Annotated in this window: 83 protein-coding genes, 1 tRNA gene, 2 pseudogenes and 1 riboswitch; of the genes and pseudogenes, 47 read left to right on the top strand and 39 right to left on the bottom strand. The window is 40.5% G+C overall.

Going from position 1 to position 102320, the window contains the following annotated elements:
• Nucleotides 1-522 precede the first annotated feature (522 nt).
• Nucleotides 523-1833, bottom strand: a complete 1311-nt coding sequence (locus J8L73_RS14760; protein WP_211000975.1) for an endonuclease — start codon at nucleotides 1831-1833, stop codon at nucleotides 523-525.
• 303 nt (nucleotides 1834-2136) lie between these two features.
• Here J8L73_RS14760 and J8L73_RS14755 point away from each other — a divergent pair, with 303 nt between their 5' ends.
• The 4 genes from J8L73_RS14755 (at nucleotide 2137) to J8L73_RS14740 (ending at nucleotide 7167) form a co-directional block, all read left to right on the top strand.
• Nucleotides 2137-3951, top strand: coding sequence for an assimilatory sulfite reductase (NADPH) flavoprotein subunit (locus tag J8L73_RS14755; protein WP_211000974.1), 1815 nt, complete (start codon nucleotides 2137-2139; stop codon nucleotides 3949-3951).
• Between the two features lie 60 nt (nucleotides 3952-4011).
• A complete protein-coding gene (gene cysI, locus J8L73_RS14750) occupies nucleotides 4012-5709 on the top strand; it encodes an assimilatory sulfite reductase (NADPH) hemoprotein subunit (RefSeq protein ID WP_211000973.1) in 1698 nt (565 codons plus the stop codon).
• A gap of 43 nt (nucleotides 5710-5752) precedes the next feature.
• On the top strand, nucleotides 5753-6493 hold the full coding sequence (locus J8L73_RS14745; protein ID WP_211000972.1) for a phosphoadenylyl-sulfate reductase: 741 nt from the start codon (nucleotides 5753-5755) through the stop codon (nucleotides 6491-6493).
• Nucleotides 6494-6621: 128 nt separating this feature from the next.
• Complete coding sequence (locus tag J8L73_RS14740) at nucleotides 6622-7167, top strand: DUF4124 domain-containing protein (protein ID WP_211018169.1); 546 nt, start codon at nucleotides 6622-6624, stop codon at nucleotides 7165-7167.
• 121 nt (nucleotides 7168-7288) lie between these two features.
• On the opposite strand, the gene acnA is transcribed toward J8L73_RS14740, so the two are convergent.
• The 3 genes from acnA to J8L73_RS14725 all read right to left on the bottom strand — a co-directional run bounded on the left by acnA (nucleotide 7289) and on the right by J8L73_RS14725 (nucleotide 11133).
• Complete coding sequence (gene acnA / locus J8L73_RS14735; protein ID WP_211018167.1) at nucleotides 7289-10030, bottom strand: aconitate hydratase AcnA; 2742 nt, start codon at nucleotides 10028-10030, stop codon at nucleotides 7289-7291.
• 195 nt (nucleotides 10031-10225) lie between these two features.
• On the bottom strand, nucleotides 10226-10645 hold the full coding sequence (locus J8L73_RS14730; RefSeq protein WP_211018165.1) for a hypothetical protein: 420 nt from the start codon (nucleotides 10643-10645) through the stop codon (nucleotides 10226-10228).
• Between the two features lie 104 nt (nucleotides 10646-10749).
• Nucleotides 10750-11133 (bottom strand): RNA-binding S4 domain-containing protein, encoded by a 384-nt coding sequence (locus J8L73_RS14725; RefSeq protein WP_211018163.1) that lies wholly within the window; start codon nucleotides 11131-11133, stop codon nucleotides 10750-10752.
• Between the two features lie 255 nt (nucleotides 11134-11388).
• On the opposite strand from J8L73_RS14725, the gene J8L73_RS14720 reads away from it, so the two are divergent.
• The 3 genes and pseudogenes from J8L73_RS14720 to J8L73_RS19510 all read left to right on the top strand — a co-directional run.
• The gene (locus J8L73_RS14720; protein WP_211000967.1) at nucleotides 11389-11688 is read left to right on the top strand and encodes a hypothetical protein; all 300 of its coding nucleotides are present in this window, start codon (nucleotides 11389-11391) and stop codon (nucleotides 11686-11688) included.
• A 92-nt stretch (nucleotides 11689-11780) separates the two neighbouring features.
• Nucleotides 11781-12014, top strand: a pseudogene (locus J8L73_RS14715) (hypothetical protein); the annotation flags it as partial.
• Nucleotides 12015-12283: 269 nt separating this feature from the next.
• Nucleotides 12284-12694, top strand: a pseudogene (locus J8L73_RS19510) (hypothetical protein); the annotation flags it as partial.
• Between the two features lies 1 nt (nucleotide 12695).
• Here the strand turns inward: J8L73_RS19510 and J8L73_RS14710 are convergent.
• The 5 genes from J8L73_RS14710 to glnA all read right to left on the bottom strand — a co-directional run bounded on the left by J8L73_RS14710 (nucleotide 12696) and on the right by glnA (nucleotide 17774).
• Nucleotides 12696-13154 carry a cyclic nucleotide-binding domain-containing protein gene (locus tag J8L73_RS14710; RefSeq protein ID WP_211000966.1) on the bottom strand — a complete coding sequence of 153 codons (459 nt, stop codon included), beginning with the start codon at nucleotides 13152-13154 and terminating at the stop codon, nucleotides 12696-12698.
• A 25-nt stretch (nucleotides 13155-13179) separates the two neighbouring features.
• Nucleotides 13180-14565: a nitrogen regulation protein NR(I) gene (gene ntrC / locus J8L73_RS14705; protein WP_058549215.1), complete on the bottom strand. Its 1386-nt coding sequence runs from the start codon at nucleotides 14563-14565 to the stop codon at nucleotides 13180-13182.
• A gap of 14 nt (nucleotides 14566-14579) precedes the next feature.
• Entirely contained in the window at nucleotides 14580-15650 is a 1071-nt protein-coding gene (gene glnL / locus J8L73_RS14700) for a nitrogen regulation protein NR(II) (protein WP_211000964.1), read from the bottom strand.
• A gap of 84 nt (nucleotides 15651-15734) precedes the next feature.
• A complete protein-coding gene (locus J8L73_RS14695) occupies nucleotides 15735-16256 on the bottom strand; it encodes a DUF4124 domain-containing protein (RefSeq protein ID WP_211018161.1) in 522 nt (173 codons plus the stop codon).
• A gap of 111 nt (nucleotides 16257-16367) precedes the next feature.
• Complete coding sequence (gene glnA, locus J8L73_RS14690; RefSeq protein ID WP_211000962.1) at nucleotides 16368-17774, bottom strand: glutamate--ammonia ligase; 1407 nt, start codon at nucleotides 17772-17774, stop codon at nucleotides 16368-16370.
• 507 nt (nucleotides 17775-18281) lie between these two features.
• Between glnA and typA the strand changes: the two genes are divergently transcribed.
• Both typA and J8L73_RS14680 read left to right on the top strand, forming a co-directional pair.
• The gene (gene typA / locus J8L73_RS14685) at nucleotides 18282-20105 is read left to right on the top strand and encodes a translational GTPase TypA (protein WP_211000961.1); all 1824 of its coding nucleotides are present in this window, start codon (nucleotides 18282-18284) and stop codon (nucleotides 20103-20105) included.
• Nucleotides 20106-20804: 699 nt separating this feature from the next.
• Complete coding sequence (locus tag J8L73_RS14680; protein WP_211018159.1) at nucleotides 20805-21527, top strand: hypothetical protein; 723 nt, start codon at nucleotides 20805-20807, stop codon at nucleotides 21525-21527.
• A 193-nt stretch (nucleotides 21528-21720) separates the two neighbouring features.
• Here J8L73_RS14680 and J8L73_RS14675 read toward each other — a convergent pair whose 3' ends face one another.
• The 3 genes from J8L73_RS14675 to J8L73_RS14665 all read right to left on the bottom strand — a co-directional run bounded on the left by J8L73_RS14675 (nucleotide 21721) and on the right by J8L73_RS14665 (nucleotide 24383).
• Nucleotides 21721-22449, bottom strand: a complete 729-nt coding sequence (locus J8L73_RS14675; protein ID WP_211018157.1) for a CBM9 family sugar-binding protein — start codon at nucleotides 22447-22449, stop codon at nucleotides 21721-21723.
• Between the two features lie 55 nt (nucleotides 22450-22504).
• Nucleotides 22505-23596 (bottom strand): MBL fold metallo-hydrolase, encoded by a 1092-nt coding sequence (locus tag J8L73_RS14670; protein WP_211018172.1) that lies wholly within the window; start codon nucleotides 23594-23596, stop codon nucleotides 22505-22507.
• Between the two features lie 130 nt (nucleotides 23597-23726).
• On the bottom strand, nucleotides 23727-24383 hold the full coding sequence (locus tag J8L73_RS14665; RefSeq protein WP_211018156.1) for a DUF2959 domain-containing protein: 657 nt from the start codon (nucleotides 24381-24383) through the stop codon (nucleotides 23727-23729).
• A gap of 85 nt (nucleotides 24384-24468) precedes the next feature.
• On the opposite strand from J8L73_RS14665, the gene J8L73_RS14660 reads away from it, so the two are divergent.
• Nucleotides 24469-25371: a virulence factor BrkB family protein gene (locus J8L73_RS14660; RefSeq protein ID WP_211018154.1), complete on the top strand. Its 903-nt coding sequence runs from the start codon at nucleotides 24469-24471 to the stop codon at nucleotides 25369-25371.
• Entirely contained in the window at nucleotides 25372-25809 is a 438-nt protein-coding gene (gene dtd / locus J8L73_RS14655; protein WP_211000956.1) for a D-aminoacyl-tRNA deacylase, read from the top strand.
• Here the strand turns inward: dtd and J8L73_RS14650 are convergent.
• Nucleotides 25806-26519, bottom strand: a complete 714-nt coding sequence (locus J8L73_RS14650; RefSeq protein ID WP_211000955.1) for an SAM-dependent methyltransferase — start codon at nucleotides 26517-26519, stop codon at nucleotides 25806-25808. The genes dtd and J8L73_RS14650 overlap by 4 nt on opposite strands.
• A gap of 225 nt (nucleotides 26520-26744) precedes the next feature.
• Here J8L73_RS14650 and J8L73_RS14645 point away from each other — a divergent pair, with 225 nt between their 5' ends.
• Nucleotides 26745-27638 (top strand): bifunctional GNAT family N-acetyltransferase/hotdog fold thioesterase, encoded by an 894-nt coding sequence (locus J8L73_RS14645; RefSeq protein WP_211018152.1) that lies wholly within the window; start codon nucleotides 26745-26747, stop codon nucleotides 27636-27638.
• Between the two features lie 69 nt (nucleotides 27639-27707).
• Here the strand turns inward: J8L73_RS14645 and J8L73_RS14640 are convergent, their stop codons facing one another.
• From J8L73_RS14640 to dapA, 5 genes are all read right to left on the bottom strand, one after another.
• The gene (locus J8L73_RS14640) at nucleotides 27708-28742 is read right to left on the bottom strand and encodes a phospholipase A (protein ID WP_211000953.1); all 1035 of its coding nucleotides are present in this window, start codon (nucleotides 28740-28742) and stop codon (nucleotides 27708-27710) included.
• A 229-nt stretch (nucleotides 28743-28971) separates the two neighbouring features.
• Complete coding sequence (locus J8L73_RS14635) at nucleotides 28972-30093, bottom strand: succinylglutamate desuccinylase/aspartoacylase family protein (RefSeq protein ID WP_211018150.1); 1122 nt, start codon at nucleotides 30091-30093, stop codon at nucleotides 28972-28974.
• A 5-nt stretch (nucleotides 30094-30098) separates the two neighbouring features.
• Complete coding sequence (locus J8L73_RS14630) at nucleotides 30099-31304, bottom strand: PLP-dependent decarboxylase (protein ID WP_211018147.1); 1206 nt, start codon at nucleotides 31302-31304, stop codon at nucleotides 30099-30101.
• Nucleotides 31304-32044: a 2,3,4,5-tetrahydropyridine-2,6-dicarboxylate N-succinyltransferase gene (locus J8L73_RS14625; RefSeq protein WP_211000950.1), complete on the bottom strand. Its 741-nt coding sequence runs from the start codon at nucleotides 32042-32044 to the stop codon at nucleotides 31304-31306. Before J8L73_RS14625 ends, J8L73_RS14630 begins: the two co-directional genes overlap by 1 nt.
• Nucleotides 32045-32059: 15 nt before the next feature.
• The gene (gene dapA, locus J8L73_RS14620) at nucleotides 32060-32944 is read right to left on the bottom strand and encodes a 4-hydroxy-tetrahydrodipicolinate synthase (RefSeq protein WP_211018145.1); all 885 of its coding nucleotides are present in this window, start codon (nucleotides 32942-32944) and stop codon (nucleotides 32060-32062) included.
• Nucleotides 32945-33072: 128 nt separating this feature from the next.
• Nucleotides 33073-33270, bottom strand: a riboswitch (Lysine riboswitch).
• Between the two features lie 183 nt (nucleotides 33271-33453).
• On the opposite strand from dapA, the gene J8L73_RS14615 reads away from it, so the two are divergent.
• The 6 genes from J8L73_RS14615 to J8L73_RS14590 all read left to right on the top strand — a co-directional run bounded on the left by J8L73_RS14615 (nucleotide 33454) and on the right by J8L73_RS14590 (nucleotide 42017).
• Entirely contained in the window at nucleotides 33454-34158 is a 705-nt protein-coding gene (locus J8L73_RS14615) for a DNA-3-methyladenine glycosylase I (protein WP_211018143.1), read from the top strand.
• 2 nt (nucleotides 34159-34160) lie between these two features.
• On the top strand, nucleotides 34161-35570 hold the full coding sequence (locus J8L73_RS14610; RefSeq protein ID WP_211018141.1) for a protein adenylyltransferase SelO family protein: 1410 nt from the start codon (nucleotides 34161-34163) through the stop codon (nucleotides 35568-35570).
• 420 nt (nucleotides 35571-35990) lie between these two features.
• Complete coding sequence (locus J8L73_RS14605; RefSeq protein ID WP_211000946.1) at nucleotides 35991-37046, top strand: OmpA family protein; 1056 nt, start codon at nucleotides 35991-35993, stop codon at nucleotides 37044-37046.
• A 297-nt stretch (nucleotides 37047-37343) separates the two neighbouring features.
• Nucleotides 37344-39941 carry a bifunctional aconitate hydratase 2/2-methylisocitrate dehydratase gene (gene acnB / locus J8L73_RS14600; protein WP_211018170.1) on the top strand — a complete coding sequence of 866 codons (2598 nt, stop codon included), beginning with the start codon at nucleotides 37344-37346 and terminating at the stop codon, nucleotides 39939-39941.
• Nucleotides 39942-40139: 198 nt separating this feature from the next.
• Nucleotides 40140-40772, top strand: coding sequence for a 2OG-Fe dioxygenase family protein (locus J8L73_RS14595; RefSeq protein ID WP_058549237.1), 633 nt, complete (start codon nucleotides 40140-40142; stop codon nucleotides 40770-40772).
• A gap of 9 nt (nucleotides 40773-40781) precedes the next feature.
• Entirely contained in the window at nucleotides 40782-42017 is a 1236-nt protein-coding gene (locus tag J8L73_RS14590) for a cysteine desulfurase-like protein (protein WP_211018132.1), read from the top strand.
• A 59-nt stretch (nucleotides 42018-42076) separates the two neighbouring features.
• Here J8L73_RS14590 and J8L73_RS14585 read toward each other — a convergent pair whose 3' ends face one another.
• A complete protein-coding gene (locus tag J8L73_RS14585; protein WP_211000944.1) occupies nucleotides 42077-42781 on the bottom strand; it encodes a 2OG-Fe(II) oxygenase in 705 nt (234 codons plus the stop codon).
• A gap of 33 nt (nucleotides 42782-42814) precedes the next feature.
• On the opposite strand from J8L73_RS14585, the gene J8L73_RS14580 reads away from it, so the two are divergent.
• Together J8L73_RS14580 and J8L73_RS14575 are read left to right on the top strand one after the other, a co-directional pair.
• Nucleotides 42815-43210, top strand: a complete 396-nt coding sequence (locus J8L73_RS14580) for an acyl-CoA thioesterase (RefSeq protein WP_211000943.1) — start codon at nucleotides 42815-42817, stop codon at nucleotides 43208-43210.
• 148 nt (nucleotides 43211-43358) lie between these two features.
• Nucleotides 43359-43874: a sigma-70 family RNA polymerase sigma factor gene (locus J8L73_RS14575; protein WP_211000942.1), complete on the top strand. Its 516-nt coding sequence runs from the start codon at nucleotides 43359-43361 to the stop codon at nucleotides 43872-43874.
• Nucleotides 43875-44029: 155 nt separating this feature from the next.
• Here the strand turns inward: J8L73_RS14575 and J8L73_RS14570 are convergent, their stop codons facing one another.
• From J8L73_RS14570 to J8L73_RS14555, 4 genes are all read right to left on the bottom strand, one after another.
• A complete protein-coding gene (locus J8L73_RS14570) occupies nucleotides 44030-44914 on the bottom strand; it encodes a metallophosphoesterase (RefSeq protein WP_211018130.1) in 885 nt (294 codons plus the stop codon).
• 58 nt (nucleotides 44915-44972) lie between these two features.
• Complete coding sequence (locus J8L73_RS14565; protein ID WP_211018128.1) at nucleotides 44973-46064, bottom strand: hypothetical protein; 1092 nt, start codon at nucleotides 46062-46064, stop codon at nucleotides 44973-44975.
• Between the two features lie 59 nt (nucleotides 46065-46123).
• The gene (locus J8L73_RS14560; protein WP_211000939.1) at nucleotides 46124-48820 is read right to left on the bottom strand and encodes a TonB-dependent receptor; all 2697 of its coding nucleotides are present in this window, start codon (nucleotides 48818-48820) and stop codon (nucleotides 46124-46126) included.
• 497 nt (nucleotides 48821-49317) lie between these two features.
• The gene (locus tag J8L73_RS14555) at nucleotides 49318-49557 is read right to left on the bottom strand and encodes a YdcH family protein (RefSeq protein WP_211000938.1); all 240 of its coding nucleotides are present in this window, start codon (nucleotides 49555-49557) and stop codon (nucleotides 49318-49320) included.
• 304 nt (nucleotides 49558-49861) lie between these two features.
• On the opposite strand from J8L73_RS14555, the gene J8L73_RS14550 reads away from it, so the two are divergent.
• The 9 genes from J8L73_RS14550 to speD all read left to right on the top strand — a co-directional run bounded on the left by J8L73_RS14550 (nucleotide 49862) and on the right by speD (nucleotide 58865).
• Complete coding sequence (locus tag J8L73_RS14550) at nucleotides 49862-50851, top strand: zinc-dependent alcohol dehydrogenase family protein (RefSeq protein ID WP_211018121.1); 990 nt, start codon at nucleotides 49862-49864, stop codon at nucleotides 50849-50851.
• A gap of 174 nt (nucleotides 50852-51025) precedes the next feature.
• Nucleotides 51026-51607, top strand: a complete 582-nt coding sequence (locus J8L73_RS14545) for an aminodeoxychorismate/anthranilate synthase component II (protein ID WP_211018119.1) — start codon at nucleotides 51026-51028, stop codon at nucleotides 51605-51607.
• A gap of 43 nt (nucleotides 51608-51650) precedes the next feature.
• Complete coding sequence (locus J8L73_RS14540; protein WP_211018117.1) at nucleotides 51651-52811, top strand: HDOD domain-containing protein; 1161 nt, start codon at nucleotides 51651-51653, stop codon at nucleotides 52809-52811.
• 379 nt (nucleotides 52812-53190) lie between these two features.
• Entirely contained in the window at nucleotides 53191-54396 is a 1206-nt protein-coding gene (locus J8L73_RS14535) for an aspartate aminotransferase family protein (RefSeq protein ID WP_211018115.1), read from the top strand.
• An 85-nt stretch (nucleotides 54397-54481) separates the two neighbouring features.
• A complete protein-coding gene (astA, locus tag J8L73_RS14530; protein WP_211018113.1) occupies nucleotides 54482-55498 on the top strand; it encodes an arginine N-succinyltransferase in 1017 nt (338 codons plus the stop codon).
• A 16-nt stretch (nucleotides 55499-55514) separates the two neighbouring features.
• Nucleotides 55515-56984 (top strand): succinylglutamate-semialdehyde dehydrogenase, encoded by a 1470-nt coding sequence (gene astD / locus J8L73_RS14525; protein ID WP_211018111.1) that lies wholly within the window; start codon nucleotides 55515-55517, stop codon nucleotides 56982-56984.
• Nucleotides 56985-57107: 123 nt separating this feature from the next.
• The gene (locus tag J8L73_RS14520) at nucleotides 57108-57455 is read left to right on the top strand and encodes a DUF3802 family protein (RefSeq protein ID WP_211000931.1); all 348 of its coding nucleotides are present in this window, start codon (nucleotides 57108-57110) and stop codon (nucleotides 57453-57455) included.
• Nucleotides 57456-57550: 95 nt separating this feature from the next.
• Nucleotides 57551-57964, top strand: a complete 414-nt coding sequence (locus tag J8L73_RS14515) for an OsmC family protein (protein ID WP_211018096.1) — start codon at nucleotides 57551-57553, stop codon at nucleotides 57962-57964.
• 88 nt (nucleotides 57965-58052) lie between these two features.
• Nucleotides 58053-58865: an adenosylmethionine decarboxylase gene (gene speD, locus J8L73_RS14510; protein WP_058549267.1), complete on the top strand. Its 813-nt coding sequence runs from the start codon at nucleotides 58053-58055 to the stop codon at nucleotides 58863-58865.
• A 95-nt stretch (nucleotides 58866-58960) separates the two neighbouring features.
• Here speD and J8L73_RS14505 read toward each other — a convergent pair whose 3' ends face one another.
• The 6 genes from J8L73_RS14505 to J8L73_RS14480 all read right to left on the bottom strand — a co-directional run bounded on the left by J8L73_RS14505 (nucleotide 58961) and on the right by J8L73_RS14480 (nucleotide 70081).
• The gene (locus J8L73_RS14505) at nucleotides 58961-60232 is read right to left on the bottom strand and encodes an aromatic amino acid transport family protein (protein ID WP_211018094.1); all 1272 of its coding nucleotides are present in this window, start codon (nucleotides 60230-60232) and stop codon (nucleotides 58961-58963) included.
• A 454-nt stretch (nucleotides 60233-60686) separates the two neighbouring features.
• The gene (locus tag J8L73_RS14500; protein ID WP_211000929.1) at nucleotides 60687-63779 is read right to left on the bottom strand and encodes an efflux RND transporter permease subunit; all 3093 of its coding nucleotides are present in this window, start codon (nucleotides 63777-63779) and stop codon (nucleotides 60687-60689) included.
• Entirely contained in the window at nucleotides 63776-64891 is a 1116-nt protein-coding gene (locus J8L73_RS14495) for an efflux RND transporter periplasmic adaptor subunit (RefSeq protein ID WP_007376271.1), read from the bottom strand. The genes J8L73_RS14500 and J8L73_RS14495 overlap by 4 nt, the downstream gene beginning before the upstream one ends.
• Before the next feature lie 120 nt (nucleotides 64892-65011).
• Nucleotides 65012-65956 carry a pseudouridine-5'-phosphate glycosidase gene (locus tag J8L73_RS14490; RefSeq protein WP_007376272.1) on the bottom strand — a complete coding sequence of 315 codons (945 nt, stop codon included), beginning with the start codon at nucleotides 65954-65956 and terminating at the stop codon, nucleotides 65012-65014.
• Nucleotides 65957-65968: 12 nt separating this feature from the next.
• Nucleotides 65969-66193: a tautomerase family protein gene (locus J8L73_RS14485; protein WP_247655302.1), complete on the bottom strand. Its 225-nt coding sequence runs from the start codon at nucleotides 66191-66193 to the stop codon at nucleotides 65969-65971.
• A 9-nt stretch (nucleotides 66194-66202) separates the two neighbouring features.
• Nucleotides 66203-70081, bottom strand: coding sequence for an amino acid adenylation domain-containing protein (locus tag J8L73_RS14480; RefSeq protein WP_211000928.1), 3879 nt, complete (start codon nucleotides 70079-70081; stop codon nucleotides 66203-66205).
• 227 nt (nucleotides 70082-70308) lie between these two features.
• Here J8L73_RS14480 and J8L73_RS14475 point away from each other — a divergent pair, with 227 nt between their 5' ends.
• A complete protein-coding gene (locus tag J8L73_RS14475; RefSeq protein ID WP_188085234.1) occupies nucleotides 70309-70815 on the top strand; it encodes a MarR family transcriptional regulator in 507 nt (168 codons plus the stop codon).
• Nucleotides 70816-71191: 376 nt separating this feature from the next.
• Here J8L73_RS14475 and J8L73_RS14470 read toward each other — a convergent pair whose 3' ends face one another.
• Genes J8L73_RS14470 through J8L73_RS14455 form a run of 4 tightly spaced genes read right to left on the bottom strand, consistent with a single transcriptional unit; the run spans nucleotide 71192 to nucleotide 74688 of the window.
• Entirely contained in the window at nucleotides 71192-72325 is a 1134-nt protein-coding gene (locus J8L73_RS14470; protein ID WP_149613627.1) for an alkene reductase, read from the bottom strand.
• An 11-nt stretch (nucleotides 72326-72336) separates the two neighbouring features.
• A complete protein-coding gene (locus tag J8L73_RS14465; RefSeq protein ID WP_211018092.1) occupies nucleotides 72337-73251 on the bottom strand; it encodes an EamA family transporter in 915 nt (304 codons plus the stop codon).
• Entirely contained in the window at nucleotides 73248-73952 is a 705-nt protein-coding gene (upp, locus tag J8L73_RS14460) for a uracil phosphoribosyltransferase (RefSeq protein ID WP_232224803.1), read from the bottom strand. The genes J8L73_RS14465 and upp overlap by 4 nt, the downstream gene beginning before the upstream one ends.
• 58 nt (nucleotides 73953-74010) lie before the next feature.
• Entirely contained in the window at nucleotides 74011-74688 is a 678-nt protein-coding gene (locus J8L73_RS14455; protein WP_008133429.1) for a phosphoribosylanthranilate isomerase, read from the bottom strand.
• Nucleotides 74689-75146: 458 nt separating this feature from the next.
• On the opposite strand from J8L73_RS14455, the gene J8L73_RS14450 reads away from it, so the two are divergent.
• The 4 genes from J8L73_RS14450 (at nucleotide 75147) to J8L73_RS14435 (ending at nucleotide 78412) form a co-directional block, all read left to right on the top strand.
• A complete protein-coding gene (locus tag J8L73_RS14450; protein WP_096793895.1) occupies nucleotides 75147-75509 on the top strand; it encodes a hypothetical protein in 363 nt (120 codons plus the stop codon).
• 159 nt (nucleotides 75510-75668) lie between these two features.
• Nucleotides 75669-76466: an alpha/beta hydrolase gene (locus tag J8L73_RS14445; protein WP_131692505.1), complete on the top strand. Its 798-nt coding sequence runs from the start codon at nucleotides 75669-75671 to the stop codon at nucleotides 76464-76466.
• Nucleotides 76467-76809: 343 nt separating this feature from the next.
• Nucleotides 76810-77226, top strand: a complete 417-nt coding sequence (locus J8L73_RS14440) for a hypothetical protein (protein WP_211018090.1) — start codon at nucleotides 76810-76812, stop codon at nucleotides 77224-77226.
• Nucleotides 77219-78412, top strand: a complete 1194-nt coding sequence (locus tag J8L73_RS14435; RefSeq protein ID WP_211018088.1) for a DUF6575 domain-containing protein — start codon at nucleotides 77219-77221, stop codon at nucleotides 78410-78412. The genes J8L73_RS14440 and J8L73_RS14435 overlap by 8 nt, the downstream gene beginning before the upstream one ends.
• A gap of 95 nt (nucleotides 78413-78507) precedes the next feature.
• Here the strand turns inward: J8L73_RS14435 and cysQ are convergent, their stop codons facing one another.
• From cysQ to cysG, 6 genes are read right to left on the bottom strand one after another with little or no spacing between them, the layout of a single operon-like run.
• Entirely contained in the window at nucleotides 78508-79278 is a 771-nt protein-coding gene (gene cysQ / locus J8L73_RS14430) for a 3'(2'),5'-bisphosphate nucleotidase CysQ (RefSeq protein WP_211018086.1), read from the bottom strand.
• Between the two features lie 9 nt (nucleotides 79279-79287).
• On the bottom strand, nucleotides 79288-79881 hold the full coding sequence (gene cysC / locus J8L73_RS14425; RefSeq protein ID WP_211018077.1) for an adenylyl-sulfate kinase: 594 nt from the start codon (nucleotides 79879-79881) through the stop codon (nucleotides 79288-79290).
• Nucleotides 79882-79913: 32 nt separating this feature from the next.
• Nucleotides 79914-81638: an SLC13 family permease gene (locus tag J8L73_RS14420; protein WP_211018076.1), complete on the bottom strand. Its 1725-nt coding sequence runs from the start codon at nucleotides 81636-81638 to the stop codon at nucleotides 79914-79916.
• A gap of 31 nt (nucleotides 81639-81669) precedes the next feature.
• Complete coding sequence (gene cysN, locus J8L73_RS14415; RefSeq protein WP_211018074.1) at nucleotides 81670-83094, bottom strand: sulfate adenylyltransferase subunit CysN; 1425 nt, start codon at nucleotides 83092-83094, stop codon at nucleotides 81670-81672.
• The gene (gene cysD / locus J8L73_RS14410; protein WP_211018072.1) at nucleotides 83094-83993 is read right to left on the bottom strand and encodes a sulfate adenylyltransferase subunit CysD; all 900 of its coding nucleotides are present in this window, start codon (nucleotides 83991-83993) and stop codon (nucleotides 83094-83096) included. The genes cysN and cysD overlap by 1 nt, the downstream gene beginning before the upstream one ends.
• 49 nt (nucleotides 83994-84042) lie before the next feature.
• Complete coding sequence (gene cysG, locus J8L73_RS14405; protein ID WP_211018070.1) at nucleotides 84043-85470, bottom strand: siroheme synthase CysG; 1428 nt, start codon at nucleotides 85468-85470, stop codon at nucleotides 84043-84045.
• 282 nt (nucleotides 85471-85752) lie between these two features.
• Between cysG and deoC the strand changes: the two genes are divergently transcribed.
• From deoC to fusA, 13 genes are all read left to right on the top strand, one after another.
• Nucleotides 85753-86496, top strand: coding sequence for a deoxyribose-phosphate aldolase (gene deoC / locus J8L73_RS14400; RefSeq protein WP_211018068.1), 744 nt, complete (start codon nucleotides 85753-85755; stop codon nucleotides 86494-86496).
• A gap of 149 nt (nucleotides 86497-86645) precedes the next feature.
• A tRNA-Trp gene (locus J8L73_RS14395) sits at nucleotides 86646-86722 on the top strand.
• A 132-nt stretch (nucleotides 86723-86854) separates the two neighbouring features.
• Nucleotides 86855-87232, top strand: coding sequence for a preprotein translocase subunit SecE (gene secE / locus J8L73_RS14390; protein WP_058549280.1), 378 nt, complete (start codon nucleotides 86855-86857; stop codon nucleotides 87230-87232).
• A 4-nt stretch (nucleotides 87233-87236) separates the two neighbouring features.
• Nucleotides 87237-87794 (top strand): transcription termination/antitermination protein NusG, encoded by a 558-nt coding sequence (nusG, locus tag J8L73_RS14385; RefSeq protein ID WP_006791264.1) that lies wholly within the window; start codon nucleotides 87237-87239, stop codon nucleotides 87792-87794.
• A 214-nt stretch (nucleotides 87795-88008) separates the two neighbouring features.
• The gene (rplK, locus tag J8L73_RS14380) at nucleotides 88009-88437 is read left to right on the top strand and encodes a 50S ribosomal protein L11 (protein ID WP_002958879.1); all 429 of its coding nucleotides are present in this window, start codon (nucleotides 88009-88011) and stop codon (nucleotides 88435-88437) included.
• A 3-nt stretch (nucleotides 88438-88440) separates the two neighbouring features.
• A complete protein-coding gene (gene rplA / locus J8L73_RS14375) occupies nucleotides 88441-89145 on the top strand; it encodes a 50S ribosomal protein L1 (protein WP_058549282.1) in 705 nt (234 codons plus the stop codon).
• 326 nt (nucleotides 89146-89471) lie between these two features.
• Nucleotides 89472-89966, top strand: a complete 495-nt coding sequence (gene rplJ, locus J8L73_RS14370) for a 50S ribosomal protein L10 (RefSeq protein ID WP_004588207.1) — start codon at nucleotides 89472-89474, stop codon at nucleotides 89964-89966.
• 77 nt (nucleotides 89967-90043) lie between these two features.
• A complete protein-coding gene (gene rplL, locus J8L73_RS14365; RefSeq protein ID WP_211000916.1) occupies nucleotides 90044-90406 on the top strand; it encodes a 50S ribosomal protein L7/L12 in 363 nt (120 codons plus the stop codon).
• Between the two features lie 271 nt (nucleotides 90407-90677).
• The gene (gene rpoB / locus J8L73_RS14360) at nucleotides 90678-94703 is read left to right on the top strand and encodes a DNA-directed RNA polymerase subunit beta (RefSeq protein ID WP_211000915.1); all 4026 of its coding nucleotides are present in this window, start codon (nucleotides 90678-90680) and stop codon (nucleotides 94701-94703) included.
• 104 nt (nucleotides 94704-94807) lie between these two features.
• A complete protein-coding gene (rpoC, locus tag J8L73_RS14355; RefSeq protein WP_211000914.1) occupies nucleotides 94808-98980 on the top strand; it encodes a DNA-directed RNA polymerase subunit beta' in 4173 nt (1390 codons plus the stop codon).
• Between the two features lie 193 nt (nucleotides 98981-99173).
• Nucleotides 99174-99548 (top strand): 30S ribosomal protein S12, encoded by a 375-nt coding sequence (rpsL, locus tag J8L73_RS14350; RefSeq protein WP_002958885.1) that lies wholly within the window; start codon nucleotides 99174-99176, stop codon nucleotides 99546-99548.
• 97 nt (nucleotides 99549-99645) lie between these two features.
• Entirely contained in the window at nucleotides 99646-100116 is a 471-nt protein-coding gene (gene rpsG / locus J8L73_RS14345; protein ID WP_010392135.1) for a 30S ribosomal protein S7, read from the top strand.
• A 27-nt stretch (nucleotides 100117-100143) separates the two neighbouring features.
• Nucleotides 100144-102258, top strand: coding sequence for an elongation factor G (gene fusA / locus J8L73_RS14340; protein WP_211018066.1), 2115 nt, complete (start codon nucleotides 100144-100146; stop codon nucleotides 102256-102258).
• The last annotated feature ends 62 nt before the right edge of the window (nucleotides 102259-102320 follow it).

The raw sequence follows: 102320 nt of genomic DNA, 5'->3' as shown, positions 1-102320 counted from the left end.
GTTGGTTTTGTAAAAAAGCCCTGGCATTAGCCGGGGCTTTTTGTGTTTGGGGCTATAAGTTTTAAGTGGTAGGTTTTCAGCTATCAGCAACTCGCAGTGGGGCTGAACGCCGTAGCTTGGATTGAGTCTAGGACACCCGAAGAGAAAAGAACGCAAAGAATATACTGGCATTAAGTTTATACCACCATAAAAGAATGCCACCAACATATGCTAACGGGAGATTAATTTCCAAATTATTTCTTTAGAGGATTTGTGGGAGAGTGAGTTTTATTATGTTTGTGGTTTATTGGACTATTGTTTAGTTTATGGTTCTGCTCAACTGTGTATCACCATACAGTAAGTTTTTTATAAGCTAGTGTTCTGTAAAGAATTTATCAACTATAAACTATCTACCCATTTGATAGTTAGTAAGGTTTTGTTAACTCATAAGTCTCTAATCTATTATTATAAAAAGAATGTGCCGATTGAGATGAGAATAAGCCCTTGCAAGCGCAAAGGCTTCTCTTTTTTATACTGACTTAGTTACCAAATCATTTCTACAAATTCAGGGTGGTCGATATATGGGTTACGATTCCCTTGAAACTCATAAGCGGCTTGGTTTCGGTCCAGCTCCATTTGGCTAACAGGGTCGGCGTTATGCCAGTTAAGTAGCATAGTTACAACCCAGCTCTCGAATACCTTATTACTTGTACCATTAAGCACTGCATTACTTGCAGTTGTGTTATTTTGCCACGAGCTTATAACGTTTTCGTAGCGCGTAGCCATATAAAAATAAGCACGAGCAAAGTCCCCTTTAAACTCATCAATTGGCTCAAATACAGTACCAGAGTAATTTAGTGAGCTTATGGCTGAACCTAATTTGCTGCCGTTAGTTGAAGTAAATGAAGCACTTGATACTTCACCAAACGGAAAATTACTACGCTTTGAGTTTACGTACCCATCTGTGGCATAAATATGATGAACATCGGAATTCATAGGTTCTTTAGTGCCGCCAAACCAGCTTTTAGGAAATGCATGTTCACGATTATAGCAATCTGCCTCACTATTGTATGAACCACACTGATCACTTACAGCACTATAGCTGTAACTGTCTGAACCATTTGGCTTTTCACTGTACATATCGACGATACTGTTATCGCGTTCAAAATATTTATCGCGAGACGAAGAGTCGTAAAAATTCCAAATAGCGCTGTAACCTTGTGAATTATGGTTGTTTATAATGTTATACAGTTCTGTTTTTAATGCATAGCCTGTAAGGCTTTGCGCTGTTACATAATAGCCTGTGGGGGTTGAGGCTGTTTGCTCATTACTATTTTTTTCTGAGTTGCTGTCGGTATTGGGTAAAAAGTTATCTACATAAACTGTTTCTTTACCATCAAACCCGCTTACATCATAAAAGCGCAAGCCTACTTTAATTGTTTTGCTGCTACTTGCTTTATAGCTGTGGCTTATCGTTTGCCACTGATTAGTTTTTGCTTGGTTTGAATAGCCTTGATAGCCATCTATATACAAGCGTGCTTTAACTTTTCCTTCGGTGTGGTAAACATCAACAGAAAATTCATATGTTTTACCTGCTTCAACACTTATTATTTGCAGCAGATCAGTGTTGCTTTGCGTAGCTGTCGTTACATTTATAGCAGCGGCGCTACTACCACTTTTAACTTTACTGGTTGTGCGTGTTAAGCTGATTCCGTTATCGATAGTGCTCCAAGAACTAGGTGTATTGCTTGTCCACTGTTCAAAGCTGCCGTTAGTTACATTTGCGATTGTCGGTAATGCGCTTAATAGTAATGCGGTACCAAGTAATGTATTTGTATATGTCCCGAGTGACATGATCGTTCCTATTTTTTTTGTGAGGCGGTAATATACCTTATATTAAGCGGGTTACAAAATTGTTAATGCATAGTTTCATAAAAAACAACAATTAGTCTTTAAGCTGTTTTTGAAGGTCTTTATATAAATTAATAACTAAATGGAATAACAAAGCAGATTCTATTCTTTTTTTATAAACACATAGCCCGTTATCCTTCATACTTAGAAAACCTCAACAGAGACGCTCTGCAAGAGGGAAACTCATTTTTAACAATGCTTATATTGCATTGTGTTTAATTTTTCAGGGTTATGGGGAATAGATTCATGTTGTTAGGTCAACTAAACGCTGCGGCAAGCCCGCTAACGCAAGAGCAAGTACAGAAGCTGCAAGGCTTAGTGGCTGAACTCAATCCAATTCAACAAGCGTGGGTAAGTGGTTACTTAGCCGCTAATGCTAACTCTGCTGCTTTGGGCGGCCCAGTGGCAAATGCACCTGCTGCTAGCGATGCTGCACCGTTAACAATTTTATATGGCTCACAAACAGGTAACGCAAAAGGCGTAGCAACTAAGCTAAAAGAACAAGCGGAGTCTCGCGGACTCGCTGTTAAGTTAGTAAGTATGTCGGATTACAAACCAACAGCCCTGAAAAAAGAAAAGTTTTTAACCATTGTGGTATCTACTTACGGTGAAGGCGAGCCACCAGAAGATGCCGAAACACTGTACGAATTTTTAACGACTAAAAAAGCGCCTAAATTAGATGGTGTAAAAGTAGCAGTACTTGGTTTAGGTGATTCTAGCTATGAATTTTTCTGCCAAACAGCAAAAGACTTTGAAGAGCGTTTAAATAAACTTGGCGCAGAAACCATTTTTCAGCGTGCTGACCTAGATGTTGACTACGATGATGAAGCTGCAATATGGATCACGGGTGCACTAAATGCATTTGAACCTGATATAAAAGCGCAGCAAGATGCTGCTGGCGGTCAAGTTGTATCAATGCCATTTGGCGCGCCAACGACTGCTGCCAGCCAATACACCAAACAGAATCCGTTTGAAGCAGAGCTTTTAACTGTTCAAAAAATTACTGGCCGCGACTCTACTAAAGACGTACGCCATGTTGAGATTTCGCTTGAAGGTTCAGACATTACTTATACTCCAGGTGATTCGTTAGGTGTGTACTTTTTAAATGACGACGTGTTAGTTGATGAAGTGCTTGAGCTTACTCAAATAGCGGCAACTAGTATTGTAAAAGTAGGTGATGAAGAGCTAAACGTACGCGATGCTCTAATTGAAAAGCTAGAGCTGACTCAGTCATACCCAGGTTTTGTAGAAAAATACGCTACAGCAACAGGTACGCCTGAATTATTAAAGCTTGTAGAAGATAAAGCTGCAATGCGCGCATACATCGAGCCTCGCCAAATATATGATGTCATTCGTCAAAACCCAGCAAAGCTTGATGCGCAAACGCTAGTAGATTGCTTACGTAAATTACAAGCGCGTTTATATTCAATTGCTTCTAGCCAAAGTGAGGTGGAAGACGAAGTACATTTAACACTTGGTTTAGTGCAGTTTGACTCATTTGATAGTGAGCACTTAGGTGGCTGTTCTGGTTATTTAACTCGCCGCGCAGAAGAAGGCTGTAAGGTTAAGGTATTTAGCGAACATAACGACAACTTCCGTTTACCTACTAATGATGAAACACCAATTATTATGGTTGGCCCAGGTACCGGTATTGCACCGTTCCGCGCATTTCTACAAGAACGTGACTCGCGTGAAGCACAAGGTAAAAACTGGCTGTTTTTCGGCAACCCACACTTTACCCAAGACTTTTTATATCAAGTAGAAATACAAGGTTATTTAAAGTCAGGTTTACTTAGTAAAGTAGATGTTGCATTTAGCCGTGACCAGGCTGAAAAAGTATATGTACAAGACAAATTACGCAGTAACAGCAAAGACGTATTTGCATGGTTAGAAGCAGGCGCGCACTTGTATATTTGTGGCGATGCAAACCGCATGGCAAAAGATGTACACAATGCCCTTGTTGATATCATTAAAGAAAACACAGGCAAGAGCAACGAAGACGCAGAGCAATACTTAAAAGACTTACGTAGCGCTAACCGCTATCAGAAAGACGTGTATTAATCACGTTTCTTATTTTATTAACAGCTAGCAGCCGTCACTGTAACAAATTTAGGATTTAAAATGAGCGAACAAGATAAAAACGTAAAACTTTCTGATAATGAGCGTTTGAAAAGAGAAAGTAACTTTTTACGTGGCACCATAGAGCAAGATTTAAAAGATGAAATTACCGGTGGTTTTACAGCCGATAATTTTCAGTTAATACGTTTTCACGGTATGTATCAACAAGATGACCGTGATATTCGTGGTGAGCGTGCAAAGCAAAAGCTAGAACCGCTTCATAACGTAATGTTACGTGCGCGTATGCCTGGCGGTATTATTAAGCCAGAGCAGTGGTTAGCAATCGATAAATTTGCTGATGACAAAACAAGCTACGGCAGCATTCGTTTGACTACACGTCAAACGTTTCAGTTTCATGGTGTATTAAAGCCTAATATTAAAGGTATGCACCAAATGCTTGATAGCGTAGGTATAGACTCTATTGCTACAGCGGGTGACGTCAACCGTAACGTACTGTGTACTACTAACCCTGTTGAATCTGAGCTACATCAAGAAGCTTACGACTGGGCTGCAAAAATTTCTGAGCATTTGCTACCAAAAACGAAAGCGTATGCTGAAATTTGGCTAAATGGCGAAAAAGCAGAAACGACAGAAGAGCCAATTTTAGGCTCTAACTACTTACCACGTAAGTTTAAAACAACGGTAACTATTCCGCCTAACAACGAAGTTGATGTGCATGCAAATGACTTAAATTTTGTAGCAATTGCTGAAAATGGCAAGCTTGTAGGTTTTAACGTCCTTGTTGGTGGTGGCCTTGCCATGACTCATGGCGATACTGCAACGTATCCGCGTAAGGCTGATGACTTTGGTTTTATTACCTTAGACGACACGCTAAAAATTGCAGAACATGTTGTATCTGTGCAGCGCGATTGGGGTAATCGTTCAAACCGTAAAAATGCAAAAACTAAATACACATTAGACCGTGTAGGTGTTGATGTATTTAAAGCAGAAGTAGAAAAACGCTCAGGCGTTACATTTGCACCAAGCCGTCCGTATGAGTTTACTCATCGCGGCGATCGTATTGGTTGGGTTGAAGGCATTGATGGTAAGCACCACTTAACGCTATTTATTCAAAGCGGCCGTATTTTAGACTACCCAGGTAAGCCGCTTAAAACAGGGTGTCGTAAAATTGCAGAAGTTCACCAAGGTGATATGCGTATGACGGCAAACCAAAACCTAATTATTGCGGGTGTACCTGCAGATCAAAAAGCAGTGATTGAAGAAATTGCCCGTAATCACGGCCTAATTGATGATAAAGATACCGAGCAACGTAAAAACTCTATGGCATGTGTAGCATTACCAACATGTCCGCTTGCTATGGCTGAGGCTGAGCGTTACTTGCCAAGCTTAATTGAAAAAACCGAAGCACTGCTAGCTAAACACGGTATTCCGGATGACAGCATTATTATGCGTGTTGTTGGTTGTCCTAATGGTTGTGGCCGCGCAATGCTTGCAGAAGCCGGTTTAGTAGGTAAAGGCCCAGGTAAATACAACGTTTACTTAGGCGGTAACCTTGAAGGTACGCGCATTCCTAAATTGTACCTAGAAAACGTAGGTGAAGATGTTTACCTAGAGGCGTTTGATAAGCTAATTGGCCAATGGGCTAGCGAGCGCAAAGACGGTGAATGTTTTGGTGACTTTGTTATTCGCAAAGGCATTGTTTCTGAAGTTAAAGTGTCAGTAACTGATTTTCACGCATAATTAAATACCAGCGCTTTAGCGCTGGTGAGGCTTGGAATTTTCCATGAGTGAATTTAAAAATATTTTACAGCTAGATAAACAAAGCCAAGCGGCTATGTTAGCTGATGCTAATGGTTTACTAGCGAATATGAGCGCTGAGGAGCGTGTTGCATGGGCGCTTGATAACTTGCCAGAAACGGCATTTTTATCATCTAGCTTTGGTATTCAAGCAGCGGTAATGCTGCATTTAATGACCTCACAACGCCCAGATATACCAGTTGTTTTAACCGATACGGGCTACTTGTTTCCTGAAACCTATCAGTTTATTGAGCAAATGAGCGAGCGACTATCACTTAACTTAAAAGTGTATAGAGCGCAGTTAAGCCCAGCATGGCAAGAAGCTAAATTTGGAAAGCTATGGGAGCAAGGTGAAGACGGTATTAAGCAATACAACCAACTTAATAAAGTTGAGCCGATGACTCGCGCACTTAAAGAAATTAAAGCAGGCACTTGGTTTAGCGGTTTACGACGCGATCAATCATCTACTCGTGCTGATAAACCGTTTGTAGAAATAAGTCGAGGTACAGTAAAAGTGTACCCGATTATTGAATGGTCAAACCGCGATGTGTATCAATATCTTACTAAGCACGACTTACCTTATCATCCGTTATGGGAGCAAGGTTATGTGTCGATGGGAGATGTGCATACAACACGTAAGTTAGAGCCAGGTATGAGCGAAGAAGAAACTCGCTTTTTTGGTTTAAACCGTGAATGTGGCTTGCACATGGATGGTGATGGTATTTAACCTTTAATACTAAAAAGTGTACATTTTTAAGCGCAGCTCAGGCTGCGTTTTTATTACAAAAAAATTGCCTGTTTAAGAATTTTTTATTAGACTCATTATGATAAAGGATTAATTAAAGCAGGAGCGCTATGAAATACTTTACCTACCTAGCAATATCAGTCATGGTTATTGCTGTCATCTCTTTGTTTTATTTAAAAAAGCCCGATGGACAAACATGGCTTTCTACTTCTTCAATTAGCAACAAATCTCTACAAATTAAAGAGAAAATGGTTACGCTTTCTACCGATACGCTCGACCAAGCAGTGCAAGGTGTAAAGCAAGCTGGCGATAAAATAGCGAGCAGTATTTCAGACGAACCCATTCCTTCCACTACATCACGTAGTAAAATTTATAAGTGGCAAGATGAAAGTGGCCAATGGCATTTTTCAGATACGCCAAATCCAGATGTAACAAGTATTGAGGTAAAGTTAGACCCTAAAGATATTACTGTTATTGCTGCTGAAGATACGTCTATTTTAAACGCTACCTCTAATACAAATAAAATGACAGCAACCCCTGAAACGCCCTCAATATTAAATCCAAATTCGGTAAAAAAGTTGTTTAATGATGCCGAAAACGTAAAAGAAAAACTCGAAAAACGTAATAAAGAAATAAACAACTTAAGTGCGCTTTAATTAGTATGAACTAGATAAATCACGACAACTCAATACTGATTTAGTACCACACACTATACCAATAGAAAGCCCAGCTTATTACTAAGAGCTGGGCTTTTAAATGCATTAGTTAAGGCGCGTATTAATCAAGCATGTTACGCAGTACGTATTGCAAAATACCGCCATGTTTGTAGTAATCCCACTCTTTAGGGGTATCAATACGTACATCGGCACTAAAGCTTACCTTTTTACCTTCAGCATTAGTGGCGATTACACTTACTTCGTCAGTTTTATCATATAGGCCTTCAATATCAAATTGCTCTTGCCCTGTTAATCCTAACGACTCGTAGCTTTCGCCATCTTTAAATTGCAGAGGTAAAACCCCCATGCCAATTAAGTTAGAGCGGTGTATACGCTCATAGCTTTGTGCGACAACTGCTTTTACACCAAGTAACAATGAACCTTTAGCTGCCCAGTCACGTGATGAGCCTGTACCGTACTCTTTACCGGCCAAAACAATGAGTGGTGTTTCATTTTTTTGATACTCCATAGCTGCATCATAAATACTTGCTAGCTCGTTTTCTGGCTGCATGCGTGTAACACCACCCTCGGTACCCGGTGCAAGCAAGTTTTTAAGCCTTACATTGGCAAATGTACCGCGCATCATCACTTCGTGATTACCACGGCGTGAGCCGTATGAGTTAAACTGCGCTTTTCCTACGTCTTTGTCTTGCAAGTACAAGCCAGCAGGGGCTTCTGCTTTTATCGCACCGGCGGGCGAAATATGATCGGTAGTTACCGAGTCGCCTAATTTAGCTAAACAGCGTGCGCCTTCAATTGTTGGAACGCCTGGCGGTTCTACTTTCATGCCATCAAAGAATGGGGCTTTTTTGATATAAGTTGATTCATCATTCCAATCATAAAGTTTACCATTTGGAATTTGAATTTTTTGCCAGCGGCTATCGCCTTCATATACATTGGCATAGCTTTTTTCAAACATTTCTTTAGTTACCGTTTTTTGTACTAACTTATTTACTTCACTTACACTTGGCCAGATATTTTTAAGGTAAATATCGTTACCGTTTTTATCTTGCGCAAGGGGTTCGTTATATACATCTATGTCTGTTCGGCCAGCAATTGCATAGGCAACAACCAGTGGTGGTGATGCTAAAAAGTTCATTTTGACATCTTGGTGAATTCGCCCTTCAAAGTTACGGTTACCCGATAAAATTGAGCTTACAACCAGCTTATGCTTTTGGATCGCATCTGATATCTCTGTTGCTAGTGGACCTGAATTACCAATACAGGTTGTACAGCCATAACCGACTAAATTGAATCCTAGTGCTTCTAGATCATCCATTAAGTCAGCTTTTTCCAGGTAGTCTGTTACAACTTGAGAGCCCGGAGCAAGTGATGTTTTAACCCAAGGTTTTACATCAATGCCGAGTTGTTTAGCTTTTCTTGCTACTAAACCCGCAGCTAAAATTACACTTGGGTTTGAGGTATTTGTACAGCTTGTTATGGCAGCGATAACACAGGCGCCATCGTTAAGTTCAAACTCTTGTCCTTTGAACTTAACTTTTGCGGCCCCCATAAACTGCGCTTCTTCAACTGGCTCATCTGGGTTTGTGGCAGGGCCTTCGCTTTCAATGCGAGCTTGCTCTATATCACTTTTATCGCGGCGCTCCATGCGCTCATCTTGAAAGCCTTTTAAGTGCTGGCCAATAACATCGCCGGCTTTATCTAATGCTATTCTATCTTGCGGGCGTTTAGGTCCTGCAAGGCTTGGCACTACATCATCAAGTTTAAGCTCCAGGGTATCTGTATAATTAGCTTCGTCGCCATCGTTGCGCCATAAACCTTGGTGCTTGGCGTAATCTTCAATTACTTTAAGGTGTTTTTCATCACGGTTTGTTAAGCGTAAATAATTAATGGTTTCGTCATCAATAGGGAAAATACCACACGTGGCGCCGTACTCGGGTGCCATATTAGCAATCGTTGCTCTATCTGCCAGTGGTAGATCAGCTAGACCGTCACCATAAAACTCTACAAACTTACCTACAACACCATGATTACGTAGCATTTCGGTTACTGTTAATACCAAATCGGTTGCTGTTGTTCCCTCAGGAAGGCGACCATTTAGCTTCATACCAACCACCTGTGGGATGAGTAAGCTAATGGGTTGGCCAAGCATTGCAGCTTCGGCTTCAATGCCGCCTACGCCCCAACCAAGAACACCTAAGCCATTAATCATAGTGGTGTGGGAGTCGGTGCCTACTAAGGTATCTGGGTAAGCGAACTTTTTACCCTTGCTGTCTTCGTTAAACACAACACGTGCTAGGTATTCTAAATTTACTTGGTGGACAATACCGGTTGCTGGTGGCACAACTTTTAAGTTATCGAATGCTGTTTGCCCCCAACGTAAAAACTCATAACGTTCTTTATTACGTTCGTATTCTAGCTTTGCATTTAAATCAAATGCGCCATCATCGCCATAGCCATCTACTTGCACAGAATGATCTATTACAAGTTCAGCAGGAGATAGTGGATTTATTTTTGCAGGATCGCCACCTAGTTTCTCCATAGCGTCACGCATAGCGGCTAAATCTACAATGGCTGGTACACCTGTAAAATCTTGCATAACAACGCGTGCTGGTGTGAAAGCGACCTCAGATGATGGTTTAGCTTTAGAATCCCAGTTCAAGAGGGCTTGAATGTCTTGTTCTTTTATATTTACGCCGTCTTCGTTGCGTAGCAGGTTTTCGAGTAATACTTTGAGGGAAAAGGGCAGTCGCTTAGCTTTATCGCCTAATCCTTTAAGTGAGTGAATATGATATTGCTCGCCATTAATAGTTAGTTGATGTTCTGTTTCGAAACTATTCATTTTTTGCCCCTTTGGTAATTAGGTAAATTTCCTTGAAAAGATGACCTCTTTTATTTTCTTAATTGCAAAGTACATACCAGCGTAATTAATGTGGTAAAAAGTGCGAAATTTGTACAGTAATAAGTATAGAGGTGATGGTGAAGAATAGTTTTTCAAGGGTGATAAAGGGCCAAATAATATTGGCCTTAATCTTAATTAGTCTAACCAGCTTTGTTGTTTGCCTTTGATACTTATATAAAGCAGGCCTATGGTAATAATAATAACTAAAATAGGCATAAATACAGCGCTTAAACCTAATAGCTCAATGCTGTTTATAACAACAAAATTATAGTATTGCTGTAGCAAAATAGCGCTTAAAGACACTGCAAATATGGGGATGGCGAGCGCCTTTTTCATCAATAAAAGAATACACCCTAGTAAGCCTCCAAATACAGCTATAGCAAAAGCAATGGTAGACCAAAGAGGAATGTCAGAATAGGCAGCTTGTTGATCTGTAGGCAGTTTACTTATCATTTCTGGGGTCATCATCACTTGCATCGAAAATGCGATCACACCTAATAAGTTCCAAATAAGCGCAGCCCAAGCAAGCGATTTTAACCAAGTGGGGGTAGACATGTTATTACCTTGTTTTTATTGTTATTTACGAGGTAATTAAAGAGCATAAAAGCCAGCATTACAAGCTGGCTTTTATGTTTAGAGGCTGCGAATAACCTTGAAGGCTAGCCAAATGAAATTGGACGACGCCCTGTATTTTCATCTCTTTTAGGCTTTTTAGTGCGCTTACGCTTACTTTTTGCCGGTTGATTAGCAGTGCTTTGGGGTGTGGCTTTTGCCTCTGGTGTACTTTGCACTACTGCTCGCTCTGTAGGGATTGCATCTTCACTTAATGATAATTGAAAAAACTCACCATCAAATTCTAATACGTCGCCACTGTATAATTTTTTCCGTTTTATTGTACAAATTACATGGTTAACACCCACGTAGCCTTCAGCGATTAGGTTTTTTGCTTGGCCGCCACCTTCAACTAAATCGAGTACTTTTAATAATTTACAAAGCTCTATGGGTTCTTCTTCTAATTCAATTTCTATGTATTCTTCGTTCATGTTAGTTCCAGTGGGGTAACGCATAGTCCCCTAGTATAAAGGCTTGTAGAGCATTTTGCACCAAAGCAAATACAAAACTGAGAAGGTAGTCGTTAATCAAGTTGAAACTTTTTAGCCTTTTCCTCTGTCTTTAAGAAAACTGAAGCAATTGCAGGTTAAGCTTTGCAATGACTGATTTTTATAGATGGCTCGCTAATTGCTAAAACTCTGGCGGATTAACTGATGTGTAATGTGTACATATAAACGGAGTAGAAAATGGGCGTAAGATTAGCAATGAAAAAAGAGCTGATGGGTTTAGATAATTCAGACATGTTAACTGCTGACGACGTAAGATCGCATCTAGCGAATTTGGTAAAAGAACAGGCACAACTTAGTGATAGCGGGTTTTCAGTTATTTCAAAATTTAATGATACGCACAGCCGTTTAATTAGTGGCGATCCGCTTAGAAAATCAAAGCTTGAATTTGAACGTCACCGTTTGTTTAATGAAGTTTTATACACTCGACAAAGTGTTGATGCATGGTTAGATAGCCAAACTAGTCATATCAATCAGTGACATTATTTAATTAAGTGCATTGCGATTAATAGTGCCTCCTAATAGACTACAGGTGTAATTATTGGAGTGTAACTACGAAAAATGGAATTTTAATATGTGCGTTGGCATTACTATTAGCTGCGTGCCAACAACCTACCGTGTATGTATTTAGGGAAAACTTGCAAGATGAGCAGCGTAATCAACTCGATGCTGCGCTCAGCGCACAAAACCTTCCTTATGAATACGTAGCGCTGGCAATTCCATCTAATTTTGGTGAAGCCACATTGCTCTTATCAAGCGATAAAATTTACCAAGAAGAGACTGAGCAGTTAGCTATTATTATACAAGAGCCTGGGCGTGTTGACCTTTGTGGATTGAAATTTGTTTAATCTAGGGGCGATTTAATTGCGGCGCGAGGTTTGTAACCTAGTGGGCGAAGTAAAAACCGAGCAACAAAGAGTCAATCGTCCCTAGAAAGAACCCTTTGGGCAGCGCATGTTTGGTCTTTATGCTGCGTTATCGCCTATTTATGGGGAACAACCACACTACATAGGCTCTGCCTTGCTTAAATACCAAACAGTCTGCTGCAAATTCAACCACGAAAGGTCAACACGCCCTAGGCTATCAACCCGAAATTAACTACACCACACGATCAAATCACTTTTATGGTGACGGGAATAATGGTTTTTATTTAAAGAATACTGATGGTGAAGACGCGTTCACTGTGCCCTCTCGGTTACGAACAACCCATTGCAGCGACGATAGGTATAATGATTTATTGGTTAAATTTGCAAATGAACATGTTGAATTTACATTACCAAGTGGTGCGGTTGTGAGGCTCAGTTGGGAGTACTTGTATGGTTATGTTGTAATTTATTATAAAACCTATTCCCAGACATATAGCCATTCACAGCCACTTGTAAATACCCGCTTTGGTGCCAAGCCTTCAGATACTTACACGTATACTGCGCACGTAAATAATCCCGGCTGGCTTGATTGCTCATTACAAACTGTTTATATGGACTGATCTAACCGTGGGTTTCTATGTGCTCACTAAGTTTAGCAATGCGCAGGCTCATACCTTCAATAATTCGGTCTTTAATTTTTTCGCGTATTACATTAGGCAAGCGAGTAAGTGCCTCTGGGGTAATGGCAAGTACTATGGTGTCGGTTTTAGCACGAGCGCTGGTGCTACGCTCTCGGTTATTAATAAAAGCCCCTTCACCTATAAACTCACCCGGCTCAATAGTACCTAGCTCTAATAAGTGGTTATGCTTAAACACTAATAACGCACCGCTTAATACAATATATAAACGTTTGTCGTTATCGAACTGTTTAAACAAAAACTGATTTTGATTAACTAAATATAAAAGGCCAAACGACTCTAAAAGCACTTGGCGTTCACCAAGAGTGAAATCTTTAAAAAAGTGCAGCCTATTTATAATTTCCATTTGTTTAAACAAAGGAATATGTTCAATTAACTTCATCAATAACCAAAATTAATAAGGAGTGTTAGTTAATATTGCGCTCTTTTAATTTGCGGGTCAACGTGTTGCGCCCCCAGCCTATTTTTATGGCTGCATCCTGTTTATGGCCAGAGCAATTAGCGAGGGCTGTTTTTATTAAGCGAGTTTCAAGTTGAGCTTGAATATCAGGCCAAATGTTTTCTTTGCCTTGTTTAAGCTCTTGATTAAGCCATTGCTGAAATGCATCAAGCCAATCACCTTCTTGTTGAGTAGGTGAAGCATCAAGTATTTCAGGTGGTAAGTCTTGCTCACTTACAAGCTCTCCCGGTGCCATAACAGTAAGCCATCGGCATGTATTTTCTAATTGACGAACATTACCCGGCCAGCTAAATAAACGTAATTGATCAGTGGCTTTTGGGCTTAAAATTTTGCTGTCTACTTGCAGGTCTTTAGCGCTTTTATGTAAAAAGTGCTGTGCAAGGCGCTCAATGTCTTCAGTACGTTCTCGAAGCGCAGGTAAGCGTAGGCGAACTACATTTAAGCGATGAAATAAATCATCCCTAAATTTACCTTGTTTTACTAAGTCTTCTAAATTTTGATGTGTTGCTGCAATAATACGTACATCTACTTTTATGCTTTGATGACCGCCAACACGATAAAACTCCCCATCGGCCAGTACGCGCAATAAACGTGTTTGTACATCAAGTGGCATATCACCAATTTCATCTAGAAACAGTGTGCCGCCGTTTGCTTGTTCAAAGCGGCCTTTACGAACGCTATCGGCACCGGTAAATGCGCCTTTTTCGTGGCCAAATAATTCAGACTCAACGAGCTCTTTTGGAATTGCGGCCATGTTAAGAGCAATAAATTGGTTTTCTTTACGCGGACTGTGATTATGCAATGCGCTGGCTACCAGCTCTTTACCAGTACCTGATTCACCATTAATAAGCACACTCATACTAGAGGCCGAAAGCTTACCTATGGCTCTAAATACTTCTTGCATGGCAGGTGCTTCACCAATAATGTGCGCGCTTTTAGGTGGAGCTTGCTTACGTTTTGTTTTTTTAGTGGAGTTTGCTCTGCATGCACTTTCTACCAAAGCTACGGCTTCGTTTAAATCAAATGGTTTTGCTAGGTATTCAAATGCACCTTTTTGAAACGCATTAACTGCTGAGTCTAAATCTGAATGGGCGGTCATTATAATAACCGGCAACCCAGGATTTTGCTCTGCAATAAGTTCAAGCAATGCCATACCATCCATGCCTGGCATTCTAACGTCAGATACCAAAACAGTTGGTTGGCTAAACTTTAATGCGCTCAATACATCTTGCGCATTAGCAAAGCTTTCCGTGGTAAACCCTGAGCGGGTAAGTGCTTTTTCGAGTACAAATCGAATTGATGCATCATCATCTACAAGCCAAACTGTTTTCATGAAAACTCCAAACATTAATCTGCAAAAGGCAGATAGATATTAAATTCAGTATGGCCAGGCCAGCTATCACATTCAATATAGCCATCATGCTGATCAATGAGCGTTTGTGCAATTGAGAGCCCTAAACCCGAGCCACCTTCTTTATTGGTGATCATAGGGTAGAAGAGCGTTTCACGTACACTAGGATCAATGCCTGGTCCGTTATCAGATATTTGGATCATCAAGGCTTTTTTAGGTGCTTTACCAGGGCGACGATGTTGATGATTAATGCGGGTTTTTATTTTTATTTCACCGCCATCTACAAGCGCCTGTTGAGCATTACGAACAATGTTTAATACAACTTGTTGTATTTTACCTTGATCAATGAATACATCAGGAATGCTCGGGTCGTAATCTTTAACCAAACTAATGTTAGAGCAATTGTCTAACGTACTGAGCTTAACAACCGACTCAAGTGATTGATGTATGTTGCCGTAAGATTTCTGCGGAAGTTGGTTTGGCCCTAAAAGCCTATCTACTAATTCGCGCAATCTATCTGCTTGCTCAATAATGAGCTCGGCACATTGATCTCTTTCTTGCTGATCAACCTCATACTGCAATAACTGCGCCGCTCCGCGAATTCCGCCTAAAGGATTTTTAATTTCGTGAGCCAGACCTCTAATTAAATTACGAGCAGCTTGATATTGATGCATTTGATTAGAGGCTTGGTCGTGTTTTATTTCGTCATCGGTTTGACGCCATTCAAATAAAATATATAAGGTATTGTTGAACTTGATTTGCCTTGTACTTACAGCAACCTTGGCATGACGAGAATCGCTGAAAACCACGTCGGCTCTATGTTGCTGGCAATCTAAACCCTCAATTAATGAATATTGTTCAATACGTTGTAAATCAATCGAATGGTAATTAAAAAGGCTATCAAAAGGTTGATCTAGTAAGCGTTTGTTACCAAGCCCAAGTAGCTCGCTGGTACTTGTATTGGCATAAACAACCTTAAACTTTTTATCAAGAAGCATGATAGCTGTTGTTTGGTTTTGCCAAATAGCGTCGAGTAGCTCAGGGCTAAAATTTTTGTTATCAATCATGAATGCACCACTTTAGTGCGTTGGTATGTAAAAGCAAGTCATTTCACTCAAATACCTACAGCACCTATTAAGTAAAGCCACAGTTTACTTGCCAAGGTTTAACCCTTTTCGATGCATAAAAAATATACATGGCTGGCTAGTGGCAATAATTTGGTTTTTACTGTTAAACAGTTTTAGTTGAAGTGTGTGCTCGCCTCTTTCTACATTTCTGATTGCAAAGGTTGAGCTATCACTCGAGGGACCACTCGCTTTGCCATCAATAAAAAGTTGAATAGTAAAACCACTTTCAAAGCGTGGAGTTATTCGGCTAGTAACATAAACACTACCGGTATTTTCACGTATAGTTTGGTTATGCTCAGGCGAGGAAATGGCAATTTTAAACGCCGCTTGCTGAGGTTGGGTTGGCTCGTTAAAAACGTTATTACTAGGTGCAGGCATATTAAGATTTTGACTTGTGAGCTTTACCTCAGTAGCGCCTTTGTGGGGTGTGTCAGAGAACACTAATACGCCATTTTTATCTTTCCATGCGTATATTTTTTTTTCACCCGCATAACTACAATCACTTAATCCTAAAGAAATTAATAGTGATAAAATCTTGTTATTCACTCTGCAGCCCTGCATTTTTATCGGTAACTTAACTCTAGTGGAGTTTATAAATTTTACCATTAAAAAAGCCCGCAAAGCGGGCTTGAGAACACACATTTTTTAACAGCTAAATTAGCAGCTGTAGTACATTTCGAACTCAACTGGGTGAGTTGTCATGTTAAGCTTTTCAACTTCTTGAGACTTAAGACCAATGTAAGCGTCAATTAAGTCATCAGTGAATACACCACCTTGCGTTAAGAATTCACGGTCTGCACTAAGTGCAGATAGTGCTTCGTCAAGTGACGCTGCAACAGTTGGGATCTCTGCTGCTTCTTCCGCTGGAAGGTCGTATAAATCTTTATCCATTGCATCGCCAGGGTGGATCTTGTTTTTGATACCGTCAAGGCCAGCCATAAGCATTGCTGAGAAAGCAAGGTATGGGTTAGCTGTTGGATCTGGGAAGCGTACTTCAATACGACGACCTTTTTCAGAAGGAACCACTGGAATACGGATTGAAGCAGAACGGTTACGTGCAGAGTATGCAAGCATTACTGGTGCTTCAAAGCCTGGTACTAAACGTTTGTACGAGTTAGTAGAGGCGTTTGCAAAAGCGTTAATTGCTTTTGCATGTTTAATAATACCGCCAATGTAGTAAAGCGCGTCTTCTGAAAGACCACCGTACTTGTCGCCAGCAAATAAGTTTACACCGTCTTTAGCTAAAGACTGGTGACAGTGCATACCAGAACCATTATCACCGACAACAGGTTTAGGCATAAATGTAGCTGTTTTTCCGTAAAGGTGAGCCATGTTATGAATAACATATTTCATCTCTTGGATTTCATCTGCTTTTAATACCATTGTATTAAAGCGAGTAGCGATTTCGTTTTGACCTGCTGTTGCTACTTCATGGTGATGTGCTTCTACCACTTGGCCTAATTCTTCAAGAACTAAACAGGTAGCTGAGCGCCAATCTTGTGAAGAATCAACTGGTGAACAAGGGAAGTAACCGCCTTTAACACCAGGACGGTGGCCTGTATTGCCGCCTTCGTAATCTTTATCTGAGTTCCATGCTGCTTCTACAGCATCAATTTTGTACATAGAACCTGACATGTCTGATTTGTATTTAACATCGTCAAATAAGAAAAACTCTGGCTCTGGGCCAAATAATACAGTATCTGCAATACCAGTAGAGCGCATGTAGTCTTCAGCGCGTTTTGCAACAGAACGTGGATCACGCTCATAACCTTGTAGTGTAGAAGGCTCTACAACATCACAACGAACAATTAGTGTTGTTTCTTCTGTGAATGGGTCTAATTTTACAGACTCAGGTACTGGCATTAGCACCATGTCTGATTCGTTAATGCCTTTCCAGCCTGCAATTGAAGAACCGTCGAACATTTTACCGTCTTCAAAAAAGTCTTCATCAACTTGGTGATGAGGAATAGATACATGTTGTTCTTTACCCTTAGTGTCAGTAAAGCGTAAATCAATGAACTTAACGTCATTTTCTTTAATAAAATCTAAAACCGATTGTGACATGTGTCCTCCAACTATTGGGTTTTATTATTGCTGCATAATTGCTTTGGTAATTAGTAAGCTGATTTTGTGCCATGATTGTAACTAGCTGTTTATGAATTGAAAAATTATAGTTGCATCAAAATGGAATATGCAAAAGCACCAAGTTGGTGCGTAAAAAATCCCTTTTGGTGCAAAATTTACAGGGTGTAATTTGCTGCTAATTTAATCGCTTGGAATTAGCATAACCTAAATGCAAAAGAGTGCCAAAAATATCTCTCAAATAGCAAAAAATGCTGTTTTTTAAAAAATAACTGAAATTTAATTCATATAATTGTCATATAAAAAACAGATACTTAGTAAAATTATTGAGAAAGTTTTCAAATTTATATTGGATAAACTTTCATCCATACCATTAATGAGGGATAATATGCGCCCTTTTAAATCCTATGCTGGGACATCTCGCGAAAGCGTGGATGAGTGCGTAGATCTTGCAGGATCAATGAGAATTTAATTTCTCTGAGTAAAAATATGAGCATCGAACAGTTAAGAAATATAGCGATTATCGCGCACGTTGACCACGGTAAAACAACATTGGTTGACAAACTACTTGAGCAATCAGGTACATTAGAAACACGCGGCGGTAACGAAGAGCGTGTGATGGACTCAAACGACATTGAGAAAGAACGTGGTATTACCATTTTAGCTAAAAACACAGCTATCTCTTGGAAAGACTACCATATCAATATCGTAGATACCCCGGGACACGCCGATTTCGGTGGTGAAGTTGAACGCGTACTTTCGATGGCTGACTCAGTATTATTACTTGTTGATGCTCAAGAAGGTCCAATGCCACAAACGCGTTTCGTTACGCAAAAGGCATTCGCGCAAGGCTTAAAGCCAATCGTCGTTATCAATAAAATTGATAAGCCAGGTGCACGCCCAGATTGGGTTATGGATCAAATCTTTGATTTATTCGACAATCTTGGTGCAACTGACGAACAGTTAGACTTTAAAGTAATCTACGCATCAGCTATTAATGGTTGGGCAACGCTAGATTTAGACGAGCCATCAGATAACATGGAACCTATGTTTAAGATGATCGTTGACGAAGTATCACCACCGGATGCAGATCCTGAAGGTGACTTCCAAATGCAAATCTCTCAGCTTGATTACAACTCGTATAAAGGTGTAATTGGTATTGGCCGTATTAAACGCGGTTCTGTTGAGACTAACCAACAAGTTACGGTTATCAGTGCTGATGGCACAACTCGTAACGGTAAAATTGGTTCAGTACAAAGCTACTTAGGCCTTGAGCGTATCGACACTGATAAAGCTTATGCTGGTAACATCGTTACTGTAACAGGTCTAGGCGAGCTTAAGATTTCAGATACGCTTTGTTGTCCTAACAACGTTGAAGCATTGCCACCACTAAGTGTTGATGAGCCGACAGTAACAATGACGTTCTCTGTAAACAACTCTCCTTTTTGTGGCAAAGAAGGTAAGTTTGTAACATCACGTAATATTCGTGAGCGTTTAGACAAAGAATTAGTGCACAACGTAGCACTTCGTGTTGCAGATACTGACAACCCAGATAGCTTCCGCGTATCAGGTCGTGGTGAATTACACCTAGGTATCTTAATCGAGAACATGCGTCGTGAAGGTTACGAGTTAGCTGTATCTCGTCCAGAAGTAATCTTACGTACTGTTGATGGCGTGTTAGAAGAACCATATGAAACACTAACTATTGACTGTGAAGAAGAGCACCAAGGTTCTATCATGGAGCAAATTGGTCTTCGTAAAGGTGAGCTTACTGACATGGCACCAGATGGTAAAGGCCGTATGCGTATGGACTTTATGATCCCAAGCCGTGGCTTAATCGGTTTCCAAACTGAGTTCATGACATTAACGTCAGGTTCTGGCTTACTTTACCACACGTTCGATCACTACGGTCCGCACAAAGGTGGTGAGCTAGGTGTTCGTAAGAACGGCGTAATGATTGCAAACGCAACAGGTAAAGCACTTACTAACGCATTATTTAACTTACAAGAGCGCGGCCGTTTATTCATCGGTCACGGTGTTGAAGTTTATGAAGGTATGGTTATCGGTATTCATAGCCGTGATAACGACCTTACAGTTAACGCACTTAAAGGTAAGCAACTTACTAACGTTCGTGCATCTGGTACAGATGAAGCACAAACACTTACACCGCATCTGAACTATTCACTTGAGCAAGCGCTTGAGTTTATTGCTGATGATGAGCTAGTAGAAGTTACACCTGAGAACATTCGTATTCGTAAACGTCATTTAACTGAGAATGAGCGTAAACGTGCGGGTCGTGCTCCTAAGTCATAATCTATTAATTTAGAAAAATGATTTTAAAAGCCGCTGTATTGCAAAATACAGCGGCTTTTTTGTGTTTAGTTGGATGAAATAGGCTAAAAAGTTTGATTAAAGATATTTTTAGCACCAGTTTAGTTAGTAGACTTTCAAGGAGCATAGCTATAAATATATTGTTATTGAGAATCAGTGCTGATAAGTTTTAATATTAGTAAAAATGCTATTCATAGCTATAAAATCAGTTAATCAGGGTATAAATTTGTATCGCTGATGATCTAAGTAATATATTTTTATATTTCTTTCCAGGTCAGATAATAAGAGGGAGTTTTAGATAATTATGGATTGGAAAAAAGCTAAATTTAAATGACGGTGATGTACTTCGGTTTACTAAGAGGTTTGAAGCTGGTCACCTTGGTCAGAAGGAACGTTATAGTTACGACATCATCAATAACCTCGGTGAAGTAACTGGTAAAGTTAAATATGTAGAGCATACATCTATCAAAGAACCATTTTCAGAAACTTTCACACTACAGCAGTTCGATATAGATAAGAATGAAGTTCTATTTAAACGCTGGTAGCTGAATATGAAATTTATCAGTCTCTTACTAAGTAAAATGTACAATGGGCTTGTTTTCTTACTACATTCAAGCTTAACCAACTTACTGATATATTTCATAACTTTTAGATTACATGTTATTAGGGATATGATTATTAATGGGTAATAATGTAGACAAATTAATTTGGACAGCAACTGAAATTGTAAATCTGGTAGATGTTCTTGCGTGGCCTTTAGCGTCAGTGGCTTTAGTCTTTTTGTTACGTTCTAAATTATCTGGTTTTCTAAATGGATTTTTTAATCGTAATAATGTTACAGAACTTTCTGCAGGAAGCTTTACCGCAAAATTTACACAATCGAAGCAAGGTGCTAATAATTTAGAAGATAAGCAAGAAAAAGTAGCTACGATGCCTCACGCCGGAGAAGACGCCACAGAATTTTTAACAAGATTATCTCAGAATGAAACAAAAACAAGTAAGAACATTTTAAAGAATATACAAAGTCATATAAGTTCTCTTGGTTTAAGTGGAAACAAAGCTATTGAAGTTTTAGAAATAGAGCTGTCTTTAACTCAAGCGAGGATATATTTTTTAGATTTAAACCGAGTTTTATACCGTTCCCAATACAACTTACTCACATTACTTAAAGACAACTCTGGTAAATTAGCAGAGTCAGAAGTATCTATTTTTTATGAAAAAGTTAAATCTAATTTTCCTTTAGTTTTTGGCTCTACTGAACTAATTAACTATTTAGCCTACCCGATGCGAGTTAGCTTAATTGAAAAAAATGGTAGTTGTTATTGTCTTACTGACTACGGAGATTCATATCTTAGTTTCATGGATAAAAATTCTCATCTTATTATGGAATTAAATCAAAACTAGGGGTTTGATAAATACGTTGCAAAGCGCAGCGCCTCTTAACCTCTTTGTGAATAATTTACTTAAAGATCTTTTGCACAAGGAGAAGAAAGAGAGAGCTGAAACATCTGATAATGCAAAGCATACATGCTTGTTGGTAGGTATTTTTCCTTGGGTTTCGCTGCGCTCAACCCAACCTACTTATTTCTGGGTGGGGTTACTTTTTTGGCAGTAGAGTGATTTTGCCAAATACGTCGGCGTCTATAAATCCACGGTTTCTGTCGCCATTTACTGGCTGTACTTCGTGCGAACCCATAAAGTGCTCGCGCACGTCACTACCATCGTTATCGCAATACGCGAGCATGAAGCCAATGATTTGTTTTTCGCTAAGTGTAATGGGTGTATTTACTGCGTCTTCTTTGTAGTCATTGGGGTAGAGCTTTATAGCTACTTCCCACGTGATGTTAAAAGGTGCAGCAGTGTTACGCTTCCAGTTACTTACTAGATGATCGGTATACAAGTGCGCTTTTTTATCAGGGCCATAATCGGCGGCTTGGTTATCAAGGCCAATATGGTACGCCAAAGCAGTGTGATTAAATTGATGGTTTCCACCTGATGCATCACTGTCTATAAATATTTCTAGCGCGTCGTCATCCCAGTATTTTACAGTTGGGTCTGGGTGCGTATCTATTAATACATCATCACTAATATCGGCTTGTAGATATAAATAGTTTTCATCCCATAATAAGCGATAGCGCCCTTTAAAGTCGGCGTCTGATGATGGCAGTGTGCCATCCATTAAATATGGCATGTCGTGCCAAGCTGCTTTATCCCAGGCGCTTTCTGATACGCCATCTATAGTAATAGAGGTTGCAGTGTGTTCAACATCAATAGCCATTACTGGAGCACTTAATAAACAGCTTATCGCTAATGCTTGTTTTTTCATGAATTTCTCAATTTATATTGATATAACAATCATCCTAAAGCAGTTAAGCAAGGAGTTACAGTGAAATACTGTCGCCTTCGTTTAAAATATACAAGGGTGTTTTAGCATCCATTTTTTCTACCATATGTAATAAGCGTAGTACGGCAGAGTGGCTAGTATGGTCGCCCATTTTCCAGCTCGAGTTACCATATCCCCACGGTATCATTACTTTACAGTTAAGATCGTTTGCGGCGTTTAGTGCATCCTCTGGTGTTGTGTGCACGTATCGATACCAATTAGGGCTCTCTTCACTGTAATAAGACGCTATTGGCATTAAGCATATATCCATGTCACCATATTTTTGTTGAATGTCTTTAAAGTGTTTTGAGTAGCCGGTATCGCCGGCAAAAAATAAGGTTTTGTTATTTTGCTCAAGCAACCAGCCATTCCACAGGTCTTTATCGTTGTCTTCATAAATAAAAGGCACCAATACGCGGTTACTAAAGTGGTGAGCAGGTAAGGCATGAATAGTTAAATCGTTAATATTTGTTTTTGCATACCAAGCCATTTCGCTAATATTAAACCCGCCAGTAGGGAAGTTGTCGGCCATACCCAGTGGGGTTAAATAACGGGGGTTATTACCGAGCTCCTCTATATCGGCTTTATTAAAATGATCGTAATGAATATGCGAGTACATCACAGCGTCTAAGTTTTCAAGTTCACTTTTTGTTAGCCAATCGCCGGGCTGCCTGTAAAACCCTGAAGCTAATCTAAATGCTAAATCAACAGGTGAGTCATACTGCTCCTTAACCGGGTCAAATACTATTTGTTCCCCGTTAGGCGTGCGGATCATAAATCCGGCATGGCCAAGCCAGCGCACTGTGTATCTGGTATTTAATTGTGGCGCTACTTGCTCAGCGATATATTGGCAGTTTTCACTGCCTGTTTCGCACTGTAGTTTAGGACTCATTGGATAGCAGTCGGCTTCGCAGGTAGTCGGGTAAGTTTTTTTACCAGGATAAAGATTATGAAAGCGTCCTTTACGCTTGCCATCTTGATGCAGTGGAGTAATAGTATCTTCCCCTGCAATTACTTCAATTTGATTGGGTGTATGGCACGCGCTCAGCAGCATACAGGTAGTGATGAGGCTAAAAGTGGTTAGTTTCATTGTCATAATTTAATTATTATTTTGTAAAAGTATAACAACAACAGCAGATTAACGAATAATTCAAAGGTAACAAAAAGTAACAACAAAAAAGCCTGCAATAGTGCAGGCTTAGTAAGCGGGTTTAAAGTAATTAGCCAGCGCTATTCATTTGCTCTATAAACTTGTTTGAATCGGCAATCGATTTGTTCATGTCATTCATGAGTACTTGAATATCACGTTTAAGGTTGGTGAACTCACCTTTTATTGCCGCTACTGCTTGAGCATTTAAGTTATGTTTTAAATATAAAACGTTGTCATGTAGCGACGTTAGTACTGGCTCCATTTTGCTCTCTGCGCTGCGCATTGAGCTAAGTAACTGGCTAAATTGACGCTGAGTAGCGGCTAGCTTTTTACTGCTTTCACGTTTAAGCGAAGCACTTTTATATTGCTCTAGCTCGTCGCTCCATTCGTCAAATAGTGCCTCAGCTACGTCTTCTACTTTATCAATGTTGTTTGATACGTCATTTGCTGCTGCTAAGCTCGACTCATAGTCGTCGTTTAACTGATTATAAGTGTCTTGCAGTTCGCCGCCGTTAAAATCTATTAATGTAGTTAGGCGCTCAAGTGCAGATTTAAATTCTTCTTGCGACTCTTCTTGTGAGTCTTTTGTTTCTTCTACGCGGTCAATAAGGATGTCACGTTTGTGAACACCTACTTTTTCCATTGCAGAGTAGTAAGCTGATTGGCAGCCCGATAATGCTAACGTAAGTGCAAGCATAGACGCGCTGAGTAGTGTTTGTTTTTTCATTTGGATCCCTATTTACGTGTAAGTGCTGTAAATTGTGGTACTGATTGTTATTATAATCAAAACTCGATAAGCACAAGTCAATTGTATGAATGATAAGCTCTCCCATTACAAACAGCAAGTTAAGTCCTTTATGCGCCAGCAACCCGGCTGGTGGATGCAATATATAAATCGATGTATAGACGATCAGATAACGGTTAATGCAGGTTACCTTGCTTACGTAACACTACTTTCTTTAATACCGCTAATTGCAGTAGGTGTCGCTATCTTTTCGGCGTTTCCTGGGTTTGAATCGACTCGTATGGAAATAGAGAGCTTTTTGTTTACTAACTTTGTACCTACTTCGTCCGATGTCATTAAAGAGCATATAAGCTCCTTTGCGGGTAATGCTAATCAAATGACAGCAGTAGGTATTGGCTTTTTAGCGGCTATTGCATTGCTGCTTATCCGTAATGTTGATGCCACGCTAAACCGGATTTGGCGAATCAAGAAAAAGCGCCCAATGATGATCTCTTTTGCAGTGTATTGGATGGTATTAAGCCTAGGGCCTGTACTACTTGGCGCAAGTATCGGTGTTACTTCGTATATTGTATCTTTAGTGTCGTTTGCTGATCAGGGAATACCTGGGTTTAGCGGCTTTTTGTTAAAGCTGGTGCCTTATGGTTTTTCGATGATTGGTTTTTTAATGCTATACACTTTAGTACCTAATACACCTGTTTCTATTAAAGCGGCTATACCCGGCGCACTTTTTGCCGCTATATTATTTGAGTTAACCAAAAAAGGGTTTGCGCTTTATATAAGCCACTTTCCATCTTATGAAGTAATTTACGGTGCAGTGGCAACTATACCAATATTGTTTGTATGGGTTTATTTATCTTGGATTGTTGTGCTGTTAGGCGCTGAATTTACAGCGTGTATTAGCCCAAATGATATTGAAGATACTCCAGACATTGAACTTGAAGAAGAGCCACACTTAAAGGATACGCACTAAATGCAAGGGTTAATACAACGTGTAAAAAATGCCAAAGTAGAAGTTAATGACCAAGTTATAGGTGAAATTAGCCAAGGTATTTTATTGTTATTAGGTGTAGAAAAACCAGATGATGAGCAAGCAGCCGATAAACTATTGCATAAGGTTAGTAATTATCGAATTTTTACTGACGAAAACGACAAAATGAATTTAAGCCTAAAAGATATAGGTGGTGAGTTATTAGTGGTTTCGCAATTTACATTGGCAGCTAATACCAAAAAAGGCATGCGCCCTAGTTTTTCATCGGCGGCTACGCCAAGCCAAGCTAACGCGCTTTACGAGTACTTTGTAACTCAAGCTAAAGCACAGGGTATTAGCGTTGCAACCGGTGAGTTTGGCGCCGATATGCAAGTGAGTCTATGTAACGATGGACCTGTTACTTTTAACTTATCGGTTTAATTACCTCGTTTAGTCACAATAACGATATGATTAACAAAGCCTGCTATTTTATGCGGGCTTACTTTTACCCCAAACACATCCAATAGTAACTGCTGTAACTGGATTAATTGCGACTCATGTTGTGATAAAAAGTTAATAAATAGCATGCCATCACCGTTGAGCGCGTTATATATTTTTTGATAAAACGCATGTTCAAATAAGAATCGTGGTGCATCTATTTGGCTGAATAAATCAAGAATAATCCAGTCATTGTTATGCGCTTTGCTAAGCACATTTTGCGCGTCATCACACTGTACATCACTTTGGCTTTTAAGAGCAAAAAAATCTGTGTAGCAGGCAATTATATCAGCATTTTTTTCAACTGATGTTACCTGCGCTCGCGGGTAAGTGTGTTGTAGGTAATTACGTATGGCACCGCCGCCAAGGCCAAGTTCTAGTACGCGTTTTGGCGGCGCTAAGGTTTGCCACTGCTTAGCCAAATAGGTTAAATGTGGAAATAGCAGCTGCTGTGGATTGTTTAGTTCTATCACCGATTGCAAAGTATCGTTAATCAGCAGCCAACGCAGCTGCTCATACTGGCGCACTTGTATGTGATCGCCTGCGTATTTATGCCAATAAACTAGTTGCCCAATATCTTGACTGTGGCTAATAAAGTGGCTACTAACTACACCCGTTGAAGGGTTTATAAAATCGCTCATAACGTTTAGCATAAACTAGCTGCCCCAAAGGGTAAAACAGTTATTTTGTATTCGCTTACCAAAGTCGTATTGGCAGTGTTTAAAAGATGGAGTATGGTATTTACCATAATAATCCCAACCAACTTAATCTTTAATTTTTGAATGTAAAAATATCCAGAACACACATTTAAAGGTTTTTCAGTTGGATTTCATGCCGTAGCCTTTATTTTTTATTTACGGCTAACAACAGGAGTAAATATGTTTCAGGTAAGTACACCGCAAAGTAGTGAAGATTGGCAAGCGTATTATCGATTGCGCTGGGAAGTATTACGTGCGCCTTGGGGTGAACCTCGAGGTTCTGAACAAGACGATATGGAACAAGACTCTGAGCATCGCTTTATAAAAAATAACGAGGGTGATGTACTCGGTGTTGCGCGTTTACACTTTAATAACCACGAGCAAGCACAGGTACGTTACATGGCTGTTGCTGAGGGGAATCGTAATCAGCATATTGGTAGCCGCTTACTTCATGAACTAGAAAAAATAGCGTGGACACAAAACGCAGGCGAACTTGTTTTATTTGCACGTGAGCGTGCGCTGGAGTTTTATAAGCGCCATGGGTATGAATTGCAAGAGAAAGCCCACCTAGCATATGGGGATGTGCAGCATTACAAAATGGTTAAACAAAAGCCCAGTGAGCCGGGCTGGTTTCGCCACCCAGATTGGACTCAAGTGCTACAAAATATTTGGCGTGAGTCAATTCCGATTAGTGATGCGATGGGGATTAGGGTAGAAAGTTATACAGATTGGCAGTTTACAACAAGTGCAGATTTAGATGCTAATTTAAACCTTCACAACACGATGTTTGCAGGCTCTATTTATAGTTTGGCTACATTAACGGGTTGGGGAGCAACTTATTTAGCACTTAAAGAGGCTGGAATTGAAGGTAATATTGTACTAGCTGATGCGAGCATTAAGTACTTAAAACCGCTTAATACCGACCCTAGAGGATGCGTAGATTTGCAGGCATGTAAAGGTAAACTTAGCGACTTAGAAAACGATGGTAAAACAAGTTACGTTGTGCCAGTTACTATTTTTGATGGCGACAACGTTGTTGCAGAGTTTGAAGGTGTGTTTGCCATTAAAAAGTAATAGCGAGCCTTTAATTACAAAAAAGCCAAGCACTTAATAATTAAGGCTTGGCTTTTTTATAGGCTGATTTTATAACAAATCAGTTAATAATATACCTACACCTATTCGCTCAATATCAGCATTGTAATCAATTAAGCTCTCACCGTAGCCATTAAAGTATTGGGCATAACCACGTAAACGCCCCCACATTGGAAAAGACCAATCTAGCTGAATAGCCCCACGATTATCTGAATTTAAGTTATTACGAGTCATAAAGCTAAACTCATGATCGTGATAACGATACGCACCGCTAAATTCAAAGTAACCCATGTATTTGTAAATATCTGGGTTATCATCGCCATCGGCTTCTAATGGATCTTCTTTTTCATCTTCAGCTATTCGGTACCAAGGCTTAAAGCTAAATACAAAGCCGCGATTTTCCCAAACAAAGTTGGCGTAAATGCGGTTCCATGAACGAGAGTTAGGTTGGCTACGGCCATTTGATTGATGCGAAAGGCCAAGAGTAATAGCCATTTCATCACCCCAAAGTACATTTTCTTCGTCGAGGTAATTTACCCAAAAAATTTCTGGTTCGTAATTCGTTTCACGAAATGGAGAAGAAATTTCTGAGTTATATATTTGCCAATATGATTGTAAAGTAAAGCCAAAAAAGATGGATTGATCGTCGTCGGCAAAATCATCATAAAGCGGCACCTTAATAGAAAGCTGATATTTGGCTTCTAGATTATCAAGTGGTTCGCCATCTTGCTCATCGGTTAATTCGTCAAAGCCATCAAACGGGCGGTCGTTAGGGTGCGATACGTAAGACAGAGGTAAAATATAGTTACGTTTGTGAGGTGTAATTACATTGCGATTTTTTTTGCTAACTTCCTCGCGAGCTTGGCGTTTATCAAGTGCGGTAAGCTGTTTGTCTTCTTCAAGAGATGAGCATTTATTACGTAGTTGATCTAAGGTTTGTTCACCGTCGCCACCTATTACTTCGTTTAAAATACATTGTTTAACAAGCTCGATGTCGTCTGTTTGCTCATTTTCAGTTACTTCTTCTTGGGCAAAAGAGGGAGTGCTGAGTAAAGCCGTAAGTGTGATCCAGTAGCGCCAGCTCATTGTATTTCCTTTGTGAGTGTTGTGGATAGGTACGTTAATTTAAGTATAACGTCTTTTTACATATGTAACGGTGAACTTTTACTGAATTCATTACATAACAGGGTTTTTACGTTAGTTAATAATGGAACGATCAAAAGAAAAGCGGCCTAGGCCGCTTTTCTAATGTAAATTAATTTTAAAATTAATCTACTCTCACGCAATGAGAAGTGAAGAGCAATAACGTCTGCCGCTATAGCTCAAATGTGTTGGTGAAAAACTTATATAGTTCAGTTCCTTGGTTCACACTTGCCGAGGCAAAATGCAATATTGCAATAGCATCGCAATCTAAGCTTAATGTTTGTAGTGGCTGCTCGCTTAGGTAGCGCTCCATACGTAAAACATGTGCAATTGGCTCGCCTGCTTTAATATGCTCACCTAGTGGCGCTACATATTCAACCATGCCACCAATAGGCGCATAGTAGGCAAAATAGTCATCCAAATGACACGCATAACGGGTCATTTTCTCAGGTTGATGCGGTGCGTTAACCAATACATTTTTATGATTTAAGTAGCTTAAAATACTGTTTGCATCGTTGTGTGCTTCTTTTAAGTCTATTTTCTCTTGGCTACCTAGCTCTACTGTAAAGGCTTCCACCTGTACATTAAAGTTTCTGCCTTTTACTTCAAGTGCTTCACTTAGGTGCCACCATGGGCAAAAGCTTGCTTCATCCATTGCACCATCAAAGTCGCTTGGAATAAGCAGTACATGTTCAATATTAAAATAGCGGGCACTGTCTGTTGCATAGGTTGGGCAATATAAATGCTTGCTTGAAATTGGGCCCGTGTGTAAATCAAGTACTATATCGGCTTGGTGCGCAAGCTTTTGCAGGTTAAGCGCAATGCGTTTACCTGTATTGAGTAAATACGCGGGGCCGTTGAGTTTAGTATCTATTTCATCCAGCAAGGCTTGTTTAAAGTGATTTTTTAAAGCTGCGTCGTCGTACTGGCTATGCTCTTTGGCAAACTGGGTCACTAAATCATTGTTGTAGTGATACATGCGGTTCCAGTTAGTGCCAGTAATTGGATCGAACCGTCCAAGGGTAAATTCCCCTGATTTTTGATTACAACCAATAGGGTTAGCGTAAGGTACTAAAGTAATATCACCTTTTAAATTTAGCTGCTTTAACTGCTCTAGCAACTGAAATATAACCGCGTTACCTTGTACTTCAGCGCCGTGCATATTGGCTTGAATATAAACGCTTGGCCCGCTGCCATCGCCTTTTAAGCGATACACAGGAATAGTTAGAGGTAAGCCGTTTGCTACTTCCCCGACAACAATGTTTTCTTGGCTGATGGGTGTTGTTATGCTCATATTTATTACCTTAGGTAGTGGCTGGCATCTTCAGCTTGGCGTACACACGTGAGCTCGCCATTTTGTAAAATGTATTCTGCTGCCAGCTCATGGCATAAAAAATAAGGCATGCTTTCGGTAAAACCATAGGCGCCACATTGGCTAAACACCAGCCAGTCTTGCTCGTTTAAATCGCTTGGTAGGGTGTGCTCACCTAAGCAATCAAGTGCTGTGCATAACGGACCATATAGACTCATTGCCTGTTCTGGGGCAGTTGATTCGCGCAGTAACGCTGCAGGAAAGTCTTGGCTTGTAACTGCAGGGCGTAATAAGTGGTTAATACCACCGCTTAAAATAACTTGCTGCTGACCATAGTTTTGTTTGCTCTCAACGATGGGGTTAGCGTAATGACCGCATTCGCCCACAGCGTAACGACCAAGCTCCATCCAAAGCTCTTCAACACCTGCGTCTTTTTTAATTTTGGCAAGCGCGGTGATTAATCCATCCCATTCAAGATTTGTCTCGTTTTGTGTGTAAGGAATGCCTAAACCGCCGCCTAAATCGAGAATTTTAAGGTTTATATTTAAGTTATTAGCCAAGGTGGTAAGCGGTGCAATCATTTGCGACCACAGCTCGCTTAGCTTTTGCGTGCTAAGCATGTTGCCCCACTGAAATATATGTAGACCATCAAAATTGAGTGCTGGGTAATCGCCAGTATTTAATGCTTGCCATTCATCGCAGCCCATACCAAATGGTGTAAGGCTGTCGCCGCCCAGTGGGTTTTTTTCACCTTCAGGCCAGCGTAATTGCACACGCAGTAAAACTTGCAGCTGCGTATTTTGCAGCTGCGCTTGTTGGTTTAACCAACGCACTTGGTTGAGACTTTCGGCAACAAAAATACGTACGCCGCGCTCAATAAAGTGTTTAATTTGTTTAGGGCTCTTTGCAGGCCCTGTGTTGAGCACGCGCTGCGAACTAATACCTTGTGCAAGGACTTGTTCAAGTTCACCTTTACTTGCTACGTCAAAGTTAAAGCCTGCGCTATCTAAGCTTTGAATAACCTTAGAAAGCGGGTTTGCTTTTACTGCATACCAAAGTTTTACATCGGTTTGCGCAACTAAACGCGTAAGGTGTGCATTTAGTTTATCTAAGTCGTAAACAAAAAAAGGAGTATCAAGTTGCTGTGTAAGCGTATTAACAGCGGTTTTGATTGGCGTGCTCAAAAAGCTCATTATCGTAAAACCTCTTCTAGCAATAATGATGCATCGCTTTGTTCGTCGCGGTATTTAACAATTAACGCACACGACATACTTAAGCCTTGCTCACGTGCCCACTCGTTAGACGCAGGGCGAGAGCCCGGTATTACAATTGCGTATTCTGGAATTGGCTCGCCTTTATCTAGCTGACGCTCGTTTACGCAGTCGTATACCGGAATGGTTGCAGATAAGCGCACGCCGGGTGCAAGTACAGCGCCTTTTTTAACCACTACGCCTTCAACAATGACACAACCTGCGCCAATAAACGCATCGTCCTCAACCACAACTGGGCTTGCACCAATTGGCTCAAGTACACCGCCAAGTTGAACGGCTGCGCTCAAATGTACGTTTTTACCTACTTGTGCACACGAGCCCACTAACGCGTGGCTATCAACCATAGTGCCTTCGTCGATGTATGCGCCAATGTTTACGTACGCTGGTGGCATAATAATAGTGCCTTTAGCTACGTAAGCACCACGGCGAACACTTGAGCCACCTGGTACCATACGCACGCCATCATCAGTGCTAAATTCTTGTGGTGCGAGATTGTGCTTATCTACAAAACCACCTGCAAACTCAGTATTTGAGCCATTTTTAAAGGCTTCTAAAATGCCTTGTTTTACTTCTACGTTAGCTTCCCATTGGCCGCTTTCGTTTTGTGATGCTGCGCGTACTGCGCCCGATTCTAAATTATTTAGTAGTTCTAACCAGCTCATTATAAAAACCTGTATTTAATGCCAAGATAAAATGGTGTCGTTTGCAGTGGTAATGCAATCGGTTTGCGTTAACTCAAGATGTGTTAAAGGTGGGCGCAGCAAAGGGCTACTTAAGCGGCCTTGTTGGTGCATTAACACTTTAACGGGAATAGGATTTGCAACAGCAAAAAGGCTATTAATAGCGCCAGTCCACTGAGCAAATAAATTAGGGTGTTGGCCACTTAGGCTGCGTTTTACAAACTCGTGCGTTTGCAAAGGCCATGCATTGGCCGCAACCGATACTAAGCCTTTTGCGCCAGCTTGTGCGAAATAGGGCATGAGTGCATCGTCGCCACTGTATAGCGCTAAATTAGGCGCGGCTTGCCGGTATGCTTCAAATTGGGTGATGTTGCCACTGGCTTCTTTTAACGCCCACAGCTTTGGATGCGCTTGTAAATTTTCGATGGTTTGCACCGGAATACTTACACCGCTACGCCCAGGTACGTTGTATAACATACACGGGTGTGCGCTTTCGTTTAATAAGCTTTCGTACCAATGCGTTTGACCTACAGCTCCTGGTTTTGCATAAAGAGGCGAGCCCAGTAAGTAACTGTGAATAGGTAACTGATTACAATAGCTAACCCACTCTTTCTGTTGGGCTAAATTGCTACCGCCTACAGCCACCATAAGCGGTACGCTGGGCTTTAACTGGCATACGTGCTCAACAATGGCTTGTTGCTCTTTAAGTGTTAGCGCTAAGCCTTCACCTGTACTACCGAGTAGTAAAATACCGTTATGCGCGGCTTCTTGTTCGCGAACGAGAATTGTGAGCGTGTCGTAGTCAACATTACCTTGTTGATCAAACGGCGTAACAAGCGCTGTCCACAGTGCGTAGTTGTTTAAGTTGAAATTATTGATCATCTCTTACGAACCTATAAGGTGTTCGAGATATTAAAGGGGCTTTATGATGTGAGCCGCATTAACGTCGTTCGAACAGTATTCGAAGAGCGAATGGGCTTAAAATAATAGGGCGCACGGCCTTATTATTTAAGACCAGAAGCTCTCCACCAAACTAATAAGCTGCTTAAAAAACAGCTCTTGGTGACAGTCGCTAGGATTCAACCTAGTCGCCCGAAGTAATTGCTTCGCAAAAGCGTTTACCTCTCGGCGGTATTCCCCTGGCGTATGCTCACTGGAGTTTGCGCTCCTAACATACGCTACCTGAATAACGCACCTCTTCTAGCCCTTTGTATTCGCTTAAAAGTAAAAACAAATACAATTTAAATAGGGTAATTGCGGCGATTAAAACATTTTAGCCATCTAGGTGTCAAGCTGCTAAATACAGATTAGTTCATCGATAATGGGGGTGGTTACGTATTGGCTGCTTTTCTCGTACACTAGACTCAAAGCAGAAGTAAGGCATTAATCAGATGGAAAAATTTAGCGATATTTATAAGCGAGCAGTAGAGCGAAAAGGCTCTGAAAAAATGCTTAAGTTATTACTCGCAAAACCTTTATCTAAAAAAGCGTTAAGCACGTTAAGTGATGACGACTGGCTTGAGGAATTTACTCGAAAAGTATTTCAAAGTGGCTTTTATTGGTCGGTGATAAACAGTAAATGGCCAGGCTTTAGAGAGGTTTTTTGGGAGTTTAGTGTTGATAAATTATTAATGATGCCGCCCGATATGCTAGAGCAAAAGGCAACGGATGATCGCATTATTCGTAATTATAAAAAAGTGAAAACGATTCCTGAAAATGCTTACATGATCCACGAAATAGCACAGGAACATGGCAGTTTTAGCAAGTTTATTGCTGACTGGCCAAGTAGCGATATTATTGGCTTGTGGGCGCATTTAAAAAAACAGGGCGCTCGATTGGGCGGCAATACAGGCCCGTATGCCTTGAGAGCGCTCGGTAAAGATACATTTTTACTTTCGCGCGATGTAGAAAGTTACCTAAGAGCGCATAAAATAATTGATGGTGGGGTGCAAACTAAAAAATCACTCACTGCTGCGCAGGCGTTTTTTAACGAAATGCAAAAGCAAAGTGGTTTAAGCCTGCAAGAACTTAGTTTAATTGTGGCCTATAGCGTTGGCGATAACCGAGTTGGCATACGCCAAAAGGCAGAGGATTAATAATGAAATTAGTGCCTAGATACACAGACATAGCAGATAACTTTGCGATAGAGGATAACCCATCGAGTGTTGCTGCTCCGCAGTTGCTATTGTGGAATGCATCGTTAGCTGAGCAGTTTAATATAGATATTGAGCCGCAGCTGCGTGCTAGCACTTTTGCAGGCAACGAGCCGCAATCTGTAAAGGCAGTGGCATTGGGTTATTCTGGGCATCAGTTTGGACACTTTTCACCACGTTTAGGTGATGGGCGAGCGCATTTGCTTGGTGCTATTAGCGACGATAAAAATCAGCTATGGGATATTCAACTAAAAGGCTCCGGCGCTACGCCTTACTCTAGAGGGGGCGATGGACGCTGTGCATTAGGCCCTGCAATTCGTGAATATATTATGAGTGAGGCCTTACATGCGTTAGGTATTAAAACCACGCGCTGCTTAGCTGTTGTAGGCACTGGGGAAGCGGTTTACCGTAATCCTCCTCAGCCAGGTGCAATAGTTACTCGTTTAGCAAGTAGTCACATTCGAGTTGGCTCGTTTCAATATTTAGCTACCCAAGGGGATATTCAAGGCCTTAAAAAGCTTGCTGATTTAGCTATTGAACGCCATTACCCTGATATTAGCGCAACCGGTCCTGAGCGTTATTTAGCTTTTTTAGATGCAGTAATAAAAAATCAATTAGCGTTAATAATTAGTTGGATGAGGGTAGGGTTTATTCATGGTGTTATGAACACCGATAATACCTTAATCAGCGGTGAAACTATCGATTATGGCCCGTGTGCGATGATGAACGTATTTGATTTTGATACTGTATTTAGCTCAATCGATAAGCAAGGGCGCTACGCCTTTGGTAATCAACCCAACATAGCCAGCTGGAACTGTGCACGGCTAGCTGAAAGCCTTATACCGCTCATTAATGAAGACGATGAGCAAGCCGTAAGCTTAATGACGCCAATAATCAGTCAGTTCTCAATGTTATTTAACGAGCAATACAACCAAATGTGGGCGCAAAAGTTAGGGTTAGTTGGCCACGATGATAATGACGTAGAGCTGGTAAGTAAGTTATTACTTGTACTTCAAGAGCATAAGCTTGATTACACTAATACTTTTGATGCCCTCACTGAGTCATTTAAAGATGAATCTGTAATACCTGAGCCATTAACGCAATGGGCACAGCTTTGGAAAAGCCGAACAAATAACGACTCTTATAAAATTATGCGAGCTGCTAATCCTCGAGTGATCCCACGTAATCATATTGTTGAAACAATCTTAGATGACTATGCAAACATGGGAGCTAGTGAATTACTAAAACCGTTCATGGAAGTGCTTAGCGATCCATACTTCACTAGCAAGAACATAGCACAGTATCAGGAATCACCTAAAGAGGATAAAGGTTACCGTACATTTTGCGGTACTTAAGTGCGGGGTTAACCTATAAGTATATGATTATAAATGGCCATATTTGTTTATACAGTACTATTTTTGACGTTAAATAGTGTTCATTGATTGAGCAATGCATGTTCAAGTGCTAGTATTCGCGACCGTAAAGCCAAGTAAGTTTTTGTGTATATGCAGTGCATATAGTTTGAATTCTCTTGTATTAGCTTACAAGTGAGCGATTTTAAATAAAACCACTATATTTATTGTCTTCAGGCTAGGTAAAGCATTTAATCTCACCTACAATAAACGATTGGATGTCGTCATAGACCGTTGAAAAAATTTATAAACTTTATTTTTCGTTAAGTATCGATTAACAAAGGCTCAGGTAGTCTGTAAAACACTGGTTGAGCTAGAATTGATTAGCTACAATTTATTGGTTGTTAAAATGGGAAGAAAACAATGAAATTAAAATCACTTACAATTGCAATCGCGTTGGCTGCAACTAGCGCATCTACTTTCGCTGCTGATAAAGAAGAAGGTTTCTACCTTGGCGCATTTGGCGATTACTACGACGCATCTTGGAAAAACATGCGTGCTCAAGCTGGTCTTGATGTAAACGAGTCAACTGGCTGGGGTGTAGAAGCAGGTTACCGTTTCAGCGATTACTGGAGCGCACGGCTTGAGTATGCAGACATGGATTTCAACGCGTTTGATAAAGTTGCTGGCAACCGTAATAATATTGACGGTGAGCGTTACGGTATTGATGCGCTTTATCACCTTGACGGCGGTCCTTTCTATGGTCTATTCGGTATTAAAGAAATGGACGTAGTAGATGACAACACATTCTTAAATGCAGGTGTTGGTTACCAACACTTCATTACAGACGGTTTATTCGTAAACGCTGAAACTTCTGTATATCAAGGTCTTGATAAAGGTTACACCGATGTTGGTGCTAAAATTGGTATCAACTACCTGTTCGGTCAAAATTCTGCACCTGTTGAGCCAGTGCAACCAGCTCCTGACGTTGTTGAAGTAGCTGTTGCGCCTGCTGATAGCGATAATGACAATATTTTAGATGCCGATGATAAGTGTCCAAATACACCGATGGAAGATGCGGTAGACGGCACTGGTTGTACTTTATACGAAGATCGTGAAGTAACAACAAGCTTATTAGTTACTTTCCCGCATGATTCTGCTGAAGTAGGTTCACAATACTTCACAGATATTGCATCAGTATCTGAGTTCTTAAAAGAACATACTGACACAACTGTACTGCTTGAAGGTCATGCTTCAGCTGTAGGTGATGCAAACTACAACAAAACGCTTTCTAAAAAGCGTGCTGATGATGTAGCTGCAGAACTTGTTAAAGACGGCATTGCTGAAGACCGTATTACTACTGTAGGTCTAGGTGAAGAGCGTCTTAAAAACACAGCTAACACTAAAGCTGCACACGCAGAAAACCGTCGTGTAGAAGCACATGTAAAATCTATTGAACGTGTAAAAGTTAAGCGTTAATAGAAATTTACTAAATCTAGAAACCCAGCCATGTGCTGGGTTTTTTTATGGATAGGATAAAGTAGACGCTTAATCAAATGGTAATGATTATTACTTAACAAGTATTCACGAAAATAGATTTTATCAAAGCCACTATTCATAATATTTATAGTCGGTATAATCAGTTGCTTAGTTGGATGGATTTTCATCTAATCATAAAAGCTTTATAATCACGCGTTAGAATACTATAAGTATTGGGTAACTTATTTGCGCATGAAGCGCTACCGAATACTTTCACGTCACCAAGAGGGCAATATTGTGCTACAAGAATATCGTAAACACGTAGAAGAACGTGCCGCGTTAGGTATCGTACCAGCGCCACTAGATGCTCAGCAAACGGCTGATCTAATTGAACTAATCAAAACGCCACCGGCAGATGAAGAAGAGTTCATCCTAGATTTATTAATCAACCGTGTACCGCCAGGTGTTGATGATGCCGCGTATATCAAAGCAGGCTTTTTAGCGGCAGTTGCAAAAGGTGAAGCTCAGTCTCCACTAATCTCAAAAGAAAAAGCAGCTGAGTTATTAGGTACAATGTTAGGTGGCTACAATATCGCTCCTATGATTGAACTTCTTGATGACGAAGCACTTGCGCCAATCGTAGCAAAAGGTCTTTCAAACACATTATTAATGTTTGATGCTTTCTATGATGTAGAAGAAAAAGCAAAAGCAGGCAATGCATATGCTAAACAAATCATCGAGTCTTGGGCTGCAGCTGAGTGGTTTACTAATAAACCAGCAGTAGCTGAAAAAATCTCAGTTACTGTATTTAAAGTAACTGGCGAGACGAACACTGATGATTTATCTCCTGCACCAGATGCATGGTCACGTCCTGATATCCCACTACATGCTTTAGCAATGCTAAAAAATGAGCGTGATGGTATTGTTCCTGATAAAGCGGGTGAAGTAGGTCCAATCACTAAATTAGAAGAGTTAAAAACTCAAGGCTTACCACTTGCTTACGTAGGTGACGTTGTAGGTACTGGTTCTTCTCGTAAATCTGCGACTAACTCTGTACTTTGGTTTATGGGTGACGATATCCCATTTGTACCAAATAAGCGTGTTGGTGGTGTATGTTTAGGTAACAAAATAGCGCCTATCTTCTTCAATACAATGGAAGATTCTGGTGCATTACCAATCGAATTAAATGTTGATGAGTTCAACATGGGTGATCAAATTGATATTTACCCATACGAAGGTGTTGTTAAGCGTCACGGTACTGATGACGTTATCTCTACTTTTGAACTTAAATCAGACGTAATTTTAGATGAAGTACGTGCCGGCGGCCGTATTCCACTTATCATTGGTCGTGGTTTAACAGACAAAGCACGTACATCTCTAGGCTTAGGTGCAACTGACGTATTTAAAGTACCAGCGGTAACTGAAGCGTCTGATAAAGGCTTCACACTAGCGCAAAAAATGGTTGGTAAAGCATGTAACGTTGAAGGTATTCGCCCAGGCCAATACTGTGAGCCTAAAATGACCACTGTAGGTTCGCAAGATACTACAGGTCCTATGACACGTGATGAGCTTAAAGACTTAGCATGTTTAGGTTTCTCTGCAGATTTAACAATGCAGTCATTCTGTCATACTTCTGCTTACCCTAAACCAATTGACGTAAACACTCACCATACGCTTCCTGATTTCATCATGAACCGTGGCGGCGTTTCACTTCGCCCTGGTGACGGTGTAATTCACTCTTGGTTAAACCGTATGTTATTACCAGATACTGTAGGTACTGGTGGTGATTCACATACACGTTTCCCATTAGGTATTTCATTCCCAGCGGGTTCAGGTGCAGTAGCGTTTGCAGCAGCAACAGGTGTTATGCCGCTTGATATGCCTGAGTCTATTTTGGTTCGCTTTAAAGGTGAAATGCAACCAGGTATCACTTTACGTGACCTAGTACATGCAATCCCTTACTACGGTATTAAGCAAGGCTTATTAACAGTAGAGAAAAAAGGTAAAATCAACGAGTTCTCTGGTCGCGTACTAGAAATAGAAGGTGTTGAGCACTTAACTGTTGAGCAAGCGTTTGAATTATCAGATGCATCAGCAGAGCGTTCAGCAGCAGGTTGTACTGTTAAGCTTTCTAAAGAGTCTATCAGTGAATACCTTGAGTCAAACATTGTTATGCTTAAGTGGATGATCTCTGAAGGTTACGGCGATGTACGTACTATTGAGCGTCGTATTACTGCAATGCAAGAATGGTTAGCTAACCCTGAACTTATGGAAGCTGACGCTGACGCAGAATACAAACACGTTGTAGAAATTGACCTTGCAGAGATTAAAGAGCCAATCCTTTGTGCTCCAAATGACCCTGATGACGCACGTTTACTTTCTGATGTTACTGGCGAGAAAATTGATGAAGTATTCATCGGCTCTTGTATGACTAACATTGGTCACTTCCGTGCTGCTGGTAAATTACTAGATGGCTTTACAGGTCGTATCCCAACACAGCTTTGGGTTGCTCCACCAACTAAGATGGATAAAGATCAGCTTACTGACGAAGGTTACTACGGTATCTTTGGTCGTGTTGGTGCACGTATCGAAACTCCAGGTTGTTCACTATGTATGGGTAACCAAGCACGTGTTGCAGATAAAGCAACGGTTGTTTCAACCTCTACACGTAACTTCCCTAACCGTTTAGGTACAGGCGCAAACGTATTCTTAGCATCAGCAGAGCTTGCAGCAATTGCTGCTATTTTAGGTAAACTACCTACACCAGCTGAGTACCAAGAATATGCTGCGAAAATCAATGCAACGGCTGCAGATACATACCGTTACTTGAATTTCCACCGTATGCCTCAGTACACTAAAAAAGCAGACAACGTAATTATTCAGCAAGCTGTATAATTTAAACCTGTTTTAAAAAAACCCGCTTAGGCGGGTTTTTTATTAGGTTTATTTAATTTGAATAGTTCATGTTTTAATAAAGTTATATTGAATTAAATATAGCCACCAGTAACTTTTTAGATGAATAATAAAGCAAATATTCCTCCCCACATGCATTAAAATCTCTTTTAATATTCTCATTATTTTAAGCGAGATTTTATGACTGCATTAAACAACCAGAATTTACTGCAACTACGTTTTGTTAACCAAGCAAATATTGATTTGGTTAAGCCTTCTTTTGATAACCTGCCTGCTAACCCTTATGCAGATGGTGAATTTCGTAAACGTCGTTACTCAGTAATTAAGTTTCAAAATGGTGAGCTTAAACTACAAGCTGCCAAAGCATTTGTTCAAGACGATTCTATTAACACCTTTCAGGGTAATGTTGAGCGTACTTACGAAAACCTAGAGCAAAGCTTACTAGAGTCTCAAGGTATGCAAAGTATTGTAAGTGAGTTTTGTGAGCTTACCGGTATAGATGAAGACCGTGATATTGAAATACACCAATTTAGAATGCTAGCAATTGATAGCGACACGCCAGCCGCGCCTGAAGGTGTGCATCAAGATGGTTTTGACCATGTATGTATATGCGGTGTTTCGCACGAAAACCTGGAAGGTGGCGAGCTACTTGTATATGAAAACAAGCAAGCTGAACCATGTTTTAAAATGGAAATTAAAGACGGAATGTTTGCGCTTATAAACGACCGTCAAGTGTGGCATAACGCCACACCAATGAATAAAATTGATGCCAGCAAATCAGGTTACCTTGATTGCTTTGTACTTACTTCTTAAGGAATAAGCATGAACATAGCGCAATTACGTGAGCAGTTTCCGGCATTAATGCAAAGCGTTAATGGTAAATCGCCGATATTTTTAGATGGTCCAGGTGGCTCTCAAGTGCCGCAGTCAGTGCTTAATGCAATGTCTGCTTATTTAGGGCATTACAACTCAAACCTAGGTGGCGCATTTTTTTCAAGCGATAAAACGGTAGAGCTAATGGCAAATGCTCGCCAAGCCGCAGCAGATTTACTTAATGCACCAAACGCACAAAATATTGTGTTTGGCCCTAACATGACAAGCCTTACCTTTAGCTTTAGCCGAGCTATTTCGCGCGATTGGCAGGTAGATGACGAGATCATTGTTACTAACGCGGATCACTTCTCAAACGTATCATCTTGGCAGCAAGCCGCAGAAGATAAAGGCGTTAAAGTTAATACGGCTTTAATTAACGAAGCTGATTGCAGCTTAGATATGGCTCAATTTGAAAGCTTGCTTAACAGTAATACTAAACTAGTGGCTGTTACTTACGCTTCAAATACCACAGGCTCTATAAACGATATAAAACGTATTATAGAGCTTGCTCACGCTGTAGGCGCTCTAGTTTATGTTGATGCCGTACATTACGCACCGCATGAGCTAGTTGATGTGCAAGCGCTTGATTGCGACTTTTTAGCCTGCTCGGCGTATAAGTTTTTTGGCCCACACTTAGGTATGGTTTACGGTAAAAAGGAGCACCTTGAAGGGTTTACTCCTTATAAAGTTGAACCTGCTAAAGATGTAGCGCCTGGTCGCTGGGAAACTGGAACGCAAAGCTTTGAAGCAATGGCTGGCTTTATTGCCGCTGTTGATTACATTGCTGCAATTAGTGAGCTTGATGACAGCCACACTCGCCGTGAAAAGCTAACCGTGGCTTTTGCTAAAACTAAGCAACACGAAATGGCGCTCAGCGAGCACTTTTTAACACGCTTGGTCAATTACCCGCGTATTAAATTGTTTGGTATTGACGATTTTGATCGTTTAAACGAACGTACACCTACTTTTGCTTTAACCTTTGAGGGTTTAGAGCCTCGCCAAGTATCTGAGTTTTTAGGTAAGCAGCATATTTGTGTATGGGATGGTAATTTTTACGCGCAAGGCTTATGTAAGCAGCTTGATGTTTTAGATAAAGGCGGTGTGGTACGCATTGGATGCATGCATTACAACACAGTTGAAGAGCTTGATAAGCTGTTTGATATGTTTGACGAGCTACTTGGTTAAAGTACTCGCCTATTAAATATATAAAAGCCATAAGTGTTACTTATGGCTTTTTTATTAGCTTAGCTTTTAGGTGTACCGTATATTTGCTCTGCACGGTTAAACAATACCCAAGAAGTTAAAATATACTTATCGTTTGATATTGGCTTATTGCCTCTATGTGTATGCGTAAAGTAGCCAGGGGCTATCACCAGTGTGCCTTTTTTAGGGGCTATTTTTCGGTTTTGGTAGTAGAACTCCGTTTCACCACCTTCTTCTACATCGTTTAAGTAAAACATAAACAATAATACCCGGTGCAGCGCATCATTATGTTGTAGCTGTGGATATACCTCACTGTGCCAATAAGGATAACCTCCCTTATTTACCTCGTATTTTTGAGCCTGAATATTACCCAACCTAAAAATTTGCTGTACTAGAAGTGGCAGTTGCGGTTTACCCACTTCTTCGAAATTTTCTTGCGTTAAATCTACAATTTCTCCCGTTTTAGGATGATAAACCTTTAAGCCAAACGCACCAATCATCATAAAAATATGTTCTTCAATATAGTTAAAAACATGCTGTGCAGTCGTTTGTTGTATATGTTTTAATTGTTGTTCGTACTCAAGGTGGCTATTTAAATGTAGATCGTGGCTGTCTTTCTTTTTTAGATCGACACCGCCGGATGTTACCCCTTGTTTTATATGCGGGCTTTGCGCAAAAGTAGTAATAAAGCTATCGCAAAAGTCATCGCTTAATGCGTTGTTGTATACGCGAATAAAGTCCGTCATGGTTAACCTTTATATAATTATTATTGGATTGATATGTTTATTGAAAAAGTGATGCCGCGATTTAGCGAAACAGATGCACTCGGACACATTAACAATACCGTACTCCCCGTTTGGTTTGAAGCTGCTCGTGTCCCTATTTTTAAATTTTTTACACCAGATCTAAACCCACACGATTGGAAGCTAATTATTGCTAAAATAGAAGTATCGTTTGTAGGTGAGCTATTTTATGGCCACGAGATCACTATTAAAACGTCTGTAGAGCATATAGGCAATAGCTCTTTTGTACTTAAACAAGAGGTATTTCAGCACGGTAAGTGCTGCGCAATAGGGAAAGCTGTTATGGTCAGGTATGACTTTGCAGCTAAAACTAAGCAAGCACTAAATAAAGATGAAAAAGCATTATTGGTCCAGCATATAACTTCAGAGTAATAACTTAGCACAAGGCTAATTTTTAGTAATAATCGCCTGATTCGTCATATTTTTAGCATAATAGAATGATAGATTACCTCCTTTAAGGACAACGGCTCGTCTACGGTCGTTTTTTACTTCGATATGAAGAGGTTATGAAAGGCATTTTATGATCGTCGAATCTATTTTTGAAAAGTTATATACCGAGCACAAAATTGAACTAAATCGCAAAGTACGTAACTTTTTTGGCGAGAGTCTTAGTGATCACGAAGACTTAGTGCACGAAGCATTTAGTAATATACTATCGCATCAGGATATTGATAAAATAGAGTTTCCAAAAGCTTATCTGCTTCGTTCAGCGATTAACATTGGTTTGAATTATCGTTCCCGCTTTAAAAACACCCAAAACTTTTTAGACGATACCCGAGATAATATTGATGAACCACTGTGTACGCAAAGTAACCCTGAAGATCTATGTAGCATGCATTTACGAATAGAATATATTTCAGATGCGATGAATACGCTTACAGATAAGCAGCGAGACCTGGTAGTGCGTAATCGAATTCATGGTGAAACATACCAGCAAATACACATAGCTACAGGGTTCAGCCTTGGAGATATAAGTCGGCAAATGCAGCGTGCGACTGAGCAGTTACATCAGTATATAAATACAAAAAATGCTTAACTAGCATACGCTGGCGAGTATAGGTATTTGCTAATAGTTTTAAATTGCCCTGTAGGGTTAAATATTACTTTGTATCGCAAAGATGTAGCAACTAAATTCGACGTGCTTAGCGTTGAAATAGTTGCTTTTAATAGGTAGGTTACATGTCGTATAAGCTAATTAATAGGCAGAACCATTGAAGGTTGCCTGCCCTGGCCATTAATGACAAGCTGGTTAGGTGAAAACTCAATGGTACTAAATGCTGTCGAGTCTGTATCAAGCATGGCATGAAAAGTCACAAAATGAACACCGTCTTTTTGCGCATAATTACCTACGTGATTATGGCCATTAAACCATGCTTTTACTGTCGAATACTGGCTGATAAGGGTAAGCACTTCTTGAGCATTCCAAAGATTGTGGTTGTTTTCAGGGTAAATCGGAAAATGGCTTAACAACACCACAGGCTGTTTTTGTGTTTGTGCGGTGTTTAGTTTTCTTTCTAACCACTTTAACTGCTTTGCTCCAATGGCGCCGTTCCAGTCTTCATGGCCTTTATATTTAGTGTTAAATAGGGCGATATTTCGCTTATGCCTTTTACTGGTTTTAGGCCACCCATATGTACTCACGTCGTTACCATCTAGTGCGATGAAGAGCCAATTGTTTATTTCAAAACTATAATAGCGCGCGGGCATGTGTAAAGTCTCAGGAACACGCATTTTCAAGCTATCATCAATGGAAAATTCATGGTTACCTAATACATGATAAAGCGGAGTGTTTAGAACGGAAGATATTGTATTTAATACGGTAAAATTTTGAAAGTCGCGGTCAATAAAATCACCTAAATGCAGCACACCCGATAAAGGTAGCGTATTAAACTGCTCAACAGCAGTGCTTAACTTATCAGGGCAAGATGTATAATAACGAGTGCCTTTATTGGCTTGTTCAGCGTATTGGCAATCGGCAATTACACCTAAAGTAAACGAGTCGTTTGCAGCTGCAGATGAATAATTAGCCAGAAGCAGGAAAAAATTAATGAGTAATAATACGGTATATTTTTGCATGGTATTTATCTTTTTATTTAAATAGCGAGGTAACTAAACTAGTCACCTCACGTTTAGGTTAGTTGCTAGAACGGCACTCACGTAAAGCGGATTTCCAATTAAAAAAAGATGAATAAGCATATTGTGCACCTAAGTACGCAATTAATTGCCCGTTTTCATTTACTCTAAACCCGCTCGCGCCATCAGCACCGGGATCGGTTGGCCCTGCTGCGCTACCTAGCGTAGTTTGTACTGCTGGTTCTAAAGTAGACACACTAAAAGCGGTATTGTCGTTAAAGCTTACTGGGTAAGCGCTAAGCTGATTATTTCCAATGTTTGCCCCACAAATATTACCTCCTGTATAAGAATGCACAACGTACCAATTATTTGCATTATCTTGAATTAGCTGAGCATTTTGACCAACACTATTACAAGGGGTATTTTGAGCTGTTTGATAGCTATTAACACGTTCAAAAGCATTTATATCAATATTGCCCTCTTGTGGTGTGTTGTATTGGAATAAGCGTTTGGAATTAGCTTTATAAGCTACCCCTTTTGCTTCACCCATATGGTGAAGTATGAGCCAGGTGGTGTCATCTACTTGAGCAAGCCATACATCAGTAATTTTATTTAACTCCGTTTGTATTAATTCAGCGCTTTGCCCTAAATCACTTGTTGAATTAAATCTTCTTACGCGAACTTTTATTTCGTTTTCTGAGGCAATGAATAAATAACCTTCGTCTTTATTATTGGGGGCTGGAAGCCATGCAATACCCGATGGATGTTGCTCAGAAATACGTATTTTATCGCGCAGAGGCAGTGTAGTGTCACTTTTAATAACATCGTTATTATTAAACACAGACTGTTTTGCATCAAAGGTTAATATTTGTCCTAAATCACCACTACTGGTTTCTGAGTGTGCAATGAAGGCGGTATGCGAACCATTACTCCATTTATGTGATAGTTCAAATGCTTGATGATGATCACTGATTTCGAATACATGATCGTTTTGTGTATCCGCTTTAAAATCCTGACAGTCATTAGCCAAGGAGTTAAAGGCTTGTGATATTGAGGAGTTTAATTTTGGCTGTACATAAAAGTCGTTAGCTGAACAGTACCCCGTATTGGTTAAGCCACATACAAATGATATCGCGAAGACTTTTCTATTCATGATTGTTCCTTTTACTGGTTAAGCACAGGCTGCTATAGCAGCCTGTATTGGTAGTTGAACTAGAATTTATACGACACACCTAGCGCAAAATTACGGCCACTTTGTGAGTAGGATTGGGTTCTGTGATCGAGGAATTGACGAATGACTTCGTCTGTTAAGTTCGTCGCTTCAAAAGTCACTTTTACTTGCTCTGTAATATTCATAAATGATTTGAAGTCAACAAATGTTGTTTCATCGTATCCGGCAACAATATTTTGCTCTGAGCCTTCGCCTGTAATGTATTCATCGCGGTAAGAGCTTGATAAGCGCATTCCCCAAAGAGGAGTTTCATAATAGAGGGTAAAATTATGAGACAGTTCAGATAAACCCGGCGGAGTTACGCTGATACGCTCGCCCTCGTTAAACAAAATGGTTTCGCCATCAGCAATGGTTACATTACCGAGCATACCTAAGTAATTAAAGGGTTCGGGTAAAAAGTCAAAGTCCATTTGAAACGCAACTTCTAAACCCGTTACATCGGCTGAATCGCCATTAATGGGTTGCGATACAGTAAATTCAGATTGGGCATTAATACGAGGATCAAAGTCTAAAAATTCTAAAGGGTAACCAGTTTGCTCATAAGGTAACGTTACCGATTGTTGAACAATAAATGACTCCATATCTTTATAAAATAAGGCAATAGCCAAGCTTGACGAGTCGCCATAAAATTCAAAGGATGTTTCAAATGAATCGGCAACAAAGCGTTCTAAATTGGGATTACCCGCACTAATAAACTGATCGGCCACACCGACTTGTCCGGCAGCCTTTAGTTGGTCTAAATTAGGGCGCGAAATATTACGATTAGCCCCAAACCTTACAAGCCATTGCTCAGAAATATCCATAACTACATTTAGACTTGGCAGGATATCGGAGTAAGTATTGTTAAATGTTATTTGCTCAAATCCAGAGCCGTTGTTCACTTCACCGCTGGAGGTTTGATCTGTTTCGTACCAGCGCACACCAATGTTACCTCTAATTGGTAAATCGTTTAGTTGTGTATTGAAAAGATATTGTGCATAAAGGCCAAGGGTATCTTCTTCTATTTGATACACAGTACCTGGACGATTATGTGAAGCGTCAAGTTCTCGGCTTATCAAGCTTGTCGCTACAACACGGTCAAATGTTGCTTGGTTATCAGCAATTGCATAGTCGTGTAATACCGGTATATCGGTTATTTGAAATACAGCCTCTGGTGCATTGGGGTCATTTTCCCAATCGACTCGGTCTCTGCGCTCAAAGCCATCTGACTGATAGTTTTTAGATTGCGCACCAAATTTAAAAGAGTGGATATCGTCTAATTCGTAATTAAAATCAATTTGATATGTGGTGTATTCGTTACTAATTTCATCTTCTCGAACATCAGTGCGCATAAGCGCCCATTCGTTTGTGTTTGTTATGTCAAAATCATATGTATTTTGACCGTAACTCGCATTGCGCCAGTCCACTGAAAAGGCATGATCTACTGCTTCACTAAATACTTTGTCGTGAATCGGCTGAGTAAAGTCAGATTTTGAAAAGCCAATCAGTGCAGAAGCGGTTAATTTGTCGCTAAGCTCAAATTCACTGCCTAATGATATTTGGTAAAAATCGGTTTCTCCGTAGCTTACTTTTGATTCAGTTCGTAAATCGAGCCCCTCAAATGACGCATACACTAAGTCGTCACCGTCAATAGCGGCATCAACGAGTAATTGGTTAGCTGTTACGTCACCAGTAAACGCATTGGTACCGGCTGTTGAGAGTTGATTTTCAACGCGATCGTTAGAGAGTTTCCCGTATAAAATATCTAAATCAAACGAGAGTGCATCAGAAGGCTGCCATTGAAATGCCGTAGTAATACCAGTGCGTTTTCGGGTGTTTGCCCATGAAGCGATATTATTTGCTCGGGGCACAAATACGCGGTCGTTTCCTGTTGCATTGACTAAACGAGAAGCTATATCGCTATCAACGCTTGGCGCAACATTGTCAGCACCAAAGCTTGCTTGTCGCCAAGACCATACATGATAGCCTTCTTCAATCGTATCAACTTGCGAATATGCAACAGATACCAGCGCGCCAAAATCTCCCCACGTATTGGACAAAAGTGCTGCAAAGCGTGGGTCTGAATGCTGCGTTCTATCGTTATAAATTCCTTTTACGCTTACAGCACCTTGCAAACCCTCTTCTGAATTATCAAATGGTTTAGCCGTGTGTAAATCAACGGTACCTGCAATGCCGCCCTCATCCAATGACGCATCGTAAGATTTATACACATCAACGCGATTAAATAACTCTGATGCAAAGACACTAAAATCAAAATCTCGAGTACGCGAAGCGCCGCCACGTTGATCAACACCAGAATCACTTGTAAACAGTGCTTCCATGCCGTTTAACCTGGTACGAGTGAAGTTCGGGCCTAACCCACGTAACGATATTTGACGTCCCTCACCTGAGTCGCGAGAAATAGATACCCCAGGAACACGTTGTAATGACTCCGCTAAATTAGCATCTGGGAACTCACCAATGTCCTCTGCCAGTATGCTGTCTTGTGATCCCGTTGCATTTTTTTTCAGCTCCTTACTACGGGCTAAGTTTGTACGGTAGCCCGTTACCGTGATCGCTTCCATTTCTTGTTGCACTTCATCATTTTGAGCTGCCTGTATAGGATTACTTGTGAGTACAACCGTGCCAGTTACTGCGCTTATTAGGACGTTCAATTTAGTAAGTTTAAACGGGATCATAGTTCCTTTCTTCTCTCAGTTAGTGTTGTTGAATACAAAAGTGACATGCATACGGCAATGAAGCTCAGTTACGTAATACAGCCATCAACTAAACAAAGTAGACGAGAGAATTTTCCAAATTAAGTACAGGTTTAATAAAAACTTAATAAATGAGGGGCGCTTATTCGCTTTAATATAAAACACTTTAAAGTGAAGTGATTTATTGGGTTAAAGTGTATTAACAGGTGTTGTGAGGGGATAAATAAGTGTAGCGACTGCAACGCGGATTAGGCAGTGCTATTAGCAAAATTACTGATGATTTTAGATTAGTTGATGCGTTTAATGTGGAATAAACAAATTCGCTGCAATGTGCGCTTGTGTAGAACCTAAAAGCTATCGGCACACATAATATATTTATGTGTCAAAAAACTAGTCTAAACGCACTAAGCAGTAAAAATATTGCCCTTTGTTGTCATAAAAAGCTCACACTTATGAGTGAGCTTTTTATTTATATAGCACTACTCTTGTTGCAAGCGCTCGTAGAGCCAATCTTTTAACTCAGAGCGGTCATGCTTGAGCTGGTGCATTTGTTCATCACTGATTGGCGCATCTTTAAGTTCTAATACTCTTATTTCTTTGTCTAGCTTATCGTACTTATCTGCTTTTTTTGCAAATTCGGTATCGCTTTCATTTAGCTCTGCAATGGTATTTAAATACTGTGGAAAGTCATTAGTAAGTGAATGGTCTTCGCCTAACATATTCGCTCCTTAGTAGGAAAAATGAGTTACTTAAGTGAATTACTGTCTTGTCATATATTACTCTGGGGTTTACTCATTCATAAATCAACCATAGGAAGCTTAAATTGATATAGCGCAACGATTGCTTTGGATTTTGTTTAATAGCTACTTTAAAAGTAGATTGAGAGGATGATTTTTACGCTTCATTATCAATATTATTTTGAAACAGATTGTATATATTGACTTATTATCATTTATAAAATGTATAACTACAATAAAGCCTCATTACAAAATTACTCATCAATATGTATCAGAGGCAATATCCATGAAAGCAATGACAATTAATAATTTTGGTAGCACTGAAGAATTTGTAGCAGCCGAGGTTGCAAAACCACACGCAACAAAAGGTAACGTGTTAGTACGTATAGCTGCAACGAGCGTAAATACAATTGATATGATGATTCGTCAAATGGGGGCTGACTTACCCTTCGCTCCAGCATTACCAGGTATTTTAGGGATGGACTTTGCGGGTACCATTGAAGCCGTTGGCGAAGGCGTAACAGAATTTGCAGTAGGCGATGAAGTATATGGTTGTGCGGGCGGCCTAGGCAATTTACCCGGCGCACTTGCTGAGTTTATACTCGCTGATAAGCGTTTAATTGCGCGTAAACCTAAAAACCTTTCAATGAAAGAAGCGGCGGCTATTCCACTCGTTGGTATTACTGCACTTGAAGGCTTAACACGTGCAAGTGTAAGTGCAGGGCAAAAAGTATTAGTACACGGCGGGGCAGGTGGTGTAGGCCATTTAGCAGTACAACTAGCTAAGCATTTTGGCGCTGATGTTTACTCAACAGGCGGTAACGCAGAGCAACTAGCCCTAATAGAAAGCTTTGGTGCTACAGGTATAAACTTTAAAGATGAAACCGTAGAACAATACGTTGAAAAGCACACTAATAATGTGGGCTTTGACATGGTGTTTGACACGGTAGGCGGCGGTAACCTGACTAACTCGTTTGCAGCAGCAAAGCTAAATGCGCAGGTATCTACAACGCTTTCTTTATTAGAGCTTGATTTAAGCCCAGTACATTTTAAAGGGTTATCGTTAAACGTCATATTTATGCTTATTCCAATGATCCACGACTTTAACCGTCAAGATCATGGCGACAAACTAGCAAAGCTTGCACAAATTGTAGAAGCAGGTGGTATGCGCCCAGTCCTTGATGAGCAAGATTTTACACTAGAAGAGACGGCAAAAGCGCATGACCGCTTGGCTAGCGGCCAAGCGATGGGCAAGGTCGTTATAAGCGTACAGTAATGTATAAAGGCCGGCTTTTTAGCCGGCTTCTTCACTAATCCTCATATTCCTTCAAAGGTAGCCAATTAACTTACAAACCTCATTTATGTTGACGAAATAATAGTGATAGAATGCAGCGCGTAGCACCACTTGCACAAAGTAAATGGTCGATAATTTTATAAGGTTTGTTGTGTAATGCTGTTAATGATCGATAACTACGATTCGTTTACTTACAACTTAGTGCAATATTTTCAGCGATTAGATCAAGACGTATTAGTAAAGCGTAATGATGAGCTAAGCGTTGCTCAAATAAAGCAGTTAAACCCACAGCATATCGTATTATCGCCAGGCCCATGTACACCTGACGAGGCAGGTGTATCACTTAGCGTTGTTGAGCAGTTAAAAGGGCAGTTTCCTATTTTAGGCATATGCCTGGGGCACCAAACTATTGCACAAGCATTGGGCGGTGATGTAATTAGAGCCAAAAAAGTAATGCACGGAAAAACTTCGCCTATAGTGCACACTAATAAAGGTGTATTTAAAGATTTGGTAAACCCATTAACTGTTTGCCGTTATCATTCGCTGGTGGTTAAGCAGCAAAGCTTACCGAGTGAATTAGAAATAACAGCGTGGAGCCAAACCGAGCAAGGTGAGTTTGATGAGATTATGGGCTTACTCCATACCGAGCTTGCAATAGAAGGTGTGCAGTTTCACCCTGAAGCAATTTTAACAGAGCATGGTTTGCAATTGCTTGATAACTTTTTAACTCGCTTCTAATGTTACAATACAAAACGCATTTTATATTAATTGAATGGATGCCATGACTGAACTTGTAGCCCAGCAGCGAATTGCCAAAGTGTTAGACCAGCGAGCACATGATTTATTGCTTGGGCACAGCTTTGCACATCAGCAAATAGGGTTTATTCATACTCTTGATATAGATTACGGCGAACCAATGAAGCAACGCACCTTGTTGCAAGTAGAAGTAGCAGCACAGCAAAAGCGCCAGCAAAGTAGTACAGCACATCATAAATACCGTGCTCAAGCGAGTGAGCAGCTACATAAAGTCATTGAAACCGTTATTTTAAAAAAGCTTGAAGATATGGATGCTGTCATCCACAGCACCATAGGTATTGAAGACGGTATTGCCAGTATTCTCGACATACTTGCTGTTAAATCGGCATCAGTTGGGCGCCTTGAGCCCTTAGTTAATGATTTAAGTTGGCTAGGGCGCGAGCTTATTACATTAGTTAATTTGCCTTATTACCGTAATCAACGCTGCAAAAATACTTCAGTTAAAGTAGATAGCCCATCATTAGCCCTTCGTTATATTGGGCTCGATAACTTACAGTTAGTAATACCTACATTTGCAGTGCGCCATTGGATGCCACACAGTACTGAGCCATTTCCTCTTTTAAAACGCAGATTGCGCGACAGCGCGATGGCCAATGCTATTGCAGCGCAAAAAATAGCAGAGCTAAATAAGGTAAACCCCATACATGCTTTTACTTTGGGTATGTTATTAGATGTAGGGCGAATTGCATTAGTCCGTTTATATTTAAAAACGTTTGAGCAGGTATGGCAGCGTAAAGTGCAACTAGCACGACAAGAGCAACAAAAAGACTTACACACCGCTTTATTAGAGTTAAAACCCGATCCGCTATTTTTAACTACTTTATTGAGTAATAAATCTATTGCGGTAAGCGCTAAAGTTATTGAGCAAATGGCGTTTAAGTATTTACCGTTTAAAGGGGTAATGCAGCAACTTGTGCATGGTGTAGATAAAAATGATGAAATGTTACCTTTAACCGATATTATGCTAAAAGCACGCTGTTATTCGCATTATCTCAATCTAAAAGAGCACCAGCTAATAGAACCTGATGAAATACAGGCGTGGTTTTCGCACTTTAAGTTCACTAAAACGGAACTAAAAACCCTCCAAACGAGCAATTTTACTAATTTAGCTATTCAAATTGACTAAAAATCTGAATTTTTTGTTAATTTTTTTGCGACTAATCATTCATCCTACACGCTTTCTTATAGTAACTTATTAGCGCTTAAAGCTAGCCGCAGTTCAATGCGCAGCCGCAAAGAGGCTAAAATGCGGTGGTTATTCACTTTGCTAATAGTTATTCACTATCTATGAAATAATATCCCAAGCCCTTTATTTTCAAGGGGTAGGTGAAAGTTTTTAACGAGACAGTATTCATTTATTCTGAAATAATGTGCGTCTGAAAATTGAACCACAAAGCAATTTTGCGCAATTATCAGAGTCTGATTTTGCCTATTAAGTTGGTTACAAATATTAACCAAACACCTATTTTGATGTTTTGTGTTGCTCACAATTAAGAGGAAATAAAATGACAGTCAATCGCGAATTATTTGATGAAGTAATGGTTCCTAACTACGCACCTTCAAGCGTAATTCCTGTTCGAGGCGAAGGCTCTCGCGTATGGGATCAACAAGGTCGAGAGTTTATCGATTTTGCTGGTGGTATTGCAGTTAACTGTCTAGGCCATTGCCACCCTGCATTAGTAGGCGCATTAAAAGAGCAAGGCGAAAAAATCTGGCATCTTTCAAATGTAATGACCAACGAGCCAGCACTTCGTCTAGCTAAAAAAATGGTTGATGCGACATTTGCTGAAAAAGTTTACTTTGCTAACTCTGGTGCTGAAGCAAACGAAGCCGCACTTAAATTAGCGCGTCGTTTTGCACTTGATAAATTTGGCGCTGAAAAATCACAAATCATCGCATTCAACAAAGGTTTCCACGGTCGTACATTCTTTACCGTAACTGTTGGCGGCCAAGCGGCATACTCAGATGGTTTTGGTCCTAAGCCAGGCGATATCGTTCATTGCGATTACAACGACCTTGCTGCTTTTGAAAAACTAATTAGCGACAAAACATGTGCCGTAATGATGGAACCACTGCAAGGTGAGGGCGGTATTGTTTCGCCAACTGATGAGTTTGCTCAAGGTGTTCGCGATTTATGTACTAAGCATAACGCTCTACTTATTTTTGATGAAGTACAAACAGGTGTAGGCCGCACAGGCGAGCTATACGCATACCAAGGTTTAAATGTAGTACCTGACATTTTAACGTCGGCTAAAGCACTTGGCGGTGGTTTCCCTATTGGCGCTATGATCACAACGACTGAGATTGCACAGCACCTTAAAGTAGGTACTCATGGCTCTACATACGGTGGTAACCCACTTGCATGTGCCGTTGCAGAAGCCGCGTTCGATACTGTAAACACACCAGAAGTACTTGCTGGCGTAAAAGAAAAAGCCGCATTATTTAATGAGCTACTTGCAGCCGTTAACGAAAAATACAATGTATTTAGCGAAATTCGTGGCCAAGGTTTATTAATTGGTGCAGTAGTAAACGAGCAGTACAAAGGCCGTGCTAAAGAATTTTTAGTAGCGGGTACTGAGCAAGGCTTAATGTCATTAGTGGCAGGCGCTGACGTAGTTCGTTTTACTCCTTCACTAGTTATTACTGAAGCAGATATTCGCGAAGGTATGGCACGCTTTGAAAAAGCAGTAGCAAGTGTAGTAAGCGCATAAACTACTCTAGCCAAGTAATTAAGGGCAAACCGTGTTTGCCCTGTAAATCCTATTTACCGTTATTTATAAGGGAGCAAGCGGACTCATGATGATCCTTCGCCCAATCCAGCAAAATGATTACTCAGCATTACTGAAAATTGCCCACGAATCAGGGCATGGTTTTACGTCTTTGCCTTTAAATGAAGAGCTATTACAAAAAAAGATTGACCATTCAGTAAGCTCATTTGCTAAACAAACGTCACAACCCGGTGACGAAGGCTACTTGTTTGTTCTTGAAGATAGCGAAACCGGTGAAGTAGTTGGCACATCTGCAATAGAAGCAGCTGTAGGCCTTGATGATGCGTTTTATCATTATCACTTAAGTAAAGTGATTCATTCATCACGCACATTAGACGTATACAAAGCGGTTGATATTTTAACGCTGTGTAACGACTACACCGGTGCAACAGAATTATGTACGCTATTTTTAAAAGATGGCTATCGTAAAAACTGTAACGGTAAACTTCTTTCAAAAGCGCGCTTTATGTTTATTAAGCAACATCAGGCACGTTTTGCACAAACCGTAATTGCAGAAATGCGCGGTGTGTCTGACGAAAGCGGCAGTAGCCCTTTTTGGCAGTGGTTAGAAGAGCACTTTTTCTCAATGGACTTTCCTACAGCCGACTACCTAACAGGTATTGGCCAAAAGGTATTTATTGCAGAGCTAATGCCAAAGTACCCAATTTACGTAAACTTGCTAAGCAAAGATGCGCAAGCGGTCATTGGTAAAGTGCACGACAACACACGCCCAGCTATTGAGCTTTTAAAAAGCGAAGGTTTTACGTTTAACGGCTATGTAGACATTTTTGACGCCGGCCCAACAGTTGAAGCAAAAGTAGATAACATTGCCACTATTCGTAATGCACATAACTTTAAAGTTGAAATAGGCGAAGTATCAGGCGACACCATGGTGCTTTTAGCCAACGAAAAGCTTGAAGGTTTTAGAGCAACCGTAGCGCCTATGTCTTATGACGACAGAGCAGACAGTCTTGTTTTATCGCAAGAGTTAGCCGATGCACTGCAACTGCAAGCTGGCGATACAGTAAGCGCAACCCCAGTTTAATTTAGGAGAAAGTATAATGACTCATCCTGCACAATTTATTAATGGTCAATGGTCACAAGGCCAAGGCACAGAATTTAACTCAGTAAATCCTGCAAATAACGACGTTATTTGGCACGCATCATCAGCTACTGCCGAGCAAGTTGATTCAGCGGTTGGCGCTGCGCGTGAAGCATTTTACGCATGGGCTGATAAGAGCTTTAGCGAACGTTTAGAAATAGTTAAAGCATTCGCAGCACAATTAAAAGAAAACAGCGAAGAGCTTGCCATCACTATTGCACAAGAAACCGGTAAGCCACTGTGGGAGACGCGCACTGAAGCGGGCGCTATGGTTGGTAAAATTGCCATTTCTGAAAAAGCATTTTTAGAGCGCACAGGCGACGTAGAAAACGCAATGCCACTAGGGCGTGCCATGATCCGTCATAAGCCACATGGCGTGGTAGCGGTATTTGGCCCGTATAACTTCCCAGGGCATTTGCCTAATGGCCACATTGTTCCTGCGCTTTTAGCGGGTAACACAGTTGTGTTTAAGCCATCAGAGCTAACCCCAAAAGTTGCCGAGCTTACGCTTAAACTTTGGGAAAAAGCAGGTTTACCAGCAGGCGTTATCAACCTTGTTCAAGGTGAAGTAGAAACGGGTAAAGCCCTTGCTGCTCACAAAGGTATTGATGGCTTGTTCTTTACGGGTTCTTCACGCACGGGTCATATTTTACATGAGCAGTTTGCAGGTCAGCCGGGTAAAATTTTAGCGCTTGAAATGGGTGGTAATAACCCACTTATTATTACCGACGTTGAAGATACCAAAGCAGTTGTACACGATATTATTCAATCGGCGTTTATTTCAAGCGGCCAGCGTTGTACGTGTGCACGTAAATTGTTTTTGCCTAAAGGTAGCAAAGGCGATGCAATTTTAGAGCGCCTTATCACTGCAACTAAAGCCATTAAAGTAGGCAACTACGACGATGCAGAACAGCCATTTATGGGCTCTATGATCTCATCAGCGGCAGCTGCAGGTATGGTTAAAGCACAAAGCGAGTTAGTTGAACTTGGCGCTCAAGTATTAGTAGAGCTTGAGCACACAGCAAATACAGGCTTTGTAACGCCAGGTATTATTGAGTGTACAGCTATTAGTGATTTCCCTGATGAAGAACATTTTGGCCCACTTTTAAAAGTATTCCGCTTTGATAGCTTTGACCAAGCAATTGATAAAGCAAACGACACAACGTTTGGTTTATCTGCAGGCTTACTTAGCGACAGCGAAGCCGACTACGACCACTTTTTACGTCGTATTCGCGCGGGTATTGTTAACTGGAACCGCCCAATTACGGGTGCATCAAGCGCAGCACCATTTGGTGGTATTGGCGCGTCGGGTAATCACAGAGCAAGCGCGTATTACGCAGCTGATTACTGTGCATACCCAGTTGCTTCAGTAGAGCTTGAAAAAGTAGCGATGCCAGCAACACTAAGCCCAGGCTTAAAAATAGATTAAGTACTACTTAATTGCTACAAAAGCAGCTTCGGCTGCTTTTTTTGTATTGCTAACGCGCAAAGCTAGTAATTATCGGCACTTTCTGATTAAATCAGAAAAATATACGTTTTAGAGGTGACAATAATGGTTTTAGACAGGCAAGGGTACGATGACTTGATCATGTATCTAACTCAAAATTTAGCTTTATTTGAGAAGCCAGGCGAAATCAAACCCGGTGCCCCTACCGTTATGGAACTCATAGAAGACGTAATAGCTCAAAACGTTATGCTTATTTGTGAGCAACACACAAACCTTAATACCGAACAGCGTAGTCAAATTGTGCGCGAAGTTGACGGTATAGTGTACGATTTAGAAGAAGTCCTCAGTAGCATTACCTCACAGCCTGTTACGGTTGAACAGCATGCCTTTATAGACGAGTTTGCAAGCTTAATTAAAAACTTGTTTGATAGCGCAGTAACACAAGAGTCTTAATTTTTAGTGAGTGCCTTTTACTAACTGTGCGCCTGTTATATACCTATTAATGCAGATTGGTATACAATCAAGAAAATATTTTTTGAGATAAACAGATGCAAGCAAATGTAAAATGGGTTGAAGGCGATACATTTATTGGTCGTTCTAATTCTAACCACAATGTTGTTTTTGATGGTGGCAGCGACAGCGCAGCACCAAGCCCAATGGAAATGGTTTTAATGTCAGTTGGGTGTTGTTCATCGGTTGATGTGGTGAGCATTTTGAAAAAATCAAAACAAGACTTTTCAGATGTTCAAGTGCAATTAAGTGCTGAGCGCGCAGAAACAGCCCCGCGCGTATTTACTAAAATCAATTTACACTTTGTTGTTAAAGGCAATAATGTGTCGGAAAAACACCTCGCTCGTGCGGTTACGCTCTCTGCAGAAAAGTATTGCTCAGTGGCTTTAATGCTTGATAAAACAGTAGAAATTACTCATAGCCACGAAGTTGTGCAAGATCAGGTAAAATAACGCTTTTTCCATAAGGAAAATTCGTATAAAATCCGCGAACTTTTCATTCTGCAGGTGCAGATTTCACTAATTTATAGGTTGGTTTATTATGAACAAACCCTTCGATAAACTTAAACTTCATGGTTTTAATAATTTAACTAAAAGTTTGAGCTTTAGTATTTACGATATTTGCTACGCAAAGACCGAGCAACAACGTAAAGAATATATTGAATATATCGATGAGCAGTACAGTGCAGATAGACTAACCGACATTTTAGGTGAAGTTGTTGATATTATTGGTGCCAACATTTTAAATGTAGCTCGCCAAGATTATGAACCGCAAGGCGCAAGTGTCACTATTTTGGTTTCTGAAGAACCAGTAGAAGAGCAGCAAAATTATGATGCTGACGAAGCACCAGGCCCATTACCTGATTCAGTTGTTGCGCACCTAGATAAAAGCCACATTTGTGTACACACATACCCAGAAGCTCACCCTGATGATGGTATTTGTACATTCCGTGCTGATATTGAAGTATCTACGTGTGGCATTATTTCGCCACTTAAAGCGTTAAACTTCTTAATTCATAGCCTTGAGTCAGACGTAGTAACAATTGACTACCGTGTACGTGGTTTTACCCGCGACATTAACGGTGTTAAACACTACATAGACCACGCTATTAACTCTATTCAAAACTTCATGACAGAAGATACCAAAGAAGCGTACCAAATGATGGACGTAAACGTGTATCAAGAAAACCTGTTTCATACCAAAATGATGTTAAAAGAAACCGACTTAAATACGTATTTATTCGGCCTTTCTACTGATGAGTTATCGGATGAAGAAGAAGAAGAAATTCGCTCTAAACTGACTCGCGAAATGCAAGAAATATTCTATGGCCGTAACCTGCCAGACACAGAATAAGCATAACGATTTAAATTAAAAATGGCGCTCAGTGAGCGCCATTTTTTTATGTCTAAAAAAGCCCAGCTAATTAATTTAGCTAAGCGTTTAAAAGGTTACTTAAGCATACTGTAAATAAGTGCAAACACAGCAAGCGACCCAACCGCTAATATAAACAATGTACTTAAGCGGTTACGGTATTTATGAAGTGCAGGTACTTTGTAAACGGCTATCATAGGCATAATAAACAAAATCATCGCAATGATAGGACCAGATAGCTGATCCATCATGTCTAAAATACTCGGGTTTTTAACCGCACAAAACCAAATAGCAAAAAACATAATTACTACACCAATTTTGTCAGCTACTTTTGCGTTTAAGCTGGTTTGCTTAGTAACCAAACCAGTAAAGCTTTCGCGAGCACCTAAAAAGTGACCTAAAAACGATGATGTAATAGCAATAAACGCAACAAGTGGCCCAAGGGTGGCAATAAACGAATTACTCGTGATGTTAGCAAGGTACGATAAAATTGATACGTTAGCGGCTTTAGCTGCCGCCATCTGCTCGCCTGTAAGCGACAGCACGCAAGAAAACACAAATAACAGTACAAAGGTAATAAGCAATAAGCTAGTACGCTTTAAAATAGCCTCAGCTTTGTTAGTCGCTTGATTGCCGTAATGACCACGCTGCACATTCACAAAGCTTGAAATAGCCGCTGCGTGGCTAAACGAAAATACAATAATAGGAATTGATAACCACAGCGTTTTAGTAAAGTTGCCCGCTTCAGGCAAGCTCATATCAGGCATTTGCCAGCTAGGTATTAAATAAAGCGATAAAAAGAATAATATGCCCACAAGCGGATAAACTAAAATAGCAAAGGCACGCAGCATTAAGCGCTCACCGCCCATCATTAAGCTAATCATACCTGCAACTAATACGCCCGAAAGTAGCACGCGAGAAGGTGATTCCATCCCCATTTGGTTAACCATAAAACTATCAACAGTATTGGTTAAGCCCACACCGTAAATAAGCAAAATTGGGAATATAGATAAAAAGTACAACAATGAAATTAATCGACCCGCAGTCACACCAAAGTGCTCTTCAACTACATCGGTAAAATCGGCATCTTTGTGTTTTGACGAAAGCACAAAACGCGATAACCCACGGTGGGCACAAAAGGTCATTGGGAATGCTAAACACGCCATAATAATTAATGGCCAAAAACCGCCAATACCAATATTAATAGGTAAAAATAAAATACCCGCACCAACGGCCGTGCCAAATAGACTTAGCGTCCATTGTGTATCGTGTTGGTTCCATTTTGAGGTAGAAGAGTGTGTGTTATTTATTGGTGCATTTGAAAGCGTTGCACCTTGAGGTGTTGTCATGTGTGTGCTCATCCATTATTTGTAATAATAATTGCGCCGAAGAATATAGTTTTTGACTAAATTTTTCATGTTTTGAGCTGGTTTTAGAATGAATTAGTTGTAGTGGTTTAGTGACTAACTGTCATGAATATGAAACAGCGATTTAAAAGTGAGCAATGTATAAAGTAATAATTATACAATATGTTGTTTATTTGAACGAAGTAACTGCTGTCAGGTTTTTTGTATGAAACAAAGTTTTTTATACGCTGCAGATATTACATAATTTATCGCGATAAGAGCTTTAGCTTATTAGAGCGTGTTGATCTTTGGTCGTTGAATTTTCAACAGCATGTTTGCATGTAAGCCAACAAGGTAACGCAGGAGCTGTTACCGAGCTGGCTATGTTATAAATCTCGCGCCGGGATTAAATTTCCCCTAGATAGAACAAACTTTAATCCTGAGAGGTCAACAAACCTCAACTAATAGCAAAAGATGATTTTTCATTTGAACTGCAAAGGTTACTTTTATTTACTTCTTTAGGTACTCGTTTTGAAGCCAGTTTTACGTAAAAAGCAGGCAATACAAAAAGAGTAAAAAGGGTTCCTATAAGCATTCCTGCTACTAATATAATGCCAATACTATTTCGGGCTTCAGCCCCTGCTCCAGATACCATTAATAATGGGAAGTGCCCAAGAACAGTGGCAGCAGTGGTCATTAAAATAGGCCTTAATCTGGTTGATGCAGATTCAATGACGGCTTCTATGCGGCTTTTACCTTGCTCTTGTAGGTGATTTGCAAATTCGACAATTAAGATACCGTTTTTTGCAATCAGACCAATGAGTGTGATTAAACCGATTTGAGAATAAATATTGATAGTCGTTAATTCAAAATACGATAGCATCAACGCGCCAGCCATTGCCAAAGGTACACTCCCAATTAACACAGCTAGAGGGTCACGAAAGCTATTAAATTGGATACTAAGCAGTAAGTAAACAATGACCAGTGAAATGAGCATAACGCCTAATAAACTATTACCTTGTTGTCTTATTTGTCTAGACTCTCCGGCATAATCAACAGTGTATGAAGGGGGGAGTAATTCTTTTGCGGCATTTTCTAATGCTGAAAGTGCCTCTTCTTTTGTGGAGTTAGGTAATACGGCTCCAAATATGCGAAAGGCATTTTGCTGTCCAAAGCTATTTAATTGTCTAGGAACTGTTGCCCATTTAACTTCAGCTATTGCAGATAATGGCACGCTGGTTCCATTAATTGATTTAATGTTTAAGCTTAGTAGTTTTCCAGGATCTGACTTTACATTTCGGTCAATAACAGGGATTACCTGATAAGCTTTTCCTTGCGCATCAAATCGATTAACGTAGTTATTTGATAAAAGAACACTCAGTTGCTGATTGACATAAGCGAGATCCATTCCTAAATCGGCAATTTTATCGCGCTTTAATTGTAATTGTATTTGGGGTAAATCGATTTTTAAATCAGTGTCTGCGTATAAAAAGTGCCCACTAGCAAATGCTTTACCTATAAGTTGCCCTGCATAGCTTTGCATTATTTCAAAACTATCACTGGACTTAACGACCATTTCTACATCGAATTGGCCCGCAGTAGGAAGTGGCGCTGGAAGAATGGGCAACGGGTTGACTCCAGGGGTTTTAGCCAAGCGTCCATAAACCTCAGGAAGAATTGATTTAGTAGTGTAATCTCGTTCGCTAGCACTTATAAATTCAATACCGCCAAAAGCACTATTGGTAAAAATGTTCTGCCACATTTGAGTTGTGCCGGGTATTTCTAATAAGCTATCAACCATGCCACGAATGTTATCTTCATTATAAGTTAACGATGACTCAGGGGGGGATTGTACAAGTACAAATATGCTGCTTTGATCCTCAATTGGCGCAAGCTCTTTTTGTGCACCTTGGTAAAATGGTATTATCATAAGGCTTAACGCAATTGCAGCGACAATCACTTGATTTCGCCACGACAATAAAAGAGTAAGTAACAACGCATATTTATTTCTTAGCTGATCAAATACCCAGTTTACTTTTTTTGTTAATTTAGTTTCTTGCCCTTCAGCAGGGATAACATACGCGCTCATTATTGGTGAAAGTGTGAGGGCAACAATGCCTGATATAAGCACTGATATTGCTAGGGTAAAAGCAAATTCTTTAAATAATACGCCGGTAAGTCCAGACAGAAAGCCAATCGGTAAATACACCATTGTTAGTGTGAGAGTCATTGATACAATTGGTACAAACAGCTCTTTGGAGCTTGTGAGCGCAGCGTCAATTTTAGATTTTCCTGCACGAATATGACGTGAAACATTTTCTACAACAACAATCGCATCATCAACCACCAAGCCAACAGAGAGAACAATAGCGAGCACGGTTAGTAAGTTTAACGAAAAACCGACGACATACATTGCGGCAATAGCACCTAATATTGAAATAGGAATAGTCACTAAAGGTACCGCTGAGCTTCTAAATGATCCCATCATAAAAAGAACAACAACGCCTACTAGAATAACCGTCTCAATAAGTGTTTTAAAAATCTCATTTAATGCATCGCGCATATATAAAGTACCATCATAGGCATAACCAATGCTGATACCATCCGGTAAAGTCTTATTAATTTTATCGGTTAATGCGTAAAGTGCGTCACCAACTTCAATTTCATTTGCACCTGGCTGCGGCCAAACTGAAATATAAACAGTATCATGCTGATTTAAGCGAGCACTTACCGTTGGCTGCTCAGAGCCAAGTTCAATATGGGCTACATCTCTCAGATATATAACATCATTATCTATACGTTTTACAATTAACTGCTTAAATTCATCGATACTTTTCAATTGTGTATTAGCGACCAGATCAATTTTTTGTTTATTAGTTTCTATATAACCTAGCGTAGCTATTGTATTATTTGCAGCCAACGCGGAGTAAATATCGTCAGCGCTAAGATCAAATGCTTCTAACTTTGCAGAATTTAAATGCACGCGCATCGCAGGCGTTCTACTGCCTTCAATTGCGACTCTTTGAACACCCTCAATATCTGTAATTATAGGAGTCACTTGCCTTGATAAAAAGTCGGTTAGTTGTGTAAGTGATTCGCCCTGATGCTCTATATTTAAATAAAATAGCGCATGAGGTCGATCGGTACGCTTAACGCTAACAATGGGATCCTCAGTATCATTCGGGAGCATATATTTAACTTGGCTAAGACGAGCAGTAAGCTGTGATAAAGCCCGAGTACTATCTTCGTTTAAATTTAAGTAAGCTGTTACAGTGCTGTTCCCTGCAATTGTGACTGATTCAACATAATCAACACCTGGAACCGTAGCGGAAATACGTTCTATTGGTTCTGTAATAAAACCTTTAACTGTTTCAGCTGATGCGCCTACGTAGTTAGTTGAAATAACTAAAGATGAACTTTCAATTTTTGGAAACTGTAGCACAGTCACCTTAAGCACTGACCAAATCCCAGCAATACAAATAATGGCGGATAAAACGATTGCAAGTGTTGGTTGTGTTATGAATCGATCCATAAAATGATTGTTTTTCATAATGATACCTTAGGAGATAACGTATCTTCCATAGCTACAGTACGCTCTGAATTAAGCAAGTATGCCCTTAAACCGTCACGCAATTTAAATGCTCCATGACTTGCGATTAATGCGCCTGAGGTTAAGCCATTGGTGATCATAACGAGATCCCCAATACGTTCGCCTAATTCAACTTGTGTACGCTTAGCGTATGTTTTTCCTTCCTCGTCTTTATTTAATAAATATACATAGTTCCCTAATTTGCCTTTAATAACTGCTAAATATGGGATCGCAACAACCTCTTTTTTGTTGCCAATAGGTACCTTAATTTTAACGAGTTGATTTGAATTTAGTTTAGTATTTCCTAATGTAATTTTTGCACGGTATTTCAGCTGTCTTGAGTGTTTTGACATTTCTGGTGCAACAGAAGCTACTTGTGCAATTATTTCTGTCTGTGTGTCATCAAGTAGCGTTAATACTACCGGCGTATTAATTGCTAGCTCTGTATAGGTTTGCGGGAGAGAAAAATCGACCCACATATATTTTTCAATACCAATGAGCTGAGTTAGATTTGTATTAGCAGGTAAAAACTGACCGACTTGCAAGTCATGTATACCAACGCGGGCTGTAAATGGTGCTGTAATCACTTTTTTAGCAATTTTAGCTGAGAGTAGATTTATTTCTGCTTGGTATTGAGCAAGTAAAGCCGTTGATTCATCTAATTGCTGAGCGCTCAATTTATTTGAATTATAAAGGCTTTTATATCTCTTTACGGTGGTGTTTTGTAGTTCAAAGCGTGATTTAGCTATTTGCAGTTGTGCTTTTTCCTCCTCGTGTTCTATTTCGAGTAACGTATCACCTGCATAAGTAATACCGCCAGATTGCAAATAGAGTTTTGTAACTTTACCTGCTGATTCATTAATTAACGATAATGTTTTAGGGGCTTTTACGATACCGCTAATATCTATATGTGACTGATGAGCAACTTTTTCTACATACATAGCTTCGACATTAGCCGATTGTTCATTGCCTATATTGCTGCGCGCATCAATGATGTTACTTTTAACTGCAAAGCTGCCCGCTATTAAAATTGCTAGTATGCCTGTCGTTGTAATCCATGGAATGAAATTCATAATTAGCTCCTTGTGTGCATCTAGTAGGTAATATGCTTGGGTGAAGTTTGTTTATGTAAAGTATCTTTATATAAAGATATATAATTAAAAAAATTTGTCAATAAACTTCACCCATTATTTTTACGCTACTTCTCTTTTATTACTAGATTGCTTTGCATGGGCAACAGCTAAATGCCCTGCAACACGCGCTGTATTGATCAAAACGGCACTGTTAGCTTTAGCTGAACGCCCTTTAGTTACTTCATCAATTGCTTTCATAATGTACTTAGTGACTTTATTTCCACTGATCCCTTGCGCTTGAGCCGAGCTAATTGCCGCGTTGATAGCATCATTAACATCATCACTATCAATGGCATCTTCGAGCTTAGTGGGTGTTGTAATTAATACACTGCGCTTATTATCAAGCAGCCATTGGGTTTCAATTATGTCGGCTAAAATAGATGCATCATCTATCCGTTGTGGTGCTTTATAGCCACTTGAGCGACAGTAAAATGCAGGGAAATCATCAAATTGATAAGATATAATAGGGACATTGTGGGTCTCTAAGTATTCAAGTGTTAAACCTAGATCGAGTATGTTTTTTGCACCAGCACATACAACGGCAACCCGTGAACGTGTAAATTGCATAAGATCTGAAGAAATATCCATCGTATTGTTTGCTCCTCTATGAACGCCACCAATGCCGGCAGATGCAAAAAAGCATATTCCTGCTAACTCAGCTGCAATAATAGATGAGGCAACGGTGGTTGCACCCAATTGCTTAGTCGCTAATACAACGGGTAAGTCACGCGTGCTGACTTTAGGTATATTTGCGGTTGTTGCAAATAACTCAATTTCACTTTCATCCATACCAATTAGTAATTTACCATTAGCGACTCCAATGGTTGCAGGGATTGCACCCGACTCACGAACTGCTGCTTCTACTTGTAACGCGGTGTGTTTATTTTCAGGGTAATCTAAGCCATGCGTTATAACATTAGACTCAAGCGCCACGACCGCAAGCCCTAACTCAAGAGCCCGTTTAATTTCAGGCTTAATAACAAGATTTATCTTTGTATTGTTCATTTTATTTCTCCTCTAATAATTTGGTTTTTTAATTAATTTATGTTTTTGCTGAATGATATGTTTGTTATAAACACGTTGTTGCCAATTTTTCGGTTGCTCTGCATGCAGTGCGATTGAAATAAAGTCGTTATTGCATTTAAACTCTTTACTTATCAGTGCCGAAATTTTTTTCACGAGCCTATTCTTGGTGGAACTGGATACGTGAGAATCAAAATAATGTATGTTGATATGCGGCATATTGCGTCCTTACGCTATTAATAATGAACGATGGCTCTCGTAAGAACCTTGAGATTGCACAATGCTATTAAACAGCTCATCAACACCTTGATGTTTTAATAATGCGTAATGATCTGCTTGTAAGTGTTGTGTTATCGCTTCTTTTTCGTTGTACTCAGGAATGTTTTCAATAAATGAATAATCATCTCCTTGTGCTTTAAATATCACTTTTGGTGCTTTTACTTGGCGTTCAAGCAACTCTGTGAATGTATATTTAAACTCATAAGTGCGCATTACTACTTCTATGATTTTACTGACAACATCTCGATTCAAAGTGCGATGATTCGTACATACAAAGTCAATAAACTGTTGTTTATTAGTCACTGTCGATAAACATTGTTCTAATACCGGGCCTTGTATTTTTTGAAAGAACACTGAAAATAAAATGGTGACAAATGCAGGAGAAGTAAAACAAGGTGTCTGCTCTTTTTGTGAATACTGAGGTAGATTAGGTGAGCCTGGTGCAATGAGATAAAGTGCTTCCACGGTCTCGCCACTTGCTTCAAGTTGATGCGCCACTTCAAATGCAACACGCGCCCCAAAAGAGTATCCCCATAACGTATAAGGACCCGTTGGTTGCTCATTTTTGATTAGCTTGATATCAGCTTCTGCCATTTCTTGTATTGTATCGTAAGGAACTTCATCACAATTAAGGCCATGCGCTTGCACCGCAATAAACGTCGCTTCATCGGCCACTTTTTCAGCTAAAGGTTTTAAGCTCATTGGATACCCACCTAAACCAGGCCAGCAGAAAATTCGCGATTTTTGTGTAGAGTTATTTAAATTAATCAACCGACTATGTGAGCTGTTATCGTTTTGCTTAATATAAAGAGCAAGTGCTTCAATAGTGGGGGCTTGAAAGATAGCTTGCATTGGGATACTAATGCTCAACTCTTTATTTAAAGTATTCATAAATGTAACGGCTGTTAAAGAGTTTCCACCACTTTCAAAAAAATTATCTTGGACTGATACTTTGTCCCATTTCATAACATGGAGCCAAATATCAGCTATTTTCTCTTCTAATTTATTTCGAGGCTCAATGTAGGCAGCCTTATTTTCAATATTATTAAGTTTCTCTGAATTTTTTAGAGCGAGATAATCGACTTTCCCATTCGCTGTTTGTGGGAATTCAGCAAAAGTTATAATTTTATTAGGTACCATATAGCTAGGTAGCGAATTTTGTAAATCATGATTCAATATTTCAAGGGGGCCACGCATATGTATAGCGTCTTCTTTCATACCTTCACTGCGCTTTTGCTCTTCTGAAATTTTTCCACCAATGCAAAAATAAAATGGTTTCATTGTACAGTTCGCATCAGATAAAATTTCTTCAATACGATTGGCTGAAGGTAAATTATTACCAGATTTTGAGCTATAACCAGAAGACATTAAACCTATGTTTAAGTCGTTCATTTGTAACTGCTGTAACTTACGACCTAAATCAATATAGTGTCGCCAAGCCGTTGTAGAATGATTAAGTAAAGAAATACCAAAAGAAGCTCTATCATAGACTTGCTGATTAATGGCAATCACTTTTTTCTTTTCAATTAGCTGATCAGAAAGGGGTGTCAGCTGATTATCTTGAACGGTGTATTGTCCTGAATTTAAACCATCTACATTTTGAATTTGCACTAAGGTCTCAACATTTGAAAGCGAGTCAGTTTCGCTATGTTGGCTAATATCAAAACTTCCTAAGTAGGCGTCATCTTCGTGAACAGCTAAGTAATCTTGGTATTCATTGTCAAAACTAGCAGCGCCAATTGAAAGGCCAAACTGAGGTAAAATATGATCAAATAAGCCAAGCATATGGCCTGTTTCCATTTCTAAAACTTCTAATATATTATTTTGATATACAGGTTCTATAGCTGATTGTTTACCTAAAAAATGGCAAGTTAATTTAACCGTGCTTGCAGGCGCTAATGAGCGTACAAGATGCAGGGTATGTAGTTCAGGGTGATAATAATAAATACCCGATTTTAAATTAAATAAATTATGTATTTCTAAAAATAACTGCGTAGCATACAGGGCGCCTGGAGATGCATAGCCATACTTGGGCAGTAAGCGTTGCTTGCTTTTAAACTGGCCAAAATATCTCATGATTTGACCAAATTCATCATATTCTAATGCGCTGACAGGGCGTGTAGGGATCTCTGATTTTTGTTTTTTGAGTAAGTTAAGTATTTCTTGCTCACACACATTTCCACCATCAAAGTAACGATAAGTTTTACGAGCAAAAACAGTTTCAGTTTGCTCTTTTGATGCGTTTTTATTTGGTAAATTAAATACGGGTAAGTTTAACAGCGCTTGTGGTTGTCTAAATCCAGCATTAGAGAGTTGTGCTTTAACTTGTAATTTACTTTTTTTAGATTGATGGTGTTCACTCTGCTTGCCTTGATCCATTAAAGCGGCTTCACGATGATTTAATTCAATGCATGCAATAAGATTTTGAAAACCGGTACGCTGATCATTTTTTACAACCATTGCGGCATTTTTTATCCAATCATGCTTTTCAATGGCAAGTCTAATTTCATCAAGCTCTACACGGTAACCACGTAATTTAATTTGATTATCGGCGCGACCTAAAAAGTGTGTGTTACCTTCTTTATCACGTTTTACAATATCACCACTGCGATAGAGCGTATTATGCATAGGCTCGCTATTGTGAGGATTAGATATAAATCTTTCGAGCGTTGTATCGTTACGGTTTAAATAACCTCTAGCAACCTGCACACCACTAATATAAAGCTCACCAGATTCACCCTCATCAACTAAGTTTAACTGTTCATCAAGTATATAGTAGTGAGTATTGGCTACAGGCTTACCAATAGTAATTGCATCAAACGCTTGCTCTAAAGTATGAGGCGTTACTTTATGGCTGGATGAATTTATTGTGCATTCTGTTGGCCCATATAAATTGATTAGATCTTTTTCAGGCAGTGTTTCAAAAAATTGTAAGGCGAGCTGTTTAGTAAGCGTTTCACCCCCACTGAACACGTGAGACAATGAGTTGCACAATTGAATACAAGGCGAATCAAGCAAGGCTTGTAAAAGGGTAGGAACACATTGCAAAACGGTCACTTGTTTTTCAATGATTAAATCAATAAGTGCAAGCGGATCGCGATACATTCCTACTTCACTTGTAACAACACAAATACCGATTGCATTAGCTAAAATCTCCCATTGGGCTGCATCAAAGCTAAAAGGCGTTTTTTGTACAATACGAGTTGATTGGCTAAAGCTATGCTCTTCTTTTAGCCACAGAAGCTGATTAACAATACTGCTATGTTCAATGATGACGCCTTTTGGATCACCTGTGCTTCCAGAGGTGTAAATCATATAAGCAAGGCTATCTTGTGATAGTGGCGCATAATATGACGTATTATCATCAACATCATCTATTGAAATCACAGTAATGTCGCTGCTAACCAATGCAGTAATTTGCTCTTTTAAATGTGCTTGGGTTAAAACTAAGCGCGCTTTAGAGTCTTTTAGCATATAGCTAATACGTTTTTCAGGGTATTCAGGAGACAGTGGAAGGTATCCGCATCCTGCATAAATAGCTCCCCACACACCAAAAATTAAGTCAGGCGATGGATCGACAAACAAACCAACATATTCACCTTGCTTAGCACCATGCTGATGGAGTAAAGAGGCAATGTTAGCTGATTTTTTATCCAGCATTTTATAGCTCCAATCTCCTTGGTTACTAATTACTGCAGTTTCATCAGGTGTTTCAATAATTTGCTTTTGAATTAAATCAAACAATGTTCGAGTATCACTTTCTCCCAAAAAAGATATCTGATCTTGCTCAAGGTTTTCGGTTCGATTTAGTTGGTTATGTAGTTTCATTTCTATGCCTATTCCTTTATTTAAAATTTTATAGATGACTAATTTTTGAATTGCCTTGTTAAAAATGAGTACCACACATAACTCTCATGTAACAAAGTTAGGTAAAAGATAATACATACAATCTTAATGTCAAGTATCTTTATGTGAAGATGCTTGTTGTGATGAGTCTTGTTGTAGAGGTTGTTGTGAGTTATATTGGTTTATCAATTTAAATTAGAGTAGTAGATATGATGAAAAATGATCTTGTTGACGTCGTTATAGCCCAGTGGAATAAAGAAAGACCTGATTTAGACCCTTCACCTATGGGAGTTATGGGCCGACTCGTTCGTACCGATGCAATGTTTTGCAAAGAATTACAAACTGTATTTGGCCGTTTTGGCCTCAATGGTGGCGAATTTGATGTATTAGCGACAATTAGGCGTTCAGGAAAACCGTTTACATTGAGTCCAAACCAACTATTGCAGACATTAATGCTAACCTCAGGCTCAATGACAAACCGTATCGATAAACTAGAAGCTAAAGACTTGGTTGCACGCAGCTCTGATCCTAATGACCGTCGAGGCGTTATGGTGTCTTTAACAGAGAAAGGTTTCCAATTGATTGATCAGGTTGTAGAGGAGCATATCGCAAAAGGGCAGTCTTTATTGTCACCTTTAGATAAGTCGGAGCAGCAGCAACTCGCAGTATTACTTAAAAAATTACTTTTAGGCCTTTCTAGCTCTACTTATAAATAAGGCCAGTTGGCCTTTCAGGAGCAAAATTTGTTCTATCTAGGGCATGTTGATCTTTGTGGATTAAAATTTGTTCAATCGAGGAGCGATTTAATCGTGGCGCGAGGTTTGTAACTTGGTAGGTTTGGTAACGCTCCTGCATCACCTTACTAACTTATCTTTATGTAAGAATAAGTAAATTAGCGCAAAGCTTCCGCGCCCTACTCACGGCTTTTATTTACATCCATGTAGCAGCAAAGAGTAAATCGCCCCTAGGACGAACCTAAGGGCTACGGATATTTTGAACTTACGCAGCATTATCAACTATTTACGTTGAATAATAATCACACGACATAAACTCTGCCTCGCCTAACTACCAAACCTACAGCTGCAAAATTAATCACGAAAGCTCAACACGCTCTAATATAGATTCACTTTGTTTCTCAGATAGCGATGCACTTTTATCTACCATTGTAGGATAATCGGTATAACCGGTTTCGTCGCCACCATAAAACGTATCGGGATCTACATTATTAAAAGAAGCATTTAACTTAGTACGTTCTACCAAATCAGGGTTTGCTAAAAAGAGTGCCCCTAATGCCACACCATCGCATAAATTTTCATTTAACACATCTGATGCAATAGCAGGGGTTACAGGGCCATCCTGCCAAGATTTGTGAGGGTTTAATATAAGCTTACCTAACCATTGGTTACGGATCTGCTGGGTGTGCTCACGGTTAGCCGCTTCCATAATATGCAAATACGCCAGATCAGTTGGCAACTGACTAATAAGAGTTTGGTAGAGCACTTCACTGTCTTGTTCAATAATGTCATTGTAAGTATTGTCGGGAGAAATACGAATACCGACTCTTTTAGCACCAATAGCTTGTGTAACAGCCGCCACTACTTTTAGCGTAAATCTTAAACGGTTTTTGACGCTACCACCAAATAGATCGGCTCTATTATTTGTATTACTTGCCATAAATTGGTGAAGTAAAAAACCATTTCCCGCGTGTATTTCTACCCCATCAAAACCGGCCTGAATCGCTAATTCAGCTGATTTTGCGAAGTCTTCAATGGTTGCTGTAATTTCATCTAACGTCATTTCTTTTGGTGTAGGGTAGCTCTTTGGCCCTGTTGGTGTAAAAGCGTCTCCGGCAGCTTTAATTGCTGAAGGCGCTATTGATTGATGAGCACTGGGGTATAATTCAGGATGCCCAATACGACCAGAATGCATCAATTGAGCTACAATTTTGCCTCCCCTTTTATGTACTGCTTCAGTAATGGGCTGCCAGCTTTTCACATGTTGTAAATTATGTAGCCCTGGGGAATTCATAAAACCTTGACCAACTTGGTTAGGTTGAATACCTTCAGAAATAATTAACCCAGCTGTTGCTCTTTGAGCATAATAGGTTGCCATAAGAGGCGTTGCTAATCCTTCAGCTGTTGCCCTGTTTCTACTCATTGGTGCCATTACAAAGCGATTGCTTGCGTTGATTTTCCCAAAACGAGCTTCTGTAAATAAGTTGTCCATGTTTACTTCCTTTAACTAGTTTTTTTGTTTAATGGTGGTTCCAGATTAAAATTGGAACTTGATTTTTTAAACAGCTGTACTTGAGATATAACAATGGCTAATACAATAATGACTGCGCCTAATGTTTGACTCATCGTTAGCCTTTGCGAAAGAATAAAATAACCCAATAATGTTGCTGAGATTGGGCTTGCAAACGATATAAAAGACACCGTAACAACTGGCAGTTTTTCAATAGCTTTAAACCAAACTATATAAGCGAACAAGGCGCCAATGATACTTAAGTAGGAATAACCAATTATATTGTCCACTGTTAGGTTACTAGGTAAGCCTTCTTGTACTAATCCAATCGGGAGTAAAAATAATCCACCTACAACGAGTTGCCAGCCTGTAAAAGTATATAAATTAACGTCAGCAGGCTTGCCCCATTTTTTTGTTAATACTATTCCCGTGGCCATTGAAGCGGCACCAATTAAACCTGCCATAACACCTTGAACAGGTAAATTCATATTTGGTTCTAAGACCAACATCGCGACTCCAACAGCCGCAATTGCACAAGCAATAAATTGCCTTAAATTAAGGGTATCTTTAAAGAGTAGCGCACCAAGTATCATGACTATGATAGGTTGGCACGACATAACAAGTGCAGCTACACCACCGGGTAATAGATAGGCTGCTACAAATAAACAGTAAAAAAAGCCACCAATATTAAGTATGCCAAGCACGATAGAACGCACCCACCAGATGCCTTTAGGTAGCTTTCGACCAATCAGTACCAATAAAATACCAGCAGGTAAAGCACGAAGTGTTGACGCCATTAAAGGCATATCTGGCGGTAATAGCTCGGTCGTTACTATGTATGAACTGCCCCAAATTGTTGGGGCAATCATAGCAACTAACATCCAAAGTATTAGTTGTTTATTTGTCATACGGCCCCCACATCGGTCGTACCGAAGTAGCGATCTCCGAAGTCGCCAATTCCAGGTATCATAAATGCGTTTCCATTTAGATACTCTTCAATTGAAGACGTAACTATTTGAATTTTCTTAAATTGCTGAGTAACTTTTTGAATCCCCTCAGGGGAGCACAAAAGATTAACAAAAATGATATTTTCTTCTAAAACACCAGCATCTATAAGCACCTGAATAGCACAAATTGCAGAGCCGCCTGTCGCCAACATAGGTTCGAATATCAGCACGCGACATTTAGCGATATGATCCGGAAGTTTTGAATAATAAAGAGTTGGCAATTTTGTGACGACATCGCGTTGTATTAAAATTTTTCCAATGGGAATTTTTAAGTCAATATGACGCAGCTCATTTTCCATACTTTCACCAGCACGAACCACAGAAACGGCACATATTGGATCTGCAAACTGCTTGCCTTTGTATGTTTCTCCCACGGGAGTAGTTACATCGAGATCTTTAAATGGTACTAATTCTAAGCTTTTTTCAATCAGCAGACGAAACACTTGATCAGCATAAAAAATGAATTGGCTTTTACTAGCTACCTTGTCACGCATTTTTGCATGCAGGTATTTTAGTCTATTTGTTTGCGGTAACTCGATCACACTACTTGAGAGTATTTGTGAGTCTTCTTTATATATTTGAATAACTTGATTTGCATTCATAACGCTCTCCCTATTTGAGTCTGCCAGATTAGGGGTGTTAATCTGGCAGTGAATTATATTAAGCATTGATCTCCGAAAATGCTTTTTCAGCTTCGCGAATGAATTTCTTCACCTTAGCGGCATCTTTTCTGCCGTCGCTACCTTCTAATCCCGTATGTGAATCAACTGCGGCAGGTTTAACCTTATAGATTGCATCGGCTACATTTTCAGGCGTTAAACCGCCAGCCATCATTAGAGGTTTTGGAGATCGTCTAACAAGTTCAGCGCTTACGTCCCAGTTATGCGTTAAACCAGTAGCGCCTTTAGCACCCGTTTTAGGGTTAAACGTATCAGTGATAAACATGTCAACAAAGTCAGCCATGGTATCAACAATTTCTAACAGCTCTTCAGCATTGTCTTCTTTCACAACAAGGCTTTTTAATAAGAAAAGATCAGGGCGCAGCTCTCTAAGCTTTTTCATTTCTGCCACACTAATATCACCGTGTAGTTGAACTGCTTTTACACCTAGCTCACTGCAATAACCGCTCACTTCTTCAGCATCTACCATATAGCTAATCAACACACCGGCTTGAGGCTCACTTAAGCCTTTAATAATGCTCATTGCATCTGTTTCAGAAATATCATCTTTTCCAGAAGGTAAGCGTAAAGGAAAGCCAAGCCACTCAATGCCAGACTCCAGCATTAGATTTGCTTCTTCTCGGTCGATAATGCCAGCTACTTGAATAATGTTTTTCATAATGTTCTCCAATTTAAAGTTAAAGGGTTGTAAAGAATCTCGAAGTAAAGATATGTAAGAATTAACTTTGTGTCAAGTATCTTTATATGAAGATATTAAATTAATATACGTTTAGCTGTTTCATAGAGTTGCTGAAGACTGATATTTTTATATCGTAATTATTTAAAAAGTTAACATAAGCAATAGTTTAAGTTGGTTTTTGAAGTGGTGCAAGGCGATTGGAAGCTTACTAAAAAATCGTTTGCGGCCTTAAAAAAACTTAACGTATTGAGCGTAAGTCTTAAATAAAAACAATATTTAGGCATTTAAAAAATTATATGGTGTGGGTATGGTTATCAAAACGTTAAGTTAACGAGGTCGTAAACGCGGACAAGAACAGTTGGCTTTGTCCGTGGCCCACCAAATTATTTTTAGCTGGTACAATGGCATTTGTATAACTATGTGCAGCAAGGGAGTATATGGAAAAGCAAGAAATAATAAGATTCATTAAGGATATACAATGTAAGTTTCCAGATGTGATCCCGCTAATGGATAAACACGAAAGTTGGGCGCTTGCTTTTCGCATGGAAGAGTTTGCAAACTTAACAACTTTTGCATTCAACGAAAATAAAGTCACCAACGCTCTAAAGCACTTGTCATATATGAGTCTAAAATTAGACTCTGCAAGTCCTGCTGAACTTGAGTACATAGACACTTATTACGTTGAGCACTTATTTTGCAAGGCCACTCCCATTGGAATTGAAATCGGTTGGCCACTTGTTCCTGACAAACTTAAAAAACTGTATTTAGATTTTCACGGGCAAGCGCCTAAAATACGTTGAGAATAGAAGCGAGTCGTTTTTATTTAAAAATCAAAATCTGCTCCGAAAAGTTGTTAAGTAGAAGCTATTGATCTGAACTTCATGAGAGATTTTTATTAAACTCCGTTATACTTCTTGCAATTGAATATGCCAAATGAAGTAAACAGGCCACTAACAGCAATGAGCAAAGACATTCTTTTTCATACTATTTTCCCACACGAAACCAGTAAAACATGGGTTGTATTTGTTCATGGCGCAGGAGGTAGCTCGGCAATTTGGTTTCGTCAGCTTAAAGCCTATAAAAAAGAATATAATGTGTTGTTGCTCGATCTTCGTGGTCACGGTAAATCAAATAACTTAGTACAAAACTTTGTTGATAATAACTATTCGTTCAATAAGGTCTCTAAAGATATTATTGATGTGTTAGATCATAACAATATCCCCAGCGCACACTTTGTTGGCATTTCACTGGGCACCATTCTTATTCGCAATATTGCTGAAATTGCGCCGCAATATGTTTCTAGCATGGTGCTAGGTGGCGCGGTAACCCGCTTTAATACCCGCAGTAATACACTAGTTTATTTAGGGAATACGTTTAAACACTTCTTACCTTATATGTGGCTGTATCGTTTATTTGCTTTTATTATGATGCCCAAAAAGCGCCATAAAGAATCTCGACTTTTGTTTGTTCGCGAAGCAAAACGCTTATGCCAAAAAGAGTTTATAAAGTGGTTTAAATTAGCCATGGACGTAAACCCTTTAATGCAATACTTCAAAGAAAAAGATATTGATATACCCATTCTTTACATAATGGGTAAAGAAGATCACATGTTCCTTGGCCCTGTTAAAGAAATGGTAAAGCGCCATAAAAATAGCGTCCTGCAAACTATTCACCATTGTGGCCATGTCTGCAATGTGGAACGCCCAGACTTATTCAACCAGCACTCGCTTGCGTTTATCGCCCAGCAAAATCGCTAGGGTTACCGCTTCTAAAAAGCATTCAATTAGTGGCAAGTACTTAGTAAAAAACTTATAACAGTCATCATTAGCAAATTGGATCAAGTCATTCTTTTTGACTTTCGCCATACACTAAAAACAAGCCCTGAAACTAAAGGATGCTAAAGAATATAATTGGCAATAACCTACACTTTTGCTAATAATAGAAGCCCATGAAATATGGTTTTTTTACGTAAAATAGTAAAAATTGATCTCTGATAAAGCTGTTAGGTATCTATAGGTTCTCTTCTTAACAGCTCTAAATTTGTACTGTACAATACGACGGCAAATATAATCTGTAAAATCATAAAGAATATAGGGAAATATGAATAGTTTACTAGATCAGTACCCCGATCATTATCCAGAGCAGTGTCCGCCTAATATGGCTCACTATCACACTGGTGATTTGTATCGATTTATCAATCGTAGCAATCCAGTTCCTAAGGATTTCGAATCATATTATGACACGAATCCTACAAAAGATTGGGGAGATAAGGCTTGTCAGGCTCGAGGTCTTTCTGTAGTAAAGTGCAGATTAGGGGTTTTAGAAATGAGGAATGCAATTCCTGCTCTACGTAAAAAGAAAGTATCAAAAGCCAGTATTTCTGATAATTTTGGTATGTTAGGGGATACTCCTTCTTCCTCTTCTAAAAGACACTGCACATGGTGGATGCCTAAATCAATTTTAGAACCAGAAAAGCTCTTTGTAGTTATTAAAGAAAGTGAGTTATCCAATGTTTGATTTGCCTAAAAAAACACCTATGGGCGAATTGATATTACTTGATACGTTTGAGTTTTATGAGTTTCCTCGTCTCTTCAGTGCTAAATCAAAAACTGGTGCTTTATATTTAGGACTGTCAATTTTCGATGATTATGAAGAGTTTGAATGGTTATATGTTGCAATTTCTCCAGATCGCATTAAAGAGCTTATTAATCAACGGTTATGCTTACACACAGTCTTTTCGAAGCCTGAAAATGAATACTTGTTTAAGGTTTATACTAATACAAATGGCGATACAAGGTTTGAGTATATTCTACCGGAGCAGTTAACAGCAGATGACTTACCGATTCCTGAAACTAGATTAAAAATTGAATGCAAGGTTAAGCATTATGGTCTAGGGGAAGTAGATCCAAAAATTGCTGCCGTATCATCTGTGAGAGAAACCTTTAATTTCCATCTTTACCCTTGGGACACTCAGTTGCCTGAATTAAGTTCACGTAGTTTAGGTAATATCTTACTTTCTACTCAGGAGCTAGTTGATGCCTTAGGGCAATTTTGTGAGAATGGTACACCTCCACTTAAGGGCGCCATCTCAGCAGATATTCTGCAAAAAACTAGGCTAAATACCTGTCAAATATTTGAAGGTTCTTTTGGGATTCAATTTAAATCTGCACATGTAAGTGATTTGTTTGACGATTCCTTGTCTGGAAGAGCTATTAATGAGCTGCTAGGACTATTATCAGCTCAAGATAATGAAGATAACTTAAGTAATAAATTACACCTCCTTAAAGGTCGGGTAGCTTCAAAATATAGAAGTTTATTAAAAGAAATCAACAGGCTAGGTTCAGGTGTGAAATTTGATTGGGGTTCACCTAATAGCGCGCACGGCGGAAGGTTGGAACTCACAAAAGCGCAAGTAGAAAAGGCTCATTCAATAGTTGATAAAATTGATGTACAAATGTCCGAATCAGTAGAGATTAAAGCTAAGCTCATAGGTATTAATGTCCGAACTAAACGCTACGAAATTTCAGAAGTTGAAACAGATGTCAGCTATTCAGGTAAGGTTTCAATAGAAGCAATCGGTGATATCGAACACGCAATAATTAACAATAATTACATAGTGACCTTAAAGAAGTTAATCGAAACAAAGTCATCTTCAGGCGATGAAACTATCAAATGGGTTCTCGTGGCTTTAAAAGACAGCTGACAAGTCAATTTGTGAGCATTTCCTCATCATATAGAATAACGTTAAGCTATCACTTGTCTTGCTGACAACTGATAGCTAACCACTCAAAACTGCTCTTACTCTTCTATCGCACTCACTACAAAATACGGATTCAAATACTCATCCTTAGTGTTATATAAAAGCGGGCTGCCATCAAGCTTAGTAACTTTAGCACCGGCTATTTCGGCGATTGCATGGCCTGCTCCGGTATCCCATTCGCAGGTTGGGCCCAAGCGTGGGTAAATATCGGCGCTGCCCTCAGCGACTAAACATAGTTTTAGTGAGCTGCCTTTAGACACCATTTCAACCTCATCAAAGCGTTTTACAAACTCGGCTAAATCGGGTGATGGGTGCGAGCGGCTGCCTACAACACGAATTAACCCTTTATTAGGTTTGGTGGTTACTTTAAGCTCAATTCGCTCATCGCCTTTATCTTTAAATGCGCCAATGGCTTCGGCGGCTAAGTACGATACGCCAAGGGCGGGTGCATCTACTACGGCTAAAATAGGAATGCCGTTTTTAATTAGGGCGATGTTTACGGTAAATTCACCGTTCTTTTTAATAAATTCTTTAGTGCCGTCGATTGGGTCAACTAACCAGTAGCTTTTCCACGTTTGGCGTACATCCCAGCTTATGTCAGCGTTTTCTTCACTGAGTATTGGAATGTTGGGGGTGAGTTGGTGTAGCCCTGCCACAATCAATTTATGAGCTGCTAAGTCGGCATCGGTTACGGGGCTTTCATCGGCTTTGTACTCAACGTTAAAATCCTTTTCGTAAATCCCCATTATTGCTTGGCCTGCTTCGCGGGCAAGGATAAGGGTTTCTTCTAGCAGTTCGGTTTGGTTCATGGGGTTAACCTATATTATGTTCTTTTGTTTTAGATACGTTATCAGTTGTGTAACCGATTGGTCTAGAGTGTTTTTACTTGTATCTAAAATTATTTCTGGATTGCTTGGCACTTCGTAGCTTGAATCGATACCGGTGAAGTGTTTTATCTCTCCTGCGCGAGCTTTTTTGTATAAGCCTTTAGGATCGCGGCTTTCGCACACATCAAGTGGGGTGTCGATAAATACTTCGATAAATTCGCCTTCGTCTACTAAGCTGCGCACCATGTCGCGCTCTGCTCTAAAAGGCGATATAAATGCAGTAAGTACTAACAAGCCAGCGTCGGTCATTAGTTTAGCGGTTTCGCCTACGCGGCGTATGTTTTCAATACGGTCTTCGTCGCTAAAGCCTAGGTCTTTACATAAGCCGTGGCGTACGTTGTCGCCATCTAGCAGGTAAGTGTGCGTACCTTGCTGATTAAGCGCTGCTTCTAGTGCGTTTGCTACAGTGCTTTTGCCAGAGCCTGAAAAGCCGGTAAACCATAAAATAGCGGGCTTATGTTTTTTTTGCTCACTACGCTGTGCTTTTGTAGTTGCGTAGTTATGCCAAACTATATTTTCATCCATAGTGAATGTCTCTTATGCTGTAAGCGCCAGTATTAAAAAGGAAATACCAGCGGGATCAGGGTTAATACCGTGATTGAATAAATAATAGAAAGGGGTAACCCCATTACTATGTAATCTTTTAAGCGATAGTTACCCGCGCTATAAACCATTAGATTAGTTTGATAACCAAATGGGGATATAAAGCTGGCTGATGCGCCAAAGGCAACCGCCATAATAAACGGTAGCGGGTCTACATTAAAACCAACTGCGAGCGAGTAAGCAACAGGGAACGACAAGGCAGCAGCTGCGTTATTAGTAATAAGCTCGGTAAATAATACGGTCATTAAAAATATAGCTATAAACGCGCCGTACGGGCCAAAATCCCCAAGTACCATAAATAGGGCGCTGGATATTTGTCCGGCAAGTCCGGTGCCTATCATTAATTTAGCAAGGCCAATGGCACTACCTACAACCACGAGTAACTCGAGCGGAAAACGGCGTTTTATTTCGTTAAGTTTTATGGTGCCACTGAGCATTAAGCCAATCAGTAATACCAATAAGCCTTTAACCAGCGGCACTATGCCAACAATGCTTAAACCCAGTACTGCGGCAAAGCTTAGTAGCACAATATTTGATTGCCTAGGTGCAAGATGGGCTTGTAAGTCAAAGCCCGATATATATACAAATTCGCGCTTTAAATTAGGCAAGCTGTAAAAATTTTTGCCTGGTGCGAGTATTAACGAGTCGCCAGCTTGTAATTGCACTTGCCCAAGGCCGCCTTGTAAGCGGTCGTGCCCACGGCGAATGGCAATAACGGCTGCATGAAATTGTTCTCTAAAGCGGGCTTCTTTTACGGTTTTGCCAATAAATTTTGATGACTGACTTACAACGACTTCTACTAAGTGTTCTATGTCTTTTTGATGATTCTCGTGCACGACTTTTAAGCCGTCGAAACGGGTAAGTAATGGCACCGATTTTATGTCACCTACAAAAAGCAGCACGTCGTCCTGTTGAATAATTTGCTGCGGGGTGACTGCGCAAATGCGGCTGCCATCGCGAATAATTTCAGCAAGGAATAAGTCTTTTAAATCACGCAGGCCGTTTTCTTCAACGGTTTGGCCTATTAATTTTGAGTTTGCTTGTACTTTACCTTCTAGGTAAAAAGGCACGACTTCCTGATCGGTTTTACCGTTGTCGGGTAAGTATTTAAGCATTACTAAAATGGTAATTAGGCCTACGCTTAACGCGCCTAAACCCACTAAGGTAAAGTCAAAAAAGCCCAGCGGTTTCATGCCCGCATCGACTGCAAAGCCGTTCACTATTAAATTGGTTGATGTACCAATAAGTGTAATCGTGCCGCCCAAAATAGCCGTGTACGACAGCGGTAATAATAGCTTTGAAGGAGAGTGATTAGGGTTATCTTTTATGGCAGTAATAAGCGATGCAACAACAGCGGTATTGTTAGTAAACGACGATAAAAAGGCGGTTGATAACCCCAATTTTGTAACCGACTTTACTAAACTACCTTTAGATAGTGATTGCGCTAACTTTTGAATTAAGGTGGTTTTTTCAATTGCAATCGACACTAATACCAGTAATACCAAGGTAATAAGCGACGGGTTAGCGTAATTAACTAACATGCTTTCAAGATCAATTAATCCGGTTAAATAACCAGTACCAATGGCACTTACAAATAACCATGCTGGATTAATACGGGTGCCAAAAAGGCACCCGACTAAGGTAAGCATAATGCCTGTTAAAACGAGCTGTTCTACCATGCTTTTAAATTCCTAACAGGCTAAAGTTAACTTATAACTTAGAAATATCAAGCGCTTGCCAATGCGGGAAGTGCTTGCGTACTAAGGTGTTAAATTCAACTTCAAATTCGCTAAAGTTACTTTGCTGTGCTTGGCTTTGCAGCACTTGCTCAATCATGCCCGCAGCAACCGTTAGGTTTGATAAGCGATCTATTAGGATAAACGAGCCTGTTTCGTGATTGCTGTGATACTCGTCTGCCAAAATAGTTTCGGTTAGTTCAAGCGTTACAATCGCAATTTCGTTTAACTGTAATGAGTCGCTAGTGCCGTGCTCAAGCGTGTTTACATCAATTGTGTAATCAATTTTTGTAACAATAGCTGAGGTGTTTTTGCTGCCTAGTTTTAGATTATAGCTTTTACCTAATACTAATGGCGACTCATGCATCCACACAATTTTAGCTTGCAGCTGGTTAGTAACCAAGGCCGTTGAATTTGCAGGGACTATTACGTCGCCTCTGCTAATATCAATTTCGTTATTTAGGGTAACGGTAATTGCTTGGCCTGCTTGTGCGCTATCTAGGTTGCCATCAAAGGTCACAATTTCTTTAATGCTTGATGTTTTACCCGACGGTAATACTTTTACAGCATCGCCTACGTGTATCTTGCCCGATGTCAGTGTGCCCTGAAAACCACGGAAGTTTAAGTTAGGACGAACCACATATTGCACTGGTAGACGCGCTTCAAAGCCGGTATCTGTTTCGGCTGCTGGCGAATCTTCTAGTAATTCAAGTAGCGGCTTGTCGGTGTAATACGGTGTATGAGCAGAGCGCGTTACTACGTTGTCGCCTTTAAGCGCCGACATAGGCACAAACTTAATGTTTGATACGTTAAGTTGCTCAGCAAATTTAAGGTAATCGGCCTTAATTTTTTCATACACGGTTTCGTCAAAATCAACGATATCCATTTTATTAATCGCTACAACAAACTGCTTAATGCCCAGCGAGTCACAAATAAAGCTGTGGCGCTTGGTTTGTACTTGCACGCCGTAACGCGCATCAACCAAAATAATGGCGACATCACTTGTTGATGCACCCGTTACCATGTTGCGCGTGTATTGCTCGTGCCCTGGTGTGTCGGCAATAATAAATTTACGCTTAGCCGTTGAAAAGTAACGGTACGCTACGTCAATGGTAATGCCTTGCTCACGCTCAGCTTGTAAGCCATCAACCAATAATGCAAGGTCAAGATCTTCACCTGCGTTACCTACTTTTTCGTTATCTTTATGAAGGGCAGCTAGCTGATCTTCATAAATTTGGTGGCTGTCGTGCAGTAGGCGGCCAATCAGTGTTGATTTACCGTCATCTACGCTGCCACAGGTAAGCATACGTAATAAGCTTTTATCTTGCTGGCGTGCTAGGTAGGCGTCTATGCCTATTTCTTTTACTTCGTTAAATGTATCGTTATTTTGGCTAGACATTAAAAATACCCCTCACGTTTTTTCTTCTCCATTGAACCGGCTGAATCATGGTCAATAACACGACCTTCACGTTCAGATGACGTAGATAGCAGCATTTCTTCGATGATTTCGGTTAAAGTACTGGCTGTTGACTCAACTGCACCAGTCAGTGGGTAGCAGCCTAATGTACGAAAACGTACAGATTTCATTTGCGGTACTTCACCCTCATTAAGAGGCATACGCTCATCGTCAACCATAATCAAAGTACCGTCGCGCTCAACTACTGGGCGATCTTTAGCTAGGTACAATGGCACCATTTCGATGTTTTCTTGATAAATGTATTGCCAAATATCAAGCTCAGTCCAGTTAGACAACGGGAAAACACGAATGCTTTCGCCCGGATTAACTTGGCTGTTATAGGTGTTCCAAAGCTCAGGACGCTGGTTTTTAGGGTCCCAACGGTGGTGTTTATCGCGGAACGAGTAAACACGCTCTTTTGCGCGTGATTTTTCTTCGTCGCGGCGTGCGCCACCAAATGCAGCATCAAAACCATATTTGTTAAGTGCTTGTTTTAAGCCTTGGGTTTTCATTATGTCGGTATGCTTACCCGAGCCATGCGTAAACGGGCCTACACCCATTTCAATGCCTTCTGGATTTTTGTGTACCAGTAGATCAAAGCCGTATTCTTTAGCTATACGGTCGCGAAACTCAACCATTTCACGAAACTTCCAGTTGGTGTCTACGTGTAATAACGGAAACGGAATTTTTGCAGGGTAAAATGCTTTACGCGCTAAGTGCAAAAGTACCGACGAATCTTTACCAATAGAGTAAAGCATTACTGGGTTCTCAAACTCAGCGGCGACTTCGCGCATGATTTTGATACTTTCAGCTTCAAGTTGCTGAAGGTGAGTTAAAGCCATTGTTAGTCGTCCTACTAAAATGATTAAAAGTTACAAATTTAAAATTCGGTTATGTATTTGATACATCTGTTAGCGGCTGTGCAAAGCTGCTTGTTTGTTCGTTTTCCCCAAACCACGCGAGTTGCGAGTGCAGGGCGGCTACTTCACCAATAATGAGTAGCGCAGGCGATATAATGCTGTTGCGCTGGATTAAGTCGGCAAGTTCGCCTAATTGGCCTATTACTACACGCTGATTTTTACGTGTACCGTTTTCGATAATAGCGACTGGTGTGTCGGCTTTGCGGCCATGTTTTAAAAGCTCGCTCTGTATATGCGGCGATTTAATTACGCCCATGTAAATAGCAAGCGTTTGATTTGCTTTTGCTAGCGATTGCCAATCAAGTTCTTGGCCGTCTTTTTTACAATGCCCAGTTACAAATTGAATGGCTTGCGCATGGTCACGATGCGTTAGCGGAATACCCGCATACGCACTACAACCTGCAGCAGCTGTAATGCCGGGTACAATTTGATAATTTACGTTGTTAGCAGCCAGTACTTGTACTTCTTCGCCACCACGACCATAAATAAACGGATCGCCACCTTTAATTCGGCACACTTTTTTGCCTTGTTTGGCAAGGTCGACCAACATTTGGTTGGTGTCGTCTTGAACAACACTATGATCGCCTAAACGTTTGCCTACACAAATAAGATCAGCATCGCGGCGCACTAGTTCCATAATTTCGTCAGAGACTAAAAAGTCGTATACAACCACATCGGCTTGTTGCATAAGTTGCAGTGCTTTAAGTGTTAAAAGCTCTGGATCGCCAGGGCCTGCACCTACTACATATACTTCGCCTTCAGGTTCTGCTTTAGCATCTAGCATTTGCTCTAGTTGCTGCTGTGCACCTTGGGTATCGCCGGTTTGTACTTTACTCACTACAGATGAGTCGAACACGCCTTCCCAAAATTGGCGGCGGTCTGAAAAATGTTTAAAGCGTTGTTTTACTTTGTCTCTAAAGCCACCTACAAGTGTTGCAAGTGGGCCAATATGATGCGGAATAAGGGTTTCGAGCTTTTCGCGTAAACGACGCGCAAGTACCGGCGCAGTGCCTGCACTTGATATAGCAATGGTGATTGGGTCACGGTCAACAATCGATGGGAATATAAACGTGCATTTAGGTTGGTCATCAACCACGTTTACAAACACATTGCGGGCATTGGCAAGTTCAAATACGTTGTTGTTTACTTCATCACGGTCAGTGGCTGCAATAACAAGCATTTTGCCATCGAGATGCGATTCATCAAAATAAGCATCAATAAGCGTTACTTCATTATTATGTGCATGCTCTTTTAGTTCATCGCAAAACCAAGGTGCTACTAAAGTAACGCTTGCTCTCGCTTTTAAAAACGCGCGACACTTGCGTAATGCGACCTCTCCACCGCCAACAACCAATACTGGTTTGTTGTCGAGTTTGGTAAAGATAGGTAAATACTGCACGTTAATAAGACCCCTAAACAAATTCAAATATAAGAAAACGCTTTATTATGATAAGCAGAATATAGCGGCTATCAATAAGTAAAAAATAATTAAAACCAAGTTGATATAACCAAAAGTTATAATAGGTAGCCCTTTTAGGCCTAAGACTTATTTAACAAGGGATTGGAAAGAGTTACAAGCAAAATAACGGCTTATAGTGTTTGGTTATGAGCTATAGCGAGATTACGTTAATTTGTTACTATGGCAGTAACATTAATTTATTGCCCAATAAATGGATTACTTATGACTGAACAATATGATAACGCTCAATTAGCTGTATCACTTATGGATTTAACGAGCTTAAATAGCTCAGATACTACGAGCGATATTCAGCTGCTTATAAATAGCATAAATCCCACGTTAGGTACGCCTGCTGCGGTATGTGTTTACAGCGATTTTGTGGACGATGCAAAAATTACGTTAGCAGCACGAGAGCTTAACCACATTAAGGTAGCCACGGTTACTAACTTCCCAACGGGCGATGCACCGCTTAGCGACGTAATAAACGAAACGCTTATTGCTATTGAGCGCGGCGCCGATGAAATCGATTTAGTTATACCCTATAAAGCACTTATTGCCGGCGATGAGAACACCGTGCTTGAATATATACAGCAAAGTAAAAAAGCTTGCGGCACACAGGCCCAATTAAAAGTAATTATAGAAACCGGCGAGCTAAAAACGGATGAGTTAATCACAAAGGCTACTAACTTAGCTATTCAAGGTGGTGCCGACTTTGTAAAAACCAGCACAGGTAAAGTGGCTGTCAATGCAACGCTTGAAGCAACAAAAGTGATGCTTAGTGCCATCAAGCAATCAGGTAAGCGCGTAGGCTTTAAAGCAGCTGGCGGTGTTAAAACAGTAGCCGATGCAAAGGACTATTTAGCACTAACATGTACAATAATGGGTCATGACTACTTACAGGCTGATACCTTTAGGTTTGGTGCCTCAAGCTTACTAAGTGATGTGTATGAAGTATTAGAAAAATAAACAGTAAATTAAGCACCATGCCTTTAAATAAGAGGGTAAATGTTTGGCAGGCGAAACAATAATGGAATTAATTAATTAGATTTTCCTATGTGGGTATCTTTTAGGCTTGTGTAAATGATTTGCGTAAGTATAATAGGCATCCACTTTGCAGGGGCGTAGTTCCAATTGGTAGAACAGCGGTCTCCAAAACCGACGGTTGGGAGTTCGAATCTCTCCGCCCCTGCCAATTTTACTTGTAAGTTGAGTAAGTCTGGGGTTAAAAATCGGTTTAAATAAGTCTGTTTTTAAGTTTAGATTTTAATGGATTAACCCTGCCATTGTGTAGGGTTGTTGTGTCTGTAGTTAGGGTAATAATATTATGAGCACGAATGTAGAAACACCATCAAGTGCGATGGAGTCAGTAAAGTGGTTAGTAGCTATCGCGCTACTTGCAGGCGCAGTTGTTGGTAATCACATGTTTGCAGATCAGTCTGTATTACTACGTGCTATTGGCGTTGTAATTGCAATAGCAGCTGGTTTAGGTATTGCCTCGCAAACATTTAAGGGACGTACTTTCCTTGCTTTCGCTAAAGAAGCACGTATTGAAGTACGCAAAGTAATTTGGCCAACGCGTCAAGAAACTACCCACACGACATTAATTGTAATGGTTGCAACAGTGATTATGGCGCTTATCCTTTGGGGATTAGATGGCATTTTATTCCGCGCTGTAGGCTTTTTAACTGGATTGGAGATCTGATCCCATGTCGGATGAGAACAAAGAAATTAAGTTACGTTGGTATGTAGTACAAGCTTTTTCGGGTTACGAAAAGCGTGTGGCACAAACGTTAACTGAACATATTAAAATCGAAGGCCTTGAAGAGAGCTTTGGTGAGATATTAGTACCAACTGAAGAAGTTGTTGAGATGCGCGCTGGTCAAAAGCGTAAATCTGAGCGTAAATTCTTTCCAGGTTACGTATTAGTACAAATGGATATGAACGATGCTAGCTGGCACTTAGTGAACAGCACAGAACGCGTAATGGGCTTTATTGGTGGTACTTCTGACCGTCCAGCGCCTATTAGCTCAAAAGAAGCTGATCGTATACTTAACCGCCTACAAGAAAATGCTGAAGCACCTAAACCTGCTACATTATTTGAACCAGGTGAAGTTGTACGCGTTACTGATGGCCCATTTGCTGACTTTAGCGGTGTGGTTGAAGAAGTTGACTACGAAAAGAGCCGCGTAAAAGTATCTGTACTTATTTTTGGTCGTTCTACGCCGGTTGAGCTTGAATTTGGTCAAGTTGAGCAAGATAAGTAATTGATTAAAAAAGCTTCGCCAAAGTTTTTATAAATTTTGGCACGAAGCTTGAAAAAGGCCGCTGATTAACTTATAATCAGCGGCCTTTTTGTATTAAGGTAAAAATTTATTTTTACTGTACAAAAAGTACGAAACCAATTTTTAAACTGGGAAGCCGTTAGAGTACGCGTCCTCGCGCGCACAAGGCTAAGACCCACCAAATGAGGTATTTATAATGGCTAAAAAAGTTGAAGCTTTAATCAAGCTACAAGTTGCCGCTGGTATGGCTAATCCTAGTCCTCCAGTAGGTCCTGCACTAGGTCAACACGGTGTAAACATCATGGAATTCTGTAAAGCGTTTAACGCACGTACAGAGTCTATCGAAAAAGGCGCTCCAGTTCCTGTAGTGATCTCTGTTTACGGTGACCGTTCATTTACGTTCGACATGAAAACGCCACCTGCTGCTTACTTACTTAAGAAAGCTGCTGGTATCAAGTCAGGCTCAGGCCGTCCTAACACTGATAAAGTAGGCACAGTAACTCGTGCTCAACTTGAAGAGATTGTTGAGACAAAACGAACTGACCTTACAGCTGCCGATATGGACGCAGCGGTTCGCACTATCGCAGGTTCTGCGCGTGCGATGGGCTTGAACGTAGAGGACTAAGAAATGGCTAAATTAACTAAACGTATGCGTACTATCCGCGAAAAAGTGGAAGTAACTAAAGATTACGAAATCAATGAAGCAGTTGCTCTTTTAAAAGAGTTAGCGACAGCTAAATTCGTAGAAAGTGTTGACGTTGCCGTTAACCTTGGTATCGATGCTCGTAAATCTGACCAAAACGTTCGTGGTGCAACTGTACTACCTAACGGTACTGGCCGTGACGTTCGTGTTGCTGTATTCACACAAGGCGCTAATGCAGAAGCTGCAAAAGAAGCCGGTGCTGAATTAGTAGGCATGGAAGATCTTGCTGAACTAGTTAAAAAAGGCGAGATGAACTTTGACGTTGTTGTTGCATCACCAGACGCTATGCGTGTTGTTGGTCAACTAGGTCAAATCTTAGGCCCACGTGGTCTAATGCCAAACCCTAAAACTGGTACTGTAACGCCTAACGTTGCAGAAGCAGTTAAAAATGCTAAAGCAGGTCAAGTACGTTACCGTAATGACAAAAATGGCATCATCCATACTACTATCGGTAAGGTTGATTTCACTGCTGAGCAACTTCAACAAAACCTTGAAGCTCTAATTGTTGCGCTTAAGAAGGCTAAACCTTCTCAAGCTAAAGGTGTTTACTTGAAAAAAGTAACTATCTCTACAACAATGGGTGCAGGTGTTTCTGTTGACCAAAACACTTTAAGCACAGTTGTAGCTTAATTTGGTGTTTACATGGCGCGAAATTTATACTATAATTTTGCGCCATTTTGTTGATTAATTTATTAATTGGCAAAGTAAAGAATTCGGGTTGAAGTCCATAATTTCGGTGTGCCTCTGGCAAGTCGATAAATTGGGCTTCCGTCCAAGACCGTAGGCGGTTTCGGCCTTAATGTTTACCTACGTAGACGGTGTGAATCCCCAGATAGATTTTTCCTAATCCTTCTGGCTCTCGCCGTAAAAAGCATCTCCATCAGATATTTTGGTGGGGAAGAGTAAAAACAGGGAAGCCGAATGTCGGTAACCCCATTAAACCAGGAGTAACACCCATGGCTTTAAATCTTCAAGGCAAAAAAGCAATTGTTGCTGAAGTCAACGAAGCAGCCAATGGTGCTCTTTCTGCAGTTGTTGCAGATTCTCGTGGTGTAGCAGTAGGCGCAATTACAGCCCTTCGTAAAGAAGCTCGTGAAGCTGGTGTATGGATGAAAGTTGTTCGTAACACGCTAGCAAAACGTGCTGTTGAAGGTACTGAATTTGAATGTCTATCTGACTCGTTAGTTGGTCCAAGCTTAATCGCTTTCTCATCAGAGCACCCTGGTGCTGCTGCGCGTATCTTTTCAGATTTCGCGAAAAAGAATGAGAAATTTGAGCTTAAAACGGCCGCTTTTGAAGGTAACATCGTAGACGCAGCAATGCTTGCTACATTACCTACATACGACGAAGCTGTTGCACGCTTAATGAGCGCTATGAAAGAAGCGTCTGCTGGCAAATTGTGTAAAACAATTGAAGCAGTACGTGTACAGAAAGAAGAGCAAGCTGCTTAATTTTAAGCTGTTTAACCTCCCTTTCGGTGTAAAAATTTATTTGGACCTAGAGTCCGTTAATTATTAGGAAATTTGTAATGTCTGTAACTAAAGACCAAATCCTTGACGCAATTGCTGAAATGTCAGTAATGGACGTTGTTGCTCTTATCGAAGCAATGGAAGAAAAATTCGGCGTAACTGCTGCAGCTGCAATGGTAGCTGGTCCAGCTGCTGAAGCTGCTGAAGAGAAAACAGAGTTTGACGTAATCCTTACTGGCGCTGGCGCTAACAAGGTTGCTGCAATCAAAGCTGTTCGTAGCGCAACTGGCCTTGGCCTTAAAGAAGCGAAAGCGCTTGTTGAAGCTGCTCCTGCACCTATCAAAGAAGGTGTATCTAAAGAAGAAGCTGAAGCACTTCAAAAAGACCTTACTGAAGCTGGTGCTGAAGTTGAGGTTAAGTAATTTAGCTTTTGCTAAGTTCGCTGCCTGAGAAATCAGGCAAGGGCTGGTGATTATTTAATCACCGGCCTTTTTGCGCTATAGAGCGATGTATTCCTATAGCTCAAATAAAATCTGATTTTCTCTTTACTTTCAACGCTTTATAGTTTGCTAGTGTTGTGAAGGGGAGTTTATTAGAACAACAATTAAATGTTGTAAATCTTGGCTTAGATGCCAGTTAAGTCTGTTCTTACAAGAACAGGTCGGGTCAAAGATCAGCAAGCTGAGGAACCCCATGGCTTACTCTTATTCTGAAAAGAAACGTATCCGTAAGGATTTTGGTAAACGTCCACAAGTTTTGGATATACCTTTCTTACTGTCGACGCAGTTAGAATCGTTTAAAAAATTCTTAGTCCCGGACGCTGATGGCGATCATGGTTTGGAAGCTGCCTTCCGTTCTGTGTTCCCAATTAAAAGCTACTCGGGAAATTCTGAGCTTCAATACGTAAGTTATCGTATTGGTGAGCCAGTATTCGATGTAAAAGAATGTCAAATTCGCGGTGTGACTTATTCTGCTCCACTTCGCGTGAAACTGCGTCTTGTAGTTATGGACAAAGAAGCTCCAGGCACAGTTAAAGACATTAAAGAGCAAGAAGTTTACATGGGCGAAATTCCGCTCATGACCGATACCGGTACTTTTGTAATCAATGGTACAGAGCGTGTTATCGTTTCTCAGCTACACCGTAGCCCTGGTGTATTCTTTGATAACGACCGCGGTAAAACCCATTCATCGGGTAAAGTATTATATAACGCTCGCGTTATACCTTACCGTGGTTCATGGTTAGACTTCGAATTTGATGCAAAAGATAACCTATACGTTCGTATTGACCGTCGTCGTAAATTACCGGCGTCTATCATTTTACGTGCACTAGAGTATTCTAGCGAACAAATCCTAGATATGTTCTTCGATAACACTGCGTTTGAAGTAACTGACGGTAAAGTTCTTATGGAACTTGTACCTTCACGTTTACGTGGTGAAACTGCCGCTTTTGATATCAAAGGCGAAGACGGTGAAGTACTTGTTGAAGCGGGTCGTCGTATTACGGCACGTCATATCAAGAGCATCGAGAAGAAAGGCATTAATCAATTAGAAGTACCACATGAGTACATCATTGGCCGTATTGTAGCTAAAAACTATGTTGATGAGTCAACAGGTGAAGTGATTGCAAACGCTAATGACGAGCTATCTCTAGAATTGATGGCTGAATTGGTTAAAGCTGGTCACACTAAAATTGATACGTTATATATCAATGAAGTGGACAGCGGTGCTTACATGTCAAATACATTAAACATTGACTCTTCAAGCAACCGTTTAGAAGCATTAGTAGAAATTTATCGCATGATGCGCCCAGGCGAGCCACCGACGAAAGACGCGGCTGAAGCCTTATTTGAGAACTTGTTCTTCTCTGAAGAGCGTTATGACTTATCTACTGTAGGTCGTATGAAGTTCAACAGCCGTGTTGGTTATGATACTGATACAGGCCCTGGCACATTAAATAAAGAAGACATCGTGTCTGTTATGAAAGTATTAATTGCTATTCGTAACGGTCAAGGCGATGTTGATGATATTGACCACTTAGGCAACCGTCGTATACGTAGTGTTGGCGAAATGGCTGAGAACCAATTCCGTGTAGGTTTAGTACGTGTAGAACGTGCTGTACGTGAGCGTTTAAGCTTAGGTGACCTTGACGCGATAATGCCACAAGATCTTATTAACGCTAAGCCTATTTCGGCAGCGGTTAAAGAGTTCTTCGGCTCGTCTCAGTTATCACAGTTTATGGACCAAAATAACCCGCTATCAGAAGTAACGCATAAGCGTCGTATTTCTGCATTAGGTCCGGGCGGTCTAACTCGTGAACGCGCTGGCTTTGAAGTACGTGACGTTCACGTAACTCACTACGGTCGCGTATGTCCAATCGAGACTCCTGAGGGTCCAAACATCGGTCTAATTAACTCATTGTCTACGTACGCACGTACAAATGACTATGGTTTCTTAGAAACACCTTACCGCAAAGTGGTAGACGGTGTTGTAACTGATGAAGTTGATTACTTATCAGCCATTGAAGAAGGTCAGTTTGTTATCGCACAGGCGAACTCAAACTTAACTGAAACCAATGAGTTTGTTGATGAACTTATTCCATGTCGTCACAAAGGTGAATCTACCTTTATGGGTCGTATGGATCAGCAATATATGGATGTATCACCACAACAGGTGATCTCTGTAGCGGCAGCACTTATCCCGTTCTTAGAACACGATGATGCTAACCGTGCATTGATGGGTTCAAACATGCAACGTCAAGCAGTACCAACATTGAAAGCGGATAAGCCGTTAGTAGGTACTGGTATTGAGTTAACACTAGCAAAAGATTCTGGTGTAACGATTGTTGCTAAACGTGGTGGTGAAGTAATGTATGCTGACGCAAGTCGCATCGTTGTAAACGTACATGAAGAAGAACGCATTCCAGGTGAAGCGGGCATCGACATCTACAACTTAACCAAATACACACGTTCTAACCAAAATACATGTATTAACCAAAAACCAACTTGTATGGTTGGCGAACCGGTTACTCGTGGTGACGTGTTAGCAGATGGTCCTTCGACTGACTTAGGTGATTTAGCCCTTGGTCAAAACCTTCGCGTGGCATTCATGCCATGGAACGGTTACAACTTCGAGGATTCAATCTTACTATCAGAGCGCGTAGTTGAAGAAGATCGTCTAACGACTATTCATATTCAAGAGCTACAGTGTGTTGCCCGTGATACTAAATTAGGTCCTGAAGAGATCACTGCAGATATCCCGAATGTGGGTGAGTCTGCACTAGGCAAGCTTGATGAATCAGGCGTTGTTTATATTGGTGCTGAGGTTAAAGGCGGCGATATCCTAGTAGGTAAAGTGACTCCGAAAGGCGAGACGCAATTAACACCTGAAGAGAAGCTACTGCGTGCTATCTTCGGCGAAAAAGCGTCTGACGTTAAAGACAGCTCTTTACGTGTACCAAACTCTGTAACTGGTACTGTAATTGACGTACAAGTTTTCACTCGTGATGGTGTTGAAAAAGATAAACGTGCGTTAGAAGTTGAAGATATGCAGCTTCGCGAAGCGAAGAAAGACTTCAACGAAGAGTTCCGCATTTTAGAAGCTGGCGTTTTAGGACGTGCTCGCAAGTTACTTGTGAATTCAGGCTTCGAAGAAAGCAACTTAGCGTCAATGAATGCTGAAAAGCTACTTACTCAAAGCCTTGCTGAAGAAGACAAGCAAGCTGAACTTGAGCAATTAGCATCTCAGTACGATGAGCTTAAAGCTGAATACGATAAGAAGTTTGAAAATAAACGTCGTAAAATTACCCAAGGTGATGACTTAGCACCAGGCGTACTTAAGATTGTTAAAGTATACCTAGCTGTTAAACGTCGTATCCAACCAGGTGATAAAATGGCGGGTCGTCACGGTAACAAAGGTGTTATCTCGACTATCGTACCAGTAGAAGATATGCCATACGATGATAAAGGTCGTACGGTAGATATCGTACTGAATCCACTAGGTGTACCATCACGAATGAACATCGGTCAGATCCTTGAAACACACATGGGTCTAGCTGCACGTGGTATTGGTGAGCGCTTAGAGGAAATGATGAAGGAACAACGTGAGCTTCATGAGCTACGTGAATTCATCAAGCAAGCTTACGAAATCGGTGAATCTCGTCAAGAAGTAGATATTGCAAGCTTCTCTGATGATGAAATTCGTCGTTTAGCTGAAAACTTAAAAGGTGGTTTACCAATCGCTACTCCTGCATTTGATGGCGCGAAAGAAAACGAAATCAAAGACATGCTAGAGCTTGGTGGATACCCGAGAAGTGGTCAGGTTACACTCTATGATGGCCGTACTGGCGATCAGTTTGAACGTCAAGTAACTGTAGGTTACATGTACATGCTTAAACTTAACCACTTGGTTGATGACAAGATGCACGCACGTTCTACTGGTTCTTACAGCCTTGTTACTCAGCAGCCGCTGGGTGGTAAAGCACAGTTCGGTGGCCAGCGTTTTGGTGAGATGGAAGTATGGGCACTTGAAGCTTACGGTGCTGCTTACACTCTACAAGAAATGCTAACAGTGAAATCGGATGACGTGAACGGTCGTACTAAGATGTATAAAAACATCGTTGATGGTAACCATAAAATGGAACCAGGTATGCCAGAATCGTTCAACGTATTGTTGAAAGAAATCCGCTCACTGGGTATCAACATCGAGTTGGAAGAAAATTAAGCCAATTAGATGCTGCAGTTAACCCTGCAGCATCTGTTACGGCTGAATAGAATGTAGGGACGAGACTACCCGTCCTCAAGATTAACTCCGACAGGAGAGCTAAGGTGAAAGACTTACTTAAGTTTCTGAAGCAACAAAATAAGACCGAAGAATTCGATGCAATTCGCATTGGTCTTGCTTCACCAGACATGGTTCGTTCATGGTCATACGGTGAAGTAAAGAAACCTGAGACTATTAACTACCGTACTTTCAAGCCTGAGCGCGATGGCTTATTCTGTGCCCGTATTTTCGGCCCAGTGAAAGATTATGAGTGTTTATGTGGTAAATATAAACGCCTTAAACACCGTGGTGTGATCTGTGAGAAGTGTGGCGTTGAAGTTACACTTACTAAAGTGCGTCGTGATCGTATGGGTCATATCGACCTTGCGAGCCCAGTAGCACATATATGGTTTTTAAAATCATTACCGTCACGTATCGGCTTAATGCTTGATATGACGCTTCGTGATATTGAACGTGTTCTTTACTTCGAATCATTCGTAGTAACTGAGCCTGGTATGACTACGCTTGAACGTGGTCAGCTTTTAGGTGAAGAAGAATACCTAGATTCATTAGAAGAGCATGGTGATGAATTTGAAGCCAAGATGGGTGCCGAAGCAGTATTAGACTTGCTTCGTGAACTTGATCTTGGCCAATTAATTGCAGAAATGCGTGAAGAGTTACCAACAATTAACTCTGAAACTAAGCGTAAGAAGATCACTAAACGTCTTAAATTAATGGAATCGTTCCACCAATCAGGTAATAACCCTGAGTGGATGATCATGACAGTACTTCCAGTATTGCCACCTGATCTACGTCCATTAGTACCACTAGACGGTGGTCGTTTTGCGACTTCTGATCTAAATGACCTTTACCGTCGTGTTATTAACCGTAATAACCGCCTTAAGCGTCTATTAGATTTAGCTGCACCAGATATTATCGTACGCAACGAAAAACGTATGTTACAAGAAGCGGTAGATGCGCTACTTGATAACGGTCGTCGTGGTCGTGCTATAACAGGTTCTAACAAACGTCCTCTTAAATCTCTTGCTGATATGATCAAGGGTAAGCAAGGTCGTTTCCGTCAGAACTTACTTGGTAAGCGTGTAGATTACTCTGGCCGTTCTGTAATCACGGTTGGTCCTACACTTAAGCTTCATCAATGTGGTCTTCCTAAGAAGATGGCACTTGAGTTATTCAAACCATTTATCTATGGCAAACTAGAGCGTCGCGGCATGGCTACGACAATCAAAGCTGCTAAGAAGATGGTTGAACGTGAAGTAGCGGAAGTATGGGATGTATTAGACGAAGTAATTCGTGAACATCCAGTATTACTTAACCGTGCACCAACACTTCACCGTTTGGGTATCCAAGCGTTTGAACCTGTGCTTATCGAAGGTAAAGCGATTCATTTGCACCCATTAGTATGTGCGGCTTACAACGCCGATTTCGATGGTGACCAAATGGCGGTACACGTACCGTTAACAATCGAAGCGCAGCTTGAAGCACGTGCACTAATGATGTCTACAAACAACATCTTATCTCCTGCGAATGGTGAGCCAATCATCGTTCCTTCACAGGATGTTGTATTAGGTCTTTACTACATGACGCGCGATCGCATTAATGCGAAAGGCGAAGGCATTGTATTTAAAGATCCTAAAGAAGCAGAAAAAGCATACCGTAGCGGTAATGCAGAACTTCACGCTCGCGTGAAAGTGCGTATCAGCCAATCAGTTAAGAACGAAGACGGTGTAGTAGAAGATACTATTACTATCATCGACACTACTGTTGGTCGTGCGATTCTGTCTCTAATTTTACCTAAAGGTATGCCGTTTGAGTCAATCAACCAAGCATTAGGTAAAAAGCAGATTTCTAGCTTATTAAACGAGTGTTACCGTCGTCTAGGTCTAAAAGACACTGTTGTGTTTGCTGACCAAGTTATGTACACCGGTTTCCACTACGCAATGAAGTCAGGTGTTTCAATTGGTATTGATGACTTAGTTATCCCGCCAGTTAAAGCACAGATCATTGAATCAGCTGAGGCTGAAGTAACTGAAATCAACCAACAATTCCAATCAGGTCTTGTAACGGCTGGTGAAAAGTACAATAAAGTTATCGATATCTGGTCACGTGTAAATGAAAACTTATCACGTGAAATGATGGCCAACTTGTCAAAAGACATGGTTATTAATGCTAAAGGTGAAGAAGAAGAGCAACCGTCATTTAACTCAGTGTTTATGATGGCCGACTCTGGTGCTCGTGGTAGTGCCGCTCAGATCCGTCAGCTAGCAGGTATGCGTGGTCTAATGGCACGTCCAGATGGTTCAATCATCGAGACGCCAATCACGGCTAACTTCCGTGAAGGTCTAAACGTACTTCAGTACTTCATCTCAACGCACGGTGCGCGTAAAGGCCTTGCCGATACAGCACTGAAAACAGCGAACTCGGGTTACCTAACGCGTCGTTTAGTAGACGTTGCACAAGATTTGGTAATTAACGAAGACGACTGTGGCACAGAAGATGGCTTAACAATGAAACCGCTTATTGAAGGTGGTGATGTTGTAGAAGCACTTCGTGAACGTGTTCTTGGTCGTGTTGTTGCTGAAGATATCGTTATTCCAGGTACTAACACAGTGCTTGTTGAACGTAATATCATGCTCGATGAAAAACTGTGTGACCTTTTAGAAGAGCACTCAGTAGATGAAGTACGCGTACGCTCAGTTATCACATGTGATAACGACTTTGGTGTATGTGCTAAGTGTTATGGTCGTGACCTTGCACGTGGTCATATCATCAACGCGGGTGAATCTGTAGGTGTTATCGCGGCGCAGTCAATTGGTGAGCCGGGTACACAGCTTACGATGCGTACATTCCACATCGGTGGTGCGGCATCAAGAGCGTCAGCTGAAAATAATGTACAAGTTAAAACTAACGGTACATTAAAACTGCACAACGCTAAATACGTATTAAACACAGACGGTAAGATTGTTATTACCTCACGTTCTACTGAGATCACTATCATTGATAGCTATGGTCGTGAAAAAGAGCGTTATAAAGTACCTTACGGTGCGGTATTAACAGTGCAAGACAATGCTGAAGTTCAAGGTAACGACATTGTTGCTACTTGGGACCCGCATAGTCACCCAATTGTTCTTGAGCATAAGTCAAAAGTATCGTTCAGCGATATCGATGACTCAAATACAGAGACACAAACCGATGAACTAACCGGTTTAACTCGTATTGTTGTTAAAGACCTTGCTAAAGCCAATGCGAAAGAACCTAAGCTTATCATCGAAAGTGAAGAGCGCGGTCTGCAAGAAACACGTTTACCTTCATTCACTACTATTGAAGTGACAGATGGTGCGACTGCAAACCCTGGTGACGTGTTAGCACGTATTCCACAAGAAGGTTCGAAAACTCGTGATATCACGGGTGGTCTACCACGCGTAGCCGACTTATTTGAAGCGCGTAAACCTAAAGAGCCAGCTATCTTAGCTGAGATCACAGGTACTATTAGCTTCGGTAAAGAAACTAAAGGTAAGAAGCGTTTAGTTATTACTCCAGCTGAAGGCGATCATTACGAAGAAATGATTCCTAAGTGGCGTCAACTTAACGTGTTTGAAGGTGAGCAAGTGTCTAAAGGTGAAGTTATCGCCGATGGTCCTGAATCACCACATGACATCTTACGCCTACGTGGTGTGACTCATGTTGCTAACTACATCGTTAACGAAGTGCAAGAGGTTTACCGTTTGCAAGGCGTTAAGATCAATGACAAGCACATTGAAACAATTATCCGTCAGATGATTCGTAAATGTACAATTATACACGGTGGTGATACTGAGTTCTTAGCGGGTGAGCAAATTGAAGTAGCTCGCGTTAATATCGCTAATCGTGACCTTGAAAAACAAGGTAAAATCCCAGCGAAGTTTGAAATACAACTTATGGGTATCACGAAAGCATCACTTGCAACAGAATCTTTCATCTCAGCAGCGTCTTTCCAAGAAACAACACGTGTTCTTACAGATGCAGCAGTGAATGGTAAGAGCGATGAGCTTCGCGGTCTGAAAGAAAACGTAATAGTGGGTCGTTTGATCCCAGCCGGTACCGGTTTTGCGTATCACCAGGATCGTATGGCACGTCGTAAGCAAAGTTTAGTTGTTGAAGAGCAAACAGTAAGTGCAGAAGAGGCAACTCAAGCACTAACTGATGCTTTAAACGCTGATTTGTCTGGAAATCAATAAACTGTTCTTAATCAATAGATTAAGTGATAGTAAGGCAGATATATTCTGTCTTGCTATCAGTTTAGGTTGACAGGTTAAACTTTGCTCATTAAAATTCCGCCACCCATTTACTTGCATGTATGTTAAAAGCTTGTAAAAAGGGCGGATTTTTTTATTTTTTTCAGTAGTAATTTTAATTTCAGGAGCTATTTAAATGGCAACTATTAACCAGCTAGTGCGTAAGCCACGTCGTAGCAAGGTTACTAAAAGTAACTCAGCTGCGCTTAAAGCGTGTCCGCAAAAGCGTGGTGTATGTACTCGCGTATATACAACTACACCTAAGAAACCAAACTCGGCGTTACGTAAAGTAGCTCGTGTACGTTTAACTAACGGTTTCGAAGTAACTTCATACATTGGTGGTGAAGGTCATAACCTTCAAGAGCATAGTGTAATCCTAATCCGTGGTGGTCGTGTTAAAGATTTACCAGGTGTGCGTTTTCACACTGTACGTGGTGCACTTGACTGTGCAGGCGTTAGCGACCGTCGTCAAGCTCGTTCTAAATACGGTGCAAAACGCCCTAAAGGCTAATTGTTTTCCGTTAGTAAGGCCAAGCACTAAATATTATTAATTATTGTTTTGGGTGATTGTTCCAAAAGGACAAACCTGAATAAACCGGAGATACAAAATGCCTAGAAGACGCGTAATAGGTCAACGTAAAATTCTTCCAGATCCTAAGTTCGGATCGGAACTTCTTGCTAAATTCGTTAACATCGTAATGTTAGACGGCAAGAAATCTACTGCTGAAAAAATTGTTTATGGTGCGCTAGACGTGGCTGCTGAGAAATCAGGCAAGTCGCACCTAGAAATCTTTGAAACTGCACTTGATAACATCCGTCCACAGGTAGAGGTTAAATCTCGCCGTGTTGGTGGTTCAACTTATCAAGTACCAGTTGAAGTACGTCCAGTACGTCGCAACGCATTAGGTATGCGTTGGTTAGTAGACGCTGCACGTAAGCGTGGCGAAAAATCTATGGGCTTACGTTTAGCTCAAGAAATCGTTGACGCTGCTGACAACAAAGGCACTGCGGTTAAGAAACGTGAAGACGTTCACCGTATGGCTGAAGCGAATAAAGCATTCGCACATTACCGTTGGTAATCTGTCCTTAACCTTTAAGAGGATCATATGGCACGTACAACTCCACTTGAGCGCTACCGTAATATCGGCATAGTAGCTCACGTAGATGCAGGCAAAACCACCACAACAGAACGTGTTCTGTTCTACACGGGTCTTTCTCATAAGATCGGTGAAGTACATGATGGCGCCGCAACTATGGATTGGATGGAGCAGGAACAAGAGCGTGGTATCACAATCACTTCTGCTGCAACAACGTGTTTCTGGAAAGGGATGGACGCTCAATTTGACGACCATCGCATCAATATTATTGATACTCCAGGACACGTAGATTTCACTATCGAAGTAGAGCGTTCTTTACGCGTATTAGATGGTGCGGTAGTTGTTCTTTGTGCTTCATCAGGTGTACAGCCGCAAACTGAGACAGTTTGGCGTCAAGCGAACAAATACGAAGTTCCGAGAATGATCTTCGTAAATAAAATGGATCGCACGGGCGCTGACTTCTTAACGGTTGTTAGCCAGGTGAAATCTCGTCTTGGAGCAATGCCTGTTCCAATCCAGTTGCCAATTGGCGCTGAAGACGACTTTAAAGGTGTAATTGACCTTATAAAAATGAAAGCTATTAATTGGAACCAAGCGGACCAAGGTATGACTTTCTCTTATGAGGCAATACCGGCAGAACTTCAAGAGTTAGCTGAAGAATGGCACTCCCATTTAGTTGAAAGTGCAGCTGAAGCCTCTGAAGAACTAATGGATAAGTACTTAGAAGGTGAAGAGTTAAGTGAAGCAGAGATTAAATCTGCTTTACGTCAACGCACATTAGCGAACGAGATTGTTCCCATTACGTGTGGTAGCGCATTTAAAAACAAGGGCGTTCAAGCTGTGCTTGATGGCGTTGTTGAGTACATGCCAGCACCAACACAAGTGAAACAAATCCAAGGTATCTTAGAAAATGGTACTGAGGAAGAACGTCCAGCTGATGATAAAGCGCCGTTTGCTGCACTCGCATTTAAGATTGCAACAGACCCGTTTGTTGGCACTTTAACCTTTTTCCGTGTTTACTCTGGTACCGTTAAACAGGGTGACGCGGTTTATAACCCAGTTAAAAGTAAGCGTGAGCGACTTGGCCGTATCGTACAGATGCATTCAAACTCACGTGAAGAGATCAAAGAAGTTTACGCAGGCGATATCGCGGCAGCTATTGGTCTTAAAGACGTAACAACAGGTGAAACACTGTGTGATCCGAATTCTATTATTACGCTTGAGCGTATGGAATTCCCTGAACCAGTTATCTCTGTTGCGGTTGAGCCTCGCACAATCGCTGACCAAGATAAGATGGGTATCGCGCTAGGTAAACTAGCGGCAGAAGATCCGTCTTTTCGCGTACAAACTGACGAAGAATCAGGCCAGACTATAATCTCTGGTATGGGTGAACTTCACCTAGATATCATTGTCGACCGTATGAAACGTGAATTCAGTGTTGAATGTAACGTTGGTAAGCCGCAGGTTGCCTACCGAGAAGCTATTCGTTCAACTGTTGAAGTTGAAGGGAAGTTTATACGTCAATCAGGTGGTCGTGGTCAATATGGTCACGTCTGGGTTAAACTTGAACCGATGGATATTTCGGATGATGAAGCACCAACTTATGAGTTCGTTAACGAAACGGTAGGTGGTTCTGTTCCTAAAGAATTTATCCCTGCGGTAGACAAAGGTCTCCAAGAGCAAATGTCTCAAGGTGTACTGGCAGGCTACCCATTACTTGGCGTTAAAGCGACTCTATATGATGGTTCATTCCATGATGTAGATTCGAATGAAATGGCATTTAAAGTAGCAGGTTCAATGGCAATGAGAAACGGGGCGCTAGAAGCTGACCCTGTATTATTAGAGCCTATGATGAAGGTTGAAGTAATCACTCCTGACTCAAACATGGGTGATGTAGTTGGCGACCTTAACCGTCGTCGCGGCATGATCGAAGGCATGGAAGATGCAATAGGTGGACTTAAGCAAATTAATGCTCAAGTTCCTCTTTCTGAAATGTTTGGTTATGCAACTGCTTTACGATCTGCAACACAGGGCCGTGCCTCATACTCTATGGAGTTTTTGAAGTACGCTGAAGCCTCTAAACAGGTTGCAGATACAATAATTTCAGCTCGCGCTGTAATATGATTTTAGCTTGTCTGGCTCAATAGTGGGTCAGGCTTTAATTTCTTAATTAGGAATTTTTTAAG

Source organism: Pseudoalteromonas sp. MMG006 (assembly GCF_018101025.1).
Taxonomy (GTDB): domain Bacteria; phylum Pseudomonadota; class Gammaproteobacteria; order Enterobacterales; family Alteromonadaceae; genus Pseudoalteromonas.
The sequence above is the reverse complement of the archived record's forward strand: the minus strand, read 5'-3'. Positions and strand labels throughout refer to the sequence as shown.

Bases quoted from the DNA above. Each gene is read 5' to 3' on its own strand.
- J8L73_RS14605 (WP_211000946.1), top strand. From the start codon at position 35,991: ATGAAATTAAAATCACTTACAATTGCAATCGCGTTGGCTGCAACTAGC.
- nusG (WP_006791264.1), top strand. From the start codon at position 87,237: ATGTCGGATGAGAACAAAGAAATTAAGTTACGTTGGTATGTAGTACAA.
- J8L73_RS14480 (WP_211000928.1), bottom strand. From the start codon at position 70,081: ATGAAACTACATAACCAACTAAATCGAACCGAAAACCTTGAGCAAGAT.
- J8L73_RS14545 (WP_211018119.1), top strand. From the start codon at position 51,026: ATGCTGTTAATGATCGATAACTACGATTCGTTTACTTACAACTTAGTG.
- cysQ (WP_211018086.1), bottom strand. From the start codon at position 79,278: ATGAACCAAACCGAACTGCTAGAAGAAACCCTTATCCTTGCCCGCGAA.
- upp (WP_232224803.1), bottom strand. From the start codon at position 73,952: ATGAATGCAAATCAAGTTATTCAAATATATAAAGAAGACTCACAAATA.
- J8L73_RS14565 (WP_211018128.1), bottom strand. From the start codon at position 46,064: ATGAATAGAAAAGTCTTCGCGATATCATTTGTATGTGGCTTAACCAAT.
- astA (WP_211018113.1), top strand. From the start codon at position 54,482: ATGATGATCCTTCGCCCAATCCAGCAAAATGATTACTCAGCATTACTG.
- astD (WP_211018111.1), top strand. From the start codon at position 55,515: ATGACTCATCCTGCACAATTTATTAATGGTCAATGGTCACAAGGCCAA.
- J8L73_RS14630 (WP_211018147.1), bottom strand. From the start codon at position 31,304: ATGAGCTTTTTGAGCACGCCAATCAAAACCGCTGTTAATACGCTTACA.
- J8L73_RS14445 (WP_131692505.1), top strand. From the start codon at position 75,669: ATGAGCAAAGACATTCTTTTTCATACTATTTTCCCACACGAAACCAGT.
- J8L73_RS14650 (WP_211000955.1), bottom strand. From the start codon at position 26,519: ATGCTAAACGTTATGAGCGATTTTATAAACCCTTCAACGGGTGTAGTT.
- rpsG (WP_010392135.1), top strand. From the start codon at position 99,646: ATGCCTAGAAGACGCGTAATAGGTCAACGTAAAATTCTTCCAGATCCT.
- typA (WP_211000961.1), top strand. From the start codon at position 18,282: ATGAGCATCGAACAGTTAAGAAATATAGCGATTATCGCGCACGTTGAC.
- J8L73_RS14515 (WP_211018096.1), top strand. From the start codon at position 57,551: ATGCAAGCAAATGTAAAATGGGTTGAAGGCGATACATTTATTGGTCGT.
- J8L73_RS14560 (WP_211000939.1), bottom strand. From the start codon at position 48,820: ATGATCCCGTTTAAACTTACTAAATTGAACGTCCTAATAAGCGCAGTA.
- J8L73_RS14485 (WP_247655302.1), bottom strand. From the start codon at position 66,193: ATGCCGCATATCAACATACATTATTTTGATTCTCACGTATCCAGTTCC.
- J8L73_RS14420 (WP_211018076.1), bottom strand. From the start codon at position 81,638: ATGGTAGAACAGCTCGTTTTAACAGGCATTATGCTTACCTTAGTCGGG.
- J8L73_RS14615 (WP_211018143.1), top strand. From the start codon at position 33,454: ATGGAAAAATTTAGCGATATTTATAAGCGAGCAGTAGAGCGAAAAGGC.
- J8L73_RS14645 (WP_211018152.1), top strand. From the start codon at position 26,745: ATGTTTCAGGTAAGTACACCGCAAAGTAGTGAAGATTGGCAAGCGTAT.
- J8L73_RS14455 (WP_008133429.1), bottom strand. From the start codon at position 74,688: ATGAAAAACATTATTCAAGTAGCTGGCATTATCGACCGAGAAGAAGCA.
- secE (WP_058549280.1), top strand. From the start codon at position 86,855: ATGAGCACGAATGTAGAAACACCATCAAGTGCGATGGAGTCAGTAAAG.
- J8L73_RS14490 (WP_007376272.1), bottom strand. From the start codon at position 65,956: ATGAACAATACAAAGATAAATCTTGTTATTAAGCCTGAAATTAAACGG.
- dtd (WP_211000956.1), top strand. From the start codon at position 25,372: ATGCAAGGGTTAATACAACGTGTAAAAAATGCCAAAGTAGAAGTTAAT.
- J8L73_RS14635 (WP_211018150.1), bottom strand. From the start codon at position 30,093: ATGAGCATAACAACACCCATCAGCCAAGAAAACATTGTTGTCGGGGAA.
- J8L73_RS14730 (WP_211018165.1), bottom strand. From the start codon at position 10,645: ATGTCTACCCCCACTTGGTTAAAATCGCTTGCTTGGGCTGCGCTTATT.
- J8L73_RS14520 (WP_211000931.1), top strand. From the start codon at position 57,108: ATGGTTTTAGACAGGCAAGGGTACGATGACTTGATCATGTATCTAACT.
- J8L73_RS14640 (WP_211000953.1), bottom strand. From the start codon at position 28,742: ATGAGCTGGCGCTACTGGATCACACTTACGGCTTTACTCAGCACTCCC.
- J8L73_RS14625 (WP_211000950.1), bottom strand. From the start codon at position 32,044: ATGAGCTGGTTAGAACTACTAAATAATTTAGAATCGGGCGCAGTACGC.
- acnA (WP_211018167.1), bottom strand. From the start codon at position 10,030: ATGAATAGTTTCGAAACAGAACATCAACTAACTATTAATGGCGAGCAA.
- speD (WP_058549267.1), top strand. From the start codon at position 58,053: ATGAACAAACCCTTCGATAAACTTAAACTTCATGGTTTTAATAATTTA.
- J8L73_RS14535 (WP_211018115.1), top strand. From the start codon at position 53,191: ATGACAGTCAATCGCGAATTATTTGATGAAGTAATGGTTCCTAACTAC.
- rplA (WP_058549282.1), top strand. From the start codon at position 88,441: ATGGCTAAATTAACTAAACGTATGCGTACTATCCGCGAAAAAGTGGAA.
- J8L73_RS14680 (WP_211018159.1), top strand. From the start codon at position 20,805: ATGGGTAATAATGTAGACAAATTAATTTGGACAGCAACTGAAATTGTA.
- J8L73_RS14435 (WP_211018088.1), top strand. From the start codon at position 77,219: ATGTTTGATTTGCCTAAAAAAACACCTATGGGCGAATTGATATTACTT.
- fusA (WP_211018066.1), top strand. From the start codon at position 100,144: ATGGCACGTACAACTCCACTTGAGCGCTACCGTAATATCGGCATAGTA.
- J8L73_RS14720 (WP_211000967.1), top strand. From the start codon at position 11,389: ATGGGCGTAAGATTAGCAATGAAAAAAGAGCTGATGGGTTTAGATAAT.
- cysN (WP_211018074.1), bottom strand. From the start codon at position 83,094: ATGTCTAGCCAAAATAACGATACATTTAACGAAGTAAAAGAAATAGGC.
- J8L73_RS14585 (WP_211000944.1), bottom strand. From the start codon at position 42,781: ATGACGGACTTTATTCGCGTATACAACAACGCATTAAGCGATGACTTT.
- J8L73_RS14595 (WP_058549237.1), top strand. From the start codon at position 40,140: ATGACTGCATTAAACAACCAGAATTTACTGCAACTACGTTTTGTTAAC.
- J8L73_RS14475 (WP_188085234.1), top strand. From the start codon at position 70,309: ATGATGAAAAATGATCTTGTTGACGTCGTTATAGCCCAGTGGAATAAA.
- J8L73_RS14610 (WP_211018141.1), top strand. From the start codon at position 34,161: ATGAAATTAGTGCCTAGATACACAGACATAGCAGATAACTTTGCGATA.
- J8L73_RS14540 (WP_211018117.1), top strand. From the start codon at position 51,651: ATGACTGAACTTGTAGCCCAGCAGCGAATTGCCAAAGTGTTAGACCAG.
- rpoB (WP_211000915.1), top strand. From the start codon at position 90,678: ATGGCTTACTCTTATTCTGAAAAGAAACGTATCCGTAAGGATTTTGGT.
- J8L73_RS14470 (WP_149613627.1), bottom strand. From the start codon at position 72,325: ATGGACAACTTATTTACAGAAGCTCGTTTTGGGAAAATCAACGCAAGC.
- J8L73_RS14505 (WP_211018094.1), bottom strand. From the start codon at position 60,232: ATGACAACACCTCAAGGTGCAACGCTTTCAAATGCACCAATAAATAAC.
- J8L73_RS14675 (WP_211018157.1), bottom strand. From the start codon at position 22,449: ATGAAAAAACAAGCATTAGCGATAAGCTGTTTATTAAGTGCTCCAGTA.
- J8L73_RS14570 (WP_211018130.1), bottom strand. From the start codon at position 44,914: ATGCAAAAATATACCGTATTATTACTCATTAATTTTTTCCTGCTTCTG.
- rplL (WP_211000916.1), top strand. From the start codon at position 90,044: ATGTCTGTAACTAAAGACCAAATCCTTGACGCAATTGCTGAAATGTCA.
- rplK (WP_002958879.1), top strand. From the start codon at position 88,009: ATGGCTAAAAAAGTTGAAGCTTTAATCAAGCTACAAGTTGCCGCTGGT.
- J8L73_RS14550 (WP_211018121.1), top strand. From the start codon at position 49,862: ATGAAAGCAATGACAATTAATAATTTTGGTAGCACTGAAGAATTTGTA.
- J8L73_RS14500 (WP_211000929.1), bottom strand. From the start codon at position 63,779: ATGAAAAACAATCATTTTATGGATCGATTCATAACACAACCAACACTT.
- J8L73_RS14575 (WP_211000942.1), top strand. From the start codon at position 43,359: ATGATCGTCGAATCTATTTTTGAAAAGTTATATACCGAGCACAAAATT.
- rplJ (WP_004588207.1), top strand. From the start codon at position 89,472: ATGGCTTTAAATCTTCAAGGCAAAAAAGCAATTGTTGCTGAAGTCAAC.
- J8L73_RS14710 (WP_211000966.1), bottom strand. From the start codon at position 13,154: ATGAAGTTAATTGAACATATTCCTTTGTTTAAACAAATGGAAATTATA.
- J8L73_RS14760 (WP_211000975.1), bottom strand. From the start codon at position 1,833: ATGTCACTCGGGACATATACAAATACATTACTTGGTACCGCATTACTA.
- glnL (WP_211000964.1), bottom strand. From the start codon at position 15,650: ATGATTGATAACAAAAATTTTAGCCCTGAGCTACTCGACGCTATTTGG.
- glnA (WP_211000962.1), bottom strand. From the start codon at position 17,774: ATGTCACAATCGGTTTTAGATTTTATTAAAGAAAATGACGTTAAGTTC.
- J8L73_RS14555 (WP_211000938.1), bottom strand. From the start codon at position 49,557: ATGTTAGGCGAAGACCATTCACTTACTAATGACTTTCCACAGTATTTA.
- cysD (WP_211018072.1), bottom strand. From the start codon at position 83,993: ATGGCTTTAACTCACCTTCAGCAACTTGAAGCTGAAAGTATCAAAATC.
- J8L73_RS14725 (WP_211018163.1), bottom strand. From the start codon at position 11,133: ATGAACGAAGAATACATAGAAATTGAATTAGAAGAAGAACCCATAGAG.
- J8L73_RS14465 (WP_211018092.1), bottom strand. From the start codon at position 73,251: ATGACAAATAAACAACTAATACTTTGGATGTTAGTTGCTATGATTGCC.
- J8L73_RS14580 (WP_211000943.1), top strand. From the start codon at position 42,815: ATGTTTATTGAAAAAGTGATGCCGCGATTTAGCGAAACAGATGCACTC.
- rpsL (WP_002958885.1), top strand. From the start codon at position 99,174: ATGGCAACTATTAACCAGCTAGTGCGTAAGCCACGTCGTAGCAAGGTT.
- cysC (WP_211018077.1), bottom strand. From the start codon at position 79,881: ATGGATGAAAATATAGTTTGGCATAACTACGCAACTACAAAAGCACAG.
- J8L73_RS14755 (WP_211000974.1), top strand. From the start codon at position 2,137: ATGTTGTTAGGTCAACTAAACGCTGCGGCAAGCCCGCTAACGCAAGAG.
- J8L73_RS14495 (WP_007376271.1), bottom strand. From the start codon at position 64,891: ATGAATTTCATTCCATGGATTACAACGACAGGCATACTAGCAATTTTA.
- J8L73_RS14740 (WP_211018169.1), top strand. From the start codon at position 6,622: ATGAAATACTTTACCTACCTAGCAATATCAGTCATGGTTATTGCTGTC.
- J8L73_RS14450 (WP_096793895.1), top strand. From the start codon at position 75,147: ATGGAAAAGCAAGAAATAATAAGATTCATTAAGGATATACAATGTAAG.
- dapA (WP_211018145.1), bottom strand. From the start codon at position 32,944: ATGATCAATAATTTCAACTTAAACAACTACGCACTGTGGACAGCGCTT.
- J8L73_RS14745 (WP_211000972.1), top strand. From the start codon at position 5,753: ATGAGTGAATTTAAAAATATTTTACAGCTAGATAAACAAAGCCAAGCG.
- J8L73_RS14660 (WP_211018154.1), top strand. From the start codon at position 24,469: ATGAATGATAAGCTCTCCCATTACAAACAGCAAGTTAAGTCCTTTATG.
- ntrC (WP_058549215.1), bottom strand. From the start codon at position 14,565: ATGAAAACAGTTTGGCTTGTAGATGATGATGCATCAATTCGATTTGTA.
- J8L73_RS14440 (WP_211018090.1), top strand. From the start codon at position 76,810: ATGAATAGTTTACTAGATCAGTACCCCGATCATTATCCAGAGCAGTGT.
- J8L73_RS14670 (WP_211018172.1), bottom strand. From the start codon at position 23,596: ATGAAACTAACCACTTTTAGCCTCATCACTACCTGTATGCTGCTGAGC.
- J8L73_RS14590 (WP_211018132.1), top strand. From the start codon at position 40,782: ATGAACATAGCGCAATTACGTGAGCAGTTTCCGGCATTAATGCAAAGC.
- J8L73_RS14665 (WP_211018156.1), bottom strand. From the start codon at position 24,383: ATGAAAAAACAAACACTACTCAGCGCGTCTATGCTTGCACTTACGTTA.
- deoC (WP_211018068.1), top strand. From the start codon at position 85,753: ATGACTGAACAATATGATAACGCTCAATTAGCTGTATCACTTATGGAT.
- cysI (WP_211000973.1), top strand. From the start codon at position 4,012: ATGAGCGAACAAGATAAAAACGTAAAACTTTCTGATAATGAGCGTTTG.